General features: G+C 71.6%; 89 protein-coding genes. 39 read left to right on the top strand and 50 right to left on the bottom strand.

Annotated features, from left to right (window positions below):
- Window positions 1–126 precede the first annotated feature (126 nt).
- Entirely contained in the window at window positions 127–486 is a 360-nt protein-coding gene (locus ACFY3L_RS08000; RefSeq protein ID WP_389319954.1) for a PH domain-containing protein, read from the top strand.
- Window positions 487–527: 41 nt separating this feature from the next.
- On the opposite strand, the gene ACFY3L_RS07995 is transcribed toward ACFY3L_RS08000, so the two are convergent.
- From ACFY3L_RS07995 to ACFY3L_RS07985, 3 genes are read right to left on the bottom strand one after another with little or no spacing between them, the layout of a single operon-like run.
- Window positions 528–1412, bottom strand: a complete 885-nt coding sequence (locus ACFY3L_RS07995; RefSeq protein WP_389319952.1) for a 2-hydroxyacid dehydrogenase — start codon at window positions 1410–1412, stop codon at window positions 528–530.
- 16 nt (window positions 1413–1428) lie between these two features.
- Window positions 1429–2661 (bottom strand): hypothetical protein, encoded by a 1233-nt coding sequence (locus ACFY3L_RS07990; RefSeq protein ID WP_389319949.1) that lies wholly within the window; start codon window positions 2659–2661, stop codon window positions 1429–1431.
- On the bottom strand, window positions 2658–3149 hold the full coding sequence (locus ACFY3L_RS07985; RefSeq protein ID WP_389319947.1) for a SigE family RNA polymerase sigma factor: 492 nt from the start codon (window positions 3147–3149) through the stop codon (window positions 2658–2660). Before ACFY3L_RS07985 ends, ACFY3L_RS07990 begins: the two co-directional genes overlap by 4 nt.
- A gap of 80 nt (window positions 3150–3229) precedes the next feature.
- Between ACFY3L_RS07985 and ACFY3L_RS07980 the strand changes: the two genes are divergently transcribed.
- Together ACFY3L_RS07980 and ACFY3L_RS07975 are read left to right on the top strand one after the other, a co-directional pair.
- Window positions 3230–4420, top strand: coding sequence for a PQQ-dependent sugar dehydrogenase (locus ACFY3L_RS07980; RefSeq protein ID WP_389319944.1), 1191 nt, complete (start codon window positions 3230–3232; stop codon window positions 4418–4420).
- Window positions 4417–6051: a metallophosphoesterase gene (locus ACFY3L_RS07975; protein ID WP_389319941.1), complete on the top strand. Its 1635-nt coding sequence runs from the start codon at window positions 4417–4419 to the stop codon at window positions 6049–6051. Before ACFY3L_RS07980 ends, ACFY3L_RS07975 begins: the two co-directional genes overlap by 4 nt.
- 165 nt (window positions 6052–6216) lie before the next feature.
- On the opposite strand, the gene gatB is transcribed toward ACFY3L_RS07975, so the two are convergent.
- A complete protein-coding gene (gene gatB / locus ACFY3L_RS07970; RefSeq protein WP_389319938.1) occupies window positions 6217–7710 on the bottom strand; it encodes an Asp-tRNA(Asn)/Glu-tRNA(Gln) amidotransferase subunit GatB in 1494 nt (497 codons plus the stop codon).
- Between the two features lie 75 nt (window positions 7711–7785).
- Between gatB and ACFY3L_RS07965 the strand changes: the two genes are divergently transcribed.
- Window positions 7786–7962, top strand: coding sequence for a DUF4236 domain-containing protein (locus tag ACFY3L_RS07965; protein ID WP_344508140.1), 177 nt, complete (start codon window positions 7786–7788; stop codon window positions 7960–7962).
- Window positions 7963–8006: 44 nt separating this feature from the next.
- Here ACFY3L_RS07965 and gatA read toward each other — a convergent pair whose 3' ends face one another.
- From gatA to ACFY3L_RS07930, 7 genes are all read right to left on the bottom strand, one after another.
- On the bottom strand, window positions 8007–9482 hold the full coding sequence (gene gatA, locus ACFY3L_RS07960) for an Asp-tRNA(Asn)/Glu-tRNA(Gln) amidotransferase subunit GatA (RefSeq protein WP_389319935.1): 1476 nt from the start codon (window positions 9480–9482) through the stop codon (window positions 8007–8009).
- Window positions 9483–9485: 3 nt separating this feature from the next.
- Complete coding sequence (gene gatC, locus ACFY3L_RS07955) at window positions 9486–9785, bottom strand: Asp-tRNA(Asn)/Glu-tRNA(Gln) amidotransferase subunit GatC (protein WP_344508144.1); 300 nt, start codon at window positions 9783–9785, stop codon at window positions 9486–9488.
- A gap of 259 nt (window positions 9786–10044) precedes the next feature.
- The gene (locus ACFY3L_RS07950) at window positions 10045–12054 is read right to left on the bottom strand and encodes a putative bifunctional diguanylate cyclase/phosphodiesterase (RefSeq protein WP_389319932.1); all 2010 of its coding nucleotides are present in this window, start codon (window positions 12052–12054) and stop codon (window positions 10045–10047) included.
- A gap of 1933 nt (window positions 12055–13987) precedes the next feature.
- The gene (gene ligA, locus ACFY3L_RS07945; protein WP_389319929.1) at window positions 13988–16108 is read right to left on the bottom strand and encodes an NAD-dependent DNA ligase LigA; all 2121 of its coding nucleotides are present in this window, start codon (window positions 16106–16108) and stop codon (window positions 13988–13990) included.
- A gap of 35 nt (window positions 16109–16143) precedes the next feature.
- Window positions 16144–17094 carry a methionine synthase gene (locus ACFY3L_RS07940; RefSeq protein ID WP_389319926.1) on the bottom strand — a complete coding sequence of 317 codons (951 nt, stop codon included), beginning with the start codon at window positions 17092–17094 and terminating at the stop codon, window positions 16144–16146.
- On the bottom strand, window positions 17091–18161 hold the full coding sequence (mnmA, locus tag ACFY3L_RS07935; protein ID WP_389319923.1) for a tRNA 2-thiouridine(34) synthase MnmA: 1071 nt from the start codon (window positions 18159–18161) through the stop codon (window positions 17091–17093). The genes ACFY3L_RS07940 and mnmA overlap by 4 nt, the downstream gene beginning before the upstream one ends.
- 13 nt (window positions 18162–18174) lie before the next feature.
- Complete coding sequence (locus ACFY3L_RS07930; RefSeq protein ID WP_389319920.1) at window positions 18175–19344, bottom strand: cysteine desulfurase family protein; 1170 nt, start codon at window positions 19342–19344, stop codon at window positions 18175–18177.
- A 389-nt stretch (window positions 19345–19733) separates the two neighbouring features.
- Between ACFY3L_RS07930 and ACFY3L_RS07925 the strand changes: the two genes are divergently transcribed.
- Together ACFY3L_RS07925 and ACFY3L_RS07920 are read left to right on the top strand one after the other, a co-directional pair.
- A complete protein-coding gene (locus ACFY3L_RS07925) occupies window positions 19734–20330 on the top strand; it encodes an RNA polymerase sigma factor (protein ID WP_389319917.1) in 597 nt (198 codons plus the stop codon).
- A complete protein-coding gene (locus ACFY3L_RS07920) occupies window positions 20284–21105 on the top strand; it encodes an anti-sigma factor (RefSeq protein ID WP_389319914.1) in 822 nt (273 codons plus the stop codon). Before ACFY3L_RS07925 ends, ACFY3L_RS07920 begins: the two co-directional genes overlap by 47 nt.
- Before the next feature lie 80 nt (window positions 21106–21185).
- Here ACFY3L_RS07920 and ACFY3L_RS07915 read toward each other — a convergent pair whose 3' ends face one another.
- From ACFY3L_RS07915 to ACFY3L_RS07905, 3 genes are all read right to left on the bottom strand, one after another.
- A complete protein-coding gene (locus ACFY3L_RS07915) occupies window positions 21186–22136 on the bottom strand; it encodes an electron transfer flavoprotein subunit alpha/FixB family protein (protein ID WP_389319911.1) in 951 nt (316 codons plus the stop codon).
- A 14-nt stretch (window positions 22137–22150) separates the two neighbouring features.
- Window positions 22151–22933 carry an electron transfer flavoprotein subunit beta/FixA family protein gene (locus ACFY3L_RS07910; RefSeq protein ID WP_389319908.1) on the bottom strand — a complete coding sequence of 261 codons (783 nt, stop codon included), beginning with the start codon at window positions 22931–22933 and terminating at the stop codon, window positions 22151–22153.
- 451 nt (window positions 22934–23384) lie between these two features.
- Complete coding sequence (locus ACFY3L_RS07905) at window positions 23385–25910, bottom strand: ABC transporter permease (RefSeq protein ID WP_389319906.1); 2526 nt, start codon at window positions 25908–25910, stop codon at window positions 23385–23387.
- A 50-nt stretch (window positions 25911–25960) separates the two neighbouring features.
- On the opposite strand from ACFY3L_RS07905, the gene ACFY3L_RS07900 reads away from it, so the two are divergent.
- The 3 genes from ACFY3L_RS07900 to ACFY3L_RS07890 are packed head-to-tail and all read left to right on the top strand — an operon-like array spanning window position 25961 to window position 27180.
- The gene (locus tag ACFY3L_RS07900) at window positions 25961–26326 is read left to right on the top strand and encodes a YidH family protein (RefSeq protein WP_389319904.1); all 366 of its coding nucleotides are present in this window, start codon (window positions 25961–25963) and stop codon (window positions 26324–26326) included.
- Entirely contained in the window at window positions 26323–26799 is a 477-nt protein-coding gene (locus tag ACFY3L_RS07895; RefSeq protein ID WP_389319902.1) for a DUF202 domain-containing protein, read from the top strand. Before ACFY3L_RS07900 ends, ACFY3L_RS07895 begins: the two co-directional genes overlap by 4 nt.
- A 27-nt stretch (window positions 26800–26826) precedes the next feature.
- Window positions 26827–27180, top strand: a complete 354-nt coding sequence (locus tag ACFY3L_RS07890; protein WP_389319899.1) for a PLD nuclease N-terminal domain-containing protein — start codon at window positions 26827–26829, stop codon at window positions 27178–27180.
- Here the strand turns inward: ACFY3L_RS07890 and ACFY3L_RS07885 are convergent.
- Window positions 27158–28150, bottom strand: coding sequence for a diacylglycerol/lipid kinase family protein (locus ACFY3L_RS07885; RefSeq protein WP_389319896.1), 993 nt, complete (start codon window positions 28148–28150; stop codon window positions 27158–27160). The two genes, ACFY3L_RS07890 and ACFY3L_RS07885, sit on opposite strands and share 23 nt — an antisense overlap.
- A gap of 254 nt (window positions 28151–28404) precedes the next feature.
- The gene (locus ACFY3L_RS07880; RefSeq protein ID WP_389319893.1) at window positions 28405–29220 is read right to left on the bottom strand and encodes a DUF1206 domain-containing protein; all 816 of its coding nucleotides are present in this window, start codon (window positions 29218–29220) and stop codon (window positions 28405–28407) included.
- A gap of 36 nt (window positions 29221–29256) precedes the next feature.
- Here ACFY3L_RS07880 and ACFY3L_RS07875 point away from each other — a divergent pair, with 36 nt between their 5' ends.
- From ACFY3L_RS07875 to ACFY3L_RS07865, 3 genes are read left to right on the top strand one after another with little or no spacing between them, the layout of a single operon-like run.
- Window positions 29257–30726: a phosphatase PAP2 family protein gene (locus ACFY3L_RS07875; protein WP_389319890.1), complete on the top strand. Its 1470-nt coding sequence runs from the start codon at window positions 29257–29259 to the stop codon at window positions 30724–30726.
- On the top strand, window positions 30723–32234 hold the full coding sequence (locus tag ACFY3L_RS07870) for a phospholipase D family protein (RefSeq protein WP_389319887.1): 1512 nt from the start codon (window positions 30723–30725) through the stop codon (window positions 32232–32234). Before ACFY3L_RS07875 ends, ACFY3L_RS07870 begins: the two co-directional genes overlap by 4 nt.
- 51 nt (window positions 32235–32285) lie before the next feature.
- Window positions 32286–32966, top strand: coding sequence for a phosphonatase-like hydrolase (locus ACFY3L_RS07865; RefSeq protein ID WP_389319884.1), 681 nt, complete (start codon window positions 32286–32288; stop codon window positions 32964–32966).
- A gap of 167 nt (window positions 32967–33133) precedes the next feature.
- Here ACFY3L_RS07865 and ACFY3L_RS07860 read toward each other — a convergent pair whose 3' ends face one another.
- The 5 genes from ACFY3L_RS07860 to ACFY3L_RS07840 all read right to left on the bottom strand — a co-directional run bounded on the left by ACFY3L_RS07860 (window position 33134) and on the right by ACFY3L_RS07840 (window position 39680).
- Window positions 33134–34756 (bottom strand): acetolactate synthase, encoded by a 1623-nt coding sequence (locus ACFY3L_RS07860; protein WP_389319881.1) that lies wholly within the window; start codon window positions 34754–34756, stop codon window positions 33134–33136.
- Window positions 34757–34820: 64 nt separating this feature from the next.
- Window positions 34821–37184, bottom strand: coding sequence for an Hsp70 family protein (locus ACFY3L_RS07855; RefSeq protein ID WP_389319878.1), 2364 nt, complete (start codon window positions 37182–37184; stop codon window positions 34821–34823).
- A 33-nt stretch (window positions 37185–37217) separates the two neighbouring features.
- Window positions 37218–37895 carry a hypothetical protein gene (locus ACFY3L_RS07850; RefSeq protein ID WP_389319875.1) on the bottom strand — a complete coding sequence of 226 codons (678 nt, stop codon included), beginning with the start codon at window positions 37893–37895 and terminating at the stop codon, window positions 37218–37220.
- Window positions 37896–37900: 5 nt separating this feature from the next.
- Entirely contained in the window at window positions 37901–39193 is a 1293-nt protein-coding gene (locus tag ACFY3L_RS07845; RefSeq protein ID WP_389319872.1) for an Hsp70 family protein, read from the bottom strand.
- A gap of 16 nt (window positions 39194–39209) precedes the next feature.
- Window positions 39210–39680, bottom strand: coding sequence for a DUF6232 family protein (locus ACFY3L_RS07840; RefSeq protein ID WP_389319869.1), 471 nt, complete (start codon window positions 39678–39680; stop codon window positions 39210–39212).
- Window positions 39681–39742: 62 nt separating this feature from the next.
- On the opposite strand from ACFY3L_RS07840, the gene ACFY3L_RS07835 reads away from it, so the two are divergent.
- On the top strand, window positions 39743–40516 hold the full coding sequence (locus tag ACFY3L_RS07835) for an enoyl-CoA hydratase/isomerase family protein (RefSeq protein ID WP_389319866.1): 774 nt from the start codon (window positions 39743–39745) through the stop codon (window positions 40514–40516).
- A 2390-nt stretch (window positions 40517–42906) separates the two neighbouring features.
- On the opposite strand, the gene ACFY3L_RS07830 is transcribed toward ACFY3L_RS07835, so the two are convergent.
- The 3 genes from ACFY3L_RS07830 to ACFY3L_RS07820 all read right to left on the bottom strand — a co-directional run bounded on the left by ACFY3L_RS07830 (window position 42907) and on the right by ACFY3L_RS07820 (window position 45688).
- Window positions 42907–43866: a hypothetical protein gene (locus ACFY3L_RS07830; RefSeq protein WP_389319863.1), complete on the bottom strand. Its 960-nt coding sequence runs from the start codon at window positions 43864–43866 to the stop codon at window positions 42907–42909.
- The gene (locus tag ACFY3L_RS07825) at window positions 43854–44789 is read right to left on the bottom strand and encodes a transporter substrate-binding domain-containing protein (RefSeq protein WP_389319860.1); all 936 of its coding nucleotides are present in this window, start codon (window positions 44787–44789) and stop codon (window positions 43854–43856) included. Before ACFY3L_RS07825 ends, ACFY3L_RS07830 begins: the two co-directional genes overlap by 13 nt.
- Window positions 44790–44905: 116 nt before the next feature.
- On the bottom strand, window positions 44906–45688 hold the full coding sequence (locus tag ACFY3L_RS07820) for an ABC transporter ATP-binding protein (protein ID WP_389319856.1): 783 nt from the start codon (window positions 45686–45688) through the stop codon (window positions 44906–44908).
- 79 nt (window positions 45689–45767) lie between these two features.
- On the opposite strand from ACFY3L_RS07820, the gene ACFY3L_RS07815 reads away from it, so the two are divergent.
- Together ACFY3L_RS07815 and ACFY3L_RS07810 are read left to right on the top strand one after the other, a co-directional pair.
- Complete coding sequence (locus ACFY3L_RS07815) at window positions 45768–46790, top strand: ABC transporter ATP-binding protein (RefSeq protein ID WP_389319853.1); 1023 nt, start codon at window positions 45768–45770, stop codon at window positions 46788–46790.
- On the top strand, window positions 46787–47788 hold the full coding sequence (locus tag ACFY3L_RS07810; protein WP_389319850.1) for an ABC transporter permease subunit: 1002 nt from the start codon (window positions 46787–46789) through the stop codon (window positions 47786–47788). The genes ACFY3L_RS07815 and ACFY3L_RS07810 overlap by 4 nt, the downstream gene beginning before the upstream one ends.
- A 132-nt stretch (window positions 47789–47920) precedes the next feature.
- Here ACFY3L_RS07810 and ACFY3L_RS07805 read toward each other — a convergent pair whose 3' ends face one another.
- Complete coding sequence (locus tag ACFY3L_RS07805; RefSeq protein ID WP_389319847.1) at window positions 47921–49093, bottom strand: ROK family protein; 1173 nt, start codon at window positions 49091–49093, stop codon at window positions 47921–47923.
- Window positions 49094–49278: 185 nt separating this feature from the next.
- Here ACFY3L_RS07805 and ACFY3L_RS07800 point away from each other — a divergent pair, with 185 nt between their 5' ends.
- Window positions 49279–50730, top strand: coding sequence for a glycoside hydrolase family 3 protein (locus ACFY3L_RS07800; RefSeq protein ID WP_389319844.1), 1452 nt, complete (start codon window positions 49279–49281; stop codon window positions 50728–50730).
- A 58-nt stretch (window positions 50731–50788) separates the two neighbouring features.
- Here ACFY3L_RS07800 and ACFY3L_RS07795 read toward each other — a convergent pair whose 3' ends face one another.
- Together ACFY3L_RS07795 and ACFY3L_RS07790 are read right to left on the bottom strand one after the other, a co-directional pair.
- Entirely contained in the window at window positions 50789–51748 is a 960-nt protein-coding gene (locus ACFY3L_RS07795; RefSeq protein WP_389319841.1) for a type IV toxin-antitoxin system AbiEi family antitoxin domain-containing protein, read from the bottom strand.
- Window positions 51749–51876: 128 nt separating this feature from the next.
- Window positions 51877–56736 (bottom strand): NAD-glutamate dehydrogenase, encoded by a 4860-nt coding sequence (locus tag ACFY3L_RS07790; protein WP_389319838.1) that lies wholly within the window; start codon window positions 56734–56736, stop codon window positions 51877–51879.
- Window positions 56737–56919: 183 nt separating this feature from the next.
- Here ACFY3L_RS07790 and ACFY3L_RS07785 point away from each other — a divergent pair, with 183 nt between their 5' ends.
- Window positions 56920–58809 carry a penicillin-binding transpeptidase domain-containing protein gene (locus ACFY3L_RS07785; RefSeq protein WP_389319835.1) on the top strand — a complete coding sequence of 630 codons (1890 nt, stop codon included), beginning with the start codon at window positions 56920–56922 and terminating at the stop codon, window positions 58807–58809.
- A gap of 45 nt (window positions 58810–58854) precedes the next feature.
- On the opposite strand, the gene ACFY3L_RS07780 is transcribed toward ACFY3L_RS07785, so the two are convergent.
- The 12 genes from ACFY3L_RS07780 to ACFY3L_RS07725 all read right to left on the bottom strand — a co-directional run bounded on the left by ACFY3L_RS07780 (window position 58855) and on the right by ACFY3L_RS07725 (window position 78572).
- Window positions 58855–60909 carry an arginase family protein gene (locus ACFY3L_RS07780; RefSeq protein WP_389319832.1) on the bottom strand — a complete coding sequence of 685 codons (2055 nt, stop codon included), beginning with the start codon at window positions 60907–60909 and terminating at the stop codon, window positions 58855–58857.
- A gap of 11 nt (window positions 60910–60920) precedes the next feature.
- On the bottom strand, window positions 60921–61802 hold the full coding sequence (locus ACFY3L_RS07775) for a tetratricopeptide repeat protein (protein ID WP_389319829.1): 882 nt from the start codon (window positions 61800–61802) through the stop codon (window positions 60921–60923).
- Window positions 61803–61806: 4 nt separating this feature from the next.
- On the bottom strand, window positions 61807–62679 hold the full coding sequence (locus tag ACFY3L_RS07770; protein WP_052387520.1) for an ABC transporter ATP-binding protein: 873 nt from the start codon (window positions 62677–62679) through the stop codon (window positions 61807–61809).
- Between the two features lie 11 nt (window positions 62680–62690).
- Window positions 62691–65708: an FtsX-like permease family protein gene (locus ACFY3L_RS07765; RefSeq protein WP_389319826.1), complete on the bottom strand. Its 3018-nt coding sequence runs from the start codon at window positions 65706–65708 to the stop codon at window positions 62691–62693.
- 298 nt (window positions 65709–66006) lie between these two features.
- Window positions 66007–68973 (bottom strand): FtsX-like permease family protein, encoded by a 2967-nt coding sequence (locus ACFY3L_RS07760; RefSeq protein ID WP_389319823.1) that lies wholly within the window; start codon window positions 68971–68973, stop codon window positions 66007–66009.
- An 85-nt stretch (window positions 68974–69058) separates the two neighbouring features.
- Window positions 69059–70732, bottom strand: a complete 1674-nt coding sequence (locus ACFY3L_RS07755; protein ID WP_389319820.1) for a methylmalonyl-CoA mutase — start codon at window positions 70730–70732, stop codon at window positions 69059–69061.
- A 116-nt stretch (window positions 70733–70848) separates the two neighbouring features.
- Window positions 70849–71493, bottom strand: coding sequence for an Asp23/Gls24 family envelope stress response protein (locus tag ACFY3L_RS07750; protein ID WP_389319818.1), 645 nt, complete (start codon window positions 71491–71493; stop codon window positions 70849–70851).
- A 69-nt stretch (window positions 71494–71562) separates the two neighbouring features.
- Entirely contained in the window at window positions 71563–72213 is a 651-nt protein-coding gene (locus ACFY3L_RS07745) for an ATP-binding cassette domain-containing protein (RefSeq protein WP_389319816.1), read from the bottom strand.
- Window positions 72210–73097, bottom strand: coding sequence for an ABC transporter ATP-binding protein (locus tag ACFY3L_RS07740; RefSeq protein ID WP_389319812.1), 888 nt, complete (start codon window positions 73095–73097; stop codon window positions 72210–72212). Before ACFY3L_RS07740 ends, ACFY3L_RS07745 begins: the two co-directional genes overlap by 4 nt.
- A complete protein-coding gene (locus ACFY3L_RS07735) occupies window positions 73094–76117 on the bottom strand; it encodes an FtsX-like permease family protein (protein WP_389319809.1) in 3024 nt (1007 codons plus the stop codon). Before ACFY3L_RS07735 ends, ACFY3L_RS07740 begins: the two co-directional genes overlap by 4 nt.
- Before the next feature lie 45 nt (window positions 76118–76162).
- A complete protein-coding gene (meaB, locus tag ACFY3L_RS07730; protein WP_389319806.1) occupies window positions 76163–77140 on the bottom strand; it encodes a methylmalonyl Co-A mutase-associated GTPase MeaB in 978 nt (325 codons plus the stop codon).
- Between the two features lie 244 nt (window positions 77141–77384).
- Window positions 77385–78572, bottom strand: coding sequence for an acetyl-CoA C-acetyltransferase (locus tag ACFY3L_RS07725; RefSeq protein WP_389319803.1), 1188 nt, complete (start codon window positions 78570–78572; stop codon window positions 77385–77387).
- Between the two features lie 73 nt (window positions 78573–78645).
- Here ACFY3L_RS07725 and mce point away from each other — a divergent pair, with 73 nt between their 5' ends.
- The 5 genes from mce to ACFY3L_RS07700 all read left to right on the top strand — a co-directional run bounded on the left by mce (window position 78646) and on the right by ACFY3L_RS07700 (window position 86497).
- Window positions 78646–79122 (top strand): methylmalonyl-CoA epimerase, encoded by a 477-nt coding sequence (gene mce, locus ACFY3L_RS07720; protein WP_389319800.1) that lies wholly within the window; start codon window positions 78646–78648, stop codon window positions 79120–79122.
- A gap of 156 nt (window positions 79123–79278) precedes the next feature.
- Window positions 79279–80628 carry a crotonyl-CoA carboxylase/reductase gene (gene ccrA, locus ACFY3L_RS07715; protein WP_389319797.1) on the top strand — a complete coding sequence of 450 codons (1350 nt, stop codon included), beginning with the start codon at window positions 79279–79281 and terminating at the stop codon, window positions 80626–80628.
- 579 nt (window positions 80629–81207) lie between these two features.
- The gene (locus tag ACFY3L_RS07710; RefSeq protein WP_389319794.1) at window positions 81208–82455 is read left to right on the top strand and encodes a cell division protein DivIVA; all 1248 of its coding nucleotides are present in this window, start codon (window positions 81208–81210) and stop codon (window positions 82453–82455) included.
- Window positions 82456–82576: 121 nt separating this feature from the next.
- Window positions 82577–85012, top strand: a complete 2436-nt coding sequence (locus ACFY3L_RS07705) for a hypothetical protein (RefSeq protein ID WP_389319791.1) — start codon at window positions 82577–82579, stop codon at window positions 85010–85012.
- A 198-nt stretch (window positions 85013–85210) separates the two neighbouring features.
- Entirely contained in the window at window positions 85211–86497 is a 1287-nt protein-coding gene (locus ACFY3L_RS07700; RefSeq protein ID WP_389319788.1) for a hypothetical protein, read from the top strand.
- On the opposite strand, the gene ACFY3L_RS07695 is transcribed toward ACFY3L_RS07700, so the two are convergent.
- The 3 genes from ACFY3L_RS07695 to ACFY3L_RS07685 are packed head-to-tail and all read right to left on the bottom strand — an operon-like array spanning window position 86494 to window position 89153.
- Window positions 86494–87150, bottom strand: coding sequence for a PIG-L deacetylase family protein (locus ACFY3L_RS07695; RefSeq protein WP_389319785.1), 657 nt, complete (start codon window positions 87148–87150; stop codon window positions 86494–86496). The two genes, ACFY3L_RS07700 and ACFY3L_RS07695, sit on opposite strands and share 4 nt — an antisense overlap.
- Window positions 87120–87914 carry a glucose-1-phosphate cytidylyltransferase gene (locus ACFY3L_RS07690; RefSeq protein ID WP_389319782.1) on the bottom strand — a complete coding sequence of 265 codons (795 nt, stop codon included), beginning with the start codon at window positions 87912–87914 and terminating at the stop codon, window positions 87120–87122. Before ACFY3L_RS07690 ends, ACFY3L_RS07695 begins: the two co-directional genes overlap by 31 nt.
- 6 nt (window positions 87915–87920) lie before the next feature.
- Window positions 87921–89153, bottom strand: coding sequence for a methyltransferase domain-containing protein (locus tag ACFY3L_RS07685; protein WP_389319779.1), 1233 nt, complete (start codon window positions 89151–89153; stop codon window positions 87921–87923).
- A gap of 228 nt (window positions 89154–89381) precedes the next feature.
- Here ACFY3L_RS07685 and ACFY3L_RS07680 point away from each other — a divergent pair, with 228 nt between their 5' ends.
- The 14 genes from ACFY3L_RS07680 to ACFY3L_RS07615 all read left to right on the top strand — a co-directional run bounded on the left by ACFY3L_RS07680 (window position 89382) and on the right by ACFY3L_RS07615 (window position 105966).
- Window positions 89382–90410: an NAD-dependent epimerase/dehydratase family protein gene (locus ACFY3L_RS07680; protein WP_389319776.1), complete on the top strand. Its 1029-nt coding sequence runs from the start codon at window positions 89382–89384 to the stop codon at window positions 90408–90410.
- On the top strand, window positions 90407–91591 hold the full coding sequence (locus ACFY3L_RS07675; protein WP_389319774.1) for a methyltransferase domain-containing protein: 1185 nt from the start codon (window positions 90407–90409) through the stop codon (window positions 91589–91591). Before ACFY3L_RS07680 ends, ACFY3L_RS07675 begins: the two co-directional genes overlap by 4 nt.
- 2 nt (window positions 91592–91593) lie before the next feature.
- Window positions 91594–92568, top strand: a complete 975-nt coding sequence (locus tag ACFY3L_RS07670) for a glycosyltransferase family 2 protein (RefSeq protein WP_389321117.1) — start codon at window positions 91594–91596, stop codon at window positions 92566–92568.
- Window positions 92569–92576: 8 nt separating this feature from the next.
- Entirely contained in the window at window positions 92577–94163 is a 1587-nt protein-coding gene (locus ACFY3L_RS07665) for a lipopolysaccharide biosynthesis protein (protein WP_389319771.1), read from the top strand.
- A gap of 9 nt (window positions 94164–94172) precedes the next feature.
- Window positions 94173–95483 carry a glutamate-1-semialdehyde 2,1-aminomutase gene (locus ACFY3L_RS07660; RefSeq protein ID WP_389319768.1) on the top strand — a complete coding sequence of 437 codons (1311 nt, stop codon included), beginning with the start codon at window positions 94173–94175 and terminating at the stop codon, window positions 95481–95483.
- A gap of 11 nt (window positions 95484–95494) precedes the next feature.
- Window positions 95495–96751 carry a hypothetical protein gene (locus ACFY3L_RS07655; protein ID WP_389319766.1) on the top strand — a complete coding sequence of 419 codons (1257 nt, stop codon included), beginning with the start codon at window positions 95495–95497 and terminating at the stop codon, window positions 96749–96751.
- A 418-nt stretch (window positions 96752–97169) separates the two neighbouring features.
- The gene (locus ACFY3L_RS07650) at window positions 97170–98177 is read left to right on the top strand and encodes a Gfo/Idh/MocA family protein (protein WP_389319763.1); all 1008 of its coding nucleotides are present in this window, start codon (window positions 97170–97172) and stop codon (window positions 98175–98177) included.
- A gap of 44 nt (window positions 98178–98221) precedes the next feature.
- Window positions 98222–99355, top strand: a complete 1134-nt coding sequence (locus ACFY3L_RS07645) for a DegT/DnrJ/EryC1/StrS family aminotransferase (protein WP_389319760.1) — start codon at window positions 98222–98224, stop codon at window positions 99353–99355.
- A gap of 57 nt (window positions 99356–99412) precedes the next feature.
- The gene (locus tag ACFY3L_RS07640) at window positions 99413–100285 is read left to right on the top strand and encodes a sugar transferase (RefSeq protein ID WP_389319757.1); all 873 of its coding nucleotides are present in this window, start codon (window positions 99413–99415) and stop codon (window positions 100283–100285) included.
- A 25-nt stretch (window positions 100286–100310) separates the two neighbouring features.
- Window positions 100311–101582: a glycosyltransferase family 4 protein gene (locus tag ACFY3L_RS07635; RefSeq protein WP_389319755.1), complete on the top strand. Its 1272-nt coding sequence runs from the start codon at window positions 100311–100313 to the stop codon at window positions 101580–101582.
- Window positions 101583–101636: 54 nt separating this feature from the next.
- Window positions 101637–102617, top strand: a complete 981-nt coding sequence (locus tag ACFY3L_RS07630) for a hypothetical protein (protein WP_389319752.1) — start codon at window positions 101637–101639, stop codon at window positions 102615–102617.
- Window positions 102614–104098, top strand: a complete 1485-nt coding sequence (locus tag ACFY3L_RS07625) for an O-antigen ligase family protein (RefSeq protein WP_389319750.1) — start codon at window positions 102614–102616, stop codon at window positions 104096–104098. Before ACFY3L_RS07630 ends, ACFY3L_RS07625 begins: the two co-directional genes overlap by 4 nt.
- Window positions 104099–104158: 60 nt before the next feature.
- Entirely contained in the window at window positions 104159–104980 is an 822-nt protein-coding gene (locus tag ACFY3L_RS07620; protein ID WP_389319747.1) for a glycosyltransferase, read from the top strand.
- The gene (locus tag ACFY3L_RS07615) at window positions 104977–105966 is read left to right on the top strand and encodes a glycosyltransferase family 2 protein (protein WP_389319744.1); all 990 of its coding nucleotides are present in this window, start codon (window positions 104977–104979) and stop codon (window positions 105964–105966) included. The genes ACFY3L_RS07620 and ACFY3L_RS07615 overlap by 4 nt, the downstream gene beginning before the upstream one ends.
- On the opposite strand, the gene ACFY3L_RS07610 is transcribed toward ACFY3L_RS07615, so the two are convergent.
- The 7 genes from ACFY3L_RS07610 to ACFY3L_RS07580 all read right to left on the bottom strand — a co-directional run bounded on the left by ACFY3L_RS07610 (window position 105957) and on the right by ACFY3L_RS07580 (window position 112468).
- Window positions 105957–106289: a hypothetical protein gene (locus ACFY3L_RS07610; RefSeq protein ID WP_389319741.1), complete on the bottom strand. Its 333-nt coding sequence runs from the start codon at window positions 106287–106289 to the stop codon at window positions 105957–105959. The two genes, ACFY3L_RS07615 and ACFY3L_RS07610, sit on opposite strands and share 10 nt — an antisense overlap.
- Before the next feature lie 793 nt (window positions 106290–107082).
- Window positions 107083–107265, bottom strand: a complete 183-nt coding sequence (locus tag ACFY3L_RS07605; RefSeq protein WP_389319738.1) for a hypothetical protein — start codon at window positions 107263–107265, stop codon at window positions 107083–107085.
- A gap of 344 nt (window positions 107266–107609) precedes the next feature.
- Entirely contained in the window at window positions 107610–109394 is a 1785-nt protein-coding gene (locus ACFY3L_RS07600) for a 3-hydroxyacyl-CoA dehydrogenase family protein (RefSeq protein WP_389319735.1), read from the bottom strand.
- Window positions 109395–109683: 289 nt separating this feature from the next.
- Window positions 109684–110439, bottom strand: a complete 756-nt coding sequence (locus tag ACFY3L_RS07595; protein ID WP_389319732.1) for a maleylpyruvate isomerase family mycothiol-dependent enzyme — start codon at window positions 110437–110439, stop codon at window positions 109684–109686.
- 58 nt (window positions 110440–110497) lie between these two features.
- Window positions 110498–110992, bottom strand: a complete 495-nt coding sequence (locus tag ACFY3L_RS07590; RefSeq protein WP_389319729.1) for a DUF456 domain-containing protein — start codon at window positions 110990–110992, stop codon at window positions 110498–110500.
- 45 nt (window positions 110993–111037) lie between these two features.
- On the bottom strand, window positions 111038–112021 hold the full coding sequence (locus ACFY3L_RS07585; protein WP_389319726.1) for an alpha/beta fold hydrolase: 984 nt from the start codon (window positions 112019–112021) through the stop codon (window positions 111038–111040).
- A gap of 30 nt (window positions 112022–112051) precedes the next feature.
- Entirely contained in the window at window positions 112052–112468 is a 417-nt protein-coding gene (locus ACFY3L_RS07580) for a hypothetical protein (protein ID WP_389319723.1), read from the bottom strand.
- Window positions 112469–112601: 133 nt separating this feature from the next.
- Here ACFY3L_RS07580 and ACFY3L_RS07575 point away from each other — a divergent pair, with 133 nt between their 5' ends.
- The 3 genes from ACFY3L_RS07575 to ACFY3L_RS07565 all read left to right on the top strand — a co-directional run bounded on the left by ACFY3L_RS07575 (window position 112602) and on the right by ACFY3L_RS07565 (window position 114563).
- On the top strand, window positions 112602–112958 hold the full coding sequence (locus ACFY3L_RS07575) for a DoxX family protein (protein ID WP_389319720.1): 357 nt from the start codon (window positions 112602–112604) through the stop codon (window positions 112956–112958).
- Window positions 112959–113038: 80 nt separating this feature from the next.
- Window positions 113039–113539, top strand: a complete 501-nt coding sequence (locus ACFY3L_RS07570; protein ID WP_389319717.1) for a MarR family winged helix-turn-helix transcriptional regulator — start codon at window positions 113039–113041, stop codon at window positions 113537–113539.
- A gap of 322 nt (window positions 113540–113861) precedes the next feature.
- Complete coding sequence (locus ACFY3L_RS07565; RefSeq protein WP_389319714.1) at window positions 113862–114563, top strand: SDR family NAD(P)-dependent oxidoreductase; 702 nt, start codon at window positions 113862–113864, stop codon at window positions 114561–114563.
- A gap of 585 nt (window positions 114564–115148) precedes the next feature.
- Here the strand turns inward: ACFY3L_RS07565 and ACFY3L_RS07560 are convergent.
- On the bottom strand, window positions 115149–115343 hold a 195-nt coding region (locus ACFY3L_RS07560), incomplete at its 5' end, for a hypothetical protein (RefSeq protein WP_389319711.1).

Raw genomic sequence — 115343 nt, 5'->3', positions numbered from 1 at the left:
CCGAGCGTAACGCCGTGTGCTGCGCCGGGCGAGAGCCGCCCGACCCGATCCTGCTCCCCCACCGCGTCAGTATGCCCCGACCCACCGACAAGAAGCAGTTCCACTAAAGGTGCGAGACTTGTCCTTGTGACCACCCGAACCACGCGTCCCAAGGTCAGGTTCCGGCGCAGCGCATCGCTCGCCGTGGCGGCCGGCATCGCCACCATCGGCGCCATCCCAGTGCTGGCCGAGAGCCTCTGGTTCCTGCCCGTCCTGCTGGTGCCGATCGCGATCGCCGTGTGGGCGTGGCGGGCCGGCACCGACGTGGACGACGACGGCTTCACGGTGCGGGCGCTGCTGGGCAGCCGCCGGGTGCCGTGGGCCGCGGTCGACGGCCTGGTCAGTCAGGACGGGGTCGTCCAGGCCCGCCTCGCCAACGGACATTTCGTGCGACTCGACGCGGTCCGCCCACACGACGTTGAACGCATCACGGCGATGACGCGATAGCCGCCGACCGCCACGACGTCGAAACGCAGCACGGCGATGGCTCAGTAACCGTCGACCACCACGTTGATCAGCGGTTCCCCGGCGGCGAACCGCCGCACCTGGTCTCCTGCCAGCGAGTAGGCGCGGCGGAGCAGGCCTCGTACAGAACCCGCGACATGCGGAGTGATCAGCACGTTCGGCAGGTCCCAGAGCGGATGTGACGCCGGCAACGGCTCCGGGTCGGTGACGTCCGTCGCATAGCCGAGCCGCCCCGACGCCGTCTCGGCGAGGATCGCGTCGGTGTCGACCACGGGCCCCCGCGCCGCGTTGACCAGCAGCGCCCCGTCCGGCATCGCTGCCAGGAACGAAGCCGAGACCAGCCCGGTCGTCGCGGGCGTCAGCGGCACCAGCAGCACCACCACGTCCGCGGACGGCAGCAGCGACGGCAGCTCTTCCACACCGTGGACGCCGTCACGCGCGCGGCGGGCGACCGAGGTTACGGACACCTCGAACGGCGCCAGCCGGGCCTCGACCGCGGCACCGATCGAGCCGGCACCGACGATGAGCACACGCTTGCCCGCGAGCTCGTCGGTCTGCCGGTACGACCACTCCCGCCCCGTCCGCACGAACAGCGGGAAGTCACGCAGATAGGCCAGGATCGCCGCCACCACCCACTCCGACGTGGACGAGTCGTGGACCCCGCGGGCGTCGCACAACTGCACGCCGGGGCGCAGCCGGCCCGCCCACCGGTCGGCGCCGGCGCTCATGAGCTGCACGACCGCGAGCCGCGGCAGCGACGCCGCCAGCTCGACCACGTCCGGTGAGGCGAGGAACGGCGGCACCCAGAAGTCGACGTCATCGGGCGCGACGGAGACGGTGACCGAGACCGGCGGAGGCAGCGGGCCGAGCAGCGCCAGCCCCTCCTCGTGCGGGATGCAAACCTTCACCGGCGAACAGTAGCGATCAGGACTCCCAGTCGGAGACAAGCCTCTCACCGAACAGCTGCGGCACCTCCTCCAGCAGCCACGTCGAGCCGATCTCCACCCCGGCTGCGTCCCGGACGGCGACGGGCCCGGGCCGGGCGTTCGTCACGGTGACGCCGCCGGTCAGTGCCGCTCCGAGGGCGCCGAGCTCCGCCCGGACGTAGGCCTGGGTCGCGCCCGGCTTCGCGGTGAAGATCAGCACCCGGTCACTGAGCCGGCCGGAGGGGGACGGCACCCGGATGACGATCATGTCCGGGTCGGCGCTGATGGAGGTGGACACCACCCCGGCGCCGCCGCGACCTGGCGCCGCCGCGGCCGTGAACGTGGTCGCGACGGTCGCCGCGGCGGGGGCGTCGGCGAGCACGACCGCGACGCCCCCGGAGGGCAGGCGGGCGGTCGACAGCGTCCACGTCCCGGCGGATCCCTCGATCGGGCCGCTCCACCGCTGACGCAGCGGCTCGTGCTGGATGCCGGCGGAGGAGATCAGGTTCGTGTAGGAGGAGGTGTCGAGCACGGCCGGTGCCTCCGAGCGGACCTTGCCGTAGCAGCTGACCTGCCAGCGCTCCTGCGGGTCGGGCGACGCCCAGGCCGTCCAGCTGCCGTCCGGCGCGCTCGCCCACTTGTGCTCGACGGTGTTCTCCGGGCTGGGGGAGGCGCCGATGGACCGTTCGATCGTGCAGGCCGCCGGGGCGAGCCCGATGGTGACCGGCACGGTGGTGCTGGTGACGGTGACCAGCGGCCCGAGCTGCCCCTCGACAGCCCCTCCGACGAGGTCCTCCACGGAGCCCTGGACGGGGATGTCGCTCTGGTACAGCGTCGCCGAATGCTCGTCGTAGCGCACGTACACGAGGAACCGGCGCCCCGACACGTCGCCGAGGAACAGCACCTTGACGCCGCCGGCGAAGGAGGACCTGACGGCACGCAGCAGGTCCGCGTCGCCGGCGAGCGAGCCGCGGGTCGGCGAGTCGAGCAGCGCCCGGGTCCACTTCGCCAGCGGCGGGTAGGGCCGCTGCCGCTCGGAGGTCGCCGGCTGCACGGCGGGGACCACCCCCGCGACGATCGCGACGGCGAGCGTGGCCAGCAGCGACAGCAGCCCGGCCCACCGGCGCCGGCGGCGGCGCAGAAGCCTGCGCATCGGCTCCGGCCGGGGCACGACGGTCCCGGCCGCGTCGCGGAAGGCGTCGCGGAGCGCCTGTTCCAGCTCGATGCTCATGACGCCCTCCCGGCCAGCAGATCCACACCGAGCACGCCGCGCAGCCGGACCAGCCCGCGCGACGCCTGGCTCTTCACCGATCCGGCCGAGATGCCGAGCAGCGCGGCCGTCTCCGTCTCCGTCAGGTCCTCCCAGTACCGCAGCACCAGCACCGCTCGCATCCGCGCCGGGAGCCGGTCCAGCGCCTCCAGCAGCATCTGCCGCGCGAGGACCTGATCGGAGGGGTCGGCGCCGGGACGGTCCGGTGGCTCACCGGTCAGGACCTCGGCGTTGCGCAGCCGCCGCCAGATGCTGGTGCGCTGGTTGACCATGACCCGCCGCACGTAGGCGAGCGGCTCGTCGACCCGGTCCCAGTGCCGCATGACCTTCAGCAGGCTGCCCTGCAGCAGGTCCTCGGCGGCGTGCCGGCTGCCGGTCAGCAGGAACGCGGTGCGCAGCAGGTCGCCATATCGGACCTCGACGAAGTCCTGGAACTCCTCGGCTGCCATATGGCTCCTCTGCACAAGGTCGCAAACGCGCCGTCTCCCCAGCAGACGCCGACCCGCGGACAAAGGTTGAAAGGAAGAAGATGAATCGCGACGCTAGTCTTGGGCGGGTGAGAGCCCGGACGTACGCGAAGTGCCTGGCGGCGAGCGCCACGGTCATGCTGGCCCTCGCGGGCTGCACGTTCGGCCCGCCGCCCCCTGATGAGCTGGGCACCCCGCCGAAGATGTCGCCGCTGCCCAGCGCGTCGACGTCCGGCGGCGAGGAGGACGGCGGCCAGACGCAGGTCGCCACGACCGTGCTGGCCAAGGGCCTGGCGGTGCCGTGGGGCATCGCGTTCCTGCCGGACGGCTCCGCGCTGGTCACCGAGCGCGACAGCAGGAAGATCCTGAAGGTCGGCAAGGAGTCCACGTCCGACGGGCTCACCGTGACCACCGTGCAGACCATCGACGAAGTGGTGCCGGGTGGCGAGGGCGGCCTGATGGGCATCGCGGTGTCGCCGCAGTACGACACGGACAAGACGGTGTTCGTCTACTACACCGCCAAGGACGACAACCGGGTCGCCAAGCTCACGCTCGGCGCGCCGCCGACCCCGATCCTGACCGGCATCCCGAAGGCGGGGATCCACAACGGCGGTCAGATCCACTTCGGACCCGACGGGTTCCTGTACGTGTCGACCGGCGACGCGTCGAAGCCGGAGAACGCGCAGAACCTCAACAGCCTCGGCGGCAAGATCCTGCGGATCCAGCCCGACGGGAAGCCGGCTCCTGGTAACCCGTACGGAACCGCCGTGTACAGCTTGGGACATCGCAACGTGCAAGGCTTCGCCTGGGACAAGAACAGCCGGCTGTACGCCGTGGAGTTCGGTTCGGGCGAATGGGACGAGATCAACGTGATCGAGGCGGGCAAGAACTACGGCTGGCCGACGTACGAGGGCAAGGGCAACGATCCGAAGTTCGTCGACCCGATCCAGGTGTGGAAGACGTCCGAGGCCTCGTGCTCCGGGCTGGCGGCCATGGAGGGTTTCCTGGTCACCTCGTGTCTGAAGGGCGCCAGGCTGTACGTGATGCAGCTCACCGACAAGGGCGGCCTCCTCGGCGAGCCGAGCGCGCTGCTCAAGGACACGCACGGCCGGCTGCGCGCCGCGGTCGCCGCGCCGGACAACAGCATCTGGGTCTCGACGTCCAACAAGGACGGCCGCGGCACGCCGAAGGCCGACGATGACAAGCTGCTGCGGGTCGTGATCAGCAACGTGGGCGGGGCCGGCAAGAGTTGAGCTCACCGTTCCACCGGCGGGCCGCGCTGGCCGCCCGCCGGCTCCAGCGTAGGGCGATCATGGCGGCCGCCCGGCGACGCCGCCGCACGTTCCACACCAGCCACAAGGTGTGGCGGCGGATCCTGCGCGGCGCGCTGCTCGGTGTCGTCGCGGTCGTCGGTATGCTCATCGGCGTCGAACTCGGCGGGCACACGACCCAGGACATCGGGCCGTTCCAGGCGCAGCTGTCGCTGACCCCGTCGTGGCACGGCGACACGTCGGTGGAGATCCCGCCGCTGGGCTCGCTGGAGCTGGACAGCCACGACGGCCCGGCCCACCTGCAGATCCGCCTGGAGTCGCTCGACGAGGCGCGGACCAGGGCGGTCGTCGCCAGCGGCGGCAACCTGGAGCAGGTCAGCCACGACGCCGTCGACCAGCTCAACCTGGGCGTGCGCCGGCTGGCGCTGCAGACCGCCGGCTCCGGGATCCTCGGCGCGCTGATCCTCGTCGGGCTGGTGTTCCGGGCCCGGCGCGAGACGGCGATCGGCGGCCTGGTGGTCGTGGCGGTGCTCGCCTCGGTCGGCGGCGCGACCGCGCTGACGTTCAAGCCCGCCGCGATCCAGGAGCCGACCTACCGCGGCCTGCTGGTGAACGCGCCGGCGATCATCGGTGACGCCCGCCGGATCACCGACCGCTACGAGGAGTACCGGGCGCAGCTGCAGAAGCTGGTCCTCAACGTCTCCAAGCTGTACGGCACGATCTCCGCGCTGCCCGTCTACGAGCCGGACACCAGCGCGACGAAGGTCCTGCACATCTCCGACATGCACCTCAACCCGGCGGCGTGGGGCGTGGTGCGCACCGTCGCCGACCAGTTCAGCGTCGACGTCGTCGCCGACACCGGCGACATCAACGACTGGGGCAGCGAGCCGGAGTCCTCCTACGTCGGGGAGATCAGCAAGCTGCGGGTGCCGTACCTGTACATCCGCGGCAACCACGACTCGGCGGTCACCGCCGCCGCGGTCGCGAAGCAGCCCAACGCGATCGTGCTCGACAACTCCATCACCACGGTCAAGGGGCTGACGTTCGCCGGGATCGGCGACCCGCGGTTCACCCCCGACAAGTCGACCGACGCGACCAACGAGGAGCAGCACGCGGCGGTCGTCTCCTCCGGCGCGCTGCTCGCGGACAAGATCCTGGCCAACCCGAAGCCGGTCGACGTCGCCCTCGTCCACGACCCGGTGGCCGCGCAGCCCCTCGCGGGGGTCTGCCCGCTGGTCCTGGCCGGGCACCGGCACGCCCGCTCGGTCACGCGGCTCGACCCGACCCTGCCGGTCGTCCTGCCGTCCGCCGGCGCGTCGCCTGCGGTCACACCGAAGGAGCGCAGCCTGCTGATGGTCGAGGGCTCCACCGGCGGCGCCGGGCTGCGCGGCCTGGAGAGCGCCAAGCCGCTGCCGCTCGCGCTGTCCATCCTGTACTTCGACAGCGAACGTCACCTGACGGCGTACGACGACATCCAGGTCGGCGGGACAGGCCTGACGGAGGTGTCGCTGCAGCGGCACATCGTGGCCCCCGACAAGGCGGCGGCACCCACACCGTCCGTGGTGCCGACACCGTCCTTGTCCGCGACCCCGTCGCCCACGACAAGCGGGTGATGGACCGGCTCACCCGACAAGCGACGCCGGCACCGTCCTTTGCCTGTAACCCCGTCGCCCACGACAAGCGGGTGATGACCAGCTCACCTGTCATCATGGCCGCAGACGAAGCGACGCCGGCACCATCCGCGGTGCCGGCGTCGCTCTCGTCCGTGACCCCGTCGCCTACGACAAGCGGGCGATGACCAGCTCGCGGACCGTCTTCGCGTCCGCCTTGCCGCCGGTGGCCTTCATGACCGCGCCGACGAGCGCACCCGCCGCGGCGACCTTGCCGTCGCGGACCTTCGCGGCGATGTCGGGGTTGGCGGCGATCGCCTCGTCGACGGCCTTCGTCAGCGCACCCTCGTCGGACACGACCTCCAGGCCCCGGGCCGCGACGACCTCGGCGGGCGTGCCCTCACCGGCGATGACGCCTTCCAGCACCACCCGGGCGAGCTTGTCGTTGATCTTGCCCGCGTCGACCAGGCCCTGCAGCTGCGCGACCGCCTCCGGGCTGACGCCGAGCGCGTCGAGCTCCTTGTCGGTCTCGTTGGCGTGCCGGGCCAGCTCCCCCAGCCACCACTTGCGGGCGGCGGCCGCGTTGGTGCCGGCGGCGACGGTCGCCTCGATCAGCTCCCACGCGCCGGCGTTGAGCACCGACTGCATGTCGAGGTCGGAGAAGCCCCACTCGGCCTGCTGGCGCTGGCGGCGGACCCGCGGCAGCTCCGGCAGCGCGGCCTTGAGCTCCGCGACCCACTCCGCGGACGGCGCGAGCGGCACGAGGTCCGGCTCCGGGAAGTACCGGTAGTCGGTCGCCGTCTCCTTGCTGCGGCCGGACGTCGTCTCGCCGGTGTTCTCGTGGAAGTGCCGGGTCTCCTGGATGATCGTCCCGCCGTCCGTGAGGACCCCGGACTGCCGGATGATCTCGGACCGGACGGCCCGCTCGACGCTGCGCAGCGAGTTGACGTTCTTCGTCTCGGTGCGGGTGCCCCATTCCTCGCCGGGCCGGTTCAGCGACGTGTTCACGTCGCAGCGCATCGAGCCCTGCTCCATCCGTACATCGGAGACACCCAGCGAACGGATGACGTCACGCAGCTCAGTGACATAGGCCTTCGCGATCTGCGGCGCCCGGGCACCCGTGCCCGGCACGGGCTTGGTCACGATCTCGACGAGGGGAATGCCGGCGCGGTTGTAGTCCACGAGGGACTCGGTGGCGCCGTGGATACGCCCGGTCGAGCCGCCGACGTGCAGCGACTTGCCCGTGTCCTCCTCCAGGTGGACCCGCTCGATGCCGATGCGGACCAGCTCCCCGTCGACCTCGACCTCGAGGTAGCCGTCGACGCACAGCGGCTCGTCGTACTGGCTGATCTGGAAGTTCTTCGGCATGTCCGGGTAGAAGTAGTTCTTGCGCGCGAAGCGGCCCCACGGCGCGATCGAGCAGTTGAGCGCCAGCCCGATGCGGATCGTCGCCTCGATCGCGGCGCGGTTGGCGACCGGCAGGGAGCCGGGCAGGCCGAGGCAGACCGGGCAGACCTGCGTGTTGGGCTCCGCGCCGAACTCGGTCGGGCAGCCGCAGAACATCTTCGTGTTGGTGCCGAGCTCGACGTGCGTCTCCAGGCCGATGACCGGCTCGAAGCGCGCCACCGCCTCGTCGTACGACAGCTGGGTCACGGTGTTCATCTAACGCCTCTTTCAGCCTCTGGTGTATCCACGCTCGGCATTGGGTACCAACTGCTCATCTGGAGAGGAGACGCCATGCCGGTGCAGTTTCGGAAGAGCAAGAAGTTCGGCCCGTTCATTTTCCACTTCACCCAGGAAGGGTTCTCTTCCTGGAGCTTCAAGCTGGGCCCCTGGTCGTGGAACTCGCGGACCAAGAAGAACCGCGTCGATCTCCCCGGCCCCTTCTCGTGGCGCCAGGGCAGCCGCGGCTGAACCCCGTTGAAAGGGCGGCTCTTCGCAGGGCCGCCCTTTGACGGTTACAGCGCCGGCGGGGTCAGCGGCGGCAGCGCCGACTCGAGGGCCGCGGCGACCCGGTACATCCGGTCGTCCGCCATCGTCGGCGCCATGATCTGCAGCCCCACCGGCAGCCCCTCGGACAGGCCGGCCGGCACGGAGATCGCGGGCCCGCCATACAGGTTCGACGGGATCGTGTAGAGATCCGCGAGATACATCTGGTAGGGGTCCGACGTGCGCGACCCGAGCGGGAACGCCACGAACGGCGTGGTCGGCGCGACCAGCACGTCCGCCTTGCCGAATGCCTGCTCGAAGTCCCTGGAGATCAAGGTCCGCACCTTCTGCGCCTGCCCGTAGTAGGCGTCGTAGTAGCCGGCGGACAGCGCATAGGTGCCCAGGATGATCCGGCGCTTGACCTCGGGGCCGAAGCCCTCCTCCCGGGTCAGCTGCATGACCTCTTCGAGCGACCGCTTGCCGTCGTCACCGCTGCGCAGCCCGAACCGCACGCCGTCGAACCTGGCCAGGTTGGACGAGCATTCGCTCGGCGCGATCAGGTAGTAGGCCGGCAGCGCGAACTTGAAGTTGGGGCACGAGACCTCGACGATCTCCGCGCCCAGCTTCACGAGCGCGTCGACCGACTCGCGATACGCGGCGGCGACGCCGGGCTCGGCACCGTCCCCGGCGAACTCCTTGACCAGGCCGAGCCGGACCCCGCTGAGGTCACCGGTCGCGCCGAGCCGGGCCGCGCCGACCACGTCGGGCACCGGCTGCGGGATCGACGTGGAGTCGCGCGGGTCGTGGCCGCCGATGATCGCGTGCAGCAGCGCCGCGTCCTCGACGGTCCGCGCGCACGGGCCGGGGGTGTCCAGCGAGCTGGAGAAGGCGACGAGGCCATAGCGCGACGTGCCGCCGTAGGTCGGCTTCGAGCCCACGGTGCCGGTGACCGCGGCCGGCTGGCGGATCGAGCCGCCGGTGTCGGTGCCGATGGCCAGGGGCGCCTCGTATGCCGCGACGGCCGCGGCCGAGCCACCGCCGGAGCCGCCGGGGATCCGGCCGGTGTCCCAGGGGTTGTACGTGGGCCCGTACGCCGAATACTCGGTCGAGCTGCCCATCGCGAACTCGTCCATGTTGGTCTTGCCGAGCATGACGAGCCCGGCCTCGCGCATCCGCGTCATGATCGTCGCGTCGTACGGCGGCCGCCAGCCCTCGAGAATCTTCGACCCCGCGGTGGTCGGCACGCCCTTGGTCGTGATCACGTCCTTGACGGCGACCGGCACCCCGGCGAGCGGACCGACCTCGTCGCCCTTGGCGCGGGCGTCGTCGATCCTCTTCGCTTCCGCGAGCGCGCCGTCGCGGTCGACGTGCAGGAACGCGTGAACCTTGCCCTCGACCGCCTCGATGCGCTCCAGGTGGGCGGTGGCGACCTCGACCGCGGACAGCTCCTTCGCGGCGAGCTTGCGGCCGAGTTCGGCCGCGGTCAGCTTGGTGACGTCAGACATCGCTCAGGCCTCCTCGTCCAGGATCCGCGGAACGCGGAAGCGGTTCTCCTCGGCGTCGGGTGCGCCCGACAGCGCCTCCTCGCGCGTCAGCCCCGGCACGACGACGTCGTCGCGGAACACGTTGGTCAGCGGCACGGAGTGCGACGTCGGCGGCACGTCAACCGCGGCGACCTCGCCCACCTGGGCGACGGCCTGCAGGATCACGTCGAGCTGCCCGGCGAATGTGTCGAGCTCGTCATCGGTGACTGCAAGCCGCGCGAGGCGGGCGAGATGCGCCACCTCTTCGCGGGAAATGGTGGCCATGGGTGCGATGCTCCTTCAACAGTCGGCTCGACGCAGTCTATTTCGTCCCCGCTGGTTGCCGTGCGCGACGGTCCGCTCCCCCACTCCCCATTGCGGTTTCCAGCAGGTGTACGCAACGCCGCGGCCACTCTCACCCGGACAGCATTCCTCATCTTGTCCCCCCGAGGTCTTCCTGTGCGATCTCCGATCCTGGCCTCGAACCTACTCGGGGGGTATGACAGTTCTGGCGGCTGCGCAGATGTGGTGCCGCGACAGTTCTTCAGGTGCTGTGGGCGACCGTGGAACGGCGGTGGCGGATCAGCCAGTCGAGGAGGCCGTCCGGTGGCATCGGCCGGGCGAAGTACCAGCCCTGCGCCAGGTCGCAGCCCGCCTCGACGAGCATCCGCCAGGTCCGTTCGTCCTCGACGCCCTCCGCCACGATCCGCAGCCCGAGTGCCCGCGCCAGGTCGATCATCGACCGCACGATCGCCGCGTCGTCCGGGTCGGTCGCCACCCCGAGCACGAACGACCGGTCGATCTTCACCTCTTTGAGCGGCAGCCGGCGCAGGTGCAGCATCGAGGAGTACCCGGTGCCGAAGTCGTCCAATGCGATCGCGATCCCGAGCCGCTCCAGCCTGGCGAGCGTCGCCAGCACCCGCCGCGGGTCGGCCATCAGCGCGCTCTCGGTGATCTCCAGCTCCAGCCGCGCCGGCTCGATGCCCGCCTGCCGCAGCTTCGCCTCGATCCGGTCCGCGATCTCGCCGGTGTGCAGGTCCCGGACGCTCACGTTCACCGCGACCCGCACCCGCCCGGCCCGGTCACCCCACGCCGCGAGCTGCTCGATCGCGTCGTCGATCAGCCGGAACGTCAGCAGCCGCATCACCGAGCTGTGCTCCGCGACCTTGATGAGCTCCTCCGGGTCGACGAGCCCCCGCTGCGGGTGGTGCCACCGCAGCAGCGCCTCCAGCCCCACCACGTCGCCGGTCGCCAGCTCGACCTGCGGCTGGTAGTACAGCGCGATCCCCCGATCACCGGGGGTCTCCAGCGCTTTGCGCAGGTCGGCCAGCAGGCTCAGCCGCTCCGGCGAGTTGTGGTCGGCCTCCGGCGCGTAGACCGCGAGGTTGTCGCCGCGGCCCTTCGCGTCGTACATCGCCACGTCCGCGTGCTGCATCAGCTCCTCGAAGCCCGTGCCGTGCTCCGGGTACACCGCCACCCCCACCGACCCGCCCACGTCGATCGGCAACCCGTCCAGCAGCACCGGCTCCCGCAACGCGTCCATGATCTTCGCCGCGTGCGCCCTGGCCTCGGCGACGTCCTGCAGGTGCGGCACCACGATCGCGAACTCGTCGCCGCCGAGCCGCCCCACCTCGGCGTCGGCCCGCTCGCTCAGCCGCCGCGACACCTCGATCAGCAGCCGGTCCCCCACCGGATGCCCCAGCGAGTCGTTTACCTGCTTGAACCCGTCCAGATCCAGCAGCAGCAACGCCAGCCGCCGCGCCGCCTGCCGGTTCGCGGCGCGCTCCGCGTGCTCCTCCAGCCGCTGCTCGACCGCCCGCTCCAGACCCTTCCGGTTCGCCAACCCGGTCAGCGGATCCCGCCGCGCCTCGAGCGCCCGCTGCGCCGACAGAGAGGTCATCCGGCGCACCGCGTACAACGTGACCAGCGCCAACGGAATCAGCAGCACGTCCACCCCGGCGGCCGCCACCAGCCCCGGCGCCGACAGCAGCAGGGCCCCGGTCGCCAGCGCGTCGGTCCTGACCGCCCGCACGAACCGCGCCCGCCACCCGTGCCCGAACCGCAGCCACACCGCCGTCGAGACCAGCAGGTTGTTGACCACGAACCACGCAACCGCCGCCACCACGATCCACCCGACGTGATGCGACCTGTGCAGGATCACGTCCGCCACCGCGAACGACACGAAGTACTGGGCCGCGTTGAACGCCGCCCGCCACACCGTGTGCTGCAACCACCCCGCCGTGATCGCCACCGCCGCCAGCTGCACCAGCGCCGCCGGCGCGAACCCGAACGCCAGCATGATCGCGAACGTGAAGCACACCGAGGGGAACGTCATCATCGCGTCGTCCCGCCCCACCTGCACGAACGGTTTGGTGTCGGCGACGACCGCACACCCCGCGAGCACCCAGAACGCCGCCGGAAGACTCGCCGGGAACCCGTCTGGCAGGCTGCCGATCAGCAGCATCGCCCCGGCCCCTACCACCACCGTGACATACGCGAAGAACCGATGAGCATGCCTGGGCGGCGCGACGTTACGCAGCGCGCTCTGCTCCATCCACTCCCCCGCTCGGGTGCCATCGACCACTCCGTCGAGACGCCCTGCGAGCCTGCACCCTCAACCGCTTCCCAAACCGGAAAGGATGCTGAATCGATGCACAAAACCCCCGCCATTCCTCCGACCGGGCGATCACCTCACGCCGGATATCACTATTGCGTAGCGATACCTCAACGTTCCGTCACTCGGCCTGCCGGGCCGGTTCGGCACCGAGCGTTGGCCGGGGTTTCTGTCGTACCCCCGTGCTTGAGTGTCGGTGTGCCTCGACGTCGCGCTGCTGACGCTGCCGCACCCGGCCGGGGCCGCGTGTGCGGCAGCTCCTTGGCCTGTCCCGCCTGCCGCAAGAAGATCACCAGGCCGGCTTGCCGGCACTGGGGACTCTCCGGCACCTTGGCCTGGTTGCGGCCGCCACCCGCACCTCGACCCTCTGGGTGGGGCGCCGGCGCCCCGGGAAGCAGCAGTGCTGCCGGTGCTGGTCACGCACCGTCGAGCAGGACGGCACCTCCCCGGTGCGGGACTCGAGCCGTGAGCAGGCCAGGGTCCGCCGCTGCGATCACCGGGATGGACGGTGCCGGCCTGATGGGGCCGAGCGCGGGGCTCGGGTCTCGAAGCGTCCCCGAAGGCGGCAGGGCCAGCGGAAGCACACCCAGGGCACCGCGCCGGACGCCGTCCGGATCGTCCACGCGTTACTGCGCCTCGACGATGCCCCGACGCGCCGGCGATCTGATCGGCGTCAGTGAGCTCGTCCCGCCCGGCAACCCCGACGGCACCACCGGCAGCCCAGGGATCGGCCGCCTTCGGCGGGTCGGCCGCCTATGACAGCAGCGTCAACAGAACCGACGGAAGCCCCCGAAGGCAAGCACCCGCCGCCACCACGCCCAAGACGGCAACGACAGCCGGCAACTCACCCATCCGACGGCAGCAGCATCCACAGCCCACGGCGGCGAGCAGCCACGGGCGGAACAACCACGGGCGGCAACGACACTGGCAGCAACCCGCACAAAACCGCCGCCACCGCGCCCGAGACAGCAACGACAGCCAGCAACTCACCCATCCGACGGCAGCAGCGTCCATGGCCCACAACGGCGAGCAGCACCGCACCGAGTGGCGACCGCCCGAAGACAGGCACCCGCCGGCACCACGCCCGGAGCAGCAACGACAACCGGCAACCCACGCATCCGACGGCAGCAGCACCCACGGCACACAGCGGCGAGCAACAACAGGCAGAGCAGCAACGCACCCGCCGACACCACGCCCGGAACAGCAACGGCAACCGACAACCCGCGCGTCCGACAGCAGCAGCACCCACGGCACACAGCGGTGAGCAGCAACGGGCAGAGCAGCAACGCGCCGACCGAAAGCCACCCGACGACAAGCAGCCGCCGGCACCACGCCCGGAACAGCAACGACAACCGACAACCCGCGCGTCCGACAGCAGCAGCACCCACGGCACACAGCGGCGAGCAACAACAGGCAGAGCAGCAACGCACCCGCCGACAACCACCCGACGACAAGCACCCGCCGGCACCACGCCCGGAGCAGCAACGACAACCGGCAACCCACGCATCCGACGGCAGCAGCACCCACGGCACACAGCGGCGACCACTCGAAGGCGACCTTCGCCGGGGCAGCACCGCAAACCGACCCGCCGCGGCAGGCACCACCTACGCCTCGACGCCGAGGTGCGTCAGTGCGGACACCGCCTCGGTGACATCCCCGACCGCCCGAAGGCAGGCACCACCTACGCGTCGACGCCGAGGTGCGTCGGTGCAGACACCGGCTCGGTCGATCTCCGACCGCCCGACGGCAGGCACCTGAAGACAGGCACCTGTCGGACCAGGCCCCATGGCAGCGGTGGCGACCGAGACGTCAGGCGTCCATGGGGCCAGGCTCCCGCGGGATCAGACGCCCGCGGGGTCAGGCGTCTGCGGGGTCAGGCGTCCGCGGGAATGGGGGCTGCGGGGGTGGCGGGATCGGGTTCTGTGGGTTGGGCCAGGGCGCGGGCGGCGTCGGGGCCTTCGGTGAGAAGGACTTCGAAGGCGGCTTCGTCGAGAATCGGGACCTTCAGGGTGGCGGCCTTCTCGGCCTTGGAGCCCGGGGACTCGCCGACGACGACGAAGTGCGTCTTCTTGGAGACGGAGCCGGAGACCTTGCCGCCGCGGGAGGTGACGGCCTCGGTGGCCTGGTCGCGGGAGAAGCGGTCGAGGGAGCCGGTGACGACGACGGTGATGCCGTCGAGAGGGCGGGGACCGGAGGCGACCTGCTCCTCGACCATGCGGACGCCGGCGGCGGACCAGCGGTCGACGATCTCGCGGTGCCAGTCGACGGTGAACCAGTCGCTGACGGCGCGGGCGATGGTGGGGCCGACGCCCTCGACGGCGGCGAGCTGCTCCGGGGTCGCGGTGGCGATGGCCTCCATGGAGCCGATCGAGTTGGCCAGGGCCTGGGCGGCGGTGGGGCCGACGTGGCGGATGGAGAGGGCGACCAGGACGCGCCAGAGGGGGCGCTCCTTGACCTCCTGGAGGTTGACCAGCAGCAGCTGGGCGGTGCTGCTGAGCGAGCCGTCCTTGTTGACGAAGAAGGGGGACTTGGCGAGCTTGTCGGCGTCGATGTCGAAGAGCTCGGCCTCGTTGGTGAGGACGGACTCGAGGAGGGCGGCGGCGGACTTCCAGCCGAGGGCCTCGATGTCCAGGGCGTTGCGGCTGGCGAGGGCGAAGAGGCGCTCGCGGAGCTGGGCCGGGCAGGAGCGGGCATTGGGGCAGCGGATGTCGACGTCGCTCTCCTTCTCGGGAGCGAGCGCCGTGCCGCAGGCCGGGCACTGCGTCGGCATGACGAAGGCGACCTCGCTGCCGTCGCGGCGGTCGGCGACAGGGCCGAGGACCTCGGGGATGACCTCGCCGGCGCGGCGGACGACGACGGTGTCGCCGATGAGGACGCCCTTGCGGACGACCTCCTGCGCGTTGTGCAAGGTGGCCTGCTCGACGGTGACGCCGCCGACGAAGACGGGCTCCATGACGGCGAACGGGGTGACGCGGCCGGTGCGCCCGACGTTGACCTCGATGCCGAGGAGCTTGGTCATCGCCTCCTCGGGCGGATACTTGAAGGCGATCGCCCAGCGGGGCGCCTTGCTCGTGGAGCCGAGGCGGCGCTGGATGGACATCTGGTCGACCTTGACGACGACGCCGTCGATCTCGTGCTCGATCGCGTGGCGGCGGGCGCCGAAGTCGGCGATGTAGGACCGCACGCCGGCGAGGTCGTCGAAGACCTTCCAGCGCGGGGAGGTCGGCAGCCCCCAGGCGTGCATCAGCTCATACGCCTCGGACTGTGAGCCCGGGTTGAACCCCTCCCGGGCGCCGAAGCCGTGGACCAGCATGCGCATCGGGCGGGACGCGGTGATGCGCGGGTCCTTCTGCCGGAGGCTGCCGCTGGCCGCGTTGCGCGGGTTGGCGAACGGGCGCTCGCCGGCGGCGACCTGAGCGGCATTGACCTCCTCGAAGCCGGCGAGGGTGAAGAACACCTCGCCGCGGACCTCCAGCAGGTCGGGCAGGTCGGTGCCGGTGAGGCGCTCCGGGACGTCGGCGATGGTCCGCACGTTGAGCGTGATGTCCTCGCCGGTGCGGCCGTCGCCGCGGGTGGCGGCACGGACCAGGCGGCCGCGCTCATAGGTGAGGTTGACGGCGAGACCGTCGATCTTCAGCTCGCAGAGGTAGCGCGGGGCGCTGCCGGCGTCGCGCTCGATGCGCTGGACCCAGGCGGCGAGGGCGTCGTCGTCGAGCGCGTTGTCGAGGCTGAGCATGCGCTCGGCGTGCTGGACGGGCGCGAACTCGGTGGAGAACGTGCCGCCGACCCGCTGGCTGGGCGAGTCGGGGGTGACGAGCGCCGGGAACTCGGCCTCCAGCGCCTCCAGCTCGCGCATCAGGCGGTCATAGACCGAGTCGTCGACGGCCGGCGACTGCAGGATGTAGTACCGATACTGATGCTCGTCCAGCTCGCGGGCCAGCTCGGTGTGCCGCTCGCGCGCTTCGAGGGTGGGCTCGGTCCCTGCGTCGTTCATGCCACGAACTTACCGCCCGGGTACGACAAAAACGGCTACAGATGGTCCGTGAGCCGCCGGCCGGCGTCGCGCAGGGCACGCAGCACCTTCACCGGCGGCACCGAGAGCCCGCACGGCGGCGTGACGACGACCTGCGCCGGCAGCGAGCTGAGCGGGAACCCAAGCTTGCGCCACAGATCCGTCACGGTCGCAGCGGGCGTAGGGCCGGTGACGCCGGCGAAGAGCCCCGAGCCGCCGTCAAGAAGCTCGCCGAGCGCGTCCAGGTCGGCGACCAGCGACAGGTCCACCGCGACCGCCGCCGCCCCGGCCTCACGCAGGAGCGCGAAGGGCACACCGGGGGCGCAGCAGTGCACGACCACCGGCACGCCGGCCGCCGAGAACACCGACGACAGCGCTGACCGTGCGACGGAGACGTCCACGGAGCGCAGCGTGCCGTACCCGCTCTCCGTCGGCACCCGCCCGGCCAGCACCGCGGGCAGGGACGGCTCGTCGACCTGCAGCAGGATCGTGGCGTGCGGCAGCCGGGCCCGCACCGACGTGACGTGCGCGCGCACGCCGTCCGCGAGGGAGTCGGCGAGGTCGCGCGCGGCACCGTGGTCGCGCAGGACCGCCCCGCCGATCGGCAGCTGCAGTGACGCCGCGAGCGTCCACGGCCCGGGCACCTGGATCTTGAACGTGCCGGCGAACGAGGACGCCAGCTCGGTCATCGTGTCGAGATCGCGCTCGAGGAAATCCAAGGCCACCCGCAGGTCATGGCCGGGCCGGGAGGCCACGCGCCAGCGCCCCGCGTACAGCTCGATCGGCAGCTCCGTCAGCAGCGCGCCGCCCCTGCCGATCATGTCGGCGCCGGGGCCGCGGGCGGGCAGCTCCGGCAGGTGGGGCAGGTCCGGCAGCTCGCCGAGCACGATCTTCTGCGCCTCGACGATGTCGGTGCCCGGCATCGAGCCGATCCCGGTGGCGGAACCCACCGGCCAGGGGAATGTCATGAGGTTTCCGAAATGGTCGCCGAGCCGAGCACGATGTCGCCTTCGTCGGAAGGCTGGTAGCAGACGATCGCCTGCCCGGCGGCGACGCCACGAGCGGGCGAGCGCAGGGAGGCCGTGAGGGACGAGCCGTCGAAGACGACCGAGGCGGGGAAGACGGACCCGTGCGCCCGGAGCTGCACGGAGCAGTCCAGAGCCGACACCGATCCGTGCCACACCGGCCGCGCGCCCACCACGGTGGACACCTCGAGCGCGGACGCCGGCCCGACCGTCACCGTATTCGTGGCGGGTGTGATCGAGAGCACGTAGCGAGGGTTACGGTCGGGCGCCGACACCCGCAGGTCGAGCCCGCGGCGCTGGCCCACCGTGTAGGCGAACGCCCCCTCGTGCTGCCCGATGACCGCCCCGGTGGTGGCCTCCACGATGTCGCCGGGCCGGGACCCCAGCCGGTCGGCGAGGAATTTCCGCGTGTCGCCGTCGGCGATGAAGCAGATGTCGTGACTGTCCGGCTTGTCCGCCACGGCCAGACCGCGCGCGGCGGCCTCCTCGCGGACGGCGGCCTTCGTGGAGTCACCCAGCGGGAACATCGCCCGGGACAGCTGCGCGGCCGTCAGCACCGCCAGCACGTAGGACTGGTCCTTCGCGTAGTCGACGCTGCGGCGCAGCAGCCCGTCGGCGCCAAGCCGCGCGTGGTGACCGGTGACGACCGCGTCGAAGCCGAGCGCCACCGCCCGGTCCAGCACCGCCGCGAACTTGATCTTCTCGTTGCACCGCAGGCAGGGGTTCGGCGTCCGCCCGGCCGCGTACTCGGCGACGAAGTCGTCCACGACCGAGTCGTGGAACTGCTCGGCCATGTCCCACACGTAGAACGGGATCCCGATCACGTCCGCGGCGCGCCGGGCGTCGCGGGCGTCCTCCAGGGTGCAGCAGCCGCGGGCGCCGCTGCGATACGTCTGCGGGTTGCGCGCCAGGGCGAGGTGGACCCCGGTCACGTCGTGACCGGCCTCGGCCGCCCGCGCGGCCGCGACCGCCGAATCGACCCCACCTGACATCGCCGCGAGCACTCTCACAGCACGAGCCTACCTAGAAGCGCGACTTGACCGCGCCCGCCCGGCGGGCGCGCTCGACCGCGCCGGGCAGCACGGCGACGAGCGCGTCGATGTCGGCCCCGGTCGACGTGTGCCCGAGGGTGAACCGCAGCGACGAGCGGGCCTCCGCGTCGCCGGCGCCCATCGCTATCAGTACATGCGACGGCTGCGCCACACCGGCGGAGCAGGCCGACCCGGTCGAACACGCGATGCCCTGCGCGTCGAGCAGGAGCAGCAGCGCGTCGCCCTCACAGCCCGGGAACGAGAAGTGCGCGTTGCCCGGCAGGCGGTCCTCGGGGTCGCCGTTGAGGATCGCGCCGGGCACGGCGGAGCGGACCCGGGCGACGAGGTCGTCACGCAGGCGGCCGATCCGCTCAGCGGTCTCGCGCTGGGTCTTGACCGACAGCTCGACCGCGACGGCGAGCGCGACGATCCCGGGCACGTCCAGGGTGCCGGAGCGCACGTCGCGCTCCTGGCCGCCGCCGTGCAGCAGCGGCGTGCAGGCGACCTCGCGGCCGAGCAGGAGCGCGCCGACGCCGATCGGGCCGCCGAGCTTGTGCCCGCTGACCGTGAGCGCGGCGGCGCCGCTGGCGGCGAAGTCGACGGGGACCTGCCCGACGGCCTGCACCGCGTCGGTGTGGAACGGCACCCCCGACGAGGCCGCGAGCTCCGCCAGCTCAGCGACCGGCTGGATCGTGCCGACCTCGTTGTTGGCCCACATCACGGTGGCGACCGCCACATCGTCGCCGGACACGGCGTCCGCGAAGTCGGCGACGGAGACCCGGCCCGACGAGGAGACCGGCAGCCACGTGACCGCCGCGCCCTCGTGCTGCTCCAGCCAGGTGACCGCGTCGAGCACCGCGTGGTGCTCGACGGAGCTGGCCACGATCCGGTTGCGCCGCGGGTCCGAGGCCCGCCTGGCCCAGAAGATGCCCTTGGTGGCGAGGTTGTCGCTCTCGGTGCCGCCTCCGGTGAAGATCACCTCGGATGGCCTGGCGGCGAGCGCGGCGGCGATCTGCTCGCGCGACTCCTCCACCCGGCGGCGGGCCTGGCGGCCGGAAGCGTGCAGCGACGAGGCGTTGCCGACTGCACGAGCCGCGGCGACGAAGGCGTCGAGCGCCTCCGGGAGCATCGGCGTGGTGGCGGCATGGTCGAGGTACGACATCGGACCCAAGCCTAACGGCCGTCCGCTCCTTACCGCTCCGCCGGTTGCGCGGCTCTCACCACGTTGTCACGGTAGTGGCGGCCCTTCGCGTCGATCTGGCCACCGCACGTGACGAAGGCGCGCCGGCGCGGGTGGAGCATCGCCCCAGCGGGGCGGCCCTCTCGGCGAAGATCTCCCGCGCCACGACGGTGGACACCCGTCGCGTTCCGTCACCGCCGGCGCGCCGCCCGGAGCCCAATTCGCGCAGTCTGAAAACGCGCTCGCCAAAATTGCCGGGCCCGAACCGCATCCAGCGCCCCCTTCCGCGCCGAACATGAAGACGGAAGTCCTCCATGAGATGGGATAGCTTCAGGACGTGCCTGTGCGATGGCGACAACCTCGGTGAACCGGTGAGTGCCGGGCACCCAGCCGACGGCGACGACGGCTTCGCCGAGCTGTTCCGCGCCGGTGACGAGCGCGCGCTGCGGCAGGCGTATGAGCGGTTCGGGCCGGCCGTGTTCCACCTCGCCGCCCGCGGGCTGGCGAGCCCGACGGACGCCGAGGACGTCACGCAGGCCACGTTCGTCGCGGCGTGGCTGGGCCGGGAGAGCTTCGACCCCACCCGCGGGTCGATGCTCGGCTGGCTGCTCGGGATCGCCCGGCGCAAGGTCGTCGACCAGATCCGGGCGACGGCCCGCGACGACCGGATCACCGACTCGGTCCGCCGGCTCGCGCCCGCCGTCGAGGTCGAGGCGCCGCCGGACCGGGTCGTCGACCGGCTGGTCGTCGCCGACGAGATGGCCCAGCTGCCCGGCGAGCAGCGGCGGGTGCTGGAGCTGGCGTTCTACGACGACCTGACCCACCAGCAGATCGCGGCGGTCACGGGACTGCCGCTGGGCACGGTGAAGAGCCACCTGCGGCGCGGGATGGCGAGGCTTCGCAGTCGATGGGAGGTGGACGGTGTCACATTTGGAGCCCGAGCGGCTGGTGCTTCTGGCGCTCGGTGAGGAGACCCTCGACCAGCACGAGACCGGCCACCTCGACACCTGCGGGCGGTGCCGCACCGAGGTGGACGAGCTGCGCGACGTCGCCGGCCTCGGCCGTCAGACGCAGCGGCTGCGCGACCTGCCGCCCCCGCCGGAGCACGTCTGGCAGCGGATCCGGGCGGAGCTGGCGGCGACCGACCGGGCCACGCCCCCACCCGCGGTGACGCTGCACACCGACCCACCCTCGACCGCACCACGTCCTCGTGTTGCTTCAGCGGATTCTGTACGCCCTGCGGACAGCCCCGTCCGTCGTCGGCACGGCTGGCGGGTCACCGCCGCTGTCGCGGCGGCGGCGGCCGTTCTGGCCGCGATCGCCGCCGCGGCCGGGACGGCGCTGGTGCTGCGGGACGGGCCCGCGGCCCCGGCCGTCGCCTCCTGCCCGGCCGGCTCCCCCAGGGTGTCGCTGGAGGCGCTGCCGGGCGCACCGGCCGGGGCGGGCGGCTACGCCTGCCTCGTCAGCGTCGACGGGGAGCGGAAGCTGTTCGTGCACGCCGAGGGGATGCCGACCCAGCCGGACGGCGACTACGAGGCCTGGCTGCTCGACTCGACCAGCCTGCAGGCCCCCGCGCCACGCATGCAGGCGCTCGGCGTGATGGGTGCGAAGCCCGACCAGCAGCTGACCGTGCCCAGCACCCTCGACCTGAGCAGGTTCAACATCGTCGACATCTCCGCCGAGCCGCACGACGGCGACGCCACCCACTCCGGCAAGAGCCTGCTCCGCGGCACGCTGCGCTAGTCCTGGCCGCTCGAGGTCTTCCCCGAGCACGGAAAGCGCCGCCCACCGGAGACGGCGGGCGGCGCTGTGCCGGCAGTGGGCTACTTGCGCTTGCGGATCTCCTCGGCGGCCTGCGGGACGACCTTGAACAGGTCGCCGACCACGCCGAAGTCGGCCAGCTCGAAGATCGGCGCCTCGGGGTCCTTGTTGACCGCGACGATCGTCTTCGACGTCTGCATGCCGGCCCGGTGCTGGATCGCGCCGGAGATGCCGAGCGCCACGTACAGCTGCGGCGACACCGTCTTGCCGGTCTGGCCGACCTGGAACTGGTGCGGGTAGAAGCCCGAGTCGACCGCCGCCCGGGACGCGCCGACGGCGCCGCCGAGCAGGTCGGCGAGCTCCTCGACGAGCTTGAAGTTGTCGGCGCTGCCGACGCCGCGGCCACCGGACACGACGATCGAGGCCTCGGCGAGCTCCGGGCGTGCGCCCTTCGCCTCGACCTTGCGCTCGACGACCGTCGCCAGCTTGTCCTTGTCGGTCAGCGCGACCTCGACCTGCTCGACCGACGGGGTGGCCGGCGAGGGGGTCGGGGTGAGCGAGTTGGGCCGGACCGTGACGATCGGCAGGCCCTTGCTGACCTTCGACTTCACGATCGTCGAGCCGGCGAAGACGACCTGCGTGGCGACACCCTCGGCGTCGAGGGCGACGACGTCGGTGAGCAGCCCGTTGTCGAGCTTGACGGCGACCCGACCGGCGATCTCCTTGCCCTCCTGGCTGGAGGCGACGAGCACCGCGGCGGGCGACACGCGCTGGATCAGCGACGCGAGGACGGTGGCCTTGCCGGCCACGAGATAACCGTCGAGGTCCTCGCTCTCGGCGGCGTAGATCTTCGACGCGCCGAACTCGCCGAGCTTGTCGGCCACCGACGCCGCCGAGCCGCCCAGGACGACGGCGGACACGTCGCCGAGGGTCCGGGCCAGGGTCAGCATCTCGAGGGTGACCTTCTTGACGGTGCCCTGGGAGGCCTCGACGACGACCAGTACTTCAGCCATGGTTTCGAACTCCCTTAGACGAACTTCTCGGAGGCCAGGTACTCGACGAGCTTGCTGCCGCCGTCGTCACCCGCGTCGATCTTGTTGCCGGCCTGGCGGGGCGGGCGCTTGCTGTGCTCGACCACGGTGCTGGTCGCGCCTTCGAAGCCGACCTCGCCCGCGGCGATGCCCAGGTCGCCCAGCGACAGGGTCTGCAGCGGCTTCTTCTTGGCCGCCATGATGCCCTTGAACGACGGGTAGCGCGGGTCGTTGATCGTGTCCCACACGCTGATCAGGGCCGGGGTGGAAGCGGTGACGACCTCGTAGCCCTCGTCGGTCTGCCGCTCGATGGTGACCGAGGTGCCCTTCTCGATGGTGACCTTGCGGGCACCGGTCAGGGCCGCGATCCCGAGCCGCTCGGCGATCATGTGCGGCATCACCTGCACGCGGCCGTCGGTCGACTCGGCGCCGCAGATGACCAGGTCGGCCTGCTGCTGCGCGATGGCGGCGGCGAGCACCTTCGAGGTGGCGACGGCACACGAGCCGTGCAGCGCGTCGTCGACGACGTGGACGGCGGAGTCCGGCCCCATCGACAGGGCCTTGCGGATCGACTCCGTGGCACGGTCGGGGCCGACGGTCAGGACGACCACCTCGCCGCCGTGCGCCTCCTGGAGGCGCAGCGCCTCCTCGATAGCGTATTCGTCCATCTCGTTGATCACGTTGCTGGCCGACGCGCGGTCGACGGTGTTGTCGTCAGAGCGCAGGTTGCGGTCCGCGCCGGAGTCCGGCACCTGCTTGACGAGTACGACGATCTTCATCGTGGTCCGAGGTCCTCCTGCTTGACAGTCGCCGCGCCATCGCGGCCGACTTGCGCCCCACGTTACGGCTCATCCTGGTCGGGAACAGGCTCGCCTCCTGTAGGTTACTCAAGAGTAGGTTCGAAAGGCCGGTGAAAAGTGTCACCAGAGCGCTCACCCTGAAGTAGGGGTGGGTGAAATGTCACAGAACACCGGACTTGTCGAGCCAGCACGTGAGCTCTCCGCGGCGGTCGCCCAGCACGCTGCGGAAAAGGTCACACACCGTCGCTGCGAGGCGCCGAACGAGCACTGGTGCACGTGCGGCCATCCCCGCGAACGCTGCGTGACCGAGACCATCCGCGCGCTCTGGCACATGCCGGTCTGACCGCTGTCGCCGCCCGCAAGCCACCACCGGGCGCTGTCGCCGCCCGCAAGCGACCACCAGGCGCTGTCGCCGCTCGTTCAGGCGGCTTCAGTCGTCGGCCATGACCGCGGCGACCTCGGTGCGCGCCGCTCGCCGGGCCGGCAGCAGCGCGGCGCCCGCACCGGCGACCGCGGCGATGACGACGTAGAGCAGCAGCTGGCCGTACGGCACGACGGGGTTTCCGTGGCCGAACTGGCGGATCAGCCCGACCGACGCGGCCACGCCGACCAGGACGCCGAACCCGACGCCGACCACCGCGCCGACGAAGGCCATGAGCATCGCCTCGAGCACCAGCATCCCGCGCAGCTGGCCGCGGGACAGCCCGAGCGCCCGCAGCAGGGCCGACTCCCGGGTGCGCTCCAGCACCGACAGGGCGAGGGTGTTGGCGATGCCCGTCAGGCCGATCACGATCGACATGCCCAGCAGCGCGGAGAACACGCCGAGCTGCTCGTCGAGCGTGCCGGTGATCCGGGCCCGCCACTCGGCCTGGCTGCTGACCTGGGTGAGCGGCGCCTCCTTCAGCGAAGCGTCGACCGCGGCCCGCGAGCTGGCCGGCGCGACCCCCTCGGCGGCCTTGACCAGCACCTGGTCGGGGTCGCCGGCGCCGAACACGGTCGCGTAGTCGCTCCAGTCCAGCAGCGCCTGCCCGTCGGTCGGCGCGTCGTCGTACAGTGCCGCGACGGTCAACGTGAGGGTGCGGACCTGCACGGAGGAGCCGACCCGGGCACCGATCGCGTCGGCGAAGAACCGGTTGAGCGCGACCGTGCCGGGCTTGAGCGCGCCGGCCGAGCCCGCGGTGATCTCGGGGCGCAGCACGGTGTCGAGGGCGCCGGGCTCCATCGTCCAGATCTCGGTGTACCGGCCGTCGACGTCGCCCTCGCGGCTGCGGGCGGCGGCGACCGCGGCCAGCTCGCTGCGCGAGCGCAGGGTCGTCGTCACGGCCAGGGGCACCTTCCGGCTCTGCCCGTTGGGCGTGTAGACGCCACTGATGATGTAGTCGACCGCGAAGTTCTCGTCGAGCTCCTGCTCGGCCTGCGCTCGCGCGGTCGCCAGCAGCACGCTGAAGACGCTCATCAGCGCCAGGCCGACCATCAGGGCGCTCGTGGTGGCCGCGACCCGCTTCGGGTTGCGCAGGGCGTTGGTGACCGCGAGCCGACCGGCGGCGCCGAACACCTTCGCCGGCGCCCAGCCCGCCCACGCCGTCAGCCGCGACACGATCAGCGGCGCCGCGATCACGATGCCGGTGAACACGAGGATGGCGCCCAGGAACACGATCGGCACGCCGCTGAACCCCGGCACCCTCGTGCCGGCGAGCATCAGCAGGCCACCGGCGACCGCGGGCACCCCGGCCAGGACGATGCGCAGCAGCCGCCGGCCGGGCGCGACCTCGGCCAGGGCGGTGGTGCGCAGCGCCGCGATCGGCGGGATGCGGCTCGCGGTCGCGGCCGGCAGCAGCGACGCGATCACCGTGAAGAGCGTGCCGGCGAAGACCCCGACCAGCACGGTGGTGGGCGTGACGATCAGCCGGTCGACGCGGACCCCGCTGCCGACGGTGTTGCGCCCGATCAGCAGCCCTTCGCCGACCACGGTGCTCACCAGCAGGCCGCCGAGGGAGGCGACGACGCCGACGACCACCGCCTCCAGGATCACCGAGCCGAACAGCTGCCGCCTGGACGCGCCGACGCAGCGCAGCAGCGCCAGCTCCCGGATCCGCTGCGCGACCAGGATCGCGAACGTGTTGTAGATGACGAACACGGAGACGGCGAGCGCGATCAGCCCGAAGCCGAAGATCACGATGAGGAAGCCGTCGACGTACTTGGCGGCGGCCACGGCGTACTCGGCGCGCATCTGCGCACCCGTCATCACCCAGGCCCGGCCGCCGAGGGCCGACTCCAGGCGGCCGGCGAGCTCGTCCTGCGACACGCCCGGCTGCGCGGACACGACGACCTGCGCGAAGCCGTCGGCGCCGGTGAGCGTGCGCATGTCCTCCCGCGTGAGCGCGGCGACGGTGAATCCCGCGAAGCGCTTGTTGGCGCCGAGATCCATGATGCCGACGAGGGTCAGCGCGACCGGCTTCTGGTCGGGGCCGACCACCGACACCTGCTCGCCGACCTTGAAGCCGTAGATCTCCGCGGTGGTGTCGTCGACCGCGATCTCGCCGGGGCGCTGCGGCTGCCGGCCGGTGCCGATGTCGTACATCGACAGGTGATCGTCGCCGGGGGTCGACAGCGCCCAGCCGATCCGGCCCAGGTAGGAGATCAGGCGGCCGTTCCGGTCGAGCATGGGCAGCCGCTCGGCCATCCTGCCGTCGGCATGCGCGACGCCGGGCACCGCCTTGATCTCGTCGACGATGCCGGTGTCGAAGCGCTGCCCCGACTCGCTGAACCCGGACGAGCCCACGGACGCGTCGACGTGCTTCGCGGCGCGCGCGAGATCGTCGTAGAAGGCGGCCTTGGCCGTATCGCCATAGACCAGGGTGCCGGCGAGGAAGCCGACACCGATCATGATGGCGGTCGCGGTCAGCAGCAGCCGGAGCTTGTGCGCCCGGAGCCCGGCGAGAGTTGTTCGCAGCATCGGCCGCGACTGTACCCAGAGCAGCTGAGGGGAGTCTGACAATGGTGTCGATGTGGGCAATCATCCTGCGCTGGTTCGACCCCGACGAGGTGCGCTCGGTCGGCACCACGCCCGACTACCGCTTCTCCCTGGCCAACGAACGCACGTTCCTGGCCTGGTTGCGCACGGCGCTCGCGCTGGTCGGCGGCGGGCTGGCGGTCGCGCAGTTCCTGCCCGGGCACCGGTTGCGGATCGTCGTCGCCGTGTCGCTCTTCGCGCTCGGCGGGCTGGTCGCGGTCCGCGCGATCGACCACTGGGCCCGCAGCGAACGGGCGATGCGGCTGGGTGAGGCGCTGCCACCGTCGCGCTTCCCCGGCATCCTGGCGCTGATCGTCGCGGTCGGTGCGGTCGCGCTGCTGGTGGCGACGTTCCTGTGACGCCCTTCGGCACCTCCGCGAGCCGGCCCGCCCCCGACGACGGCGACCGGCCGGACGCCGTCACCCCGCACACAGCGCAGCCGTCGAACGGCGGCCCGCCGGACGCCGTCACCCCGCACACAGCGCAGCCGTCGGACGGCGACCCGCCGGACGGCGGCCCGCCGCGCACGGTGCAGCCGTCGGACGACGGTCCGCCGGGCGCGCAGCTGGAGCGCACCATGCTCTCGTGGCGCCGCACGACCGTGTCCTTCACCGTTGTGGCGCTGCTCCTGGCGAGGTTCGCCGTGATCGAGGCACCCCGACCGGTCGCCTTCGCCGCGGTCGCCGCCGTCGGCCTCACCTGGGCCCTCGCGATTCACCTCATCAGGATGAGAATCGCCGGGCTCACCCGCCCTGTGCGCCGCACGCTGCCTCTCGTCGTCACGCTCATCCTCCTGTACAGCGTGACGGGCACCCTCTTGCTGGTGTCATAGGGCGCTCCACTGCGTCATGATGGCGAAATGGGACGTGCGCTGCCCTTTCTCATCGTTCTCGTCGCGACGCTGGTCGCGTTGATCGACTGCCTGTCCACGGACCGCGACGACACCCGGGGTCTGCCCAAGGTCGTCTGGTGTCTCGTCATCCTGCTGCTCCCCGTCGTCGGCGTGATCGCCTGGTTCTTCGCGGGTCGCCCGATCACGACCGAGCAGCACGCCGGCGTCGCCGCGGGCGGGGCCCGCCGCCGGCCGTCGAGGCCCGTCGCTCCTGACGACGACCCCGAGTTCCTGCGCAACATCGACACCACCCGCGCCCGCGACGACGCCGAGCTCCTGCGCCGCTGGGAGGAAGACCTCAAGCGCCGCGAGGAGGAGTAGCCCGCGGCGCCTCCGGAGCGTCAGCCTCGGGGGCGTCCGGTGCGACCGGTGGCTCCAGTAGCGCCGGCTCCTTCGGTACGCACAGAGTCAGCGCGGCGGGCGCGATCCGGGCCACGAGCAGTCGGGCCGGCGCGACCACGTCGCCGTCCAGCTCGCGGGCCTGGTCCTGGTCGGTGTGCACCTCGACCTTCCGCGCCCGGAAGGTCTCCAGCTGCCGGGTCCCGCCCCGGCGCATGACCACGCCCCAGCCGAGCTGGATCCAGTCGGTGATGTCGCGCGGGGTGAGGACCGCCACGTCGAGCCAGCCGTCGTCCGGCCGCGCGTCCGGCAGCAGCGGGATCCCGCCCTGCAGGCGGCCCACGTTGGCGACGAGCACGCTGCGGGCCCGGCGGCGGATCCAGCGGCCGCCGTCCAGCCGGATCCGCATCAGGACCCGTTTGCGGTGCAGCCTCCGGACGCCCGCCGCGACGTACGCCAGCCAGCCGAAGCGGCGCTTCGCGGTGTCTGGGGTGGCGTCGAGCATCTCCGCGTCGAAGCCCATGCCCGCCATGACGGTGAACGTGCCGGGGTGCCCGGTGCTGGTGTCGGCGCCGTCCACGATCCCGACGTCGATGCGGCGCCGGTCGCCGTGGATCGCGACCTCGACCGCGGCCCGCACGTCGCGGGTGACGCCCAGGTTGGTGGCGAGCAGGTTACCGGTGCCGGACGGGACGAGAGCCAGGGCGACGTCCGTGCCGGCGAGCACCGACGCGACCGCCATCACGGTGCCGTCGCCGCCGCAGACGAGCACCACGTCGACGCCGGCCTCCACCGCCTGGACCGCCATCCCGCAGCCGGGGTCCTCGGGGGTGGTGGTGAGCCACAACGGCTCCGGCCAGCCCGCCGCGCCGAGCAGGTCGCAGATCTCCCTGCGCCGCTCGTCCAGGTCGATGACCTTCGACGGGTTGACGATGATCGCGCTGCTGGTCACGCCGCCACCTCCGCTGCGCTCCGGCGCCGGCCCGACCCGACCCGCAACACCGGTGAGCGGCCCAAGCCGCTCCGCTGGCCGCTCACGCCGCCGCCTCCACTGCACTCCGGCGCCCGCCCGACCCGACCCGCAACACCCGTGAGCGGCCCAAGCCGCCCCGCTGCCCGCTCACGCCGCCGCCTCCGCTGCGCCCCGACGCCCGCCCGACCCGACCCGCAACACCCGTGAGCGGCCCGGGCCGCTCCGCTGGCCGCTCACGTACCCACCTTGCGGAAGCGCGCCTGGAAGAAGCAGTACACACCGAACGCCGCGACCCCGAGAGCGACCGCGAGCAGGAGGAACTTGCCGAACGGCTGGGCGGCGAGCGTGTGCAGCGCGGCGTCGAGCCCGCGGGACTTGCCGGGATCGTTGGTGATCGCCGCCTGGAGCAGCAGGACACCCACGATGCCGAACGCGATCCCCTTGGCCACGTAGCCGATCTGGCCGGCCCTGGTCGCCGTCTTACGGGTCTTCGGAGCCGCGGCGCCGAAGACCAGCTTCCGCTCGAACTTGCGCTTCCACCCGTACCACAGCATCCCGACACCGAAGGCGAGCACACCCAGCCCGATCAGCCCCACCAGCCAGGCCCCGGCCGGCTTCGCCATGATCCCGGCGGTCACCTGCTCCTGCTGCTTGGCGCTGGAGGACGGCGCGCCGGTGATGACCTTGCCGGCGGTCCACGCGAGGGCGGCGTAGATCACGACGCGCCCGGCCGAGGCGACCCGCTCCCAGACGCGCTCCTTGCCCTGCACGTCACGGTGACCCCAGATCGCGAGGGCGACCTGCCAGAGCGCGAGCGCGACCAGGCAGATGAGCACGAACCACAGCAGCAGCTTGCCGAACGGCTGCTCCGCGAGCTTCTGGAAGGCGCCGGACTGGTCGCCCTCCTGACCGGCCTGGCCGAAGGCGATCTGTGCCGCCACCCAGGCGAGCGCGAGGTGCAGCAGGCCATATCCGACAAACCCGACCTTGGTCAATTTCTTGAACAGGTCGCTCTGCGTGGCGCGGTGTGCTGTATCGGTGGCGGTCATGTTCTCGTTTTCCCCCGACTGGGCATGCTGGCAAACGTGAGCACGCAGAGAACCGCCCTATGGCGCATGGCCGGCTTCGGCGCCGCCGCGCTGCTGTTCAGCCTCCTGATCATCGCCGTGCGCGTGCGCTGGGTGCCGCTGGAGTCGGTCGACCGGGGCATCGCCGAGCGCCTCAACGAGGCCGTCGCGCCGAGTGACTTCCTGGTGACGCTCATGGGCGGCATCAGCAGGATCGGCAGCTTCGGCGTCATGGCCTGGCTCGTCGCGATCGGCACGACGCTCGTGCTGGTCCGCAAGCAGTACAAGCTCGCCGCGTTCCTGGTGGCGACCACCGTCGGCGGCCTCATTCTCGACCCGACGCTCAAGCTGGCCGTCGGCCGGCTGCGGCCGGTCGTCGAGCAGCCCGTCGCGCACGGCGGCGGCAACAGTTTCCCCAGCGGCCACTCGCTCAACTCGCTCATCTGCTACACGGCGCTGCTGCTGGTGTTCCTGCCGGCGGTGCGGCCCCGCTGGCGCAGGCCGGCGATCATCGCGGTCGGCTTCGTCGTCGCGCTCGTCGGGTTCAGCCGGCTGGCGCTCGGCGTGCACTTCCTGTCCGACGTGATCGGCGGCTGGTCGCTCGGCATCGCCTGGCTCGGGCTGTGCGCCACCGCGTTCGAGCTGATCCGGCACCACGAGGGCCTGCGGGTCACCGAGCCCCTCCAGGAGGGCCTGGAGCCGGAGGCCGCCGAGGACCTGCGCCCCACCGAGCCGCACGAGCACCGGCCGGGCACCGCGCGGAGTCTCGCGCTGGGCGTCGTCGCCTGGGTCTTCACGTTCGGCACGCTCGTCGCGGTCGGCCTGCCCCTCGCCCGGCACCGCGACGGCAACGGCAACGTCCTGTGGGACTCGACGATCCCGCACTGGTTCGCCGCGCACCGCAGCGACGTCCTCGGCCACGTGACGATCGTCGGCAGCGAGGTCGGCAACACCCACGCGATCCTCGCGATCGGCCTCGTCATCGGCGCCGTTTCCCTCGCCGCGATCCGCCGCTGGCGGCCGGTGATCTTCCTGGTGGCGGTCATGTTCGGCGAGCTGAGCCTGTTCCTGGCGAGCGCCGCGATCGTCGGCCGGGCCCGCCCCGACGTGGAGAACATGGACGGGCCGATGCCGACGTCGAGCTTCCCGTCCGGGCACGTCGCCGCCACGATCCTGATCTGGGCGACCGCGGCCGTGCTGGCCTTCCCGCGCATCCGGGCCTGGTGGCGGTGGGTGCTGCCGGTGCTCGCGGTCGCGATGCCCCTGTGGGTCGCCGTTTCGCGCATGTACCGGGGGATGCACCATCCGACCGACATCGTCGGCAGCATCCTCCTGTCCGCGTTGTGGCTTTCGGCGATGTACTGGCTGGTCAAGCCCAACTGCGACCTGGCCGAGCGGCCGTGCGAGGACGACCTGCCGGAGCCGGTCAGCGACCTGCGGGACGCTCCGGACGCCTCCGTCTCCAAGACGGCGGGTGCGTCACGATGAAGGCGGACTGGTTCCTCACGGAGGAGGAGCGGGGCAACCCGCACACCAGAATCACAGCGTGGACCGACGGCAACGCCGTCCGGCCGCTCATCGACGGCAAGGCCTACTTCGCCGAGCTGTACGCCGCGATCGAACGGATGGAGCGCGGCGACCTGCTGCTGTTCACCGACTGGCGCGGCGACGTCGGCCAGAAGGTCACCAGGAACGGCCCGTCGATCGGCGAGGTGCTGTGCGACGCCGCCCGCCGCGGCGTGCGCGTCAAGGGGCTCATCTGGCGCTCGCACTGGAACGCGCTGCAGTTCAGCGCGGCGGAGAACCGGCGCTTCGCCCGGAAGATCCAGGCGGCCGGCGGCGAGTGCCTGCGCGACATGCGGGTCCTCGCCGGCGGTTCGCACCACCAGAAGCTGGTCGTCCTGCGCCACCCCGGCCGGCCGGAGCTGGACCGCGCGTACGTCGGCGGCATCGACCTCTGCCATGGCCGCCGCGACACCCAGTCCCACGAGGGAGACCCGCAGGCGGTGGCGATCACCCCGAAGTACGGCAAGCGCCCGCCGTGGCACGACGTGCAGCTGGAGCTGCGCGGCCCGGTGGTCGGCCAGGTCGAGGCCACGTTCCGGGAACGCTGGGAGGACCCGTCGGCGCTGTCGCGCAACCCGCTGCACTGGTTCCAGGACAAGGTCGAGGACGAGAACCTGGACCCGGACCGGCTGCCGCCGCAGCTGCCCGACCCGCCGCCGGCCGGCTCGCTCAGTGTGCAGCTGCTCCGGACGTACCCCTACCGGCGCGGCGGCTACCCGTTCGCCCCCGACGGCGAGTTCAGCGTCGCCCGCGGCTACGGCAAGGCGGTCCGGCGCGCGCGGCGGCTGATCTACCTGGAGGATCAGTACCTCTGGTCGCCGAAGGTCGCCAGCTGCTTCGCCGACGCGCTGCGGGAGAACCCGGGGCTGCACCTGATCGCCGTCGTCCCGCGCCATCCGGACAGGCCCGACAAACTGGGCAGCATGCCGCAGCTGTACGGCCGGGAGCGCGCCCTCGCCATGCTCCGCGAGGCGGGCGGCGACCGGTTGCACGTCTTCAGCCCGGAGAACGCCGCCGGCACCCCCATCTACGTGCACGCCAAGGTCTGCGTCGTGGACGACACCTGGGCCACCACCGGCTCCGACAACGTGTCGCTGCGCTCCTGGACCCACGACTCGGAGCTGACCTGCGCGGTCCTCGACCCGGCCGGGAACTACGCCCGCGACCTGCGCGAACGGCTGTGCAAGGAGCACCTGGAGCTCGACGAGCTGCCCGACGGCCCGATCGAGGAGGTCTTCGACGCCTCCGCGAAGGCGCTGCAGGCGTGGCACGACAGCGGCCGGATCGGACCCCGCCCACCCGGGCGGCTGCTGCCCTACCGCCCGCCGCGGGTCCCACGCCACACCGCCACCTGGGCACGTGTGGTGTACAACACCATTCACGACCCGGATGGCAGGCCACGGCGGCTGCGCCGGGAGGGTGCCTTCTGAGCGTTTTGCGCCGTTCACCAAGCTGTCTTGTCGGCATGCTCATATTGCGCGATGACAGCGTGGCAGCTCGCCTGCATCGACATGGCGGGGACGACGGTGCGGGACGACGGCCTGGTCGAGCAGGCCTTCACGGTCGCCTTCGCGGGCGAGGGCGTGGCCCCCGGCACCCCGCAGCACGAGCGGATGCTCGCCGTCGTCCGCAAGACGATGGGCCAGAGCCGCATCGAGGTCTTCCGCCTGCTCCTCGACGGTGACGAGAAGCGCGCCCAGGCCGCCAACGAGACCTTCGAGGAAGCCTACGGCCTGCTCGTCGACGAGGGTGCCGTCCTGCCGATCCCCGGTGCGCTGGAGGCCATCAAGACGCTCCGCACGGCGGGGATCAAGGTCGCCCTGACCACCGGCTTCGCCCGCGGCACCCAGGAAGCCATCATGGACGCCCTGGGCTGGTGGGGCCAGGTCGACCTGGTCCTCTCCCCCGCCGACGCCGGCCGCGGCCGCCCCTTCCCCGACTTCATGCTGGTCGCCGCCCTGAAGCTCGGCGTCGAGGACGTCCGTCGCATGCTCGTCGTCGGCGACACTCCGCTCGACCTCATCGCCGGCCGCCGCGCCGGCGCCGGCCTCCTCGTCGGTGTCCTCACCGGCGCCGGCGACCGCCAGGCCCTCCAGTCCTCCGGCGCGGACGAGGTGATCGGCTCGATCGGCTCACTCCCCCGCCTCCTCGGCCTGGAGTAACCCCGCCAAGGCCCGGGCGAGTGGTCGTCGCTGGAGCGACACAAAGCCTTCCGGATCACGAGATCGGTGCCGACCAACGCCCAGCGGACTGCCGACGCCACGTGATCCCCATCCCGGAAGACCCTGTGCACCTGTGACCGCACAAGGTCTTCCGGAGCACGGGACCGCTAGGCGAGGTTGGACGAGCGCGGGTAGGCGTCCTCCGGGTCGGTGAGCACGTTGACCAGGTACGGCACCCCCGAGGCGAACGCCCGCTCGAAGGCGCCCGCGAGGTCGGCCGGCTTCTCGACGGTCTCGCCGGCGCCGCCGAGGGCCTTGACGACGTCGTCGTAGCGGAGGCCTGGCTGCAGGTCGGCGGCGACGTCGTAGCCGTAGATGTTGCGCATCGGGTGCTTCTCCAGGCCCCAGATGCCGTTGTTGCCGACCACGATCACGACGGGCAGCTGCTGGCGGACCAGCGACTCGACGTCCATCAGCGAGAACCCGGCGGCGCCGTCGCCCATCAGGACGCAGATCTGGCGGTCCGGATACGTCACCCTGGCGCCCATCGCGTAGCCCATGCCGGTGCCGAGGCAGCCATACGGCCCCGGGTCCAGCCACGTGCCCGGCTGCGACGGATGGAGGTACTTGCCCGCGTAGGAGACGAAGTCGCCGCCGTCGCCGATCGTGACGGCGTCGTCGGCGAGGACCTTGCGGAGCTCGCCGTAGACCCGGCTCGGCTTGATCGGATCGGTGTCGGCCTCCAGGGCCTGCTGCTCCTTGGCCCGGCCGGCGTCCTCCGCGGCCCGCAGCGCCTCGATCCACTCCTCGTGGTCGGCGACGAGCCCGCCGTACGCCGCGAACGCCGCCAGGATCGCGCGCAGGTCGCCCGACGGAGCGGCGGCCGGGGTGATGTGGCCGGCCCGCTGCGACGGCGCGTCGGTGACGTGCACGACCTGCGCGCTGCCGAAGTCGCCGAACCCGAGCCGGAAGTCGAGCGGGGTGCCGACGACGGCGATCACGTCCGCGCCGCCGAACGCCGCCTTGCGTGCCCGCGAGAACGCCAGCGCGTGCGACGGCGGCAGCGTGCCCCGGCCCATGCCATTGGCGAACACGGGGATCCGCAGCGCCTCGGCCGCCTCCCGCAGCGCGCCGGTCGCGTGCCCGGCCCACACGTCCGAGCCCGCGATGATCACGGGCCGCTGCGCGGCGGCGAGCAGCTGGACCGCCCGCGCGACCTCGTCCGGATCGGGCTCCTCGTGCGGCACCGCCGGCGCGGGCGCCAGCTCGACGCCGTCCGCGTGCGAGAACACCACCTCCAGCGGCACGTCCACGAAGACCGGGCCGCGGTGCGGGGTCAGCGCGGCGAGCGCCGCCGCCTGCACGCGGGCATAGATCTCGTCCGTGGCGAAGATGGTCTCCGCGTGCTTCGTGACCGCGCGGACGATCGGCAGGTGATCCATCTCCTGCAGGCTGCCCGAGCCCCAGCGGATCTGTGGCGCCCTGCCGCCGATGACGACGACCGGTGCGCCGTTGAACGACGCGCTGGTCAGCCCGGACACGCCGTTGGTGACGCCGGGCCCGGCCGTCAGGACGGCAAGGCCTGGGCGGCGCTGGAGCTTGGCGACGGCCTCCGCCGCGAACACGGCGGACTGCTCGTGCCGCACGTCGACGATGCGCACGCCGTTCTTGTGCGCCGCGTCGTACAGCGGGAACACGTGCGCACCGGAGAGCGTGAACAGCTCCTCGACCCCGAACCCCCGCAGTGCCGCGAGAGCCAGGTCCCCGCCGTGCCCGTCCATCTGCGTCATGCACCCTCCTCGATCAGCTCCGACCGACGCGAATGTTACTCACCTTCACCAGTCGATGGGGCCTTCACCGCGCATTCGAGTCGAACAGCGCGTCGGCCGGCGGCGGCCAATGGTGGGCGGTCAGGTAGAAGGAGACATACCCGGCGACGACCGGGGTCACGATCAGCAGCACGAGCACCAGCAGGGTGAGCATCGCACGCGCGAACGGCCCCCGCCGCTCGCGCTGGCGAGGCCGCCGATCGTCGCGCTGCGTGGGGCGCGACTGCGTCGGCCGCCCCTGCGCCGGCCTTCCTTGCGTGGGGCGCTGACTGTCGGCGGTCTGGCGGATCGGGCTGCCGTACTCGTCGTAGCGCGTCGCGGGCTCGGCCGACGCGCCCCCGGAGACGAAGATCTGGCCACCCGCCCTGTTCGGGGGCGCCGACACCGGCGGCCCGCCGTAGTTGGCCGGCGGCCCGGACATCGGCTGGTTGTAGTTGGCCGGCGGCGCCGAGGAGGGCTGGTTGTGCCGTTGCGGCTGCCCATACGTCGCGGGCGGCCCCGACATCGGCTGGTTGAAGGCCTGCTGCCCACCCGCCGGCTGCCCGTAGTTCGCCGGCGGCGCCGACGCGGGCTGGTTGTAGCCCGCCGGCGCCGAGGACGGCTGGCCGTGCCCCTGCGGCTGCCCATACGTCGCGGGCGGCGCCGACATCGGCTGGTTGGTGCTGGCCGGCGGACTTGACGCGGGCTGCCCATAGGCGGCCGGGGGCACGGACACCGGCGGCCCGTAGTTGACCGGCGGACCCGAGGCGGGCACGCCATAACCGCCCTGCGTGCCCGTGGCCTGCCCACCGGCGTAGTTGCCCGGCGGGGCCGACGCCGGATACGCCGAATACCCCCCACCACCGGCACCGGGCGGCGCCGAAACTGGCGGCGCCGACATCGGCACACCGGACATCGGCGCGTTGCTCCCGGCAGACTCCGTGGCGAACGTCCCCGCCTCAGGCCACAACGGCCCACCCGTCCCCTGCGCCCCACCGCCGCCCTGTCCAGCACCGGACTGCCCGCCGCCGGCCCCACCACCGGGCTGCGCCCCACCGAACTGCCCGGGGCCGACCCCAACACCGGGCTGCGCCCCACCGGACTGCCCGCCGCCGACCCCACCACCAGGCTGCGCCCCACCGAACTGGCCGGGGCCGCCCTGCCCAGCGCCGGACGCCGCAGCACCCGGCAGGCCCGCGCCGGCCGCGCCGAACTGTGCGGCACCAGCCTGCGGCCCGCCGGACGTCGGCGCTGGAGGCTGCCAGTCGAAGCCCTGCACCTTCGGGAACATCCCGGTCGCCGGGCCGGGGGCGGGCGCCGCCGTCGCCTGGATCTCCGTCGAGCCGGTCAGCATGCTGCCCTCGGCGACCACCAGCTCGGGCTGCTCGATCACCACGGGGGCAGTGCCCAGCGCGCGGTGCAGCAGCGTGCCGACCAGAGGCATCCTGCTGGACCCGCCGACCAGGAACACGCCCGCGATGCTGCCCTCGCTCAGCTGGGCCCAGCGCATGACGCCCTGCGTGACGCGGACCGTCTGCTCGATCAGCGGCTGCGCGAGCCGCTCCAGCTCCTCGCGGGTGAGGTGGACGTCGATGTTGAGCAGCGGCACCGTCAGGTCCGAGGCAGGCTGGCGGGACAGCCGCTCCTTCGCCACCCGCGCGTCGTCGAAGAGCAGCCGCCGGGCCCGGCGGTCCTCGATCGTCTGCGGGCTCATCAGCCGCTGCCACTCCTGCGGCGACTGCGGCTCGCAGATGGAGGCGATGTGCGCCACGATCGCGTTGTCGACGTCGATGCCGCCGATGTCGTCGCGGCCGTCGACGGCAAGGACCTCGAAGCCGCCCTGGGTGCGGGCGACGACGCTGGCGTCGAACGTGCCGGCGCCGAAGTCGTGCACGACGACGACCGAGCCGACGGGCACGTCCTTGCCGAGCACCTGGGTGAAGTAGGCGGCGGCCGCGACCGGCTCGGGCACCAGCCGCACCCGGCCCAGGCCCGCGGCCTGGGCGGCGTCGGCGACGGCGAGCCGCCGGGTGGCGCCCCACGACGCCGGGAAGGTCACCGTCACCTCGGACGCGACGTCGCCGACCGTGCGGGTCCACTCGTCGCGGACGCGACGCAGGACGGTGGCGACGAGCTCGTTGACGGGGATCTCCCGGTCGCCGAGCAGCACGGTGCCCTCGTCGATACGACGCTTCGGGTTGGGCTCGAACCGGGCCGGCTCCAGGCGGGCGCTGTGCACCGCGTCGCGGCCGACGATGACGGCGCCGGCGGGCTCGGCATAGACGGCGGAGGGCAGCAGCGGAGAGCCGTCGAAGAGCAGCGCACGGGACCGGCCGTCTGGCCACCGCACCACGGCGACGGTGTTGGAGGTGCCGAAGTCGACACCGAGCCGAATCCCTGGCGTTGGCATGACAGGAAGTCTAGGCGCCGGGTACGACGGTTCTCACGCCTCGGCGCCTGCCGTCGCGTTGCCGACTGAAGGCGCGGGCGGGCGCAGCGGACGGACCCAGGCGCGGGCGCTCGGCAGCAGGAGCAGCAGCGCCGACCCCAGGTAGACGCCCGTGACCGCCAGCCAGGCCGGCTGGTGCGACGTCGAAGCGGTGTACGCACCGCCGAAGGCGAGCAGCACGCACAGCACGCTCGGATACCACAGGTGCCCGTCGCTGCCGCGACGCAGCCACCGCGCGCCGTGCGTGTACAGGATCGCGAACGCGAGCGAGCCCAGCCCGCCGTACAGGCCGGCCTGCCAGCCCGCGTCCGTCAGCTCCTGCGTGTCGGACACCTTGTAGACGATCAGCACGAGCGCGACCAGGCCGGTCGAGATGTACATGAGCACGCCGTACAGGGTCAGGAAGCCCGCGGGCCAGCGGATCGCTCCGGGTGCGATCCGGCGCGGCGGTGGCGGCACGGGCGGCATGACGTACTGCGGCACGTAGACGACCTGCGGCGGAGGCGGCTGGTAGAACAGCGGGCGCGGTGGATGTGCCTGTTGCGGCGGCATCCGGTGTACCGGCGGCGCAGGGCTGAAGGGCGCGGGGCTGAACGGCACGGCACCGGGCGAGACCGGCCCGCTCGCACCCGAGACCGGCGCGACGCCCGGCCCGGCGCCCGCGGGCGACACCGGCATCACGACCGGCGCCCGGCCGGCAGAACCACACCACGGGAGGGCGCCACCGGCGACCCGACCGGCGGAAGCGGCCCACGCGGCACAGGCGGCACGGGCGGCGCCGCCGGTGACCCCGCCGGCGGAACCACGACGGCGGGCGACGGCGCCGTCGGTACCGGCGAAACAACCGCGACAGGAGGCTGCGACGGCGAGGCGACGGGTGCCGCACCGCGGGGGCGGACGGCGGTGGACGGCTTGTCGATCCGCGCGCCGACCAGGACGCTGCCCTCGGCGACCACCATCTCCGGCTGTTCGATCGTCACCGGCGGCGTGCCGAACGCGCGGTGCAGCTCCGTCGCGACCAGCGGGATCTGGCTCGCCCCGCCGACCAGGAAGATGCCCGCGACCTGCCCGGCCGTGACCCGCGACAGCCGGACGGTCTCGGTCAGCACCCGCACCGACCGCTCCACCAGCGGCCGCGCCGCCGCCTCGAACTCGTCGCGGGTCAACTGCACGTCGACGTCCAGCAGCGGGACCAGGACCGTGACGGAGGAGGCGCGCGACAGGCGCTCCTTCGCCTCCCGGACCTCCTCACGCAGCAGCCGGGCGGCCCGCGCCTCCTCGACCGTCGACGGCGCGACCAGCCGCTGCCAGCGCTCCGGCGGCAGGGCCCGGCCGATCATCGCGAGGACGACCTCGTCGAAGTCGAGCCCGCCGAGGTCGTCGCGGCCGTCGACGGCGAGCACCTCGAAGCCGTCCGCGGTGCGCGCGACGACGCTGCCGTCGAACGTCCCGGCGCCCAGGTCGTAGACCACGACGGCGGAGCCGACGGGCACCAGGTGGCGCAGGACCCGCACGAAGTAGGTCGCTGCGGCCACCGGCTCGGGGATCAGGGTCGCGGCCGGGAGGTCTGCCGCTCGTACCGCGGCCGCCAACGCCTTGCGACGGGTGGACGCCCAATTGGCGGGGTGCGTCACGGTGACCGCCTCGGGAGGGCCGCCGGCCGTGCGGACGAACTCGGCGCGCACCCGCTGGAAGACGGCGACCAGCAGGTCGTGGACGGGCACCTCCTGCTCACCCAGGAAGACGTGACCGTCGTCGATGCGCCGCTTCGGGTTGGGCTCGAGGCTGGCCGGGGCGCGCCGGGCGCTGTGCAACGCGTCACGGCCGACGACGAGCTCGCCGTCCGCCCAGAACGTCGCCGACGGCAGCAGCGGGGTGCCGTCGAAGAGCAGCGGCCGGGCCCGGCCGTCGGGCCAGCGCGCCACGGCGACGGTGTGCGACGTGCCGAAGTCCACGCCCAGGGCCACCATGCCCGGAATCCTAGGGCTACGCGGACTGCTCCACTGCCCGCTGCAGAGCGCGGTAGATCTGCCCGAACTTCGGCGAGTCCGTGGTCGAGTAGATCATCGCCTCGCCCTGCCGGGTGCGCACCCAGATCTCGTGCACGCCCTTGCCGTGGTCGTGCGCCCGGTCGAGCAGGTCCAGCAGCCCTTCCACGCTGAACGCCACGATCCCGCCGATGACGATGATCCCGAGGATGCCGCCCGCGATGTACATCGTGGACTCCGGCCCGGTGAAGTCGATCCGGCGCGCGGCCAGTCCGGCGGCGATGAGCAGCCCGATGATCAGCGCCACCGCTCCGCCGCGGGTCGCGATCATGTACGCGCCCTGCACCAGCCTCCCGGAGCGCCGATGCCAGATGTACGTCAGGGTCTCCAGCGGATACCAGGCGGCGTCGACCTGCACACCGTCGGAGCTGATGTGCACCTCGTTGTCGCGGTAGAACGTCGTCGCCATGGCACATCTGACGGTACGCCGGAATACGCTGCGGGCAACGACAACGACGTTGAGGAGACACAGTGGGCGACACCAGGCTGGTCCAGCTGGAGATCGAAGACGGTATCGGCACCATCCGGCTCGCCAGGCCGCCGGTCAACGCGCTGAACATCCAGATCCAGGAGGAGCTGCGCGAGGCCGCCGCCGCCGCATCCACCGACCCTTCGGTGCGGGCGGTCATCCTGTACGGGGGAGACAAGGTCTTCGCGGCCGGCGTCGACATCAAGGAGATGGCCGGGATGGGCTACTCCGAGATGGCCGCCAGGGCCGCCGCGCTCACCGGAGCCTTCGACGCCGTCGCACGCATTCCGAAGCCCGTCGTCGCGGCCGTCAACGGATACGCCCTGGGCGGCGGCTGCGAGCTCGCCCTGACCGCCGACTGGCGCGTCGCCGCCGAGGACGCGACCCTGGGCCAGCCGGAGATCACTCTCGGCATCATCCCCGGCGCGGGCGGCACGCAGCGCCTGGCCCGCCTCCTCGGCCCAGCCCGCGCCAAGGACCTCATCATGACCGGACGCTTCGTGAAGGCCCCCGAGGCGCTGGCGATCGGCCTGGTCGACAAGGTCGTCCCCGCCGCGGAGGTGTACGCGACGGCCAAGGCCATGGTCGAGCCCTTCGTCCACGGGCCAGCCCTCGCCCTGCGCGCCGCGAAGCTCGCCGTCGACGGCGGCCTGGACATGGACCTCGCCTCCGGCCTGGCCTGGGAGAGCCAACTGTTCGCCGCCCTGTTCAGCACCGAGGACAAGAACGAGGGCATGACCGCCTTCATCGAGAAGCGCAAACCCAAGTTCACCTGACCCCACCAAGCACCCACCTCATGGTCCCGCACCGTCCAGGTGACCACGGGATCATGAGGTGGAACACCAACACCCCCCACATCGCTCCGCGACCCCGCACGCAACCGCCGCGTTGATCGAAGGACACCCCTGGCCGCCCAAGCGACCACTGCACGACTTCGATCACCACGACAACGATCGACCCGCAGAAAGCCGGAACCCCGGCGGTCAGCGGGATGTGCACCGGTCCTGGAAACCAACAACGGCGTGGAAACACCGAATGACGCCCTCGACGGCGCTGGACCATGCGAGGACGGCGGCCGGGGAACATCACCGCGACCACGCCACCAGACGCCCGGCCCCCAGATCCGTGCGGAAGACGCACCCTCCCTCCGCACACGGACATCACCACCGGGACAGCGAACACGGACCACTCAGCCGGCAACCCTCACCACCACCGTGATCGAAGGACAGCCCTGGCCGCCCGCACGACCACCAGACGACTTCGATCATCGAAGGCCACGACCACGATCGCTCCAAGGGGAACCACGACGGCGGGGACGTTGCTGCGACGAGAGCACGTCGCGCTGGTTCGCAAAGCAAACGACGGCGAATGCGACGCCAGCGGTCAGCGGGATGTGCACCGGTCCTGGAAACCAACGATGGCGTGGAAACACCGAATGACACCCCCGGCGGCGCTGACCATGCGAGGACGGCGGCCGGGGAACATCACCGCGACCACGCCATCAGACGCCCGGCCCCAGATCCGTGCGGAAGACGCACCCTCCCTCCGCACACGGACATCACCACCGGGGACAGCGAACACGGATCTCTCAGTCGGCAACCCTCGCCATCCCCGTGATCGAAGGACAGCTCTGGCCGCCCGCACGACCACCAGACGACTTCGATCATCGAAGGTCACGGCCACGATCACTCCAACGGGGCTACAAACGCGCGGATGGCGCTGCAACGAAAGCTGGCTTGTGAAACCCAACAACGGCGTGGAAACAACGAATGACACCCCCGACGGCGCTGGACCATGCGAGAACGAAGGCCGGGAAACGCCACCGCAACCACGCCATCAGACGCCCGGCCCCCAAGTCCGCGCGGAAGACGCACCCTCCCTCCGCACACGGACATCATCACCGGGACAGCGAACACGGACCACTCAGCCGGCAACCCTCACCACCACCGTGATCGAAGGACAGCCCTGGCCGCCCGCACGACCACCAGACGACTTCGATCATCGAAGGCCACGACCACGATCGCTCCAAGGGGAACCACGACGGCGGGGACGTTGCTGCGACGAGAGCACGTCGCGCTGGTTCGCAAAGCAAACGACGGCGAATGCGACGCCGGCGGTCAGCGGGATGTGCACCGGTCCTGGAAACCAACAACGGCGTGGAAACATCGAATGACACCCCCGACGGCGCTGGACCATGCGAGGACGGCGGCCGGGGAACACCACGGCAACCACGCCATCAGACGCCCGACCCCCAGGTCCGCACGGAAGACACACCCTCCCTCCGCGAACGGACATCACCACCGGGGACAGCGAACACGGATCTCTCAGCCGGCAACCCTCACCATCACCGTGATCGAAGGACAGCCCTGGCCGCCCGCACGACCACCAGACGACTTCGATCATCGAAGGTCACGGCCACGATCACTCCAACGGGGCTACAAACGCGCGGATGGCGCTGCAACGAAAGCTGGTTTGCGAAGCCAACGACGGTGTGGAAACAACGAATGAAACCCTCAACGGCGCTGGACCATGCGAGAACGAAGGCCGGGAAACGCCACCGCGACCACGCCACGCACGGCAACCACGCCACCAGGCGCCCGGCCCCAGATCCGTGCGGAAGACGCACCCTGCCTCCGCACACGGACATCACCACCGGGGACAGCGAACACGGACCACTCAGCCGGCAACCCTCACCACCACCGTGATCGAAGGACAACCTTGGCCGCCCGCACGACCACCAGACGACTTCGATCATCGAAGAAGGCCACGACCGCAATCGCTCCAAGGGGAACTACGCCGGCAGGGATGGTGCTGCGACGAGAGTGCGTTGCGCTGGTTCGTGAAGCCAACGACGGCGAGTGCGGCGCCGGCGTTCAGCTGATGTGCACTGGGTTGTGAGAACCAACGACGGTGTGGAAGCACCGAATGACGCCCTCGACAGCGCTGGACCACGTGAGGACGGCGGCCGAGGAACATCACCGCGACCACGGCACGGACAACCACGCCACCTGACGCCCGAGCCGCGGGCCAGCCGGGAAGAATCCACCCTCCGTGCTGGCCTGCGACGGCGAAATCCCACATGGATCGGCGAACCCGCACGCGGGCAGCGACCACGGACGGCCGCGGAGCCGCGTGCGGCACAGGGCGCCGACCGGCCGCGAGCAGGTCAGCGGCGGCCCTCGCAGCGGGGGTCGGGCGGGGTGGGCCGGCGGGCCGGGGCGATCCAGCTCAGCGCCGTCTGCTCCACCGACCAGCCGTGCGCGTCGACGGTGCTGGCCGGCGGCCGGTCGCCCGCGTCGCAGAGGACCTTCGCCTGGACGCTTTCGTTGAGGACGAAGTGGACGGTGCCGCCCGTGTCGAGCAGGGTCGTCATCCGGTCGTCGACGGTGATCACCGAGCCGACGAGCAGCCCGTCGTCGGTGTCGACGGCGACCGTCGGCAGGATCGGGGCGCGCAGGAACACGACCCCGATCAGGAACGGCGCCGCGAACGCGGCCACCACCGCCGGCCAGTGCGTCACGGCCCGCGCCGCCCATGCCGGCACCGGCCCGGTCAGCAGCGGCGTCACCAGCGGCGGCAGCGCCAGCAGAATGAACGTGACCGGCTCACCTTCCCGCAGCGCCGCGACGATCGCCGGGCCGAGGAACGTGTACTCCAGCACCGCCGCCACGAACGGCAGCACCACCCCCGTGGCGGCCGCCGCGGCGCCCACGCCGGCCGCCCGCTGCCGCACGACCAGGCCGAGGATCGACAGCGCGACCATGACCAGCAGTGGCAGGAACCGCAGCTGCCAGGTCAGCCCGCCGATCACCAGCGCCACGACGACCACCCAGTCGGGGATCCGCCGGGCGGCCGCGGCCAGCCGGGACGTCGCCGCCGCGGCCGGGTCGCTGAGCTCCAGCAGCGCGCCCAGCACCCGGGTCAGCAGCAGCGCCGCCGGAAACACCCACAGCAGCGCGATCACCAGCGTGCTCAGCAGGCCCAGCGGGCTCACGTACTGCACGAAGAGCAGCATGGTCTGCACGTTCTGCCGGCTGAGATACCACAGCCGCAGCACCAGCAGGACGATCGGAAACGTGGGCAGCAGCGGCAGCAGCCACTCCCGGTCGCCGCCTACCTCTCCCACGGCCACTGACGGACGTCCACCTTCGGCACCTCGGGCTGGTGGTCGATCGCCACCTGCTGATTCGGGCTGAACCGCTGCTCGCTGCGCAGGTACTTGTCATACGCCTGCTCCCACCGCCGGTCGGTCGCGTCGTGCGCGGAGCGGTACAGGTACAGGTTCACCAGGGTCTGTAAGGCCTCGTTGTCACCGCAGTTGATCCCCCACCGCTCGTCGCCGGTGAGCCCGACGTCGTGGTGCACGAGGGTCTGCCCGCCGTCCTCCGCGACGAAGCCGGCGAGGATCGCCGCGTCGGTCGTGACCGCGTCGAACTCGCCCGCCTTGAGCCCGGCGACGCAGGAGCTGATCTCGTTCTTCCCCGAGAGGGTCACGCCGGCGGACCTGGCGACCTCGCTGGACGTGGAGGTGGCCAGGGTGCAGACCCGCTCCCCACGCAGGTCCTCGAGGCTGCTGACCGGCTTGTGCGCCTTGAGCGTGACCACCGACTGCTGGGTGCTCAGATACGGCCCGGCGAAGCGCACCCCCGGCTGCTCGGACCGCTCCTTGGTGATGCTGAAACTGGCCACGACGAGGTCGACGGTGACGAACCTGCCGTCGCCCGCGCGGGCCTGCATCCTGGCCCGGTCCTCGGTCTCGATCGACAGGAAACGGACCTGGTCGGGGCGGAACCCGAGATCGCCCGCGACGAGATAGGCGATGTCGATGTCGAAGCCGGCATATTCGCCGGTGGTCTTGTCGCGCAGGCTCACGCCCGGGGTGTCGTCCTTGACCCCGATCAGCAGCTCGCTGCGCCCGCCGATGGCACGCTGGCGCAGGTCGGCCTCCGACGGCGGCCCGACGTCCACGACCACGACCACCGCGACCACGATGACCGCGACGAGCACCACGACCCACGCGACCAGCCGCGCGACCCTGGTCCGGCGCACCGGCACAGGATCCGGGCCAGGATCCGGATCGCCGGGTGGATCAACAACTGGATCGGCCACCGTCGAAACCCCCCGTTCAGATGCATCGAACGGTACCGCTGGGGTACGACAGTTTTCTAGACCGCCTGCGCGTGGTAGCGACCGTCCACGATCGACAGTCGCAGCGGCAGCCCGAACGCCGCGGACAGGTTCTCGGCGGTCACCGTTTCGTGCAGCAGGCCCTGCGCCACGACACCGCCGTCGCGCATCAGCAGCGCGTGCGTGAACTCCGGCGGGATCTCCTCGACGTGGTGCGTGACCAGCACGATCGCCGGCGAGTCGGGGTCGGCGGCCAGCTCCGACAGGCGCCGCACAAGGTCCTCGCGGGCGCCGAGGTCCAGGCCGGCGGTCGGCTCGTCGAGCAGCAGCAGCTCCGGGTCGACCATCAGCGACCGGGCGATCTGCACCCGCTTGCGCTCGCCTTCGGACAGGGTGCCGTAGAGCCGATCGGCCAGCGCGCCGACGCCGAACTGCTCCAGCAGCGCCTGCGCCCGCGCCTCGTCCATGTGGTCGTACCGCTCGGTGAAGCGCCCCACGACCGCCCACGACGCGGTCACGACCACGTCACGCACCGTCTCGTCGGGCGGCAGCTGCAGCCCTGCCGAGGAGAACCCGAGGCGGGTCTTGAGCTCGTTGATGTTGGTGCGACCGAGCTTCTCCCCGAGCACGGTCACCGTGCCGCGGGTCGGGTACAGCCGCGCCCCGGCGAGATTCAGCAGCGTGGTCTTGCCGGCGCCGTTGGGGCCGAGCACCACCCAGCGCTCGTCGAGCTCCACCTGCCAGCTCACCGATCGGATGAGATCGGACCGGTTGCGGGTCACCGTCGCTTTGTCCACCGCGATGACAAGGTCATCTGACACGGCCCAATCCAACCACGCGCCCGAAGTACGGAAGGTCCGGCCCCCCACGCCCGTGACGAAAGCCGTATCGTGCGCGGGGATGAGTGCCGTTCTGGAAATCGCCGGTCTGGTGAAGACCTACCAGACGCTGTTCGGCAAGCCCCGCGTCGCGTTGGACCACCTCGACATGGAGGTCCACCAGGGCCAGATCCACGGGTTCCTCGGACCCAACGGGTCCGGCAAGAGCACCACGCTCAAGACGCTGCTCGGGCTGCTGCGCGCCGAGTCCGGTCACATGCGCATCCTCGGCCAGCCGGTGCCGAGGGCGCTGCCGCAGGTCGTGTCGCGGGTCGGCGCGATCGTCGAGGCGCCGGCGTTCTTCGGCAACTTCACCGGCCACAAGACGCTGACCTTGTTGGCGAAGGCGGGTGGTGTACCGAAGCAGCGCGTCGACGTGGTGCTGGACCAGGTCGGTCTCACCAACCGCGCCGAGGACCAGGTCAAGTCCTACTCGCTCGGCATGAGGCAGCGCCTCGCGGTGGCCTCCGCCCTGCTGAAGGACCCCGAGCTGCTGATCCTCGACGAGCCGAACAACGGGCTCGACCCGGCCGGCATCCGTGAGATGCGCGACCTGCTCCGCGAACAGGCGGACCGCGGCACGACCGTGGTGATCTCCAGCCACATCCTCGCCGAGATCCAGCAGATCTGCGACTCGGTCACGATCATCTCCCGGGGGCGGCGGGTCGCGGCCGGGCCGGTGTCGGAGGTGCTCGCCGCCAACGACCGCGGCACCTACCGGGTCCGCGTCGACGACACCGAGCGGGCCGCGCAGGTGCTCGCCGACGCCGGCGCGCAGGTCACCCTGTCCGGCGACCAGATCATCGTGCACGACCTCGCCGACCCGTCCTGGGTCTCGCGCGCCCTGGGCGTCAACGACCTGTGGGTCCGCGAGCTCGCCCCGGTCCAGCAGTTGGAGGACGCATTCCTCCAGCTCACCGGGGGTGGGCCCCGGCGCGGGCAGTTCCGCCCGGTCGACAACTCCGACTGGCCCGAGCAGGATCCACCCGTACAACATGAGCAAAACGGCACAGGTCAGATCATCGAGAACGGACGGCCGGCATGAACCAGCTGCTGCGGGCCGAGTGGACCCGCCTGTTCAGCCGCCGGGTCACGCTGGTGACCCTCGTGCTCATCGCGGCCCTGCTGGCCTTCCTGACCTTCGGGTTCTCGCTGACCCGCAGCAACCCGACCGCGGCGGAGTACAACACCGCCACCGAGCGGGCCGCGTCCGCCGCGGCGATCTACGACGAGAACGTCGCGCTGTGCGAGGACGTGCAGAGCGGCATCCGCACCGGTCCGGCCGGCATCAAGTTCCCGCGTAACTGCGACTACGGCCCGCGCCCGACCGCCGACTCGATGCTCGACTACGGCTTCTCGTTCAGCCGCCAGTGGCCGGAGCTGTTCACGACCGCGGCGATCGTGCTGACGGTGGCCGGCTTCGTGCTCGGCGCGTCGTTCGTGGGCGTCGAGTGGAGCTCCGGCGGCATGCTCAACCTGCTGCTCTGGGCCCCCCGCCGCGGCGCGGTCCTGGGCAGCAAGCTGATCGCGGCCTGTGCCGGCACGGCGCTGGTGGCGGCGGTGTACCTCGCGGTCTGGACCGGCGCGTTCGTCGCCGTGGCCGCCACGAACGACACCGTCAGCTCCATGGGCCTGGCGGACTGGTCGTCGCTGCTCATCACGGGCCTGCGGGTGATCCTGCTGACGATGGCCGGCACGGCGCTCGGCTTCGCGATCGCCTCCATCGGGCGGCACACGTCGGCGGCGCTCGGCGTCGGCATCGCGTACCTGCTGGTCTACGAGCTCGGAGCGATCATCATCTTCGGGTTGATCGGCGGCACCGACTACTCCGAGAAGTACCGCCTCTCCAGCTACGTCTCCGCCTGGCTGAACAAGTCCTACACGTTCCAGGGCACGTCCGGGTACTGCACCGAGACGAACTGCGTGGTGCCGCAGGACACCTTCTGGGGCAGCTGGCAGCAGGGCGGCCTGGTGATCGCCGCGGTCGTGGCGGTCGTGCTGGCCGGCGCGTTCGCCTCGATGCGCCGGCGCGACACCAACTGAACCACCCGGCCGGCGATCAGGCGGTGCCGCCTCGACACACCGGCCCCAGGCGGCATCGCCTCGACACACCGGCCCCAGGCGGTGCCGCCTCGATACACCTGCCTCAGGCGGCATCGCCTCGATACACCGGCCTCAGGCGGTGTCGCCGAAGACCTCTTCGCGGACCGCGTCGAGGCCGGTCAGGATGGCGCCGTTGAGGACCGGCTCGCTGGACACCTCGGTGGCCACCACCCGCGGCGACACCACGGCGATCGCGGCGACCTCGTGCTGCACCCGCTGCGCGAGGTCCGCGCCGCCCGCCTGGCCGATCTCGCCGGCGAGGACGACCAGCTCAGGGTCGAGCACCAGCCCCACCGAGGCCACCCCGAGCGAGATCCGGCGGGCCAGCTCGTCAAGGAAGGGGCTGCCGTCGGTACCGGCGGCGATCGCGGCCCTGATGGCATCGCCCGCGCCGGCGGCCTTGAACCCGTGGGACTTGGCGACCGTCTTGACCGCCGCCGCGTCGGTGAGCGTGCGGAAGCCGCTCTTCGACCGGCGGGTCGCGTCGCGGCTGACCTGCGTGCCGGACACCGGCAGATAGCCGATCTCGCCGGCCGCGCCGACGCTGCCGCGGTGCAGCCGCCCGCCGAGCACGACGGCGGTGCCGACGCCGCGGTCCAGCCAGACCAGCACGAAGTCCTTCGCCCCGATCGCGGCACCGCTGTGCTGCTCGGCGATGGCGGCGAGGTTCACGTCGTTCTCGAACACGACGGGCCGGCCGAGGTCCTCCCGCAGGGCCGTGAGCAGGCCCCGGTGCCAGCGCGGCAGGTCCCACGCGAACGTGATCTCGCCGCTCTTCGGGTCGACCAGGCCGGGCGTGCCGAGCACGATGCGGCGGATGCGCTCGATCGGCGCGCCGGCCTCCGCGGCCGCCTCGACCACGGCGGCGTGGACGACCTTGACCGGGTCGTCCCCTTCGCCGATGGAGACGTCCGTACGGCCGACGATCCTGCCCGTGATGTCCGCCACGCCGGCCACCACGTGCTGCGGGCCGGCGTCGACCCCGACGACGTACGCGGTCGCGGGGACCACGGCGTACATCTGGGCGTTCGGCCCGCGGCCGCCCGCCTGCTCGCCGACGCGCGCCACCAGACCGCGCTCCTCCAGGCGCTCCACCAGCTGCGACGCGGTGACCTTGGACAGCCCGGTCAGCTCGCCGAGCTGCGCGCGGGTCAGTGGTCCCTTGCTCAGCAGCAGCTCAAGGGCCGCACGGTCGTTGAGCGCGCGCAGCAACCTCGGAGTGCCTGGAAGGCGAGCAGAACTCATGGTGACGAACACCCCTAGTATTTAAGAAACTTTCCTATTAGATTGCCTCGGGCAACCTATACCGGAAGCGTACGGTCACACTATTCACACGGCCTACGCACATCCGGTCAAGATGCTCTTACGATCGTGGATAGCGCGTCAGACGAGTGTTCAACACTGGTCCGCGCGCTGAGGGGGGAACAACCGTGGCGAACGATCCAGGACTCCGCAGGCTGGCGCTGGGCACGCTGCTCGGCGCGTTCCCGGGCGCGCAGGCCCCGGCCTGGGCCGTCGACCTGCTCGGCGAGGGCATGGCCGGTCACCTGCTGTTCGGGTACAACATCGTCGACCGCGACCAGGTCGCGGCACTGACCACCCAGCTGCACTCGGCTCGCGACGGCGTGCTCATCGCGATCGACGAGGAGGGTGGCGACGTCACCCGGCTGGCGCACCACCTCGGCAGCCCGTACCCGGGCAACGCCGCACTCGGCGCGCTGGGCGACCCGGCGATCACCCGCCGCGTGTACCGGACCATCGGCGCGGAGCTCGACCAGCTGGGCCTCAACCTGAACCTGGCGCCCACCGTCGACGTCAACACCGCCGACGACAACCCGATCATCGGCACCCGCAGCTTCGGCGCCGACCCGCACCTCGTCGCCGGGCACACCGCCGCCGCCGTGCTGGGCCTGCAGAGCGCCCGCGTCGCCGCCTGCGCCAAGCACTTCCCCGGCCACGGCGCCACGCTGGCCGACTCGCACCTCGAGCTGCCGACCGTGGACATCTCCGCGGCGGAGCTGCGCGGCCGCGAGCTGCCGCCGTTCGTCGCCGCCATCGAGGCGGGCAGCAAGTCGATCATGAGCGCGCACATCCGCGTGCCCGCCCTCACCGGCGCCGCCCCGGCCACCTTCAGCAGCGCCGTCCTCGTCGACCTGCTGCGCGCCGAGCTCGGCTTCACCGGCGTCGTCGTCACCGACGCCCTGGAGATGCTCGGCGCCGCCCGGTATGCCGGCAGCACCCAGGCCGGCGCCGTCCTCGCCCTCGCCGCCGGCGCCGACCTGCTCTGCATCGGCGCCGACGTGGACGAGAAGCTGACCCTCGCCTGCGTCGACGAGATCGTCACCGCCGTCCAGGACGGCCGCCTGCCCCTGGCGCGCCTGGAGGAGGCCGTCGCCCGCGTCCAGGCGCTGGCCGACTGGACCCGCCAGGGCGACCGGACCGACCGGGAGGAGCCCGGCCTCGGGTACCCGGCGGCGCTCAGCGCCGTCCGCATCGAAGGCTCCGTGGACCGCTCCGACGCCCCGCTGATCGTCCAGCTGGAGTCGGAGTCGTCGATCGCCGCGGGCCGCGTCCCGTGGGGCCTCGGCCCGCACGTCAACGGCACCGAGCAGATCCGCGTCGTGGCCGAGCAGACCGCCGCCGAGGAGCTGCGCGCCAAGGCCGGCACCCGCCCGATCGTCGTCGTGGGCCGTAACGTCCACCGTCTGCCGGGCGCCCGCGCGCTGGTCGACACCCTGGCCGCCGCCCACCCCGTCACCGTCGTCGAGATGGGCTGGCCGTCCTCCTGGCGCCCCACCGGCGCCCGCGCCTTCATCACCACCTGGGGCGCCAGCCACGCCAACGGCCGCGCCGCCGCCGAAACCCTCGGCCTCGCCGCCTGACCCACCCCCCATGATCCGGAAGACTTTTTGTCGCCAGAGCGACCAGAAGTCTTCCGGATCATGAGAAAGTGCGGCGGCGAGTCACGCGGCGGACCGGGCAGTCGGGGCGGCGGCACGGCTGGAGCCTGCCGCGCCAGCCGCCGGCCTTGAGCGCCCGGGCAACCTCGATGGCGGTCGCGCAGGGCGCCACCACGTCTGCCCAGCCGTAGCGGAGCGTCCGCTGGCCATCTGCGGCTGTCGCGTTGTCCCGCCGCTGGTCGCGCCGACGGTGCTCCTCAGGGTGAAAGGCGCGGCCGTCGAGCTCGACGACGGTGGCGAACGCTTTGTACTCGACGTCCCGGTATCGCGTCGCACCTGGCTGTCGCCGCCGGACCTGCCGACGGCCAGCGGGCAGGCGGTGCCCCCGCTCCACGTCCTTCAGATAGCGCAGCTCCAGCACGGAGCGCGCACCGACGGCGGCGTCGTCGACCGTGGCCTCCAGCAGCCGCCGCCAGCGCATCTTCCTGCGGCCGCGCAGTGCGGCCGCCAGCCGGTCAGGCGTCGTCAGGCCGCGGCTGCACGCCGTGGTGAGCCAGGCGATCGCCGACGAGAGGCGCCGCTCCTGCTCGGCCAGGTCGAGCACCGTGTCCTCGACCCGGGTGCGCCGAAGGGCCGGACCGGGGTAGACCGTGCCGGCGAGCCGGGCCCGGTGATGCACGACCACGCCCGGCAGCGGCCGGATCCGCCGGCTGCCCGGAATCGTCACGTGGATCGGGTCGGCCTGCCCGTCCACGAGCCCGTGCAGCTCCGCGGCCGATCGGTGGCTCAGCGCGGCGCCCGCACCGGCAGACAGCACCGCCGCCCAGAGCGAGGCACGGCGGGGCATCTCGCCGGTGAAGGTCCGGTACACCCCGTGGTGGACCGTCAACCAGCGTCCCGCGCCGAGATGCGCCCGGATCGCGGACGGGGTCCAGCCCGCCGCCAGCGCCTGACTGCGGGTCACCACCCCGGCCTGCGCCTCGATCAGCTCATCCCACACCCACCCCAGCCTGCGACCACCCCACCACCACGGGAAGCCTCATTCGGCACCTGTGGATAACCGTCTCGATGATCCGGAAGACTTATGGTCGCCCTAGCGACAAAAAGTCTTCCGGATCATGAGAAGGGTCAGGCCGCGGAGGCGCGGACCAGGGTGCGGATCTGGCGGAGGAGGACGGACAGGGCGGCGAGGTCGCCAGGGGACTCGGCGAACTCGCCGATGGCGTTGCGGGTGCGGGCGATCGACGTGGCGTTGCTCTGCTCCCACTCGTCGACCCGGGCCTCCGCGTCGCCGGAAGGGGCGGTGCCGTTGAGGACCTCCGCGGTCAGGGCCGCCAGCGCCGCGTACAGGTCGTAGCGCAGCGCCATGCGGGCCAGGGTCTGCCAGCGGTCCTCGCGCGGCAGGTCGGAGATCTTCGACAGCAGGTTGTCGATGCGGAAGCGCTCGGAGAGCACGTAGTAGACCGTCGCGACCTCGTTGACCTCACGACCGGTCTGCGAGGCGACCTCCACGATGTCGAGCAGGCCGAACCCGTACATGATGCGGGTGGTCTGCTCGGCCAGCTCCTCGGGCACGCCGAGGTCGCGCAGGCGGGTCGTGTTGGCCGTCAGGACGTCGCGCTCGCGCCCCCGGAAGAGGGTGTCGAGCTCGCCGAGCAGGCGCGAGATGCCGGGGCGCAGCCGGGCGATCTCGCCGGGCACGTCGATCGGCAGGCGCCGGTTGGAGACCAGCCAGCGCACGGCACGGTCGAGCAGCCGGCGGATCTCCAGGTACACCTCGGTCTGCGACTCCGTCGGAATCTGGTTGTCGAGGGCCTCGACGGCGGCGCGCAGGGCGTTCAGCCCGTACACCTCGCGGATCACGACGGAGGCGCGCAGCACGTCGGCCGAGCCGGCGCCGGTCTCCTCCGAGGCGCGGTGGAAGAAGGACGTGCCGCCCCGGTTGACCGCCTCGTTGACGACGGCGGTGGTGACGATCTCGCGGCGCAGCGGGTGCTCCGCCATCACCTCGACGAAGCGCTCGCGGAGCGCGGTCGGGAAGTACGCGACGAGCACCTCGTTGGTCCACTCCTCGTCGGGGAGGCCGGAGTCGAGGATCTCGTGCTCGAGCACGATCTTCACGTACGAGAGCATGACGGCGAACTCGGGTGAGGTCAGGCCGACGCCGAGCGCCGCCCTGGAGTCGAGCTCCTCGTCGGTCGGCAGCCCTTCCAGCGTCCGGTCGAGCTGGCCGCGGCGCTCCAGGTCGGCGATGAGCCGCTTGTGGACCGGCAGCAGCGACCGGGACTGTGCACGGGCGTTGCCCAGCGCGGTGGCCTGGTCGTAGTTGTCACGCAGGACCAGCTCGCCGACCTCGTCGGTCATCTGGGCCAGCAGCGGGTTGCGCTCGGCCTGGTCGAGCTCGCCGGCGGCGACCGCGCGGTTGAGCAGGATCTTGATGTTGACCTCGTGGTCGGAGCAGTCGACGCCGGCGGAGTTGTCGATGAAGTCGGTGGCGATTCGGCCGCCGCCGAGCGCGAACTCGATCCTGCCCAGCTGGGTCAGGCCGAGGTTGCCGCCCTCGCCGACGACCTTGGCGCGCAGCTCCCGGCCGTTGACCCGGATGTAGTCGTTGGCCTTGTCGCCGACGTCGGTGTGCGACTCGCTGGTGGCCTTGACGTAGGTGCCGATCCCACCGTTCCAGAACAGGTCGACGGGGGCGGCGAGGATGGCGTGCATCAGCTCGTTGGGCGTCATGGAGGTCACCGAGGACGGGATGCCCAGCACCGCCTTAGCCTCCGTCGTGAGCGGGATCGACTTCGCGGTGCGCGGGTAGACCCCGCCGCCGGCGGAGATGAGCGACGTGTCGTAGTCGGCCCAGGACGAGCGGGGCAGGCCGAACAGCCGCTGCCGCTCCGCGAACGACGCCACCCGGTCGGGCGTGGGGTCGATGAAGATGTGCCGGTGGTCGAAGGCCGCGACCAGCACGATGTGCCGGGACAGCAGCATCCCGTTGCCGAAGACGTCGCCGGACATGTCGCCGACGCCGACGACCGTGAAGTCGGTGGTCTGGGTGTCGACGCCCAGCTCCCGGAAGTGCCGCTTGACCGACTCCCAGGCGCCCCGGGCGGTGATGCCCATCTTCTTGTGGTCGTAGCCGGCGGAGCCGCCCGAGGCGAACGCGTCGCCGAGCCAGAACCCGTACTTCACCGAGATCTCGTTGGCGATGTCGGAGAACGTGGCGGTGCCCTTGTCCGCGGCGACCACGAGATACGGGTCGTCGGGGTCGTGGCGGACCACGTCGGCCGGGGCGACGACCTTGCCGCCGTCGAGGTTGTCGGTGACGTCGAGCAGGGCGGAGATGAACAGCTGGTAGCAGGCGACGGCCTCGTCGCGGTCGCCCGGGTTCTGCTTCAGGACGAAGCCGCCCTTGGCGCCGGTCGGCACGATGACCGCGTTCTTCACCATCTGGGCCTTGACCAGGCCGAGGATCTCGGTGCGGAAGTCCTCGCGCCGGTCGGACCAGCGCAGGCCACCGCGGGCGACCGAACCGAAGCGCAGGTGCACGCCCTCGAACCGCGGTGAGTAGACGAAGATCTCGAACTTCGGCCGCGGCGCCGGCAGGTCGGGGATCGACTGCGGGTCGAGCTTAAACGCGGTGTAGGACTTCGGCCGGCCCGCCTCGCCGCGCTGGAAGAACGACGTGCGCAGCGTCGCCTGGATCAGGGTCAGGAACGAGCGCAGGATGCGGTCCTGGTCGAGGCTGGTCACCTCGTCGAGGTCGGCGTGGATCGCCGAGACCAGCTCCTTGGACTGCACGGCGCGGCTCTCCTCGGACAGCTGCAGCCGCGGGTCGAAGCGGGCCGCGAAGAGCGCCACGAGCTTGGAGGCGACCGACGGGTACTGCAGCAGCGTCGACTCCATGTAGTCCTGCGAGAACACCGTGCCGGCCTGCCGCAGGTACTTGGCGTAGGCCCGGAGGACGACGACCTCGCGCCAGGTGAGGCCGGCCTTGATGACGAGGGTGTTGAAGTTGTCGATCTCGGCCTCGCCGCGCCAGGTGGCTGAGAACGCGTTCTCCAGGTGGGGCCGCACCTCGGTGATCGCCCGCGAGTCGGCGGGCAGCTGCAGGCCGAAGTCGTAGAGGTAGATGGTGCCGTCGGAGCGGTGCATCTCATACGGTCGCTCGTCGGTGACCCGCACGCCGAGGGAGTGCAGCACCGGCAGCACGGCGGACAGGATCATGGGCTCGCCGTAGCGGTACACCTTGAACCGGATGTCGCTCTCGTCCTGGCGGCGCCGGTAGACGTGCATGACGAGCTGTCCCGGCTCGTCGAGCAGCTCCAGCTTCGCGACGTCCTTCACCGCCTCATACGGCGTGTGCTCGTCCTTGTAGGTCTCCGAGATCGCCGCGCCGTAGCGCTGGTAGAGCTCCTTCGCCTGGTGCTCGTCGTCGAGCTTGCGCTCCAGCACGAGCCGGAAGTCGTCGTCCCACAGGCGGGTGGCCTCCGACAGCCGCTCGGTCAGGTCGTCGACGTCGATGTCGCCGGGCGGGTTGCCGGGCTCGGTGCGCACGATGAAGTGCACCCGGGCGAACTTCGACTCGCCGACCCGGGTCGCGTAGTCGACGCCGATGCCGTTGAGCTCGGCGAGCAGGATCTGCTGGATGCGCAGCCGGTTGGCGGTGGTGAACCGGTCGCGGGGCAGGTAGACCAGGCAGGAGATGAAGCGGCCGTAGGCGTCGCGGCGCAGGAACAGCCGCAGCTGCCGCCGGCCGGCGAGGCGCAGCACGCTCATCGCGGAGCGGTAGAGCTCGTCGGTGGTGATCTGGAAGAGCTCGTCGCGCGGGTAGGTCTCCAGCGTCTCCATCAGGTCCTTGCCGGAGTGGGAGCGCGGCGAGAGGCCCGAGCGCTCCACCACCTCGGCGACCTTGCGCTTGACCACCGGCAGGTCCTGCACGCTGGTGCGGTACGCCGCGGAGGAGAACAGCCCCAGGAAGCGCTTCTCGCCGGTCACGTTGCCGTCGGCGTCGAAGATCTTGAAGCCGATGTAGTCCAGGTACGCGGAGCGGTGCACGGTCGCCCTGGAGTTGGCCTTGGTGATGATCAGCAGGCGTTTCTCCAGGGCCTTGGCGTAGGCCTCGGCGGTCATCGAGCTCAGGACCCGCGGGTGCGTCTGGTCGGCGCGCAGGATGCCCAGGCCGGTGCCGAGGACGGCCTGCAGCAGGTCTTCCCCGTTGTCGCCCTTGACCAGCTTGTATTGCCGGAAGCCCAGGAAGGTGAAGTGGTCGTCGGCGAGCCAGCGCAGCAGCTCCACCGAGTCGGTGATGTCCTTGTCGGGCACCGGAAGCTGCGCGCTGCCGAGCTCGTCGGCGAGCGCGAGCGCCTGGGTGCGCATCTTCGGCCAGTCCTCGACCGCTTCACGCACGTCGTTGAGCACGCGGGCCAGGTCGGTGCGCAGCTCCTCGAGCTCGTGATCGTCGCGGATGCGGTCGATCTCGATGCGGATCCAGCTCTCGACGATGTCGGCGGGGGCGGCGTCCTCGGGCTCCAGCCCGACCCGGACCTCCTCCAGGGCGCCCAGCGGCTGGCGGCGCACCACGACGAGCGGGTGGACGAGCAGGTTGACGTCGAGATTGCGGGCCGACAGCGCGCTGGTGACGGAGTCGACCAGGAACGGCATGTCATCGGTGACGATCTCCAGTGATGTGCCGCCGGTCACACTGAGCCCCAGGCGGAGCTTCAGCTCGCCGGGCACCCGCTGCTGGGCGAGCTCGAGGTGCGACCGGGTGGCCGCCACCATCTTCGCCACCGGGCAGTTCGCCAGCTCCTCGTCGGGGACGAGTCGCCAGTAGTGCGCGACGAGTGTGGGATCGGTGTCCTGCGCGGCTGCCAGGACCACCGCCTCGGCGACGAGGTGCTCAGCGTTGGGCATGGGCTGCGCTAACTCGTCGTCCTCGATCGTTGGCTCGGCGACCGCAGTGCGCACCGTTGCCGTGGGCCGGTTCATTGGTCTGTTCTCCCCTCACCCACGACGCTGTGGGTTGTCCCGAACAGCGTAAGACGTACCCCCGACAATTCTGATCTGGCCAGGGTCGGTTACCCGATCGACCAGCACGTCCCATACCAATTGTCCAACTTTTCCGATCTTGGGGCGTGCGGATCGTGGCTTTCATGACGCAGAATCGCCCCCATGGCCGTTTCATCTCGTCGCATGATCGCCCTCCTCGCCGGGCTGGCGATGCTCGGAGCCCTGCCCGCCTGCTCCAGCAAGCCGCCGGACGACGCGCTGAAGACGTTCCTCGCCGCGTGGGAGCAGGGCAACATCGCCGGGATGAAGTTCGTGGGCACGGACGGCAAAGCGCTCAGCGGCGACGCGGCGCAGAAGCTGTGGACCTCCGTCGCCGGCGACCTCGCCGCCACCCCGCCCAAGCTGACGATCAAGGGCTCGCCCGCGGTCAAGAAGGACGAGGCCAGCACCGTCGTGGCGGTGAAGTGGCCGGTCGCCGACTCGACGTGGGAGTACGACACCACCGTCCAGGCCAAGCGCGTCGACAAGCAGTGGACCGTGGTCTGGGGCGCCAAGACCATCAATCCGGAACTGGAGCCCACCGACAAGATCGTCGTGAAGAAGACGGCTGGTCCCCGCGGCAGCATTCTCGACGGCTCCGGCCAGCCGATCGTGAGCAGCAAGCCCGTGGTCATCATCGGCGTCCAGCCCCGCTCGGTCACCGACATCAACATCGTGACGAAGAACCTCACCGACGCGTTCGCCGCGGCCAAGGTGCAGGTCGACCTGTCGGCCCTGCCCAACAGGGTGAAGAACGCGAAGCCCGACGCGTTCGTCGAGGTCGTGACGCTGCGCAAGGAGGTCTACGACACGATCTCCAACAAGCTCAACTCGACGCCGGGCATCGTCACCCGCAACTCGACGCAGACCCTGGGCCCCTCGGCGCAGTTCGCCCGCGCGCTGATCGGCACGTCCGGCGAGGTGACCAAGGAGATCATGGACAAGAACCCCGGCAAGTACAAAGTCGGCGACGTCGTCGGCCTGTCCGGGATCCAGCAGAAGTACGACACGGCGCTGCAGGGCAAGGCCGGCGTCTCCGTCATCGTCCCGAAGCCGACCGGCACCCCGGACAAGAAGCTCTTCACCACCGAAGCGGCGCCGGGTGCCGCGATCAAGCTCACCCTCGACGTCAACATGCAGAACGCGGCCGAGGCGGCCCTCGCCCTCGACACCCGCCGGTCCGCCCTCGTCGCGATCCGCATCAGCGACAACTCGATCGTCGCGGTCGCCAACGGCCCCGGCGCGGCCGGCAACAACTTCGCGCTCGTCGGGCAGACCCCGCCCGGCTCGACGTTCAAGACGATCACCGCACTCGGCGTGCTGACCAAGGGCACGACCGGCGAGACGGTGGTCCCGTGCCCGAAGACCCTCACCGTCGACGGCCGCACGTTCAAGAACTCCCACGACATGGAGCTCGGCAACGTGCCGCTGCGGACCGACTTCGCGAAGTCGTGCAACACCGCGTTCGCGGCCCTCGCCCCGCAGCTCGCCCCCGACGGCCTCGCAAAGACCGCACAGAGCGTCGGCATCGGCATCCCGTGGGACCTCGGCGTCGACGTCTTCACCGGCAAGGTCTCCGCGAACGGCTCCAAGTCCGAGCAGGCCGCGGCCGCGTTCGGGCAGGGCACCACGCTGTCGTCCCCGGTCGCGCTGGCCGGTGCCGCCGCCGCGATCGCCCGCGGCCAGTGGAAGCAGCCGCAGCTCGTGCTCGACCCCGCGCCGAAGAACCCCGCCCAGGACGGCCCGCAGCTCAGCCAGGCCGCGCTGGACCCGCTGCGGCAGATGATGCGCGAGGTCGTCACCGTCGGCACCGCCGACCAGCTCAAGGATCTCCCCGGCGACCTGCGGGGCAAGACCGGCACCGCGGAGTACGACAACGACCCCGCCCACACGCACTCGTGGTTCATGGGGTACCGCGGCGACATCGCCTTCTGCGTCTTCGTGGAGAACGGTGGCGCCAGCACCGCAGCGGCCGTCCCGATCGCCGGGAAGTTCTTCCAGACCATCGGCTGACGCCCGACCGGCCCCACTCGCCACCGCGGGTGGGGCCGCGTCATGTCAATGCTGCTTCGGTGTCGGTTCTTCCTCAGGTGTACGAGCGGCAGGCACCACATCGGTCAGCGGCCCTTCGGGCCCCTCGGCGGGCGTCCTGGACTGTGCCGGCACGAACGGCACGACGGCGCCGTGGTCGGCGGCAACGGCGGCGTCCTCGGGCGGGTCGGCGCGCCGGGCGAGCCGCCCCGACGCGGGCGGCGCGGAGATCGGCGCGAGGGTCAGGGCCAGCCTGGGAGCCCTGCGCCCCTTGCGCCCCGGACGCCCGAACGGCAGCGCGCCACCCGGCCCGGCCGGCTCCTCGGCGGGCTGCTCCACGGGCTCGTCCGCGGCCTCCTCGACCTCCGCCTCCCCGGCCGCACCGCCGACAGCCACCCATCCGCCGTCCACATCGCCGACGGGTTCCTCCTCGGCAGCCAGGTCGATCGGTTTGCGAGTGGTGATGCCGATCACGGCGCCGCGACTGTACGCCGGAAGCAACGGCGCCCCGGCCTTCCCGTCCTCCACGCGCCCGGCTCCCCGACCGGCGGCCAGGTCGACCACCGCCCCGGTCCGCACGTCCACCCACCCGAGGGGCGGCAGCTCGGCCCCGGCCGCCTCGGAACCGCCGGCCGAATCGGCCGACGCCTGTCCGGGGTCGGACGAAGCCACGTCTGACACCTCAGGATCGCCGGCCGAATCGGCCGACGCGTGTTCGGGGTCGGGAGCGCCGGCGTCCACGGCCTCAGCATCGCCGGACTCCGTGGAAGCCGGCTCCACCACCTCAGCATCCACCGGCTCGACGGCGACGGTCGCATTGACCAATGCCTGTTCGGAATCCGACGGCGCAGGCTCTGTCATGTCCTCGGCACCGTCGTGCGGCATCGCATCGCCGACCGGCTCGACGTCCAGATCCGGCTCCAGGATCGGGTCCGACTCCAGGACCGGGTCCGACTCCAGGACCGGGTCCGACTCCAGGACCGGGTCCGACTCCAGGACCGGGTCCGACTCCGGGTCCGGCTCCAGGACCAGGTCCGGCTCTAGGGGCGGCTCATCGTCGGCGGGCGTCGGCGGGGCGGAGAGCACCGGGGTGAGGAAGTCCGCGTTCAGCGGCGGGGCCGAGACCACCGGGGTGAGGTCGGTGGCGGCCAGGGCCGACGACGTGACGAGCGGCTCCAGGCCGGCGACGAGGACGTCGGTGACCTCGCGCGCGTACTGGCCGTCGGGGTCGTAGTCCGGATCGAAGACCGTGACCTGCACGCCCACGCAGCGCGGGTCGGAGACCAGGCCACTGAGCAGGATCTCCAGCTCCCGGTAGGCGATCCCACCCACGTCGGGCGCGTCGACCGCCGGCATCACCGCCGGGTCCAGGACGTCGACGTCGACGTGCACCCAGAAGCCCGCGCAGTCGCGCAGCTGGTCACGGGCCCACTGGGCCGAGCGGGCCGCGCCGTGCGAGCGCAGCTCCGGCACCGCCCGCGCGACGATCCCCGCGGCCTGCAGGTCCAGGCGGTACTCGTCGTGGGTGCGGATGCCGAGCAGGACGACGTCGACGTCGCGGAAGTACGGCCGGCGCTGCTCGATCGAGGCGAGGTTGCTCTGCCCGCGGCCGGTCGCCAGGGCGAGCGCCTCACCCGCGGCGGCGCCGACGTAGGAGGCGTTGCCCTCGTGGCGGAAGTCGGAGTGGCCGTCGACGTAGACGAGGCCGATCCGGCCGGCGAGGTTGCCGGTGATGTCAGCCGAGTGCCGCCGCATCGCCAGCCCCGCGCCGAGCAGGATCGAGCAGTCGCCGCCGAGGACGACCGGGAAGTCGCCGGAGGCGAGGATGGCGCCGATCCGGTCGGCCAGCCGGCGGACGAAGACGGCGATCTCGTCGGCCTGCGCGACGCCGTCGCCGGGCTGCCAGCCGGCCGGGTCGTACCGCGAAGGGGTGATGCACCCCGCGTCGCGGGCGCCCAGCCGGACCAGCAGGCCGCTGTCACGCAGCGCGCCGGGTGCTTTCGCGCAGCCGGGGACCGAGGTTGCGGTCGGTGGCCGCAACCCCAGGTTGCTCGGTGCGTCGACGACGGCGATCCGGCGCATCCCGCCCCGGCTCAGAACAGCGCGCTCGCCAGCGCCCGGCGGGCTTTGGCGACCGCGGGGTCGTCGGGCCCCGCGACGGTGAACAGCGAGACGAGGTGCTTGCGCACCGTCTCGCGGTCGTCGCCGGGGGTGCGGCGGACAAGGTCGATGAGGCGCTTGTAGGCCAGGTCGGCCTGGCCGGTGAGCACCTCGATGTCGGCGGCGAGCAGCTGGGAGGCGAGGTCCTCACCCGCCGCCGCCAGGACCGCTTCCGGGTCGAGCCCGGAGGTGCGGCGCAGCAGGGCGACCTGGGCCAGGCCGGACTCGGCGATCGCGTCGGCCGGGGTGTCGGCGAGGATGGCGCGGTAGGCCCGCTCGGCACCGTCGAGGTCGCCGTCCATCAGGGCGTCGTCGGCGGCGAGCAGGCGCGGGTCGTCGCCGCGCTGGACCTCGATGCCGGCGGCCTTGAGCACCGCGTCGATCCACTGGCGGAGGTGGGTCTCGGGCAGCATCTGGTTGAACGCGTCGACGGGCTGCCCGCCGACGATCGCGACGACGAACGGGATGCCCTGGATGCGGAACATCTGGGCGAGCCGCGGGTTGGCCTCGATGTCGACGCGGCCGAGCAGCCAGGTGCCCTCACCCTCGGCGGCGAGCTTCTCCAGCAGCGGGGAGAACTGCTGGTGCGGCTGGCTGCCGGCGACGAAGAAGTCCAGGACGACCGGGGTGGTGACCGAACGCTGCAGGGCGGCGTCCTGGAAATTGGCCTCGGTGACGTCGAACACGAACGCCGAGCTCGGCGCGGCGGAGGGTTGGGCAGATCGCTGCGCCGCGGCCTGATTGCTCCGGGCCAGGGCTCCGAGGTCCACCGCCCCGCGGGTGAAGATCGACTGGGTCTGCCTTGGGTCGCTCATGAAGCTAGTTTTGCACGTGCCCCAAGTGGTCCGCCGCAAGTGACCGGTCGGATCCCCCCGCCACCAGTGTGACGGCGCCGTCGATGTGCTCCACGGTGAAGAGCGTGCCGGGCGGGAAGTCGCCGAGGACCTCCGGCGGCAGCTGGACGGTGCCGTCCCCGGCGACGACGGCGAAGTCCTGCCCGTCGCGGCCTTCGGCGCCGACGCGGCCGTCGCGGATGGTGACGGCGCGGCCGAGGCGGGTGCCCACGTCACCGTCGTGGGTGACGACGACGATGGTCGTGTTGCGCTCCTGGTTGACGGTCTCGAGGGCCTCGAGGACCTCGTCGCGACCGGCGGTGTCGAGCTGGCTGGTGGGCTCGTCGACGAGCAGGAGGCCGGGTCCGGCGGCGATACCGACGGCGAGCGCCGCGCGCTGGCGGGCGCCGGGCGCGAGCTCGTCGATGCGGGCCCGACCGAGGCCGGGCAGGCCGACGAGGTCCAGGATGCGGTCCGGGTCGTCGAGCTTGATGCCCTCGGTGCGGGCCGCGCGGCGCTGGGCGAGCCAGATGTTGCGGTGCAGCGTCGCGTAAGGCAGCAGGTTACGGGCGGCGCCCTGCAGCACCACGCCGATCTCGGTGCCGCGGAGGCGGGCGATCTCGCCGTCGGAGAGCTTGCCCATGTCGTACGTGCCGATGTTGACCCGGCCGGCGGACGGCCGCATGAGCCCGGCGAGCAGCGCGATCAGCGTCGACTTGCCGGAGCCGGACGGCCCGACGAGGGCAAGGGTCTCCCCCGGCCCGATCGACAGGTCGACACCGGCGAGCGCCACGACGTCGCCCGCCTCGGCCCGGTAGATGTGCACGACCCGCCGGCAGGCCACCGCCAACCCGTTCATGAGCAGTCCCCTTATCGCTGTCTGGTCGCGGCACGGAGCCGGGCACCGGCGAGGAGCGCCAGGCCGGCGAGGATGAGCACGGCCACCGCCCAGGCGACGGCGACCGGAAGTGGCGACGGCCAGATCGGCACCGGGAAGGAGCCGGGGTCGTCGGTGAACACCGGAAGATGTTCGCGCACCAGCAGCCAGCTTGCCAGAGCGGCGAACGGTCCGATGACCGCCGCGGTGCCGACCAGCGCCAGGTAGCCGTTGGCGGACGCGTCGCGGCGGGCGACGCCCTGCGCCCGCAGCGCCCGCAGCTCGCCGCGGCGGCGCTGCCGGTCCAGGGCGGTGACGAGCCAGAGGGCACCCCCGGCGAGGATGACGGCGAGGCCGGCGGCGAGCTCGTGGAAGCGCAGCGCGACGGCCGGCCCCTGCTCGTCGAGGGCGTCCCGCAGCGGGCCGATGCGCCGGTCGGTCATGACCTTCAGGCCCTGATCCTGCATCCGTCCGAGGATGTCGGCGGGGGCGTTGGCGTTGAGCCAGACCTGCGGGGTGATCGTGTCGACGCGTTCGGTGGAGAGCCGCTCGGCGTATTCGAGGTCGACGATGCCGCCGCGTGGGCCGAGGCGGGGCACCTGGGCGACCTCGCCGGCGACCTGCACCGCGATCTGGGACCCGTCGAAGGTCGCCATGTGGTCGCCCATGCCGGCGGCGCGGGCCATGACGGCCGGGATCGGCGACGGCGCGTCCGCCGGCAGGAGCCGGTAGGCGACGTCGGCGCCCTTGTAGTTGGCCACCTCCAGGCGCAGCCCGCCGTCGGCGAGGGACACCTGCGGCACGAGCAGCTTGGGGCCGGGGGTCTCCGGGACCCGCCATTCGTCGGCCTGGCTGAAGTCGGTGACGGTCTGGCCGTGCTGGGCCATGGAGTGCAGGGTGACCGTGGCGTCGAAGCCGCGGTCCTCCGGCTGGTCGATGCGCAGCGCGGCGAGGCGGCACTTGTTGACGCACATGGGGAGGTTCCTGATGTACGTGTGACGCCCCAGCTGCGGCGCGCCGAAGTCGACGGCGCCGGCGGCGGACCCGTCCAGGGGCACCACGGCCAGGACGAACCTGACCCGGAACGCGTCGGCGAGCTTGTCGACGGTGATGTCGAGGGTCACGTCCTTGTTGTCCAGGACGATGCTCTCCCGCGGGACGTCGGGGCGCAGCGCGGCGGCGGCCTCGGCGGCGGTGAACCGGGCGTCGTTCCACAGCGCGACCTTGGCGAGGCGGGAGGAGTCGACGCCGAGCATCGGCGGGACCCCCGAGTCCTCCGACCGCGGCAGCATCGCCGCGGCCATGGCGAAGTCGCCGGCCGGGTCCAGCGCCCGGACCTTGGTCAGCAGCTCGGTGCGGCTGACCGGCTCGACGGTGAGGACCCGGTCGGCGCCCTGCTCGACCCTGATCCGCAGGTCGCGGTTGTCGTCGGAGGCGGTCGCCGCGGTCGCCGCGAAGCAGGCCAGGGCGATCGCGACCACGAACATGGCGAGGATGCGCTGGCTGCCGGGGCGGCGGGCCATCGCGTACGCGGCGAGGGTCGGGCCGATCCTGCCGCGGCGCAGGGCGCGCCGGCCGCTGCGCTCGGCGAGGGGCAGCACGCCGCGGGCGGCGAGCAGGCCCACCGCGATGACGACCATCGAGGGGCCGAACGTCGCGAAGCCGGTCAGGCCGTTGTCGCCCTCGCGCAGCTGCAGCACCGCGACGACGGCGAGCACCACCACCGCGACCTCGAAGACCGGGGCACCCCAGCGCGACAGCCGGCTCGGCACGTTGCGCAGCAGGTCGATGGTCTTCTTGGCCAGCTCCGCCCGCTGCGCCAGCAACGCCGCGCACAGGGCGCCGACGAGGGCGATGAGCGCCCACGCGCTGGCGCCCTCGGACAGCGGCACGTCGCCGCTGGCGCCCAGCAGCAGCCAGGCGGCGAGCCGGACGAGGTAGTTGCCGGCGACGAAGCCGGCGGCGGCGCCGAACAGGATCGGCACGATGCTCTCGCCGGCGGCGAGCCACCAGCGGCGCGGGAACGTGACCCCGCGCAGGGCCATCAGGCCGAGCTCGAGCCGGCGTTCGGCGGTCGCCGCCGCGACGGCGACGAAGAGCACGAACCAGCACAGCAGCACGAGCGGCACCGCGGCGACCGGCACGACCTGGGCGACCAGGCTGCGGTCGCGCTCGATCCGGCGCAGCAGGTGCGGCAGGTCCGCCTTGACCGTCGGCGACCCGGACAGGCCCTGCAGCTGGGAGCGGCCGCTCTCGACGGCGCCGTTGACCGCGGCGAGACTGTCGCCGGTGATCGCGTCGTGGTCGATGACGACGTCGAGGGCCTGCCGCTCGGTCAACCGGTCGACCGACTCCAGCGAGAGCCGGCCGGCGAAGATCGGTGCGGTGACGCGCCGGGCGGACGGCCGGTCGTCGAAGTAGCCGAAGTCGGCCCAGTACTGCTCGGTCGCGTCGATCGGCTCGTACGCGCCGACGACCGACATGGCCGTGGGATGCGCGCCGGCCGGCACCCACTCCTGGCCCTCGGAGTCGAACACGGACCAGTTGACGTCCAGCACCGTTCCCACGCTGATCTTGAGCTGGTCGAGCGTGGGCTTGCTGAGGATGATCTCGCTCGCGCTGATGAAGCAGCGGCCCTCGACGATCCGCAGGTGCGCGCAGGTGTCGTCGCGGTACACGAACCGGGGCGCGATCGGATCGACGCCGGCCACGGGGCTGACCACGTACGTGTTGGTCTCGGCACTGAACACGGTCGAGAACCCGGGGAAGACGAAGACCTTCGGCGCGAGGTCCTCGAAGGCGCGGTCGCCGGCGTTCGTCTCCCGGCGGGCCTGCACGACCAGCTCGTTGACGGGCGCGGCGTCGACCTCGCTCGCCACCACCGCCCGGTCGGCGGTGGTGATGTAGACCGGCGCGCTCACCGCGGCGGCCAGGGCGAACATGGCCATCACGAACGCCGTGACGGCCTGCCCGGGCCGCGCCCTGATCATCGACAGCACGAGCCCGATCACGCCGCCACCTCCGCTGCGCTCCGGCGCCGGCCTGATCCAAGCACCGCACCCATGGTTCGCAGCCTTCCGCTGCGCTCCGGCCCGGCCATGCCGCCGCCTCCGCTGCGCTCCGGGTCGGCCATGCCGCCACCTCCGCTACGCTGCGGCGCCGGCCTGACCCAAGCACTGCACCCATGGTTCGCAGCCACTCCGCTGCGCTCCGGGCCGGCCATGCCGCCACCTCCGCTACGCTGCGGCGCCGGCCTGACCCAAGCACTGCACCCATGGTTCGCAGCCACTCCGCTGCGCTCCGGGCCGCTCACGACGCGCTCCATCCGTCGGCGAAGTAGGGCAGGACGTCACCGATGTAGGTGTGGATGAGCACGACGAGCAGCACCCCGGTGAGGAGGGAGACGCCGACGAGGATCAGGTAGCCCTCGACGGCGACGCGCTGCACGACCCGGGCCGGCGCGCCCTGGGTGCGCAGCGCGCTGAGCTCCGCGGCCCGTGGCCGGCGCTCGACCGCGGCGACGACGGAGGCCGAGCCGATCGCCAGCGCGACCCCGACGATGGCCGACAGCAGCATGAACTGCAGGGTCAGCGGCGGGCCGAAGGACGCGTAGCGGGCGGCGGTGCCGTCGATCGACTCCTCACCCTGCACGATCAGCCCCTGCGCCTCGAGCCGCCCCACGACGTCGCTCGGCGCACCGGGGGCGAGCCAGACCTGCATCGACTCGCCGGCGCCGAAGTCGGCGCCGAGCCGGTCGGCGTATTCGAGGTCGACGAGCACGCCCTGGTCGCCGATGCGCGGCAGCCGGGTCGCGGAGCCGGCGATCCGCTCGGAGATGGACGCCGAGCCGTAGGTGACCCGCTGGTCGCCGGCGATGCGCTGCTGGAGCTTCTTGGCCCGGATGCTGGCGATCGGCGCCGGCGTGTCGATCGGGTAGACGCCGGGGTCGGTCGCCGGGCCGGGCCTGATCGGCGCCACCCGCAGCAGCATCCCGGCGGCGGACGGCGCGACGATCAGGTTGGGCGGCGCCGGCGAGACGGCCAGGCGCCATCGGGTCCGGTCGGTCAGGGCCTCCTTGCCGAGCACGGCCGAGCCGGCCGACAGCCCGCGGACGGTGACCTCGATGCCGGGGCGCGCGGCGAAGAACACCTTCTGGTCGAGGGTGCTCTGGGTGATCGCCAGCGAGCTCAGCCGGCAGCCCGGCGCCTTGGCGCAGGCGGGCACCTGGGCCTTCAGCGTCGCGGGGCCCTCGACCAGCGGGCCGACCCTGGCGACCAGCCGGGTGCCGTCCGGGGCGGCGAGCACGGCCTCGAAGAAGAGGGTCCGGCCCCGCTCGGGCGCGGTCATGAGCACGTCCAGGTCGAACGTCAGCTCCCCGCCGGTGACCATGACGGGGTCGGGTGCCTGCGGGTGCAGGGTGGCCGCGGCCTGCTCGGCGGTCATCCCGTACTCGGGGCGCCAGGCCGCCACGGCCGGCAGCCGCGGGCTGTCCACGAGCAGGACCCGGTCCTGGGCGGAGCGCAGTGACTGCACGACCGCCATCGCCTGCTTGCCGGACGGGTCTGCGGCACGGACCGCGCGGAGCAGGGCGAGCCGGTTCTCGGCGCGGACGATGAGCACGCGGTCGGCGCCGACCTCCAGCTCGGCCCGGTCGCGCCCGGCCTCGACGCCCGCGCTCCAGGTGATGTACGAGGTGCCGAGCAGCGCCACCGTGACGATCATGAGCGCGGCGAGCCGGTGGACGCCGGGCCGCCGCGCCAGGTAGATGGCGGTGAGCGCGCGGACCGGGCGGCCGTGCCGCAACGCCCCCTCGACCATCCGCCCGGCGACCGCCGTGATCGCGCGGGACGCGACCAGGGCGCAGGCGAGGGCGGCGAGGCCGGGTGCCAGCAACGCGAGCCCCGCGGCGTCCCCGGAGGCGCGGTGCTTCACCTGGTACACGGCGATCCCGGCGATGATGACCAGCACCAGGTCGAACAGGTCCCGCCACGCGCGGGCCCGGCCCGGGGCCTGGCGCAGCAGCTCGGCGACCGTCGAGCCGAGCGCACGGCGCTCCGCGAGCAGCGCCGCCAGCAGCGCACCGACGACGGCGAGCACCACCGCGCCGACGGACAGGGACACGGCCTGCGAGACGACCGCGGGCTCCTGGATCGCGCCGGTGACGGCGGTGGCCACCAGGTACCCCAACGGCAGCCCGATCAGCGCCCCGGCGATCATCGGCACCGCGCTCTGCCCGCCGACGAGGGCCCAGGTGCGGCCGCGGGTGGCGCCACGCAGCTTGACCAGGCCGACGTCGGGACGGCGCTCCTCGCCGGTGTACTTGACCGCCAGGTACAGCGCGAACCAGCAGAGCAGGAGCAGCTGGAACGCGCCGACGGGGACGCCGAGGCTGAGCAGCTGCCGGTCCCGCTCGACCCGGTCGGCCGTGGCGGGGAGGCCGGTGTACATGCTGAGCCGGTTGTTGGCCGCCTTGACCGTCGCCGCGCCGAGGAACGCGCGGACCTCCGACGGGGTGTTCTCGACGAAGAGCTTCGGCTCGGCGACCATGTCGACGATGAAGCGCATCTTCTCCGGCTGCAGCTTGTCGAACACGGCCTCGCCGGCGAGGACCGCGTCGTCGACCGGCTCCGTGATCTCCGGCGGCGCGCCGGCGGGCAGGTCGACCGCGATCAGCTGGGCGTTGCTGCTCCAGAACGGGTCGGCCGGGTCGATCGGCCGGTAGATCCCGGTGACGGTGAACCGCTGCGGGTCGTGGATGTCGGTCGCCTCGTAGCTGACCTGGTCGCCGGGCTTGGCGCCCAGCCAGTGGGCGGTGCGGTAGCTGAGCATCACCTCGCCCGCGCCGGTGGCGCACCGGCCCTCGACGGTGGCCCGGTCGCACGCACCGGTGCGCAGGGTGAGCGGCGAGTCGGTCTCGCGCTTCACGCCCAGGGCGTTGCCGCCGTCCTGCGGCACGGCGGAGAGCAGCGAACCCGTCAGGTAGGCCCCGGTGTAGGTGGTGAACCCGCCCAGCTCCACGACCGACTCCGTCAGCCGCGCGTTGGCCTCCAGGTGCGCCGCGACGGAGCCGCCCTCGATCTGGCCCTCACCGATGGTCTCGAGGGACCGCTCGGTGATCGGCGCCGACTCGACGTGGCGGGTCGCGATGCGCTCCGTGGACGCGAGGACATACCAGGGCGCGGCAGCCGCAGCGGCTGCGGCGAGCGTGCTCAGCAGGAGCAACGTCAACGCCTGCGTCCGCCTGGCCCGCAACGCTGCGAGCACGAGTGCCAGCAAGACCCCTCCCCCGTCGGTCGACGTCGTTCGTATGAAGACCAACCGGGGGAGGGGCCGGTTGCATTGCGATTAGGTAACTGCCAGCTCAGAACCGCGCGGGCTCGCGGTAGATGCCCCATTCGTCCTTGAGCGCCCCACAGATCTCGCCGAGGGTCGCCTCGGCACGGCACGCGTCCAGCATCGCCGGGATCATGTTGCCGCCGGTGCGGGCCGCCGCCACCATCTCCTGGAGCCGCTGCTTCACCAAGGCGTTGTCCCGCTCGGCCCGCCGGGCGCCGAGGAGCTTGTTCTGCTCGATCTCGACCTCGTGCGAGACCCGCAGGATGTCCAGGTCCCGGGTCAGCGAGCCGGTGTGCACGTTGACGCCGACGACCCGCTTGTCGCCCTTCTCGAGGGCCTGCTGGTAGACGAAGGCGCTGTCGGCGATCTCCGACATGAACCAGCCGTCCTCGATGCCGCGCAGGATGCCGGCGGTGATGGTGCCGTCGCCGCCCATCTCACGGATGCGCTGGAAGATCGCCTCGGCCTCGGCCTCGATGCGGTCGGTCAGCGCCTCGACATACCAGGAGCCGCCGAGCGGGTCGGCGACGTTGGTGACGCCGGTCTCCTCCATCAGCACCTGCTGGGTGCGCAGGGCGATCTCCGCGGCCTCGTCGGTGGGCAGCGCCAGCGTCTCGTCGAGCGCGTTGGTGTGCAGCGACTGGGTGCCGCCGAGGACCGCGCTGAGCGCCTCGACCGCCGTGCGCACGACGTTGTTGTAGGGCTGCTGGGCGGTCAGCGAGACGCCGGCCGTCTGCGTGTGGAACTTGAGCCACAAGGCCTTCTCGCTGGTGGCGCCATACACGTCGCGCAGCCAGCGGGCCCAGATCCGCCGGGCCGCGCGGAACTTCGCGATCTCCTCGAAGAAGTCGATGTGCGCGTCGAAGAAGAAGCTCAGCCCGGGCGCGAACCTGTTGACGTCCAGCCCCCGGGACTGGCCGAGCTCCACGTACCCGAAGCCGTCGGCGAGGGTGTACGCCAGCTCCTGCGCGGCCGTCGAGCCGGCCTCGCGGATGTGGTAGCCGGAGACGGACAGCGGCTTGTAGCGCGGGATCTCCTTGCCGCAGAACTCCATCAGGTCGCCGATGAGGCGCAGGTGCGGCTCGGGCGGGAAGAGCCACTCCTTCTGCGCGATGTACTCCTTGAAGATGTCGGTCTGCAGGGTGCCGTCGAGCCCGCTGAGGTCGGCGCCCTGCCGCTCGGCCGCCACCAGGTACATGCAGAAGACGGGCACCGCCGGCCCGGAGATGGTCATGCTGGTGGTGACGTCGGCGAGCGGGATGCCGTCGAAGAGCACGTCCATGTCGGCGGCGGAGTCGATCGCGACCCCGCAGTGGCCGACCTCGCCGAGCGACTGCGGGTCGTCGGAGTCGCGGCCCATCAGCGTCGGCATGTCGAAGGCGACGGAGAGCCCGCCGCCGCCCGCGCCGAGCAGCATCTTGTAGCGGGCGTTGGTCTGCTGTGCGTTGCCGAAGCCGGAGAACTGCCGGATCGTCCAGGTGCGGCCCCGGTACCCGGTGGGGTGCAGCCCACGCGTGTACGGATATTCACCGGGCCAGCCGATGCGTTCGAAGCCGGGCACGTCGGCACCCTCCGGCGGCCCGTAGACCGGGTCGACCCGGGTCCCGGACAGGGTGGTGAAGTCGGCGTCGCGCTTGCGGGCCTCGTCGTAGCGGCGCTGCCAGCGGGCGCGGCCCTCGGCGATGTCGTGGGCGTCCATAGGGTGTCGGCGCTCCTCGGGGTGATCGGGGTGTCCGTCTCACCGTCGATGGTATGCGCTCCCTGAACGATCGCTAAGGAGGGTGGGACAACTCCCACCCTCCGTTCATGTCGACGTCACGCTGCGGAGGCGGCCACCGACTCCGGCAGCGTGTCGCTCACGTGGACGTCGTCCACGACGATGTCGACGGAGGTGACCTCGAGTCCGAGCAGGTTCTCGATCGCGCCGATGACGTTGGCGCGGACCTTCTCGGCGACGGAGTAGAGCACGAAGCCGTACTCGATCACGAGGGTGACCCGCACGGCGGCGCTGCGGCCCTCCAGGCGGACGTGCACGCCGCGGTTGCCGTTCTCCCGCTCCTCGCCGTCGCCGAGGCCGATGCGGTCGCGGACCGAGGCGAAGACCCGGGCGACGTCGCCGCCCAGGTCGTACACGCCGGGGACCTCACGGGAAGCGATGCCGGCGATCTTCTCGACCACCTCGTCGGCGATGGTCGTGGTGCCCCGCTCGGCGGCGAGCTCGGCGGTGTTGCGCAGCCGGTCGACGACGTGCGAGGCGATCCGCCCGGACGCGGCGGCGGTCGTCGTGGCGAACTCACCGACCTTGTCGGCGGCGTCGGACGCGAAGGCGCTGACCCGCTCGCCGGCGGTGCCCGCCACCGACCCCGGAGCCGCCGGCTCGACGGAGAGCGCGTCGCCGGTCATGTCGGGATCGTCCACGTCGTCGCGCTGCGCGGGGATGCCCGCGGTCACCTCGGTCATTGCTGCTCCTCCCCTGGGTCTGCTGGCCGAGCGCGAGCGTACTCGCGCCCGGCGAACGCGGGCAGGGGCTCAACGGACCAGTTGGGCGACCCCGTCGGAGAGGTGGAGCTCGCGGTCGCAGGCGGCCGCGGCCTCCGGGTCGTGGGTGGCGAAGACGACCGCCGCGCCGCGGCGGGCCTCCTCCTGCAGGAGCTCCATGACCTTCTGCCGGTTGGTGGAGTCCAGCTCGCTGGTCACCTCGTCGGCGAGCACCACGGCGCCGTGCAGGGCCAGGCCCCGGGCGATCGCGGTGCGCTGCTGCTGGCCGCCGGAGAGCTCCTCGACCAGCTGGTCGGCCTGGCCGCCGAGGCCCAGGCGCTCCAGCGACGCGACGGTCGCCCGCCGGGCGTCGGCCGGTGCCGCACCGCCGGCGATCATCGCCACCTGGATGTTCTCCTGCGCAGTGAGGATCGCGGCGAGGCCGTTGTCCTGCGGGATCAGCACGACCTTCTCGGTCACGGCGTGGTCGCGGTCGCGCAGCGGCGTGCTGTCGACGGCCACCACGCCCTTGGCGGGCTTCAGCAGCCCGGCCATCGCCCACAACAGCGTCGTCTTGCCGGCCCCGGACGGCCCGGTCACGGCCAGGATCTGCCCGGGCGAGACGACCACGGACACGTCACGCAGCACGGGGTGGTCGCGCTCGTACGCGACCGTGACACCGTCGACCGTCAACGTCTTCACTGCATGTCCTCCAACAACGTGTGAGACCGGGCGGGCACCAGCAGCACCGTGCCGTCGGACTGCGGCTCCACCCCGACCAGCGTCCCGGGCGGCAGCATGCGCAGCACCTCCTGCGGCAGGTGCACCGTACCGTCGCGACCGACCACCGCGTAGTCCTCTCCGCGACGTCCCTCGGCGCCGACCCGCCCGTCCCGGATCGTGACGGTGCGGCCCATCCGCAGGCCGACGTCCGGGTCGTGCGTCACGACGACCACGGTCGTGCCGGCCCGGCGGACCGCGTCCAGGGCGAGGAGCACCTCGTCGCGGGCGTGGGTGTCGAGCTGGCTGGTCGGCTCGTCGGCGAGCAGCAGTCCCGGCCGGGCGGCCAGCCCGACGGCGAGCGCCAACCGTTGACGCTCACCAGGAGAGAGTCGCTGCGGCCGCTGCCGGTTGCGTCCCCGCCCGCTGAGGCCGACCATCGCGAGCACCTCGCGGGGGTCGGGCAACTGCCGGGAGCTGCCGAAAGGGCGTGACAGCCGCCGCCGGTCGCCGGGGACCCCGCGCTGGGCGAAGCGCACGTTCTGCTCCGCGGTCAGGTACGGCAGCAGGTTGCGCGACGCGCCCTGCAGCACGACGCCGACGTCGGTGGCCCGCAGCTGCTGCAGCTCGGCGGGCGTGGCGCGGGCGAGGTCGTGCTCGCCGACGCTGACCCGCCCCGCCGACGGCGGCAGGAGGCCGGCGAGCAGCGACAGCAGGGTCGACTTGCCCGACCCGGACGGCCCGAGCAGCGCGACCGACTCCCCGGCGGAGATGTCGAGGTCGACCCCGGACAACGCCACGACGTCGTAGCCCTCCAGCCGGTAGATGTAGACCAGCCCACGGCAGGTGACCGCAAGCCCGGTCATGCCGCACCGTCCCGCAGTCGTTCGGGCGTAGCGCGGCTCATCAGGCGCAGCGCCATCAGTACCGCGGCCGCCAAACCGGCGACGATGGCGGCGACGGCCACGGGCAGGGCGCCCATCCCGAGCTCCCAGGTGATCGGCGACGCGACCCCGACGGTCACGAGCGGGATCCCCGGCAGCATCACCATCGCGCCGAGCAGCCCGGCGCCGAGACCGACGACGAGCGGGACGCCGAGCAGCGCCCGGTACTCCCGGAACACCGCCCTGCGCAGCTGCCCCGACCGCACCCCGGCGGCCCGCAGCGCGGCGAGCTCGTAGAGGCGGGCACGGACCCCGACGTAGGCGGTCAGGAGCACCACACCGATCGCGAGGAGGATCGCGACCCCACCGGCGAGCAGGTAGAGCCACAGCCCGAGCGCCGGTGCGCGGCGGGCGAGCTGCTCCAGCTGCCCGTCGATCGTCTCCGTCCGCAGGACCTGCACCCCGGCGGACGCGAGCCGGCGGTCGAGATCCGCGGGCGCGGCCGCGGCGGCCCACACCTCGTAGCGCAGCGACCCGTTGTCGGCGAGGCTCGCGCCACGCTCGGCCATCCGCGTCGCGTAGTCGAGGTCGAACAGCACCCCGCGCCGGCCGGCCCTGGGCAGGTTGCCGGCGCGCGCCGCGACCGTGAACGGCTGCGGCTGGTCGGAGAAGCCGGGCAGCTTGAACGTCGCCGCGGCCGCGTCGTCGGTGGGCGCGCCACCGGCGAGGACGGCGGGCAGCGCCTCCGGGGTGTCGACGTGCTCGACGACGGCGTCGGAGGGGTCGCTGCCGGAGACGTCGACGCCGAGCGCCGCGCCCGTCCGGACGCTGACCTGTGCGGCGCCCGGCCGGGCCCGCCAGCGGCCGGCGAGGTCGAAGGCCGGCGCCAGTGGAGCGCCCTCGCTGCTCAGGCCGCGGACGACGACGCTGACGGCGAAGGGCTCGCTGCCGCCGGCCGCGCGGCCGATCGCGAGGCCGACGAGCCGGCAGCCGTTGCCGCAGGCGGGGAGGCTCGCATGGTACGAACGGGTCCCCTTCCCCAGCCCGCCGAGCCCGATCGTGCGGGGCGGCTGGCCGGGTGCGGCGACGACCGCGGCGACCCGCAGCGCCGGCTTGGCCGGCAGCGCGTCGACGGAGATCTCCGCGGTGACGTCCTTGCCGAGCCGCAGCGGCGCGGCGACGTCCGGGTGCAGCCGCGCGGCGATGTCGCCGACGTCGGCGCGGGCGTGCCCGCGCCACACCGCGACGTCCGCCAGCCGGCCGGTCTGCACCCCGAGCAGCTCGACGGGGGCGTTGTCGAAGCGCTGGCTGGCCCGCACGACGGCCATCGAGTGCCCGCCCGGGTCGGCCCTGTCCACCGCCGCCTCCAGGGCCGACGGGTGGTCGGCGGCGACGGTGAGGACCCGCTGCGCGCCGACGGTGTCGTCGGCGGTGTCGCGGCGGGCCTGCCCGGCCGCGTCCCACGCGGTCGCGGCGAAGGTCAGCAGCGCCACCGCCACGGTCACCACGACGACGAGCCGCCGGCCGCCGGGGCGGCGGGACAGCTGCGCGGCCGACAGCAGCGGCACGATCCGGCCGCGGCGGCGGGCGATCCGCAGCCGCGCCTGCGACCACAGGCCGAGCAGCCGGGCCGCGGCGACGCCGACGACGACGGCGAGCAGCGGCGGCGCGAGCAGCGCCAGGGGCGAGCCGCGGTCGTTGGCGGCGGCGGCGAGGCTGGCCGCGGCGAGCGCGACGACGACGCCGTCCGCGACGCCGGCCCGCCGGCCGCCCCGCTCCGGCACGCGCCGCAGCAGGCCGAGGATCGGCCGGGCGAGGGTCTGCCGCCCGGCGAGCACCGCGGCGGCGAGGCCGGCGGCCAGGGCGAGAGCGGCACCGGCGAACACCGGCCAGCGCACCTCGACCCCGACCCCGTCGGCCAGCAGCGTCCCGGCGGCGACCTGCACGAGCAGCAGCCCGGCGACGATCCCGGCGGGGACCGCGGCGACGATCAGCAGCAGCACCTCGCCGAGGCCGAACCTGGTGGCCCGCCCGGACGGGTAGCCGCGCAGCTTCGCCAGGGCGATCTCCGGCGCGCGCTCCTCCGTCAGCGACGCCACCAGCAGGAACAGCACGAACCAGCACAGCAGCAGCAGCGGCACCGCGATGACCGGCGCCGTCCGTCCGATGCTCGCCTGGTCGGCGTCGATGTCGCGCAGGACCGCCGGGAGGGCGGTGGTCAGCTCCAGCTCCTCGCCGCGCAGCCGGTCACCCAGGGTCTGGATGCCGGTGCGGAGCCCGGCGACGTCGTCGAGCCTGACCCGGTCCGCGCGCAGCGGGTACTCCAGGCGGGTCGCGAGCGTCGCGGTGCGCTCCAGCCGCAGGTCGTCCTCGGTCATCGAGAACAGGGCGTCGGCCGTGCTGTCGCTGGCGTTGAAGTAGGAGGTGCGGCCCCAGTACGCGGCGTCGGCGTCGGTCGGGGTGTAGAGGCCGCTGATCGTGAACGTCTTGTCGCGCCCGCCGGTCGACGGCCCGAGGTGGACGGTGAGGTGGTCCCCGGTCTTCAGGTCCCGGGCGGTGGCGGTGCGCTTGCTGACCACGATCTGGCCCGGGTCGTCCGGGCAGGCGCCGTCGATCGTCAGGTGGTAGCAGGCGTTGTCGCGGTACGCGAGCTTGGCGCCGGTGTCTCCGAACGAGATCTCGGTGTCGATGGCCGCGACCGGCAGGTCGAGCCGGTCGGCGAGCAGTTGGTCCTTGGCGAGCGCGGTGTTCATGGCCAGCCGGATCTCGGCGAGGTCTTTGAACGCGGCGCTGTCTGCGGTGCCCTTTGCCCCGGCGGTCAGCCCGGTCGCGTCGGTGGACGCGGCGGACAGGCCGTCGGTGAGCACGGACTGCTGCGCGGCACGGCTGTACGCGGGTGCGAGCACGGCCGCCGTGGTCGCCGTCGTGGCGAGGAGGAAGACCACGAACGACCGGCCGGCCCGGTACCTGATGCCGCGCAGCATGACGGTCCAGGCCGTCAAGATGTGCCCCCTGTGCTGGTCGAGCTGAAGGTTGACCCGCAGACCTTAGCGGTCGTTCCGCTGTTCGGTCATGGTCACCAGCTCGCTCGCGGCGGTGTGCGGATCCAGGTCGCCACCCGCCACCCGCCTCGCCAGGTCGGCGAGCACGGCGCCGTCCCGCAGGGCTTCCATCCGGGCACGCAGCGTCCCCAGCGCGATCGCCTCGATCTCGGCCGCGGCCCGCCGCTCGCGACGCCGGCGCAGCTCGCCGGTGTCGTGCAGGTGCTCACGGTGCTCGGTGATCGCCGCCACGATCTCGTCGATGCCCTCGGCCCGCGCCGCGACGGCCCGCAGCACCCGCGGCCGCCACTGGCCGGGCGCGCGCTCGCCGAGCCCGATCATGCCCTGGATGTCGCGGTACGTGGCGTCGGCGCCGTCCCGGTCCGCCTTGTTGACCACGAAGATGTCGGCGATCTCCAGCACGCCGGCCTTCGCCGCCTGGATCGAGTCGCCCATGCCCGGGGCGAGCAGGACCAGCGTCGTGTCGGCGAGACCGGCGATCTCCACCTCGGCCTGACCGACGCCGACGGTCTCCACGACGACCGGGTCGCAGCCGGCGCCGTCGAGCACCCGCACCGCCTGCGGTGTCGCCGCCGACAGCCCGCCGAGGTGCCCGCGGCTGGACATCGAGCGGATGTAGACGCCCGGGTCGGTGGCGTGGTCCTGCATCCGGACGCGGTCGCCGAGGATCGCCCCGCCGGTGAACGGGCTGGACGGGTCGACCGCGAGCACACCCACCCGCCTGTCCTGCTTGCGGAACGCGCGGACCAGCTCGTTGGTGGTGGTGGACTTGCCGACGCCGGGCGAGCCGGTCAGCCCCACGACGTGGGCGTCGCCGGCGTGCGGCGCGAGGGCGGCGGCCACCTGCGGCAGCAGCTCGTCACCGTCCTCCACCAGCGACACCAGACGGGCGACGGCGCGGGGGTCGCCCTCCCGCGCCTTCGCCACCAGGTCCGGCACGTCCCGCGATCGCCGGACGCTCACCGCTGTGGTTCCTTGCCCTTGCCGCGTTGTTCGCTCATGTACGGCATGATCGCCGGTCCAGGCGCTCCGCGCCCGGGGGTGACCCCCGTTCCTCCCCCTCGACCGAGCCGACCGTCCGCCCCGAGCACCGCTCGGTATGCCGGGCGGCGGCCGGTGATCACCGTTCGCGACGGCCCGCGGCCGGTGATCGCCGTCCCGAGCGCTCGACCAGCCGCCGTGACCGCTCCTCCGGGCCGCTGCCGGGTCACTGCTTGGGGACGCGGAGCAGGAGCGCGTCGCCCTGGCCGCCGCCGCCGCACAGGGCCGCGGCGCCGAGCCCGCCGCCGCGGCGGCGCAGCTCCAGCGCGAGGGTCAGGGCGAGCCTGGCGCCGGACATGCCGATCGGGTGGCCGAGCGCGATCGCTCCGCCGTTGACGTTGACGATCGCGGGGTCGACGCCCAGGTCGGCGGTCGACTGCACGCCGACCGCGGCGAACGCCTCGTTGATCTCCACGAGGTCGAGGTCGGCGGTGGTCAGGCCGGCCTTGCCGAGCGCGTGCTTGATCGCGTTGGACGGCTGGCTGGTCAGCGAGTTGTCGGGGCCCGCGACGTTGCCGTGCGCGCCGATCTCGGCGAGCCAGGTCAGCCCGAGCTCCTCCGCCTTCGCCTTGCTCATGACGACGACCGCGCAGGCCCCGTCGGAGATCGGCGAGGACGTCGCGGCGGTGATGGTGCCGTCCTTGCTGAACGCGGGCCGCAGCTTCGCGAGCGTCTCGACCGTGGTCTCGGGCCGGATCTGCTCGTCGTCGGTGACCAGCAGCGGGTCGCCCTTCTTCTGCGGGATCTCCACCGGCACGATCTCCTCGGCGAAGCGCCCCTCCTTCTGCGCGGCGGCGGCCCGCTGGTGGCTCGCCGCGCCGAACGCGTCCTGCGCCTCGCGGGTGATGCCGAGCCGGGCCACGTGCCGCTCGGTCGACTCGCCCATCGACACCTGGTCCCAGGCGTCGGTGAGGCCGTCGTGGGCCATGTGGTCGCGGATGACGACGTCGCCGTACTTGTAGCCTTGACGCTGACCGGTGAGCAGGTGCGGGGCGTTGGTCATCGACTCCATGCCGCCGGCGACCACGATGTCGAACTCGCCGGCCCGGATGAGCTGATCGGCCAGGGCGATAGCGTCGAGGCCGGAGAGGCAGACCTTGTTGATGGACAGGGCGGGCACCGACATCGGGATGCCGGCCTCGACCGCGGCCTGCCGGGCGGGCATCTGGCCGGCGCCGGCGGTCAGCACCTGGCCCATGATCACGTACTGCACCTGCTCGGGCGCCACGCCCGAACGCTCGAGCGCCGCCTTGATGGCGACCGCCCCGAGCCTGGTGGCGGGAAAGTCTTTGAGGGCGCCGAGCAGCCGCCCCATCGGCGTGCGGGCGCCGCTGACGATCACCGCTTGAGTCATCGTGAGGCCTTTCGAGAGATGTTCCACATCGCACCGTCGCGACTGAACGATTACTAGGGTTCAGACTATCGCCATGACGACCTCGCACCCGCAGTTGGATATCTCACCCGTCGGCATTCTCCGCATCGATCACGTCGGTATCGCCGTCGCGGATCTCGACGAGGCGATCGAGTTCTACGCGCGCGTGTTTGGCATGCGTTGCGTGCATGAGGAGACGAATGAGGAGCAGGGGGTGCGCGAGGCGATGCTGTCGGTCGGGCCCACCACCGAGGGCGGCTGCCTGCAGCTGCTCGCGCCGCTGAGCCCGGCCTCGACGATCGCGAAGTTCCTGGACCGCAGCGGCCCGGGCATGCAGCAGCTCGCCTACACGGTGAGCGACATCGATGCGACATGCGCCGAGCTGCGGTCCCGTGGCGTCCGGCTGCTGTACGAGACGCCCCGCCGCGGCACCTCCGATTCGCGCATCAACTTCGTGCATCCAAAAGACGCCGGAGGCGTACTTGTGGAGCTGGTGGAGCCGTTCCGAGCAGCTTCGAGCAACCACTTCTGAGGCGGCCAGTGGACTTCTTCACAGGCCGGTTCCCGATTTAGCTACCGTTCAGTAACGTCCGCCTCAGGGCATCGAGATGTGTTGCCGATCCCCATAGGCACCCCGCTTTCCGGGGTCCCACGCTAGTTGCGAAATTCCGGACGTTAGGAGCCAGCGGTGCAGCAGATCCTCGACGCGATCATGCAGGCGGAGCGGGCGGCGGACCCCGCGGCCGAGCTCCGCGCCGTGGCCGGGCTGCCGGTGCCCTCGTCGTACCGTGGCGTGGTCGTCCGCGCCGACGAGACCGACATGTTCGAAGGCCTCGCCACGCGCGACAAGGACCCCCGCAAGTCCCTGCACGTGCAGGAGGTCCCCACCCCCGAGGTCGGTCCGGGCGAGGCCCTGATCGCCGTGATGGGCAGCGCCGTCAACTACAACACCGTCTGGACCTCGATCTTCGAGCCCGTCTCGACGTTCGGCTTCCTCCAGCGGTACGGCCGGCTCAATGACCTCTCGAAGCGCCACGACCTGCCCTACCACGTCGTCGGCTCGGACGCGGCCGGCGTGGTCCTGAAGGTCGGCCCGGGGGTGAGCAAGTGGAAGCCCGGCGACGAGGTGGTCGCGCACTGCCTCAGCGTCGAGCTGGAGGACGCCGCCGGGCACGACGACACGATGCTCGACCCGCAGCAGCGGATCTGGGGCTTCGAGACCAACTTCGGCGGCCTCGCCGAGCTGGCCCTGGTCAAGGCCAACCAGCTCATGCCGAAGCCCGCCCACCTGTCGTGGGAGGAGGCGGCCTGCCCCGGGCTGGTCAACTCCACCGCGTACCGGCAGCTCGTCTCCCACCACGGCGCGCAGATGAAGCAGGGCGACACGGTCCTCATCTGGGGCGCGTCCGGCGGCCTCGGCTCCTACGCGACGCAGTTCGCCCTCAACGGCGGCGCGACCCCTGTCTGCGTCGTGTCCAGCCCGCAGAAGGCCGACCTGTGCCGGGCCATGGGCGCGGAGCTGGTGATCGACCGCTCGTCGTTCACCTTCTGGAAGGACGAGCACACGCAGGACACCGCCGAGTGGCGCCGCTTCGGGGCGGAGATCCGCGCCCTGACCGGCGGCGACGACCCGGACATCGTGTTCGAGCACCCCGGCCGCGAGACCTTCGGCGCCAGCGTCTACGTCGCCAAGCGCGGCGGCACCATCGTCACCTGCGCGTCGACGTCCGGCTTCCTGCACCAGTACGACAACCGGTACCTCTGGATGAACCTCAAACGCATCATCGGCAGCCACTTCGCCAACTACCGTGAGGCGTGGGAGGCCAACCGGCTCATCGCCCTCGGCAAGATCCACCCGACGCTGTCGCGCACCTACGCCCTGGACCAGACCGGCCAGGCCGCGCACGACGTGCACCGCAACGCGCACCAGGGCAAGGTCGGCGTGCTGTGCCTGGCCCCGACCAAGGGCCTCGGCGTCCGCGACCCCGAACTGCGCGCCAGGCACGAGGCAGCCATCAACCGCTTCCGCAACCAGTAGCCGGCCGCGACCCGCCGCCCTCACCGCGGCGATCACCCTCCCCCGCCGGCCGCACCAGACCCCGCGACGGGATGCCACAGCGCCGTGGCCTCCCGCCGCGGCCACCTCCCCCGTGCCGCCGTCGGCGACGCCGATGCGACAGACGCCGGCCAATGCCCCGAGGTGCGCCCTCACCGGATTGACACTGGATTGACGTTGTGTGACGTGGCGCCAATTCGGCGATCGTCTGTGGGGGATCACACGGGATCCATGGAACGAAAGCCACGAATCGGGGCATTGATCAACGTCTTCGAGTGGCGGCGGCGAGGGTCGGCAGGGGTTCAGTGAGCAAGGAGATCCCGCCCGGCGGGACGGGCGGTGGAGGGGGCGTGTCATCCGAGGTGAGGGCCGGTATGGGCATTGTCCCGGCGGGCGCACTTTCCGGTGACCGCGACCTGGCCGTACGGTCACCCGACACGCCGACAAAGCGTGACAAAAACGTGGCGTGTCCTGCCCCGGTGAAGTTGACCTTGTGACCATCTCGGATGAGTGCCGTTGCACCCTTGCGAAAGCCCCCCCGTGGTCTGCAAGTATGTGCCAATGCCCCAGCAGCAGTCCTCGGTTGACTTCTTTCAGAACGGCTCGGATCACGAAGAGCTGAGTGTCGTCCTGCGCGGTTATGACCGTGCCCAGGTCGACGCCAAGCTGCAGCGGATCAACGCGCAGCTCCAGCAGGCCAACCAGGCTCGCGAAGAGGCCGAGAGCCGGCTCGCCGAGTCCCAGCGGCGCATCCGTCAGACCGAGCAGCGGCTCGGCACGATGGAGCAGAAGCTGAGCGACACCAACAAGCAGCTGGAGGAGAACAACCGGCCGACGCTGTCGGGGCTGGGCACGCGGGTCGAGCAGATCCTGCGGCTCGCCGAGGAGCAGGCCAACGACCACCGGGGCGAGGCCAAGCGGGAGTCCGAGGGCATCATCTCCGCCGCGCGTCTCGAGGCCCGCGAGATCACCGACAAGGCGCGGGCCGAGTCCGCCGCCATGAAGGCGACCGCTGAGCGCGAGGCGGGCAACCTGCGCACCGCCGCCGAGCGGGAGGCCGCCGAGGTCCGGGTGCAGGCCCGGCGCGAGGCCGACACGCTGCGGGCCGACGCGGAGCGCGAGACCAAGCAGCTGCGCACGGCCACGGCGCACGAGGTCGCCGAGCTGAAGGCGACGGTCGAGCGTGAGGTGGCGACGCTGCGGGCCACCGCCGAGCGGGAGATCACCCAGCTGCGCGCCAAGGCCGCCCGCGAGGCGGAGGAGAAGCGCGCCGAGGCGACGAAGCTGCTGACCGACGCGCGGGACAAGCGCGACAAGGACCTGCAGTCCCTCGCACTGGAGATCGCCGAGCGGCAGGAGAAGGCGGAGCGCGACGAGTCGGCCCGTCACCAGTCCGCGGTCGCCGCGACCCAGAAGCTCGTCAACGAGGCCGAGAGCCGCGCCCGGGCCGCCGAGGACCGCGCGAAGGAGATCGAGCAGCGGGCCGAGGCGCGCCGGGTCGAGTCCGAGCGCAGCGCCGCCGAGACCCTCGACAAGGCCAAGAACCTGGCCGAGAAGACGGTCAACGAGGCCCGCGCCGAGGCGCACCGCCAGCTCAGCGAGGCACGTGCCGAGGCCGAGGAGACCACGCAGCGGGCCCGGCGCGAGGTCGAGGACCTCACCCGCCAGAAGGACGCGGTCACCTCGCAGCTCGGCCAGATGCTCTCCGGTCTCGCCGGGATCATGCCGACGGTCCAGCCGCCGCAGCAGGCCGGCCCGGCCGACGCCAAGAAGGGCAAGTCCGGAGACGGCGAGAAGGTCTCCGCCTGACGCTCGCGGGACGCGGTGATCCGGCCGCTTCTCGATCATTAACGGGGAGTTCGATCGCACGTCCCGTCATGCGCGGTGTGTAATTGCGCGTGGCGGGACGTTGCGTGTGAGGATGGGTGTCATGTCAGACCGCGACCTCTTCGACACGGGCCCGGGCGGCGTCTCTTCAGAGCCCGACTTCGAGACCGCACTGCGTGGGTACAACCGCAGCCAGGTCGACAGGTACTGGACCCAGTCGGAGAACGAGATCCATGCCCTGAAGCTGGAGAACGAAGAGGTCTGGAGTCAGGTCCAGGCGCTCGCCTCCCAGGTCCAGGAGCTGCAGATGGAGCTCGCCGACCTGCGTCGGCGCGGCCATGTGGGCGAGGTCTCGTTCCGTCATCTGGGCCCCCGCGTCGAGCAGATCCTGGGCCTCGCCGAGGACCAGGCGGAGTCGATCCGCGCCAATGCCGTGCAGGACATCGCGGGCCTGCGCGCCGAGGCCGAGCGGCTGCTCGCCGACGCCCGCGGCCGGGCCGCCAAGGCCAACGAGGACTTCGAGCTCGCCCTCGCCGCCCGCCGTGCGGAAGAGGAGCGGGCGGTCACGGAGCGTCGCGCCGCCCTCGAGGCCGAGGCGCGGGCGATCGAGGAGCGGGCCGCCGCTTCGCGGGCCGAGGCCGACCGGATCGTCGCGCACGCGCACGCCGAGGCGCAGCGCATCACCGCCGAGGTCACCGCCCAGCTCGAGCAGGCCCGCCTCCAGACCGAGCAGGAGCTGCAGGCGCTGCGCGCGTCGGCCGAGCAGCATTCGGCGCAGGTCCGCGCCCAGGCCGACCAGCACGCCGCCGCCGCGCAGCAGCACGCGGCGACCGTGACGACCCAGGCCGAGCAGCAGGCCGCCACGATCCTCGCCCAGGCGCAGCAGCAGGCGTCGGCGGTCACGGCCGAGGCCCAGGAGCAGGCTTCGGCGGTCACGGCGCAGGCGCAGGCGGAGGCGACCGCGCTGACCACGCAGGCGCAGGAGGCCGCCGCCGCCGTCGCGGCGAAGGCGCAGGAGGCCGCGGCCGCCGTGGCCGCGCAGGCCGAGGAGCACGCCGCGGCCGTCACCGCCCAGGCGCAGGAGACGGCCGCCGCCGTCGCAGCGCAGGCGGAGCAGGCCGCGAATGCCGTCACCGAGCAGGCCGCCGCGCAGGCGAAGGCGATCGCCGACACCGCCGTGTCGAAGGCCGAGGCCGCGGCCGCCGAGGCGCACGCCGTCGCGACCGAGGCTCACCGCAAGAGCACCGAGGAGGCGGCCCGGAAGGCCGACGCCGACGCGGCGCAGCGGGCGGAGGCGGCCCGCGCCGCGCTCGATCAGGAGCTGCGCGACCTGCGCACCACCCACGACGCCGAGGTCGCCGAGCTGCGCACGACGACGGAGCGTGAGCTCGCCGAGGCCCGCGCCGCGGCCAAGGCCGAGGCCGACCAGCTCCGCGCCGCCGCCAAGACGGAGGCCGAGGCGCTGCGGACCACGGCGGAGACCGAGGCGGACGAGCTGCTGGCCGCCGCGAAGACCGAGGCCGCGACGCTCGCCACCGCCGCGGCGGCGGAGGCGGACCAGCTCCGCGCCGCCGCGAACACGGAGGCCGAGACGCTGCGGACCACGGCGGAGGCCGAGGCCGAGACGCTGCGCGCGTCGGCGCGGACCGAGGCCGAGGCGCTGCGCGCCGAGGCCGCGGCCGTGGTGACCGCCGCCCAGGCCGAGGCCGCGACCAAGGCTGACGCCGCGACGAAGGCCGAGGCGGAGGCGATCGCCAAGGCCGACGCCGCCGCGAAGGCCGGCGCCGAGGCCACCGCCAAGGCCCAGGCCACGGCGAAGGCGGAGGCGGAGGCCACCGCGAAGCAGGCGGCCACCGCGAAGGCCGAGCTGGAGGCCGTCACCGCGGAGCTCACCGCGGCGGAGGCCCGGCTGGCCGAGGCCAAGGCGCAGGAGGCCGCCGCCCGCGAGCGCCTTCAGGAGGTCGCCGACGCCGAGGCGCGCCTCGCCGACCTGCGCGAGCAGGAGACGGAGCTCACCAGCAAGGTCGCCCAGGCCGAGACGGCGCTCAGCGGCGAGCTGGCCGGGCTGCGGGCCCAGGAGACCGAGCTGACCACCCAGGTCGCGGCCGCCGAGGCCCGCCTGGCAGAGCTGCGGCAGCAGACCGCCGACGCCGAGAAGCTGAGCGAGCAGGCGCTGCAGGCCACCGACAAGGCGAAGCAGGCCGAAGAGAAGGCGAAGCAGGCTGACGAGAAGGCCAAGGCGGCCGGCGAGAAGGCGAAGCAGGCCCAGCAGCAGGCGAAGCAGGCCGGCGAGAAGGCCAAGCAGGCCGAGGAGCAAGCGAAGCTCGCCGAGGAGCGGGTCGAGGCCGCGCAGCGGCGGGCCGAGGAGATCGACCAGCTTGCCACGTCCGCCGGCACCGAGGCCGCCGAGCGGGCCGCTCAGATCATCGCCGAGGCCGAGCAGGCCGCCGAAGCGATCCGCGAGGCCGCCCGCCTCGAAGCGGCGGCACCGGCACCGGCACCGAACGGCAACGGCAAGGTGAAGGTGGCGGCCGAGTAAGGACCGAACTGGCGAAACAGCCCGTGCGTCAGGTGCGGAAAGCCGACACTCGAGTTGAGGACGCGATGACGAATCACGTATCGTCCGCGGGTCTGCGCGCCTAGTCACCGCACCTAGTCACTAAGGGGAAAGAGCGTGAGCAGTACGGAGCAGGTGCAACGCCCCGGACGCCACTCCGTTCCACCCCCGAAGCCACGCGTGTCCGCCCGCGCGGTGGCGATCGGTGCCGCCATCGTCGTGGTGGTCGCGGCGGGCGGGATCGCGGCCGCGCAGTACACGAGCGGCGGCTCGGAGAGCCAGTCGAGCAGCGTCGACGAGAAGGCCACCGTCATCAGCACCGACGGCGCCGTCGTCGACGGCAAGCAGCTCACCACGGCGCTGCACATCAAGGCCAACAACGTCAAAGTGGTCAACACGACCGTGCGGCACCGGGGCACGGCGGCGATCCGGGTCTTCCCGGGCGTGAGCGGCACCGTCGTGGAGAACACCGAGGTGTTCTGCGACGGCAAGGACATGGTCGGCGTCGGCAACGGTGGCTACACGGCCACGAAGGTCAAGGTGCACGGCTGCGCGATCGGCTTCCAGCACTACGCCGGCGCCCCGGCCACGGTCACCGACTCGACGGTCGACGACCATCCGTACAAGGCGAGCTACGCCTTCACGGAGCAGGGCAAGAAGCACCCCACCACCGGCAAGGGGCTCGTCGCCGGGCCGGTCGCGGCCGCGAAACCCTGGCCCGGCCCCGACAACACGGGCGTGCCGGCGGGGACGACGCTCACGCCGTACACGGGCCCGTACTCGATCACGCAGGAGAACACCGTCATCGACGGGAAGATCCTCACCGACTGCGTCGAGATCAAGGCGAAGAACGTCACGATCAAGCGGTCGAAGATCAACTGCAAGAACAAGGGCGGCATGATCATCCGGGTGTTCGACGAGCTCGTGACCGATGCGAGCCTCCTCGTCGAGGACAGCGAGATCACCGGTGACGGCGAAGGGCTCGGGGTCGGCTTCGGCCACTACACGCTGCGCCGCGTCAACATGCACACCCTCAACGAGGGCCCCCGGGTGTCCGACGGCGCGGTGATCGAGGACAGCTGGATCCACGGCCTGGTCTTCACCGACGAGAAGGACCACCAGGACATCCTGCAAACGACCGGCGGCACCGGCATGATCGTGCGGCACAACACGCTCGAGGCGTTCAACCCGGCCACCAACGACCCGTTCAACGCGGGCTTCCAGCTCGGCTCGGAGACCGCCCCGAAGCTGAGCGACCTGCTGGTGGAGAACAACCTGTTCAGCGGGGGCAACTACACGGTGAACCTGCGGCCGGACACGAAGACCGAGAAGGTCGTGTTCCGCAACAACGTGTTCGTGCAGAACAGCCGCTACGGCCCCGCCTCCAACGAGGACCTCCCAGGCGTCACCTGGGAGGCCAGCAACGTCTACCTCGACGGCGGCAAGCCCGTCACGCACGGGCCCTAGAAGGTCACGACCGCCTTGGACACGGTGTACGCCTCGGCGTAGTGCGACCGGCACTCCATCCCGCGGATGCGGGCGAGGCCGAGGAACACCTCGTCGTCCCACCAGTCGCGGGCCTTCTGCGACGGGAAGTGCTCGTGCAGCAGGTCGACCTTGCGGCGGCCCTGCTCGACGGTGAGCGGCACGTACACGTTGCGCCGGGACAGGTCACCGTCCCACTTCGGGATCTCGTAGTGCATCACCAGCGAGTCCCGGAAGGCGGTCGAGGCGAGCGAGCCGAGCAGCCGGTGGTCCTGGTGCGCGTCGTCGGTCGACGGCGCCAGGACCAGATCCGGGGCGCCGAGCCGGGCCGCGGCCTCGACGATCTCCTTCGCCGCGTCCCAGTGCGCGGGCAGCCGCCCGTCGGGCAGATCGTGCAGATGGAAGGAGACCGACCCATGCGCCAGGAAGGCCGAGGCCGCTGAACGGGCCTCGTCCTGGCGGGCCGGCACCCCGGTGGCCAGGACGTATTCGACCCGCACGCCCGCGGGCAGGGACAGCAGCAGCCCGCCGGCGGCGATCTCGATGTCGTCCGGGTGGGCACCCAGGGCGACGACGGACCGCACACCGGCGAGCGAGAAGCCGATCATGCGGACGGGCGGCGGGACGCGTCCCACAGCATCCACGGGCAGTTGCCGTGGTTGTAGGCCTCTTCCATCTCCGCCCGGTCCTTGAACGTGTCGACCGCGCGCCAGAACCCGTCGTACTGCTGGGCGAGCAGCTTCCGGTCCGGGATGAGCCGGTCGAACGCGTGCGGCACCATGTCCTCGCCGTCGCGCAGGACGTCGAAGATCTCCGGCCGCATGATGAAGTAGCCGCCGTTCTCCCAGGTCATCAGGTCGCGGAAGTCCCGGACCCGCGACACCGACCCGTCGTCGGACATCTCCAGGATGTGGTGCGTGGAGACCGGCGGCACGGCGAGCATGCTGACCGCCGCCGTGGATGCCCGGAAACGCTCCACCATCTCCGGCAGCGGCGCGTCGGTCAGCGTGTCGGCGTAGTTGGCCAGGAACATCGGCTCGTCCTCGACGTACTTGCGCACGCGCATGAGCCGCTCGCCGATCGTGGCCTTGAGCCCCGTGTCGATGAACGTGATGTTCCAGTCGGTGATGTCCGTCGAGAAGAGCTGCACCTCGCTGGTGCCGGCGGCGAGGGTGAAGTCGTTGGACAGCGTCTCGTCGTAGTGCAGGAAGTAGTCCTTGACCACGGCGGCGCCGTAGCCGAGGGCGAGCACGAAGTCGGTGTGCCCGAAGTGGGCGTAGTAGCGCATGACGTGCCACAGCAGCGGCCGGTCGCCGATCATCGCCATCGGCTTCGGGACGTTGCTCGTGCCCTCGCGCATCCGCATGCCGAGACCACCGCAGAACAGGACGACCTTCACGACAAACTACCCCTCAACGTCGAGAGCCGGGATCGGGTAGACGAGCTTGCCGCCCCAGTCGCGCACGTACGACAGCTGCGCGCTGATCTCGGTGCGCAGGTTCCACGGCAGGACCAGGACGTAGTCGGGCCGGTCGGCGGCGATGCGCTCCGGCGCGTGGATCGGGATGTGCGTGCCCGGCAGGAACATGCCCTGCTTGTGCGGTGACCGGTCGACCGTGTACTCGAGCAGGTCCTCGCGGATGCCGCAGTGGTTGAGCAGGGTGTTGCCCTTGCCCGGGGCGCCGTAGCCGACGACCCGCTTGCCCTCGGAGCGCGCCTTCATGAGGAAGTCGAGCAGGTCGCGCTTGATGGTGAAGACCTCGCCGGCGAAGCCCTTGTGCCCCTCGAAGGTGTGCAGACCGGCCGCGGCCTCGGCGTCGAGGACGGCCTTGACGGCCACCGAAGGTTCACCCGCTGTTTCACTTCGCTGAGCGTGCACGCGCAGCGACCCGCCGTGGGTCGACAGCTCCTCCACGTCGACGACGGTGAGGCCGCCCTTGGCGAGCGCCCGCGACGCGGTGAGCAGGGACAGGTACTGGTAGTGCTCGTGGTAGATCGTGTCGAACTGCCGGCGCTCGATCAGGCGCAGCAGGTGCGGGAACTCCAGCGTGACCAATCCGTCCGGTTTGACCAAATTGGCGAGTCCCTGACTGAAACCAATAATGTCCGGAATATGTGCATAGACGTTATTTGCGGCAACCAGATCCGCACGGCCGTACTGCGCCGCGACCGATTCGCCGGTTTCCGGCCCGAGAAAGCACACCTCTGTCCGGATCCCCTTTTCACGGGCGACCGCGGCGACATTTGCGGCTGGCTCAACGCCGATCACTGGAATACCCGCGGCCACAAAATGCTGCAGAAGGTACCCGTCATTGCTGGCCACTTCGGCGACCAGACTGTCGGCCGTTAGGCTGAGCTTCTCGATCATAGCGACGGAGTACTGCCGCGCGTGCTCCACCCAGGATGAGGAATAGGAGGAGAAGTAGAGGTAGTCGGAGAAGATCTCCTCACCCGCCACGTAGGCCGGGAGCTGCACCAACAGGCACTCAGAGCAGGTGCGCACGTGCAGCGGGTAGAACGTCTCCGGTGCGTCGACCTTCTCTGCGGGCACGTAGCTCTCACAGAGTGGTGACATACCGAGGTCGACGAACGTCTCGGTGAGCTCGGCACCACAGAGCCGGCACGAGACAACGGGCATGCGTCCCCCCAAAATAATCGTTGGCGCTAGGCTCCTGTGTACATGGCGAAGCGATACGCCAGGAGCAGGATGTGACGCGTTAGCCTAAGGCAGAATCCAAGCCAAGAAGCTAGCGGTCGTTGAACACTGCTGTTCAACGTCACAGTAAGAAGTCCGACACACCACCGAGGGCACTTTCGGTCCCTCTTAGACTCGCCTTCCACCCGCCGAGCGTTCGGGAGCTTTGCCATGCGCGTACTCGTCACCGGTCACGACGGATACATCGGCAGTGTGCTGGTGCCGATACTCCGGCAGGCCGGGCACGAGGTCGTCGGTCTCGACACCGGGCTGTTCGCGGACTGCGTCCTCGGGCCGGCGCCGGAGGAGGTCAAGACGCTGCGCGTCGACCTCCGCGACGTCGAGCCGTCGCACGTCACCGGGTTCGACGCGGTCATGCACCTGGCGGCGCTGTGCAACGACCCGCTGGGCAACCTCAACCCCGACCTGACGTACGACGTCAACCACCGCTCGACGATCCGCCTGGCGAAGGCCGCCAAGGCCGCCGGGGTCCAGCGGTTCCTCTTCTCATCGTCCTGCTCGCTGTACGGCAAGGGCGCCGACGACACCCCGCTGGACGAGACGGCCGGCTTCCAGCCCGTGACGCCCTACGGCGAGTCGAAGATCCTCTCGGAGCAGGGCCTGCTGGAGCTCGCCGACGACGACTTCTCGCCGGTGTTCCTGCGCAACTCCACGGCCTACGGCTTCTCCCCCCGCCTCCGCGGCGACCTGGTCGTCAACGACCTCGCCGCGCACGCGCTGCTCACCGGGCAGGTCCGGCTGCTGTCGGACGGCAAGGCGTGGCGGCCGCTGGTCCACATCGAGGACATCTCCGCCGCGTTCCTGGCGCTGCTGGAGGTCGACCGCGAGCGCGTGCACGCCAAGGCGTACAACATCGGCAAGAGCACCGAGAACTACCTCATCCGGGATGTGGCCAACCTCGTCGCCGAGGTGGTGCCGGGCAGCGAGGTGACGTTCGCTGAGGGCGCCGGCACCGACCTGCGCAACTACCGGGTCACCTGCGACCTGATCGCCGCCGAGGTCCCCGAGTTCCAGCCGAGGTGGACGGTCAAGCTGGGCGTCGAGCAGCTGATCGAGCAGTACCAGCGGCACGGCCTGACGATCGAGCAGTTCGGCAGCGAGACCCACCAGCGCATCAAGCGGATCAGGTCGCTGATGGAGGCCGGCAAGCTCGACAACGACCTGCGGTGGACGGCATGACCACGGGCCGCCTGTGTGACGCCTGCGGCGAGGAGCGGCTTGTCCCGTTCGCCGACCTCGGTGACATCCCCGTCCTCTGCGGGGTGCACTGGGAGGCGCACGGCGACGCGGTCGCGTCCCCGGTCGGCCGGATGGAGCTGGCGCACTGCCCGCGGTGCGCCTACGTGCGCAACGTCGCGTTCGAGCAGGACAAGCTCGTCTACGACACGACGATGGACACCAACCTGCACTTCTCCCCCGCGTTCCAGCGGTTCTCCGCGGACCTGGTGCAGAGCCTCAGCGAGCGGTACGACCTCAGCGGCAAGCTCGTGCTCGACATCGGCTGCGGCCAGGGAGAGTTCCTCAAGGAGCTCACCCACGTCAGCGGCGCCAGTGGCGTCGGCTACGACGCGATGTACGCGGGCGAGGTCGGCACGAACGGCCTGACCACGTTCCACAGCGGGCTCGCCCCGCGCGGGTCCGGCCTGCCCGAGTACGACTTCTTCACCTCGCGGCACTGGTTCGAGCACCTCGACGACCCGTTCGAGTTCCTGGTCGACCTGCGGGAGCAGGCGAAGGGGCGCGAGGTCTTCGGCTACGTCGAGGTCCCCGACGCGGTGTACGACCTCGCCACCGCCGGCTGGGAGGTCATCTACCCGCACGTGTCGTACTTCGACGCCTACTCCCTGGCGAGCATCTTCGGCCGGGCCGGCTGGACGGTCGAGTCGACGGGCACGCTGTTCTCGGGCATGTTCCGCTACATCGAGGTGTCGGCCAACCGCCCCCGCGCCGGCGGTCACGTCGCGCACACCGGCGAGCTGCCGTCGATGCGGGCCCGCGACAAGCAGCTCGCGGCGATTGCCGGCTTCGCCGAGCGGCACCACGCCGAGCGGGAGCGCTGGCGGAGCACGATCGCGAAGCTCAACGCCGACGGCGCACGGCCGGTGCTGTGGGGCGCGGGCTCCCGCGGCGTGCAGTTCCTGACCCTCGCCGACCGCGAGCTGGGCCTGCACGGCGTCGTGGACCTCAACCCGCGCAAGTGGGGCCGCTTCCTGCCGGTCACCGGGCACCGCGTCGACCCGCCGTCGACCCTCACGGCGCTGCAGCCGAAGGCCGTCGTGATCACCAACCCGGCATACAAGGACGAGATCGCCAAGTCCCTCGCCGACCTCGGCGTGACGGCAGAGATCCTGGTGGCGTGATCATGCCTGAGACCAAGCCTCGCGTGACCATCGGCATGACGACCTACAACGTCGAGAAGTACCTGCCGCTGGCCATCGAGTCGATGCTGGCGCAGGACTACCCGGACTTCGAGATCGTCGTGTGCGACAACCTGTCCACCGACAGCACCTGGGAGATCCTGCAGCACTACGCCGCCAGGGACGAGCGGGTCCGGGTGTACCGCAACCCGGAGAACCTCGGCGAGGCCGGCAACTTCCGGCGGGTCGTGCAGCTGGCCCGCGGCGAGCTGTTCCGGCTCGCCGCGCACGACGACCTCGCCGCGCCGACGCTGATCAGCCGGTGCGTGGAGGCGCTCGACGCGCACCCCGAGGCGATCCTGGCCTTCCCGCAGACGATGCTGATCGACAGCGACGGCAACGAGATCGGCCCGTGGGACGACGCCATGGACACCCAGACCCTGCGCTCGCGGGGCCGGGTCAGCTGGTACGCGCGGAAGTGGAACCTCTGCAACGAGGTCTTCGGCGTGGTCCGCACCGACGTGCTGCGCAAGACGCGGCTGCTCGGGCCGTTCCTGTCCAGCGACGTGCGGATGCTGCACGAGCTGGCGCTGCGGGGCGAGTTCATCCAGGTGCCGCAGCGGCTGTTCTACCGCCGGATGCACGCGACCAACACGTTCGGCGCGCAGCGCGACACCGACGAGGTGCTCGAGTGGCTGGAGCCGGGCGCGGCGAAGGGCAAGAACCGCAAGCGCAAGCCCGCCTCGGACCAGAGCCACCACACCAGGATGACCTGGGAGATCACGAAGGCGCTCATGAGCAACGAGCTGCCGGTGACGGAGCGGGCGGTCGCCACCGGGGCGTTCCTGACGTCTTGGGGCACCCGCCGCGGCCGGGCCAAGCTGGGCCGGATCCGGCGCTCGATCACTCGCACGCCGATCGCGCCGCCGGTCTGGGAGCAGCCGCAGCACAAGCCGTCTGACCAGCAGTCGCAGGCCTAGGAGTCCGCATGAGTCAGAGCGTCGACAGCAGCGTCGACCCGCTCGACCGCACCGTCGATCTTGACCGTACCGCCGAGATCAGCGCTCTGACACCGCCGGCGACAACGACGACGCTGGACGCACCCGAGGAGGAGGCGCCGCGCAAGCGGCTCAAGTCGGCGATCTTCTGGTCGTACGCGCTGACCGCCGGCCGCCTGGGCACCACGACCGTCGTCACGTTCGTGCTCGCGGGCATGCTGGGACCGCACGCGTTCGGCGTCGTGGGCACCGCGCTGCTGTTCGTGATGATCACGCAGATGCTGCTCCAGCAGACCCTGCTCACCACGATCATCCAGCGCGAGAAGCTCGAAGGCGACCACCTGGACGCCGGGTTCTGGCTCGTCATCATCGGCAGCCTGGTGCTGACCGCGGTGGCCGCCGGCGCGGCACCGCTGTGGGCGGCGTTCAACAACCAGCCCGAGGTCACCCTGATCTGCGTGGCGCTGACCCCGATGATCCTGCTGCAGGGGCTGACCGTGGTCCCCGAGGCGATCATGCGGCGGAAGATGACGTTCCGGCCGCTGGCCATCCGGACGCTGATCGCGAACATCATCGGCGGCGTGGTCGGCATCGCCATGGCACTCGCCGGCTACCAGGCCTGGGCGCTGGTCGGGCAGCAGCTGGTGGTGGGCGGTGTCGGCGCCGTCGTGCTGTGGACCGTCACCGACTGGCGCCCCCGCTGGCGGCTGCCCCGGCAGGCGATCAAGGACCTGTGGGGGTTCTCCGCCCAGTCCGCGCTCGGCGGCATCGGCGTCTTCCTTGCCATCCGCATCGACCTGCTGGTCCTGGCCAAGTTCTTCGGCCCGGTGGCGGTCGGTCTGTACCGCATCGCGCAGCGCCTGCCCGACATGCTGACCGAGGTGACCAGCCGGTCGCTGCAGCAGGTGTCGCTGCCGGAGCTGGCGCGGCTGCAGCGCAAGCCGGTCGAGCTCGGTGACCGGCTCGCCAAGATGCTGCACGTCTCCGCCGTCGCCGGGCTGCCCGCGCTGGGCATCCTCGCCGCCGTCGCGAAGCCGCTGGTCGCCCTGCTCGGCCCCGCGTGGTCGCCGGCCGGCACCGGCATGCAGCTGCTGTGCATCGTCGGCGTCGTCAACGTGTACGGCGTGCTGCTCGGCCCCGCGCTGCAGGCCGTCGGCCGCCCGGGCATCAACACGGCGCTGTCCTGGTTCCAGCTCTCGGTCGGTGTCGCCACCTTCTACCTCATCGGGCAGTGGCTCAACGGCTCCGAGGACGACCGGGCGCAGGTCGCCGCGATCGCGCTGGGCATGTCGGCGGTCGAGCTGTCGATCACGATTCTGATGATGTACATCACCTTCGTGCGGGTGCTGAAGGTCAACACCTGGCAGATCCTCGGCCCGACGGTGCCGGCGTTCGTCGCGGGCACGGCGGGCTTCCTCGTCCCGTTCCTCATCGACCGGTTCGGTCTGGTCGGCGGGCCGTGGGTGCTGAAACTGGTGGTTTACGGCGCGCTCGCATCGGGCATCTCCGGCGGTCTGTTGCTCGCCCTGGACACGCGTACCCGGGGCATGGTCATGCGAAAGCTCGGAAAGAAGTAGGAGCGGGTTTTGCTGTTCGACGAGTCCAACCGCCTGCGGCCCCTGGCCCACGCGGTGATCCCTGGTGGCGCGCACACGTACGCGAAGGGGGACGACCAGTTCCCCGAGGAGGCGCCGGGCTTCATCGTCCGGGGCAGCGGCTGTCACGTGTGGGACGCCGACGGCAACGAGTTCGTCGAGTACGGCATGGGCCTGCGCTCGGTCACGCTCGGCCACGGCTACGCGCCGGTGGTCGACGCCGCGGCCCGGCAGATGGCGGAGGGGCTCAACTTCAGCCGCCCGGCGACGATCGAGCTGACCGCCGCGGAGCGGCTGCGCGAAGCGCTCGGCGTGCCCGACCGAATGGTGAAGTTCGCGAAGAACGGCTCCGACGTGACGAGCGCCGCGGTGAAGCTCGCCCGCGCGTTCACCGGCCGGGACCTCGTCGCGATCTGCGCGGACCACCCGTTCTTCTCCACCGACGACTGGTTCATCGGCACGACCGGCATGCCGGGCGGCATCCCCGGCGCGGTCCGCGACCTGACCGTCCGGTACCGCTACAACGACCTGGCGAGCATCGAGGCGCTGATCGCCGAACACCCCGGGAAGATCGCCTGCCTCGTGCAGGAGGTCGAGACGACCGAGCCGCCCGCGCCGGGCTTCCTCGAGGGCCTGCGGGCGCTGTGCGACCGGCACGGCATCGTGCTGATCTTCGACGAGATCATCACCGGGTTCCGCTGGCACGTGCGCGGCGCTTCCCACGTGCACGGCGTGCGGGCCGATCTGACCAGCTACGGCAAGGCGCTCGGCAACGGCTTCGCGGTGGCCGCGCTCGTCGGCCGGCCCGACATCATGGAGCTCGGCGGGCTGCGCACCGACCGGGAGCGGGTGTTCCTGCTGTCCACGACCTACGGCGCCGACACGCACACCCTCGCCGCGACGATGGCCGTCCTCGACGTGTACGAGCGCGAACCGGTCATCGAACACCTGCACCGCCAGGGCGGGCGGCTGGCGGAGGGCGTGACGGCGGCCGCGGCGGCGCACGGCGTCCAGGACTTCGTGGGCGTGGCCGGCCGCGACAGCAACCTCATCTACGTGACCAAGGACAGCGCCGGCGAGCGGTCACAGGCGTTCCGGACGCTGTTCCTGCAGGAGGTGATCCGCCGCGGCGTGATCGCCCCGTCGTTCGTGGTCAGCTACTCCCATACCGACGCGGACATCGACCGCACGATCGAGGCGGTCGACGGCGCGCTCGCGGTCTACGCCAAGGCCTTGAGCGACGGCGTCGACGCGTACCTGGTCGGCCGCGCCGTGAAGCCCGTCTTCCGCCCTTACGTCTAAGGGGAGCCACCGTGGTCGCAGTGCTCGAGCGGGAGCAGGTCCGGCGCGGCGTCCGTACACCGGTCAAGGCCGCCATGGTCGTCGGCGCCCTCGTGGCCGGGACGGTCGCCTCGATCCTGCGGCAGCCGGGGCCCGGGGCGCTGGACACGATCTGGGCCGAGGACGGCGAGATCTTCCTGACCCAGGCGGCACGCGACGGTGCCGGGGCGTTCACCACGTCCTACGCCGGCTACTACCACCTCGTCGCCCGGCTCGTCGCCGGCGTCGCGGCACTGCTGCCGCCGTCCCAGGCCGCGGCGGCGCTCGCGATCGGCGCGGCGCTGGTCACGACGGTCTTCGGGATCGCCGCGTACGCCCTGAGCGGGGAGTACCTGTCCTCGACCGTGGCGCGGCTGGTGGTGTCGGTACCGGTCGTGGTGCTGCCGATGGCGCAGGGCGACGTGCTGAACTCCCCGGCGAACCTGCACTGGACCGGCCTCTACGTGCTGTTCTGGTTCCTGCTGTGCCGGCCCGCCTCGGTCGCGGGGAAGGTGCTGGCGTGCGCGGGCATCGTGCTGGTCGTCGGCAGCGACATCCTGACCGGCGTCTACCTGCCGCTCGTCGCGTTCGTGGTGTGGTTCCACCGGGACCGGTACGCGGTGGCGAAGGCCGTGGCGTTCGTGGTGCCCTTCGCCGTGCAGGTGCTCGGCCTGCTCACCGGGGCGAGCGAGCGGGAGGGCCTGGCGCCGGACCCGGTGCGGGCGGTGACCGGCTTCGCGCTCCGCGCGGTGCCGACGGCGCTGTTCGGCGAGCGGTGGGTCGGTCAGACGGTCGGCACCCGCAGCCTGATCTTCGCCGCGCTCGCGTGGCTGATCCTCGGCGCGGTGCTGGTCCTGGGGCTGCGCCAGGTCGTCCGTCCACGATGGACGCTGGTGATCGCGGCGGCCGTGCACAGCGCACTGGTCTACATCGCGCCGGTCGCGCTCAGCGGCGTCGCCACCCCGCGGTACAACGTGGCGCCGGCCCTGCTGCTGCTCGTCACGCTCGTCGCCGCGCTCAACGACGTGACCGGGGTCCGGATCCTCGCGGCGCTGGTGCTGGTGGTCTGCGCGGTCAACTTCCGGGTGGACAACGCCCGGGCCGACGGGCCGGCCTGGCACACGGGCCTGCGGGGCGCGGAGGCGGCCTGCGCCGCCGATCCGGCGGCCACGGTGAGTATTGAGGTGACTCCGCTCGCGGCACCTGGGTGGCATGTTGCACTGCCGTGTGACTATGTCGACAAAAAATAACCCTCTGGCATTGCGGTCATCGTCGGACAACCAATTATCAGGCGAACTATGATCCACTCCAGAGGTAAAGCACGAATTTCCCCGACCGTTCGGACAGGGTTGCCTGGCGGAACGACGGAGGCCTCTGCACCCCGGAACGAGATTCACCTTCTGCGGCCCACATGTACGCTGAGCTGCGCAGGAGGAGATCACCGTTGTCCGATTAGCAACATTCGTACTAAATATGCAATTTATGCTTATTGTTAGCCTTAACGTGTCAAGCGACATTTCATGTTTCGTTAGAAGCGGCGTGTAAAGAATGCGACACGGCGAGTTTGCCAGTGCCCACTTGCCCCGCTGACGCGTTATCCGCCAGTGTCGCTAGGCGACTGCCCGTGGGGGGCGCCGCGACGTATTTTCTTCGGGAGCAGGGTCGGTCATGAAGGTTGGCGTCATCGGCTGTGGTTACTGGGGAGCGAAGCACGTACGCGTGCTGTCCTCACTCCCCGAGGTGTCACTGGTTGTCGCGATCGACGCACAGACGGAGCGGATCGAGCCGCTGCGACGGATGTACCCCAGCGCGCTCTGCGTCACCAGCCTGGACGAGGTGATCGATCTCATCGACGCCGCGATCATCGCCACGCCGCCGCGTTCGCACGCGCCACTGGCGAAGCGGCTGCTCGCCGCCGGCAAGCACGTCATGGTCGAGAAGCCGATGACCGCCTCGACCGCGGAGGCCCGCGAGCTGGTCGCGATGGCCGACGAGGCCGGCCTCACCCTCGCCACCGGGCACACGTTCGAGCACAACGCGGTAGTCAAGCACCTGCGCGACATGGTCGCCGCCGAGGAGCTCGGCAAGATCTACTACATCGACACCGCGCGGCTGAACCTCGGTCTCTACCAGCCCGACGTCAACGTCGTCTGGGACCTCGCGCCGCACGACATCTCGATCATCAACATGGTGCTGGACAGCACGCCGACCGCGGTCAGCGCGTGGGGCGCCAGCCACGCCGGCACGCCCTTCGAGGACGTCGCCTACCTGCGCCTGGAGTACGGCGCGATCGGCGCGACCGCCAACATCCACGTCAGCTGGCTCGACCCGTCGAAGGTGCGACGCGTGACGGTCGTCGGCAGCCAGCGCATGGCGGTCTACGACGACATGCTCGACGAGGGCCGGCTGCGCATCTACGACAAGGGCGTCCAGGGCGCCCCACTGGACGGCACCGTGCCGATGTCGTACCGCTACGGCGGCATCACCTCGCCGCACATCCCGATGACCGAGCCGCTCGGCGAGGTCGACCGGGACTTCGTGCAGTCGGCGATCACCGGGCGCACCCCTGCCGTCGACGGCCGGCGCGGGCTCGCCGTGGTGGAGGTCCTGGAGGCCGCCGCCGAGTCGATGGCCACCGGCCGCACCGTCGACATCTCCCAACCCGCCACCGTCTGACCCTCCACCACCGCTTCCTCTCGCCGAGAAAGGACCCCACGTCCGTGCGCATCCCGTTCAATGACCTCGCCACGCCGCACGCGTCGATCGTCGAGGACGTCGTCGCGGAGGTGCGGGCGCTGGCCGGCAACTCCCGCTTCATCGGCGGGCCGGCCGTCGAGGCCTTCGAGCAGGACTTCGCGGCGTACTGCCGCACCACGCACGCCGTGGGCGTCGCCAACGGCACCGACGCGATCGAGCTGACCCTGCGGGCGCTCGGCATCGGCGGCGGCGACGAGGTCCTGGTGCCGGCCAACACGTTCATCGCGACCGCCTCGGCCGTCGCGGCGACCGGCGCCACCCCCGTCTTCGTCGACGTCGACCCGGTGAGCCTGCTCGTCACGCCCGAGACCCTGGAGGCCGGCAAGACCGAGCGGACCGCCGCGGTGATCCCGGTGCACCTGTACGGGCACATGGTGCCGCCGGCGGACGTGCTGCCGTTCGCGGCGAAGCACGGCCTGGCAGTGCTCGAGGACTCCGCGCAGGCCCACGGCGCGAACGCTCCGGCCGGGCATGACGGCTCGGGTGAGAAGGTGCGAGCAGGGTCCTACGGTGTCGCCGGAACGTTTAGCTTTTACCCAGGCAAGAACCTCGGTGCCTGGGGAGACGGCGGCGCGGTCGTCACCGACGACGCGCAGCTCGCCTCAAGGATCCGGTCGCTGGCCAACCACGGCCGGTCCGAGGGCACCGATCACTACGAACACCGCTACATCGGGCGCAACAGCCGGCTCGACGCGCTGCAGGCGACAGTCCTGCGCCGCAAGCTAGCCGACCTGGACGCGGCCACCGCACAGCGCCGGCGCGTCGCGTCGGTCTACGCGGAGGCGCTCGCCGCGCACGGAATCCCGATGGTGGCACCGCTGCCCGGCGTGGACAGCGCGTGGCACCTGCTCGTCGCCCGGGTCCCGGGCCGGGAGCAGGTGCGCCGCCTGCTCGACGAGGCCGGGATCGGCACCGGGGTCCACTACCCGGTTCCGTGTCACCGTCAGCACGCCTACGCTACCGACCAGACCGTCAGCCTCCCGGCGGCCGAGCAGGCCGCCACCGAGATCGTCTCACTTCCCTTCTTCCCGCACCTGCGGGACGAAGAGGTCGCCTATGTCGCGGACCACCTCGCCAAGGCGATCACCGCGCTCTGATCTCCGTCAGCTCGCTCGTTCGTTGTCGCACCAACGCACAGTGAGGAGGTGTCGCCGTTGACCGCGCCACAGGCCGTCGACGCCGCACTGAACACCACGCCGTCCCCAGTGGACGACTCGTCTTCCGTGGACGACTCGTCCGACGATGCCACCGTCGTCATCTCGTCCCTGCCACAGCCCGTCGCCGATCCGATCGTCTCCGATGACGCGACGGTCGAGATCCCGATGCCGCAGCGGGTGCTGCGCAAGGTCGGCAGCGGCTGGGGCCTGATCCAGGGGCACCGGGAGGGGCGCTCGCTCATCCCGAAGCGCTCCCTGCGGCAGCTCGTCGAAGGCCTCGTCGCCCTCGCCATCCTGGCCGCCCTGTCACCGCTGCTGCTCGTCGTCGCGCTCGCGGTGAAGTGGACCAGCGAAGGTCCGATGCTGTTCCGGCAGGAGCGGCTCGGCCTGCACCGCAGCACGTTCAAGATCATCAAGTTTCGCACGATGACCAACAGGAACAGCGACGCGCAGCACCGCGAGTTCGTCAAGAAGATGCTCACCTCCGACGACGACGTCGACGGTGGCGAGCAGGGCGTCTACAAGCTGGTCAACGACCCGCGGATCACGCCCATCGGCGGCTTCCTGCGGCGCACCAGCATCGACGAGCTGCCCCAGCTGTGGAACGTCGTGCGCGGCGAGATGTCGCTCGTCGGCCCGCGCCCCGTCCTGGCGTGGGAGGCGGACCTGTTCCCGCCGGAGGCGGAGCGGCGCTTCGCGGCCCGGCCCGGCATGACCGGCCTGTGGCAGGTGTCCGGCCGCAGCACCCTGGACTTCAAGGCCGCCCTCGAGCTCGACGTCGTCTACGTCGAGAAGAAGTCGGTCTGGTACGACATCACCATCCTCTGGCGGACCGTCGGAGTCGTCTTCAACCGATCGGTGGCACGTTGAGCGTCCGGAGCGTAGGGGTGGCTCGGTGAAGGATCCGCGACTTCACGTCGTGATCGCGGTGGCGAACTTGCCGGTCGAGCGCGACCGGCGGGTCATCCGCGAGGTCAAGGCCCTCGAGGCGGCCGGATACCGGGTGACGGTGATCTGCCCCCGTGGCGTCTCCAGGATCAGCCACGTCCCCGGTACCGTCGACGCCAAGGTCCGCTCGTACAAGATGTACGAGTCGTCCGGTGGCGCGGTGTCCTTCGCCATCGAGTTCGCCTGGTCCTTCATGTGCATCGGCTGGCATCTGATGGCCGCCGTGATCCGCGACCGGGCCGTCGCCGCGCAGGTGTGCAACCCGCCGGACGTGTTCTTCCCCCTCGCGCTGCTCATGCGGATGCTGGGCCGCCCGTGGGTGTTCGACCACCACGATCTGTCCCCCGAGGTGTACCAGGCCCGCGGCGGCCGGCCCGGCTCGCTGCTGGACCGCATCCTGCTGCGCTTCGAGAAGTGGTCGCAGCGCGCCGCCTCGGCGGTCGTGTCCACCAACGAGTCCTACCGGGAGCTCGCGATCAGCCGCGGCGGCTGCGACCCGTCGCGGGTCGTCGTGGTCCGCAACGGCCCGTCGGCCGCCGAGGTCAAGCCGATCGCCGCGGCGCCGCTCGACGTCGACGACCACACGATCGTCTACCTCGGCGTGCTCGGCGCGCAGGACGGCGTCGACAACGCGATCCTCGCCGCCGAGCGACTGGTCGAACTGCGCGGCCGGCTCGGCTGGCGCCTCGTCGTCGCCGGCGACGGCGAGTGCCTGGAGAGCCTCAAGACGCTGACGGTCGAGCGCAAGCTCGAGGACGTCGTGGAGTTCACCGGCTGGCTCGGCGTCGAGGAGATCGACCGGCTGCTGCGCACCGCTTCCGTCGGATTACAGCCAGACCCTCGCAGCGCGCACGCCGAGGTGTCGACAATGGCCAAGACCGTCGAATACCTCGCCCGGGGGCTACCCGTCGTCGGTGTGGACATGCGGGAGACCCGGCGCAGCGCCGGCGACGCCGGTGTCTACGTCCCGAACGGCACTCCCGAGGAGTTCGCCGTCGCCCTGCACCGCCTGCTCGACGACCCGGTCGCTCGCGCGTCGATGCGCAATGTCGCGCTCGCACGGTTCCGCAATACCTTGGCCTGGGAACACCAGGCGGCCGCTTATGTCCGGCTATGGGATGAGTTGCTGTCCACCCGCCGGGAGAGGTACAAAGCGGGTTCGGCGATCGTTCGGCAAGCCGCACCAGCAGACGTCAGTCAGGCAGAACAACGACAGTGATGAGCGCAATTGCATACCGCCCGCCCGGCGACCGCGCTTGTGTGAGGGGATGACGTGGACCTCTGGGATCTCGCCAAGCTGATGGGTCGTCGCTGGTACCTGATGGCGCCGATGATCATCTTGACCCTTGCCGCCACCAGCTGGGCATTGCTCACCATCAAGCCCGACTACACCTCGACCGGTCAGATCATGCTGATCCCGCCGGCCGACCGCACGCCGCTCACGCCGGCCGAGCTCCAGTCGACCAACACGTGGGTGGAGGTCGGTGAGGACATCATGGCGAAGGCCTTGTCGATCTCGCTGAACACCACCCAGACCCACAAGGAGATCGAGGGCGAGGGCTTCTCGACCACCTTCGAGGTGGCCGCCGAGGACCGCTCCAGCATCCTCACCGTGACCGCGACCGCCACGACGCCCGAGGCGGCGCAGGCGACGGTCCAGCGGCTGGAGAAGCAGATCACCCGCGAGGTCGAGGAGATGCAGGCGCGGTACAAGCCCAAGGCGGGCCGCGCGATCAGCACCCAGGTCCTCGACGGCGGCGACACCATCGAGGTCGTCTCCTCGAAGGTCAAGCGCGCCGCGGTCGTCATCATCGGCGTCGGTCTGCTGCTCACCGCAGCGGTGACCATCGTCGGCGACAACATCCTGCGCCGGCGCGCCCGCAACCAGCGCCGCCGCCAGCAGGGTGAGGACCACGAACCCGACGGCGACGTCATCTCCGACAGCGACCGGCACCAGCCGTCCGGCCGGGCCAACGGCGCGGATGCGGTCGCGAAGCAGGACGAGACCGCCGTGATCAACCTCGGCAGGATCAAGAGCACCGTCGCGTCCGGCAACAACCACGGCGGCAACGGCAACAGCGGCAACGCCGCCGGTCCGGGCCTCACCGTGGCGTACCGGCAGGCCGAAGCCGCCTCCGACGACGACCGCCGCGGAGTCGAGACCGACGACGCGACGATCATCCTGCCCATGGGCAACACGCCCTGGGCCGGCCGGGAGGGGCGCGACAAGGACGCTGAGGCGCGCGGCCGTTGACCTCCAGCACCGTCGCCGGCGAGAGCCGCACGCGTCAGGCGCCACCCGATGCGGTGGCGCCTGACGACCTGCGGATCTTCAAGCGGAAACCGAAGCGGAAGCGGGCCCAGGCCTACCGGCCCTCACCCGACCTGCTGCCGGTCCTCGTCGACGAGAAGACCTACGCGTCCCGCCGCCGGCGCAGCCACATCGACGCCGCGTCGCTGCTCGTGCTGGTCGTGGTGCTGATCCAGCTGCTCCCGTCGCGCCTCGTCGTCCCGGACCTCACCTCGGTCGGCCGGCCCGGCCTGCTGATCGGCCTCCTGCTCGCGGTCTGGTGGCTGCTGTCGAAGCTGCACCCGCGCCTGGCGATGACCGGTCCGCAGCCGATGCGGTGGGCCTTCATGGTCTACGCGCTGACCCTCCTGCTGTCCTACGCCGCCGGCCAGTTCCGCGGCATGCCCGTGCTGGAGGCCAACTCCGCCGACCGGGCCCTGCTCGGCGCGCTCGCGTTCATGGGCATCGTGTTCATGACCGCCGACGGCGTGCCGACCCGTGACCGCCTCGACGACGTGCAGCGCGTCCTGGTGTACTGCACCGCCATCAACGCGGTGCTCGGCATCCTGCAGTTCGTCACCAAGAAGGACCTGACCCAGAACATCGTCATCCCCGGCCTCACGCTGCAGGGCGAGCTGGTCGGCCTCGCCGACCGCGGCGGCGGCGGCCTCATCCGGGTCGCCGGCACCACCGGGCACTTCATCGAGTTCAGCGTGGTCATGGCGTTCGCGGTGCCGCTCGGCATCCACTACGCCCGCTATGCGAAGACCAAGCTCGAGCGCCGGATCTTCCTCGTCGCGACGCTGCTGATCGCGGGGTCCATCCCGCTGGCGCTGTCGCGCACCGGCATCCTCGCCGTCGGCATCGCGCTGCTGTGCATGTGGCCCGCGTGGAACTGGCGCTTCCGCTTCAACGTGGTGGTCATCAGCATGGGCCTGCTCGGCCTGCTCTCCGTGGTCCGGCCCGGCCTGCTCGGCACGCTGCGCTCCCTGTTCAGCAACGCCGAGGACGACCCCAGCATCAAGGGCCGCACCGACGACTACGCCATCGTCTTCCAGTACGCCTCCGAGCGCCCCTGGCTGGGCCGGGGCACCGGCACGTTCATCCCCGAGCTCTACCGCTACCTGGACAACCAGTGGCTGATGACGCTCATGAACAACGGCTACCTCGGCATCGCCGGGATGGTCGTGCTGCACTTCGCCGGCGTGTTCCTCGCGATCATCGCGTTCCGCCGGGCGGAGAACGAGGTCGACCGCCACCTGTGCGCGGCGATCTCGGCGGTGCCGCTCATCGCGGCGCTCACCGGCCTGACGTTCGACTCGTTCTCGTTCAGCACCTTCGTGGTCGTGCTCGCCCTGCAGCTCGGTGCCGCCGGCGCGATGTGGCGCTTCACGCACCCGGCCCGCACCACCCGCAGCGCCGCCGTCGGCGCCTTGCAGCGCTGACCCCCATGTGGAGCGTCCGGTGATCCCTGTCGTCCCGCCCTGCCCCGTCTGGAGCCTCCGGTGATCTCTGTCGTCATCGCCGCGCACAACGAGGCGGCGGTCATCGGCCGCTGCCTCGACGGCATCCTCGCCCCCGACATCGACGTCACCGTCGTGGCCAACGGCTGCAGCGACGACACGGCCGCGGTCGCCGCGAGCCGCCCCGGCGTCCGGGTCATCGACCGCCCCGAGCCCGGCAAGTCGGGCGCGCTGAACGCCGGCGACGCCGTCGCGGTGGGCTTCCCCCGCATCTACCTCGACGCGGACATCCCGCTGACCGCTGCGGATGTGCGCACCCTGGCGGCGTTCCTGTCCGGCACGCCGGGCCTGCTCGCCGCGACCGCGCACCGGACCCTCGACACCCGCCGCCGGCCGCTGCTGGTCAAGGCGCACAGCGCGATCAACGGCCGCCTGCCCGCCTATCGCGACGCCCTCTACGGCCGCGGCGTCATCGCGCTGTCGGCCGAGGGGCGTGCCCGGTTCGACACGTTCCCCGAGGTCGTCGCCGACGACCTCTTCCTCGACGGCCTCTTCGGGCCCGGCGAGAAGGCCGAGACGCCCGCGGTCGTCGCCGTCGTCGAGACGCCCCGCCGCACTTCGGACCTCGTCAAGCGTTTGGCCAGGGTACGAGCGGGTAATGCCGCCCTGCGCGCTGCGGGTGCCGCCCGTCCGGCGGCGCGTTCCTCGTGGTTGCGCGACGTCGTGCTCCCCAGGCCCTGGCTTCTGCCGGCAGCGGTGGGCTACGTTGCGCTGACCGTCGCCGCGTCGCGCGCCGCCCGCCGTCGCGACGTCGGATGGGGCCACGACACGTCCACCCGCGGAGCAGTCGGAGCGCAGCAGTGAGCCTTGATCCAGTCGTCAGCGTCGTCCTCGTCTCGTACAACACCCGGGAGCTGACCCTCAAGAACCTCGCGGGGCTGCAGGCAGGCACCGCCGTGCCGATCGAGATCATCGTGGTCGACAACGCCTCGACCGACAACTCGGCGGCCGCGATCGGCCACGCCTTTCCCGAGGTCCGCGTGCTGCCCCAGCCCGTGAACCTCGGCTTCGGCAACGCCGTCAACCTCGGCGCCGCGCACGCCAGGGGTCGCTGGATCCTGCTCATCAACCCCGACACCGAGCCGGTCGGCGACGTGATCCGCACCCTCGTCGAGTACGCGGGCGGCCACCCCGAGTACCGCATCTACACCGGCCGCACGCTCCGCGCCGACCACACCGACGACGGCCACTCGGTGCACGCGCTGCCGAGCCTGTGGGGCTACGTCTGCTTCGCGACCGGCCTGTCGTCGCTGCGCCGGCGCTCGCAGCTCTTCAACCCCGACGAGCTGCCCGGCCTCGACCGCGCCATCGGCGGCGAGGTGCCGGCCGTGTCCGGCTGCCTGCTGCTGATCGACCGGCCGCTGTGGGAGCAGCTCGGCGGCTTCACCCCCGACTACTTCATGTACAGCGAGGACATCGACCTCTCCGCCCGCGCCCGCGACCTGGGCGCCCGCCCCGTCCTCGTCCCGGAGGCCCAGCTCCTGCACGTCGGCGGCGCCGCCTCGAGCACCGTCAACAAGCGGATCATGGTGCTGCGCGGCAAGACCACGTTCGTCCGCCTGCGCTGGTCCCCCGGTCGCGCCAAGCTTGCCCGACTGCTCATTTCCGCCGGTGTACTGGTGCGCGCCGCCGCCGGCGCGGGCTGGCGGGACGTCTGGCGCCAGCGAGCGACGTGGCTGTCCGGCTGGCCCGCTCCGACCGGCCCGGCGGCCGTGCCCACCCAGCCGCTGGCCGCCCCGATCTCCGCGGTGCCGTCACCGGACCCCGCGGCGTCGCGGGCTCATCCGTAGCGGGGCGCGCTCCGGGAACGCTGGATGTTGGGCGTCCGCCGCTCGCGGGCCCGCCAGCAGCCGGTGTGCCAGTGCCGACGGTCGGCGAGGTCACCGCGCCCGTCCGCCGGCCAGGCCACGAGGTGCGGCACCCCAGGCGCGATCTCCTGGTCGCAGCCCGGGCACCGGTACGCCTTCACCGCCGCACTCGACGGAATGTTGCGCACCTGCCACTCCCCGTCGCTCCACGCCTGCACCCCCTCAACGCCGCGCTTGACCCGCTCAAGATCGATCGGCTCAGGCACAGCGTCGCGACGGGGATGGTTGCGACGGGGGCTCACCATTCCAGCGTACCGACGCCCACCACCCGGCCTTGATCACGGCCCCACCGCACACGGCGAACTCAACGATGCCGACGCCGCACCCCGCGTCGCCTTCCGCACGCACCAGATCGGATGACCCGGACTCCAAGTGGTCCCGCAGGAACGCGGCACCGCCCACACTCAGAGGTGCGGCCATCGCTTGATCTCTCCTTCGTTACTTCGCCGTTCGAAGGCTCCAGCGATGGCCGTTTCCCATTCCCACATCACGGCCCAACTGGCCGAGCACCACTTCCGCGGACCCGACCCCGGCCCCAGCCGCGAAGATCGCTCTGCCCCCGACCAGCGCGACCCCACCGGCGACACGGCAACCACAGCCACCTGCCCACGACCACCATCCCGCCATCACCACCACCCCACCACCTCGTCACACCACCGCGATCACCGCCCGCCGGCACCACCTCCTTGCGCGCGAATCGCCCCGCCGCGATCACCGCCCTGCCGCGCCGTCCGAAGAATCCAGCGGTGGCCGTCCCCGTGCACCACATCACGGCCCAAGCGGGCGAGTCCTACACCCCCTCCACGGACGCGACCCCAGCCCCAGCCCCAGCCGCGAACGTCACCCTGCCCCGACCAGCGCGACCTCACCGGCGACACGGCAACCGCAACCGCCTGCCCGCGACCACCATCCCGCCATCACCACCACCCCACCGCCTCGTGACACCACCGCGATCACCGCCCGCCGGCACCATCTCCATGCGCGCGAATCGCCCCGCCGCAGTCACTGCCCGCGCCGCAGTCACCGCCCGTGCCGCGATCACCGCCGCGCCGCAGTCACCGCCCGCACCGCAGGCACTGCCCGGGCCGCGATCGTCGCCCGCGCCGCAGTCACCGCCCGCACCGCGATCACCGCCGCGCCGCAAATCACCGCCCGCACCGCGATCACCGCCGCGCCGCAAATCACCGCCCGCACCGCAGGCACTGCCCGCGTCGCAGTCACCGCGCTGATGGGAGCGGCGGCTGACACTCGGGTCGGGCGCCGTGGCGGTGACGGCCGGTGACGCGCTGCGGCGACCGCCCAGCGGCGGACACGTTGCGGCGGACACGTTGCGGCGGACACGTTGCGGCGGACGCGTTGCGGCGGACGCGCCCTCCGCGGACACAGCGGACGCGCCCTCCGCGGACACAGTGGACGCGCCCTCCGCGGGCAAACTCGCCGTCCGGGCGGCCACGGATGGCTGTCCTCCCGGCGTCGGCCGTGGCGGGCTCGGGTCGGTCATGGCCGCCGCGTCCGGTGCCGGGTTGCTGCGGTGTCGGTGGTGGTGGGGTGGTGCTCCGGGGTGGTCAGCGCTTCGAGTAGTCGCGGAATCCTCGGCCGACCTTCCGGCCCAGGTAGCCGGCGGTCACCAGGTGCTCCAGCAGCGGGGCCGGGGCGAAGCCTGGCTCGCGCAGCTCCAGGTACAGCTCCCGCTGGATCGCCAGCGACACGTCCAGGCCGACCACGTCGAGCAGCTCGAACGGGCCCATCGGGTAGCCGCAGCCGAGCTTCATCGCGTAGTCGATGTCGTCCGCCGTCGAGTACGACGCCTCGACCATCTTGACCGCGTCGTTGAGGTACGGGAACAGCAGCGCGTTGACCACGAAGCCGGACCGGTCGGCGCACACCACCGCGTGCTTGGCCAGCGCCCGGCACACGGCGGCCGCGGTCCGCACCGTCGCGTCGGACGTGCGGATCGTCCGGACCACCTCGACGAGCCCCATGACCGGCGCGGGGTTGAAGAAGTGCAGCCCCACCACGTCGGCGGGCCGCTCGGTCGCCACCGCGCACTCGATGACCGGCAGGCTCGACGTCGTCGTGGCGAGCACGACCCCCGGCTTGCAGATCTCGTCGAGCGACGCGAACAGCGCCTTCTTCACCGACAGCTCCTCGACCACGGCCTCGACCACCAGGTCGACGTCGGACAGGTGGTCGAGGGTCGCCGACCACGTGACCCGCCCGATCGCGGCGTCGCGGTCCTGCTCGGTCAGCTTGCCGCGCACGACGCCCTTGTTGAGCGACGTCTTCAGCCGCTCGCAGACCTTGGCCGACTTCTCAGCACCGCGCGTCACCGACACGACCTCGAACCCGGCCTTCGCGAACACCTCGATGATGCCCGTCGCCATCGTGCCCGACCCGACGACGCCCACCTTCGCGATGTGCGTCGGCCTGCCGTGCTCCGCGGTGTCGGACGGCGTCAGCTCATCGGCGACGACGACCGGCGACCCGGGCTTCTCGTACGTGTAGAACCCCCGCCCCGACTTCCGCCCGAGCAGCCCCGCCGTCACCATCTGCTTGATCAGCGGCACCGGCGCGTGCCGCCGGTCGCGGCCGCCCCGGCGGTACATCGTGTCGAGGATCTCGTATGCGGTGTCAAGCCCGATCAGGTCCATCAGCGCCAGCGGCCCCATCGGCAGCCCGCACCCGAGCTTCATCGCCGCGTCGATGTCCTCGCGGGTCGCGTACTTCGACTCGACCATGGACACCGCCTGGTTGAGATACCCGAACAGCAGCGCGTTGGCGATGAACCCGGCCCGGTCCGTGATCGTCACGTCGACCTTGCCGAGCCGCTCACACAGCGCCTCGATGTCCGTGACCACGTCCTGCGACGTGACCACCGTCCGCACCACCTCGACCAGCTTCATGATCGGCGCGGGGTTGAAGAAGTGCATCCCGATGACCTGGTTCGGCCGGCCCGTCGCCACCGAGATCTCGGTGACCGACAGGCTGGACGTGTTGGTGGCGAGGATGGCCTCGGGCTTGCACACCTTGTCGAGCTCGGCGAAGATCCGCTGCTTGAGGTCAAGGTGCTCGGGCACGGCCTCGATCACCAGGTCGACGTCCCCGAGCGCGTCCAGCCCGACCGCGAACGTCACCCGCCCCAGCAGCGCGTCCCGGCCCTCCGCGGACAGCTTGCCCTTGGCGACCGCCCGGTCCATCGACCCGCGCATTCTCGCCTCGCCCCGGTGCAGCGCCGCGTCACTGATCTCGACCGCGGTCACCGAGAGCCCGCTCCGCGCGAACACCTCCACGATGCCGGCGCCCATGGTGCCCAGCCCGACCACGCCCACGGAACCAAACTCGCGCGCCATCGCACGACCTCCCTAACGACCGATCAGGTTACTGGCGAGTCTCCCACGCCACCCGGCCCCCGCGCCCTGTGGGATATCTTGCTGCGCCGCGCTTCCACCCCACCGCGGGCGGCGGCACCCCGATGCCCGCGGCGCCCGCCTGACCTGTGCCGACGCGCGGCCGCCTCCTCCGGAGCCGCCCCGCACCGCCGCTCGCACGATTTGCGGAATTGGTCACTCCCCGGCAGCCGAGCGGGCGGAAGCCGACGCCTGACGGCGAGGACCGGAGGACGAGGCGGGGGCGGGCCGGTCAGGTCCAGCGGATGGTGGCGCGGGACCTCCAGAGTGACAGGACGGCGGGGTCACCCTGGACGTGGAGGTCGGTGGTGGTCCGCCGGTTCCACAGGGCTAAGTACAGGTCGCCGGCGGGTCCGCGGAGAGTGCAGTCGGCGCTGGTGGCGGCGCCGCGGGTGATGTCGGCGCCGGCGGGGCCCATGCGGACCGTCCAGGAGTTGGGTGCGTCGGAGGCTTCGACGGCGAGGGTGGCCGGGGTGTCGCAGCGCAGGCGGCGGCCGCGGGCGGCATAGAAGGCCATGAGCAGCTCGTCGATGCCGTCGACGCCGAGGTCGCGGGCGACGCCGTCGGGCTGGCCGGAGGCGGCGTGGAGGTCGGCGCGGTGAATGATCGTCTCGTGGGCCTGGCGGCGCGCCCAGAAAGCGAGTGGCGAGCCGGCCGGGAGGAAGTGCCAGCAGGTCAGGTCGCTGGGTGCGGCGCGGAGCTGGTCGACGAGGGCGAGATGGCCGGCCTGGAACCACGGGACGAGGTCGGCGTCGGCGGGCATGGGGCCGACGGCGTGCTCCTCCTCGTCGTCGGTGAGGACGGCGGCGCGGGCGTCGCGGACATAGGCCGTCGCCCAGCGGTGGACATAGCCCACGTGCTGGACGAGGTCACGGACCGTCCAGTCGGGGCAGGTCGGCACGGAGGCGTCGAGGCCCGCCTTCTCGGCGGCGTCGACGAAGTCGAGCCCAGCACGCTCCAACGCATCGATGTGCTCCCCGATTTCCATGCCGCCATGCTAAGCCGACCCCCCGACAAAAAACGCCGGCCGGAACGCACACAGAAGCTCAGGCGGCCAGCAGGCCACCCACCCAGATACCGGCGATGAGCAGGGCGGTGGCGAGCTCGATGAGCATCGACACGCCGGCGGCCTTGAGGGCGTGCTTGGTGGACTGCCAGGCGAGGCCGTTGTCCTTCTGGCGGACCCGCTCGACGATGAAGACGCCCAGGACGAAGCCGATGACGAGGCCGACGACCGGGATCAGGAAGAAGCCGACGATGCCCAGCAGGCCGCCGAGGAAGAGGGTCAGGTTGGGCACGCCGGCGCGCTTCAGATTGCGGCCGGGGACGAGGTACTTGGCGGCGAAGCCGAGCCCGAGCACGATCGTGGCCGCCACCGCGACGGTCCAGCCGACGGCGCCGTGACCGCCGAAGACGGCCCACACCATGACCCCGGCCCAGCACAGCACCAGGCCGGGGAGCATGGGAATGACGACGCCGATGATCCCGATCAGCACCGCGGCACCCGAGATGAAGGCCACGAGGCCGGAGCTGTCGGTCATATCCACGATGATCAGGCTAGGCGGAGGCGTCGAGCCCCGCCAGTGCTAGACGGAGCCGACGACACCCGCCAGCGCGGCGGCGAAGTCCGCGGCGCGCTCGACGTGCGGGGAGTGGCCGCACCCTTCGTAGACGATCTCGGTGTACGGACCGTACGCGGCGAACACCGCCCGGGTCTGACCGATCATCGGCTGAGGCGGGCAGGCCTCCTCGCCGGGCCAGCCGGGGACGAGGCCGAGCTTGCCGAGCTGCGCGAGATCGAAGAACGACGCGTCGGACACGATCGCGTCCTGGTCGCCGCGGATCCACGTGATCGGGGGCTTGACCGGCAGGTCGACGATGCCCGAGAGGTTGAGCCAGCGCGGCGACAGCGTGTTGAGCACCCCGCGCTCGCCGGGGCCGACGCCGGGCCAGTTCTCGCTGGTCGATCCGGTGCCCGGGTAGTTGTCGTCGCCGACGAACGTGGTGAGCATGCTGTCCAGCAGCGGCTCCTCGTCGTCGCCGAGCGAGTCCGGCGACGCGACGTAGAAGGCGTGCATGACGTTGCGCGGCGAGGCCTGCTCCTCGGTGCCGCGGTCCTTGGCGGCGAGGAGCCGCACGAAGTCGGGGTTGGCCGATCCGCCACCGGTGCCGGCGAAGTCGGGCGTGGTCGGGGTGCCGGCCAGGTCCCGGGTGCCGCCGAACCCGTACGGCGAGACGGGCGCCTCCAGTACCAATGCCGCGACGGCATCAGGGTGGTCGAGCAGGAGTTGCAGCGCGACGCCGCCGCCGAGCGAGTGCCCGACGATGACCGCCGGCCGGTCGAACCCCAGGAGCAGCGGGGCGACATCGTCGGCGAAGTCGCGCACCCCCCGGGTGGCGTCGACGGGGAGGGCGGGGCTGGCGCCGTACCCGCGCAGGTCTGGCGCGACGATGCGCCAGTCCTGCGGCAGGTGGCGCAGAAGGGGCTCCCAGTATTCGGATGACGAGCAGTTGCCGTGGATGAGAAGGACCGGTGGGCCGTCGATCGGACCGCGGGTGGTGACGTGCATCACCGCATCGTGGCACCTGGCCGGGCGGCCTCACATGGTGCCGGCCCACATGTTCCGGTCGTTTTTCGTGAGGGCCCAGATGACTGCGATGTCGGCCGCGATGATGAGCATCGACCACAGCGGGTAGTACGGCAGGAACAGGAAGTTGGCGATCGCGCTGATCGCGGCCAGGATGATGCCGAGCACCCGCGCCCAGACCTGGCCGGCGAGCACCCCGACGCCGCCCGCGGCGACCACCACGCCGAGCGCCAGGTGGATCCAGCCCCAGGTCTCCACGTCGAAGCCGAACAGATAGTTGTCGGTGAGCACGTAGAAGGTGTCTTCGAAGATCGCCGTCAGTCCGACGACGATCTGGAAGATGCCGATGACGACCATCATGCTGCCGCCGAAGACGGCGAAGCCGGTGACCCAGCCGGATTGGCGGTCCGTTGTCGATGTCGTACTCATGCGGCCCACCGTGGGCCGCCCAGAGGTGAACCAGGCTCACCCTTCCCGGATGCACGGCCAGAAGAGCTTGACGCTTCAAGTACACGTGCCGCACCATCTACTTGAAGCTTAAACAACTTAGGGAGTCGCAGCCATGAACGTCGTTCTCTGGGTCCTGCAGGGCCTGCTCGGCGCCGCCTTCATCGGTGCCGGCCTGATGAAGGCGACCCAGCCGAAGGAGAAGCTGCCGGCCGCCATGACCTGGACCCAGCGGCACAGCGCCGGGACGATCAGGTTCATCGGCGTGATGGAGCTGCTCGGCGGCCTCGGCCTGATCCTTCCGTGGGCGACCGGCATCGCGACCGTGCTGACCCCGCTCGCCGCCGTGGGCCTGCTCGTCATCATGCTGCTCGCGGTCGTCGACCACGTCCGCGCCAAGGAGTACAGCGTCGTCCCGGTCAACCTGGTGCTCGGCGCGATCGCGCTGGTGATCGCGATCGGCCGGTTCTGACGCGAATCGGACGTCGCGCCCGCCGCGCCGGACGGCAGCCGGACACCGGAAGCGGCACCGGACGAGGCACCATGGATGGCATGAACGACGAGACACGATGGCTGGACGACACCGAGCGCCGCGCTTGGATGTCGCTGCTGGCCGTCGTGCTCGTGGGCTTCCCTGAGCTGGAGCGCACGTTCCGCCCGTATGGCCTGGTGCACGTGGAGTACGGGCTCCTCGCGGCCCTCAGCGGCGAGGAGGAAGGGCTGCGCCTGTCGGAGCTCGCGGCGCAGATGAACATGTCACAGAGCCGCCTCAGCCACCGCATGCGCAAGCTGGTCGACCTCGGCTACGTGGAGGTGACCGGCGACGCGTGCGACGGGCGGGTCAGCATCGCCAAGGTCACCGAGGCCGGCCGGCGCTTCGCCGAGCAGGTCTCCCCCGCCCACATCGCCGACGTCCGGCGGCTCATCTTCGACCACCTCGACGACGCCCAGACCGCGGCCCTCGCCGACGCGCTCGGTGCCGTCGCCGACCGCCTCGGCTCCAGCTGCCCCGGCGCGCCCAAGGGTCCACCGGTGCCGAAGGCCCGCGCCTGATGCTCGTTTCGCCGTTTCGCCGGTACCGGAGGCCGACGCCGCGATCTCCGCGTAGGGGTCCGCCGGCAGTGGAGGTCGGCCTCCCCGCGAGGTCCGCGGTGGTTCAGCACCCGACGCCTCCCGGACCCGGGCGCCGACGCCGCGAGGTCCGCGGGGCCGCCTGGATCGACCCTCCGGCGACCGGAACCGGCCGGCGGGGGCTTCGTCGTACACCTGCCGCAGACGCCACATCGAGGGCCTGTGCGGGACAGCCGGAAAGCCGTCACCGCATCGGAACCACAGAGCCTGTTGGCGCGTGGTGCGACAGGAATAGAGTGACCGCATGCGTGCCGTCGTGATCACCGGAGTGTCCCGCGGCCTGGGCGCCGCCCTCTTCGACGTGTGCAACGCGCGCGGTGACCGGATCCTCGCGGTCGGCCGGCACTTCACCCCCGAGCAGCACCAGAGTCGCGACGACAGGCCCGGCGACATCACGCTCTTCTCGACCGACGTCGCCGACGCGCACTGGCTGCCCGATCACGACACGCTGCGACCGTTCCTGCGCGACGCCGACGAGGCCGTGCTGCTGCACAACGCCGCCGTCGTCGAGCCGATCGGCGCCGTCGGCAAGCTCAGCACCGAGGCGATCACGCGCGCGATCGCGGTCAACCTGACCGCGCCCGTGGTGCTCACCAACAGTTTCCTGCGCGCGGCACCCCGCGAGGCCCGGCTGCGGGTGCTGTTCATCTCCTCGGGCGCCGCGCACCGGATCATCGACGGCTGGTCGCTGTACTGCACCACGAAGGCGGGCGGCGAGACGTTCTTCGAGGCGGTCGCGTCACAGGTGGCCGACGACGAGCGGGTCACCGTCGCCAGCGTCGACCCCGGCCAGATGGACACCGGCATGCAGGACGCCATCCGCCGCGCGGCCGCCTCCGGCACTTACTTCCCCGGTCAGCAGCGCTGGCTCGACGCCCACGCCGATGGCCGCCTCGCCGACCCCCTCACCGTCGCCGAGCGCATCATCAAGGACCACGCCCCGTAACCCGGCACCCCGGACGGTCCACCACTCCACCCTCCCCCGGATAAGTCCGGCGCAAGCGCCAGACTTATCCGACATTTCGTATTTGTCGGAAGAGTGAAGCGGGAACTCGATCCCGCCGCGCCGTGACGGGCAAGAGTGCCGCGGCCACCCTGCGCAAGAGTGCCAGCGACCACCCGGCTGACGATGCCCCTCACCGCACAGCCCCAGCGAGCCGATCGCACCGCCCTCACCCAGATAAGTCCGGCGCAGTCGACAGACTTATCTGACATTTCGTATTTGTCGGAGGGGTGGAGCGGGAGCCCGATCCCATCGCGCCACGACCGGCGACCCTGACAGCGGCAGCTCCGCGTGCTCACCGGAGGAGCAGCGCCGCGCGTTTGCCGGAGGAGCAGCGCTACGTGGTGCCGGAGGAGCAGCGCTACGAGCCAGGCCGGCTCACAGCGCCGCAGCAAGCCGATCGCGCACGCCAGCCCGACATTTCGGTTTTGTCCGGCAGACGATCCGGGAAACGGCCCCGCCCGGCACGAACGGCCATGATCGAAGGACAGCCACGGCCGCCCGAACGACCACCACACGACTTCGATCTCAACCGACCACCGGCAGAGAAAAGTTGTCCAGCAGACGACCCGGGAACAGCCCCGCCCGACGCGAACAGCCATGATCAAAGGACAGCCACAGCCGCCCCAACGACCACCACACGACTTCGATCTCAACCGACCACCGGCAGAGAAAAGTTGTCCAGCAGACGACCCGGGAACAGCCCCGCCCGACGCGAACAGC

The organism is Dactylosporangium sp. NPDC000521 (genome assembly GCF_042898305.1).
In the GTDB taxonomy this organism is placed as follows: domain Bacteria; phylum Actinomycetota; class Actinomycetes; order Mycobacteriales; family Micromonosporaceae; genus Dactylosporangium.
Note: the sequence above shows the minus strand (reverse complement) of the source record. Positions and strands in the feature narration are given on the sequence as shown.

Bases quoted from the DNA above. Each gene is read 5' to 3' on its own strand.
- ACFY3L_RS07990 (WP_389319949.1), bottom strand. From the start codon at position 2,661: ATGAGCATCGAGCTGGAACAGGCGCTCCGCGACGCCTTCCGCGACGCG.
- ACFY3L_RS07985 (WP_389319947.1), bottom strand. From the start codon at position 3,149: ATGGCAGCCGAGGAGTTCCAGGACTTCGTCGAGGTCCGATATGGCGAC.
- ACFY3L_RS07980 (WP_389319944.1), top strand. From the start codon at position 3,230: ATGAATCGCGACGCTAGTCTTGGGCGGGTGAGAGCCCGGACGTACGCG.
- gatB (WP_389319938.1), bottom strand. From the start codon at position 7,710: ATGAACACCGTGACCCAGCTGTCGTACGACGAGGCGGTGGCGCGCTTC.
- ACFY3L_RS07965 (WP_344508140.1), top strand. From the start codon at position 7,786: ATGCCGGTGCAGTTTCGGAAGAGCAAGAAGTTCGGCCCGTTCATTTTC.
- gatA (WP_389319935.1), bottom strand. From the start codon at position 9,482: ATGTCTGACGTCACCAAGCTGACCGCGGCCGAACTCGGCCGCAAGCTC.
- gatC (WP_344508144.1), bottom strand. From the start codon at position 9,785: ATGGCCACCATTTCCCGCGAAGAGGTGGCGCATCTCGCCCGCCTCGCG.
- ACFY3L_RS07950 (WP_389319932.1), bottom strand. From the start codon at position 12,054: ATGGAGCAGAGCGCGCTGCGTAACGTCGCGCCGCCCAGGCATGCTCAT.
- ligA (WP_389319929.1), bottom strand. From the start codon at position 16,108: ATGAACGACGCAGGGACCGAGCCCACCCTCGAAGCGCGCGAGCGGCAC.
- ACFY3L_RS07940 (WP_389319926.1), bottom strand. From the start codon at position 17,094: ATGACATTCCCCTGGCCGGTGGGTTCCGCCACCGGGATCGGCTCGATG.
- ACFY3L_RS07930 (WP_389319920.1), bottom strand. From the start codon at position 19,344: ATGTCGTACCTCGACCATGCCGCCACCACGCCGATGCTCCCGGAGGCG.
- ACFY3L_RS07915 (WP_389319911.1), bottom strand. From the start codon at position 22,136: ATGGCTGAAGTACTGGTCGTCGTCGAGGCCTCCCAGGGCACCGTCAAG.
- ACFY3L_RS07910 (WP_389319908.1), bottom strand. From the start codon at position 22,933: ATGAAGATCGTCGTACTCGTCAAGCAGGTGCCGGACTCCGGCGCGGAC.
- ACFY3L_RS07905 (WP_389319906.1), bottom strand. From the start codon at position 25,910: ATGCTGCGAACAACTCTCGCCGGGCTCCGGGCGCACAAGCTCCGGCTG.
- ACFY3L_RS07900 (WP_389319904.1), top strand. From the start codon at position 25,961: ATGTGGGCAATCATCCTGCGCTGGTTCGACCCCGACGAGGTGCGCTCG.
- ACFY3L_RS07890 (WP_389319899.1), top strand. From the start codon at position 26,827: ATGGGACGTGCGCTGCCCTTTCTCATCGTTCTCGTCGCGACGCTGGTC.
- ACFY3L_RS07880 (WP_389319893.1), bottom strand. From the start codon at position 29,220: ATGACCGCCACCGATACAGCACACCGCGCCACGCAGAGCGACCTGTTC.
- ACFY3L_RS07870 (WP_389319887.1), top strand. From the start codon at position 30,723: ATGAAGGCGGACTGGTTCCTCACGGAGGAGGAGCGGGGCAACCCGCAC.
- ACFY3L_RS07865 (WP_389319884.1), top strand. From the start codon at position 32,286: ATGACAGCGTGGCAGCTCGCCTGCATCGACATGGCGGGGACGACGGTG.
- ACFY3L_RS07860 (WP_389319881.1), bottom strand. From the start codon at position 34,756: ATGACGCAGATGGACGGGCACGGCGGGGACCTGGCTCTCGCGGCACTG.
- ACFY3L_RS07855 (WP_389319878.1), bottom strand. From the start codon at position 37,184: ATGCCAACGCCAGGGATTCGGCTCGGTGTCGACTTCGGCACCTCCAAC.
- ACFY3L_RS07845 (WP_389319872.1), bottom strand. From the start codon at position 39,193: ATGGTGGCCCTGGGCGTGGACTTCGGCACGTCGCACACCGTCGCCGTG.
- ACFY3L_RS07840 (WP_389319869.1), bottom strand. From the start codon at position 39,680: ATGGCGACGACGTTCTACCGCGACAACGAGGTGCACATCAGCTCCGAC.
- ACFY3L_RS07815 (WP_389319853.1), top strand. From the start codon at position 45,768: ATGAGTGCCGTTCTGGAAATCGCCGGTCTGGTGAAGACCTACCAGACG.
- ACFY3L_RS07810 (WP_389319850.1), top strand. From the start codon at position 46,787: ATGAACCAGCTGCTGCGGGCCGAGTGGACCCGCCTGTTCAGCCGCCGG.
- ACFY3L_RS07805 (WP_389319847.1), bottom strand. From the start codon at position 49,093: ATGAGTTCTGCTCGCCTTCCAGGCACTCCGAGGTTGCTGCGCGCGCTC.
- ACFY3L_RS07790 (WP_389319838.1), bottom strand. From the start codon at position 56,736: ATGAACCGGCCCACGGCAACGGTGCGCACTGCGGTCGCCGAGCCAACG.
- ACFY3L_RS07785 (WP_389319835.1), top strand. From the start codon at position 56,920: ATGGCCGTTTCATCTCGTCGCATGATCGCCCTCCTCGCCGGGCTGGCG.
- ACFY3L_RS07780 (WP_389319832.1), bottom strand. From the start codon at position 60,909: ATGCGCCGGATCGCCGTCGTCGACGCACCGAGCAACCTGGGGTTGCGG.
- ACFY3L_RS07775 (WP_389319829.1), bottom strand. From the start codon at position 61,802: ATGAGCGACCCAAGGCAGACCCAGTCGATCTTCACCCGCGGGGCGGTG.
- ACFY3L_RS07770 (WP_052387520.1), bottom strand. From the start codon at position 62,679: ATGAACGGGTTGGCGGTGGCCTGCCGGCGGGTCGTGCACATCTACCGG.
- ACFY3L_RS07755 (WP_389319820.1), bottom strand. From the start codon at position 70,732: ATGGACGCCCACGACATCGCCGAGGGCCGCGCCCGCTGGCAGCGCCGC.
- ACFY3L_RS07750 (WP_389319818.1), bottom strand. From the start codon at position 71,493: ATGACCGAGGTGACCGCGGGCATCCCCGCGCAGCGCGACGACGTGGAC.
- ACFY3L_RS07740 (WP_389319812.1), bottom strand. From the start codon at position 73,097: ATGACCGGGCTTGCGGTCACCTGCCGTGGGCTGGTCTACATCTACCGG.
- ACFY3L_RS07725 (WP_389319803.1), bottom strand. From the start codon at position 78,572: ATGACTCAAGCGGTGATCGTCAGCGGCGCCCGCACGCCGATGGGGCGG.
- mce (WP_389319800.1), top strand. From the start codon at position 78,646: ATGACGACCTCGCACCCGCAGTTGGATATCTCACCCGTCGGCATTCTC.
- ACFY3L_RS07710 (WP_389319794.1), top strand. From the start codon at position 81,208: ATGCCCCAGCAGCAGTCCTCGGTTGACTTCTTTCAGAACGGCTCGGAT.
- ACFY3L_RS07705 (WP_389319791.1), top strand. From the start codon at position 82,577: ATGTCAGACCGCGACCTCTTCGACACGGGCCCGGGCGGCGTCTCTTCA.
- ACFY3L_RS07685 (WP_389319779.1), bottom strand. From the start codon at position 89,153: ATGCCCGTTGTCTCGTGCCGGCTCTGTGGTGCCGAGCTCACCGAGACG.
- ACFY3L_RS07680 (WP_389319776.1), top strand. From the start codon at position 89,382: ATGCGCGTACTCGTCACCGGTCACGACGGATACATCGGCAGTGTGCTG.
- ACFY3L_RS07675 (WP_389319774.1), top strand. From the start codon at position 90,407: ATGACCACGGGCCGCCTGTGTGACGCCTGCGGCGAGGAGCGGCTTGTC.
- ACFY3L_RS07670 (WP_389321117.1), top strand. From the start codon at position 91,594: ATGCCTGAGACCAAGCCTCGCGTGACCATCGGCATGACGACCTACAAC.
- ACFY3L_RS07665 (WP_389319771.1), top strand. From the start codon at position 92,577: ATGAGTCAGAGCGTCGACAGCAGCGTCGACCCGCTCGACCGCACCGTC.
- ACFY3L_RS07650 (WP_389319763.1), top strand. From the start codon at position 97,170: ATGAAGGTTGGCGTCATCGGCTGTGGTTACTGGGGAGCGAAGCACGTA.
- ACFY3L_RS07610 (WP_389319741.1), bottom strand. From the start codon at position 106,289: ATGGTGAGCCCCCGTCGCAACCATCCCCGTCGCGACGCTGTGCCTGAG.
- ACFY3L_RS07600 (WP_389319735.1), bottom strand. From the start codon at position 109,394: ATGGCGCGCGAGTTTGGTTCCGTGGGCGTGGTCGGGCTGGGCACCATG.
- ACFY3L_RS07595 (WP_389319732.1), bottom strand. From the start codon at position 110,439: ATGGAAATCGGGGAGCACATCGATGCGTTGGAGCGTGCTGGGCTCGAC.
- ACFY3L_RS07590 (WP_389319729.1), bottom strand. From the start codon at position 110,992: ATGACCGACAGCTCCGGCCTCGTGGCCTTCATCTCGGGTGCCGCGGTG.
- ACFY3L_RS07585 (WP_389319726.1), bottom strand. From the start codon at position 112,021: ATGCACGTCACCACCCGCGGTCCGATCGACGGCCCACCGGTCCTTCTC.
- ACFY3L_RS07580 (WP_389319723.1), bottom strand. From the start codon at position 112,468: ATGAGTACGACATCGACAACGGACCGCCAATCCGGCTGGGTCACCGGC.
- ACFY3L_RS07575 (WP_389319720.1), top strand. From the start codon at position 112,602: ATGAACGTCGTTCTCTGGGTCCTGCAGGGCCTGCTCGGCGCCGCCTTC.
- ACFY3L_RS07570 (WP_389319717.1), top strand. From the start codon at position 113,039: ATGAACGACGAGACACGATGGCTGGACGACACCGAGCGCCGCGCTTGG.
- ACFY3L_RS07565 (WP_389319714.1), top strand. From the start codon at position 113,862: ATGCGTGCCGTCGTGATCACCGGAGTGTCCCGCGGCCTGGGCGCCGCC.